Source organism: Natronomonas salsuginis (assembly GCF_005239135.1).
In the GTDB taxonomy this organism is placed as follows: Archaea; Halobacteriota; Halobacteria; order Halobacteriales; family Haloarculaceae; genus Natronomonas; species Natronomonas salsuginis.
In genome coordinates, this window is sequence record NZ_QKNX01000002.1 from 448,966 (window position 1) to 555,762 (window position 106,797).

At 64.4% G+C, this 106,797-nt stretch carries 128 protein-coding genes, 1 tRNA gene and 1 pseudogene (2 of these 130 cut by a window edge); 62 read left to right on the forward strand and 68 right to left on the reverse strand.

The genetic code is table 11. The features are described from left to right. The 3 genes from DM868_RS07005 to DM868_RS07015 all read right to left on the reverse strand — a co-directional run. Positions 1 to 37, reverse strand: partial view of a PaaI family thioesterase gene (locus tag DM868_RS07005; protein WP_137276153.1) — the start only. It extends 362 nt beyond the left edge of the window; only the first 37 of its 399 coding nucleotides appear in the window; the start codon lies at positions 35 to 37; its stop codon lies off the left edge, out of view. Between the two features lie 57 nt (positions 38 to 94). After that, entirely contained in the window at positions 95 to 1,090 is a 996-nt protein-coding gene (locus DM868_RS07010; RefSeq protein ID WP_137276154.1) for a TIGR03617 family F420-dependent LLM class oxidoreductase, read from the reverse strand. Between the two features lie 65 nt (positions 1,091 to 1,155). Further along, the gene (locus DM868_RS07015; protein ID WP_170964444.1) at positions 1,156 to 1,512 is read right to left on the reverse strand and encodes a nuclear transport factor 2 family protein; all 357 of its coding nucleotides are present in this window, start codon (positions 1,510 to 1,512) and stop codon (positions 1,156 to 1,158) included. Between the two features lie 91 nt (positions 1,513 to 1,603). Between DM868_RS07015 and DM868_RS07020 the strand changes: the two genes are divergently transcribed. Then, entirely contained in the window at positions 1,604 to 2,443 is an 840-nt protein-coding gene (locus DM868_RS07020; protein ID WP_137276156.1) for an MBL fold metallo-hydrolase, read from the forward strand. 25 nt (positions 2,444 to 2,468) lie between these two features. Further along, positions 2,469 to 3,398: an FAS1-like dehydratase domain-containing protein gene (locus DM868_RS07025; RefSeq protein WP_137276157.1), complete on the forward strand. Its 930-nt coding sequence runs from the start codon at positions 2,469 to 2,471 to the stop codon at positions 3,396 to 3,398. 19 nt (positions 3,399 to 3,417) lie between these two features. Here DM868_RS07025 and DM868_RS07030 read toward each other — a convergent pair whose 3' ends face one another. Beyond that, the gene (locus tag DM868_RS07030; RefSeq protein WP_137276158.1) at positions 3,418 to 3,819 is read right to left on the reverse strand and encodes an acyl-CoA thioesterase; all 402 of its coding nucleotides are present in this window, start codon (positions 3,817 to 3,819) and stop codon (positions 3,418 to 3,420) included. A 46-nt stretch (positions 3,820 to 3,865) separates the two neighbouring features. Next, a complete protein-coding gene (locus DM868_RS07035; protein WP_170964445.1) occupies positions 3,866 to 4,735 on the reverse strand; it encodes an enoyl-CoA hydratase/isomerase family protein in 870 nt (289 codons plus the stop codon). Between DM868_RS07035 and DM868_RS07040 the strand changes: the two genes are divergently transcribed. From DM868_RS07040 to DM868_RS07050, 3 genes are all read left to right on the forward strand, one after another. Beyond that, positions 4,734 to 5,147: a PaaI family thioesterase gene (locus tag DM868_RS07040; protein WP_137276160.1), complete on the forward strand. Its 414-nt coding sequence runs from the start codon at positions 4,734 to 4,736 to the stop codon at positions 5,145 to 5,147. The genes DM868_RS07035 and DM868_RS07040 overlap by 2 nt on opposite strands. Before the next feature lie 68 nt (positions 5,148 to 5,215). Beyond that, positions 5,216 to 6,379 (forward strand): acyl-CoA dehydrogenase family protein, encoded by a 1,164-nt coding sequence (locus tag DM868_RS07045; protein WP_137276161.1) that lies wholly within the window; start codon positions 5,216 to 5,218, stop codon positions 6,377 to 6,379. A 67-nt stretch (positions 6,380 to 6,446) separates the two neighbouring features. Next, positions 6,447 to 7,898, forward strand: coding sequence for an aldehyde dehydrogenase family protein (locus DM868_RS07050; RefSeq protein WP_137276162.1), 1,452 nt, complete (start codon positions 6,447 to 6,449; stop codon positions 7,896 to 7,898). Positions 7,899 to 7,937: 39 nt separating this feature from the next. Here DM868_RS07050 and DM868_RS07055 read toward each other — a convergent pair whose 3' ends face one another. The 6 genes from DM868_RS07055 to DM868_RS07075 all read right to left on the reverse strand — a co-directional run bounded on the left by DM868_RS07055 (position 7,938) and on the right by DM868_RS07075 (position 14,257). Then, the gene (locus tag DM868_RS07055; RefSeq protein WP_137276163.1) at positions 7,938 to 8,834 is read right to left on the reverse strand and encodes a ketopantoate reductase family protein; all 897 of its coding nucleotides are present in this window, start codon (positions 8,832 to 8,834) and stop codon (positions 7,938 to 7,940) included. A gap of 75 nt (positions 8,835 to 8,909) precedes the next feature. After that, on the reverse strand, positions 8,910 to 9,083 hold the full coding sequence (locus DM868_RS15070) for a DUF7130 family rubredoxin-like protein (RefSeq protein ID WP_170964446.1): 174 nt from the start codon (positions 9,081 to 9,083) through the stop codon (positions 8,910 to 8,912). Positions 9,084 to 9,411: 328 nt separating this feature from the next. Next, the gene (locus DM868_RS07060; RefSeq protein ID WP_137276164.1) at positions 9,412 to 10,767 is read right to left on the reverse strand and encodes an MmgE/PrpD family protein; all 1,356 of its coding nucleotides are present in this window, start codon (positions 10,765 to 10,767) and stop codon (positions 9,412 to 9,414) included. Positions 10,768 to 10,823: 56 nt separating this feature from the next. Beyond that, entirely contained in the window at positions 10,824 to 12,029 is a 1,206-nt protein-coding gene (locus DM868_RS07065) for an acyl-CoA dehydrogenase family protein (protein WP_137276165.1), read from the reverse strand. A 503-nt stretch (positions 12,030 to 12,532) separates the two neighbouring features. Beyond that, the gene (locus tag DM868_RS07070) at positions 12,533 to 12,949 is read right to left on the reverse strand and encodes an iron-sulfur cluster assembly scaffold protein (protein WP_137276166.1); all 417 of its coding nucleotides are present in this window, start codon (positions 12,947 to 12,949) and stop codon (positions 12,533 to 12,535) included. Positions 12,950 to 13,015: 66 nt separating this feature from the next. Then, positions 13,016 to 14,257, reverse strand: coding sequence for an aminotransferase class V-fold PLP-dependent enzyme (locus DM868_RS07075; protein ID WP_137276167.1), 1,242 nt, complete (start codon positions 14,255 to 14,257; stop codon positions 13,016 to 13,018). A 119-nt stretch (positions 14,258 to 14,376) separates the two neighbouring features. Here DM868_RS07075 and DM868_RS07080 point away from each other — a divergent pair, with 119 nt between their 5' ends. Continuing rightward, positions 14,377 to 15,930 carry a sensor histidine kinase gene (locus DM868_RS07080; protein WP_137276168.1) on the forward strand — a complete coding sequence of 518 codons (1,554 nt, stop codon included), beginning with the start codon at positions 14,377 to 14,379 and terminating at the stop codon, positions 15,928 to 15,930. Between the two features lie 3 nt (positions 15,931 to 15,933). Here the strand turns inward: DM868_RS07080 and DM868_RS07085 are convergent, their stop codons facing one another. From DM868_RS07085 to DM868_RS07110, 6 genes are all read right to left on the reverse strand, one after another. Beyond that, positions 15,934 to 16,224, reverse strand: a complete 291-nt coding sequence (locus DM868_RS07085) for a DUF424 domain-containing protein (protein WP_137276403.1) — start codon at positions 16,222 to 16,224, stop codon at positions 15,934 to 15,936. Between the two features lie 5 nt (positions 16,225 to 16,229). Then, positions 16,230 to 16,973 carry a tetratricopeptide repeat protein gene (locus tag DM868_RS07090; RefSeq protein WP_137276169.1) on the reverse strand — a complete coding sequence of 248 codons (744 nt, stop codon included), beginning with the start codon at positions 16,971 to 16,973 and terminating at the stop codon, positions 16,230 to 16,232. A 131-nt stretch (positions 16,974 to 17,104) separates the two neighbouring features. Next, positions 17,105 to 17,734, reverse strand: a complete 630-nt coding sequence (locus DM868_RS07095; protein WP_137276170.1) for a DUF7344 domain-containing protein — start codon at positions 17,732 to 17,734, stop codon at positions 17,105 to 17,107. Positions 17,735 to 17,995: 261 nt separating this feature from the next. After that, positions 17,996 to 18,538: a DUF7344 domain-containing protein gene (locus tag DM868_RS07100; RefSeq protein WP_137276171.1), complete on the reverse strand. Its 543-nt coding sequence runs from the start codon at positions 18,536 to 18,538 to the stop codon at positions 17,996 to 17,998. 181 nt (positions 18,539 to 18,719) lie between these two features. Then, positions 18,720 to 19,865, reverse strand: a complete 1,146-nt coding sequence (locus DM868_RS07105; RefSeq protein WP_137276172.1) for a S26 family signal peptidase — start codon at positions 19,863 to 19,865, stop codon at positions 18,720 to 18,722. 40 nt (positions 19,866 to 19,905) lie between these two features. Continuing rightward, the gene (locus DM868_RS07110) at positions 19,906 to 20,556 is read right to left on the reverse strand and encodes a DUF7344 domain-containing protein (RefSeq protein ID WP_222845491.1); all 651 of its coding nucleotides are present in this window, start codon (positions 20,554 to 20,556) and stop codon (positions 19,906 to 19,908) included. A gap of 355 nt (positions 20,557 to 20,911) precedes the next feature. Here DM868_RS07110 and DM868_RS15315 point away from each other — a divergent pair, with 355 nt between their 5' ends. The 6 genes from DM868_RS15315 to DM868_RS15455 all read left to right on the forward strand — a co-directional run bounded on the left by DM868_RS15315 (position 20,912) and on the right by DM868_RS15455 (position 26,044). Beyond that, the gene (locus DM868_RS15315) at positions 20,912 to 21,643 is read left to right on the forward strand and encodes a hypothetical protein (protein ID WP_222845492.1); all 732 of its coding nucleotides are present in this window, start codon (positions 20,912 to 20,914) and stop codon (positions 21,641 to 21,643) included. An 18-nt stretch (positions 21,644 to 21,661) separates the two neighbouring features. Further along, positions 21,662 to 22,300, forward strand: a complete 639-nt coding sequence (locus DM868_RS07120) for a hypothetical protein (protein ID WP_222845493.1) — start codon at positions 21,662 to 21,664, stop codon at positions 22,298 to 22,300. Positions 22,301 to 22,505: 205 nt separating this feature from the next. Next, positions 22,506 to 23,582 carry a hypothetical protein gene (locus DM868_RS07125; RefSeq protein ID WP_137276173.1) on the forward strand — a complete coding sequence of 359 codons (1,077 nt, stop codon included), beginning with the start codon at positions 22,506 to 22,508 and terminating at the stop codon, positions 23,580 to 23,582. A gap of 290 nt (positions 23,583 to 23,872) precedes the next feature. Beyond that, positions 23,873 to 24,607, forward strand: coding sequence for a hypothetical protein (locus DM868_RS07130; RefSeq protein ID WP_170964447.1), 735 nt, complete (start codon positions 23,873 to 23,875; stop codon positions 24,605 to 24,607). Between the two features lie 196 nt (positions 24,608 to 24,803). Next, positions 24,804 to 25,406, forward strand: coding sequence for a DUF7344 domain-containing protein (locus tag DM868_RS07135; RefSeq protein WP_137276175.1), 603 nt, complete (start codon positions 24,804 to 24,806; stop codon positions 25,404 to 25,406). Further along, the gene (locus tag DM868_RS15455; protein WP_137276176.1) at positions 25,406 to 26,044 is read left to right on the forward strand and encodes a hypothetical protein; all 639 of its coding nucleotides are present in this window, start codon (positions 25,406 to 25,408) and stop codon (positions 26,042 to 26,044) included. The genes DM868_RS07135 and DM868_RS15455 overlap by 1 nt, the downstream gene beginning before the upstream one ends. Positions 26,045 to 26,240: 196 nt before the next feature. On the opposite strand, the pseudogene DM868_RS15460 reads toward DM868_RS15455, so the two are convergent. The 9 genes and pseudogenes from DM868_RS15460 to hpt (DM868_RS07185) all read right to left on the reverse strand — a co-directional run. After that, positions 26,241 to 26,564 (reverse strand): annotated as a pseudogene (locus DM868_RS15460) (AMP-binding protein); the annotation flags it as partial. Between the two features lie 494 nt (positions 26,565 to 27,058). Then, positions 27,059 to 27,742 carry an ABC transporter permease gene (locus DM868_RS07150; protein ID WP_137276407.1) on the reverse strand — a complete coding sequence of 228 codons (684 nt, stop codon included), beginning with the start codon at positions 27,740 to 27,742 and terminating at the stop codon, positions 27,059 to 27,061. Between the two features lie 121 nt (positions 27,743 to 27,863). Continuing rightward, positions 27,864 to 28,745, reverse strand: a complete 882-nt coding sequence (locus DM868_RS07155) for an ABC transporter permease (RefSeq protein ID WP_137276177.1) — start codon at positions 28,743 to 28,745, stop codon at positions 27,864 to 27,866. 2 nt (positions 28,746 to 28,747) lie between these two features. Continuing rightward, positions 28,748 to 29,866 carry an ABC transporter ATP-binding protein gene (locus tag DM868_RS07160; RefSeq protein WP_137276178.1) on the reverse strand — a complete coding sequence of 373 codons (1,119 nt, stop codon included), beginning with the start codon at positions 29,864 to 29,866 and terminating at the stop codon, positions 28,748 to 28,750. Position 29,867: 1 nt separating this feature from the next. Further along, on the reverse strand, positions 29,868 to 30,962 hold the full coding sequence (locus DM868_RS07165; protein ID WP_137276179.1) for an ABC transporter substrate-binding protein: 1,095 nt from the start codon (positions 30,960 to 30,962) through the stop codon (positions 29,868 to 29,870). Between the two features lie 308 nt (positions 30,963 to 31,270). Then, positions 31,271 to 31,741 (reverse strand): nucleic acid-binding protein, encoded by a 471-nt coding sequence (locus DM868_RS07170; RefSeq protein ID WP_137276180.1) that lies wholly within the window; start codon positions 31,739 to 31,741, stop codon positions 31,271 to 31,273. Then, positions 31,738 to 31,989 carry a hypothetical protein gene (locus DM868_RS07175; RefSeq protein ID WP_137276181.1) on the reverse strand — a complete coding sequence of 84 codons (252 nt, stop codon included), beginning with the start codon at positions 31,987 to 31,989 and terminating at the stop codon, positions 31,738 to 31,740. The genes DM868_RS07170 and DM868_RS07175 overlap by 4 nt, the downstream gene beginning before the upstream one ends. Positions 31,990 to 32,223: 234 nt before the next feature. Next, entirely contained in the window at positions 32,224 to 33,597 is a 1,374-nt protein-coding gene (locus DM868_RS07180; RefSeq protein ID WP_137276182.1) for a uracil-xanthine permease family protein, read from the reverse strand. 92 nt (positions 33,598 to 33,689) lie between these two features. Beyond that, the gene (gene hpt / locus DM868_RS07185) at positions 33,690 to 34,235 is read right to left on the reverse strand and encodes a hypoxanthine/guanine phosphoribosyltransferase (protein ID WP_137276183.1); all 546 of its coding nucleotides are present in this window, start codon (positions 34,233 to 34,235) and stop codon (positions 33,690 to 33,692) included. A gap of 101 nt (positions 34,236 to 34,336) precedes the next feature. On the opposite strand from hpt (DM868_RS07185), the gene DM868_RS07190 reads away from it, so the two are divergent. Together DM868_RS07190 and DM868_RS15075 are read left to right on the forward strand one after the other, a co-directional pair. Further along, positions 34,337 to 34,972 (forward strand): IS6 family transposase, encoded by a 636-nt coding sequence (locus tag DM868_RS07190; protein ID WP_137276184.1) that lies wholly within the window; start codon positions 34,337 to 34,339, stop codon positions 34,970 to 34,972. 56 nt (positions 34,973 to 35,028) lie between these two features. Continuing rightward, on the forward strand, positions 35,029 to 35,178 hold the full coding sequence (locus DM868_RS15075) for a hypothetical protein (protein ID WP_170964448.1): 150 nt from the start codon (positions 35,029 to 35,031) through the stop codon (positions 35,176 to 35,178). Between the two features lie 29 nt (positions 35,179 to 35,207). On the opposite strand, the gene DM868_RS07195 is transcribed toward DM868_RS15075, so the two are convergent. Then, on the reverse strand, positions 35,208 to 36,233 hold the full coding sequence (locus DM868_RS07195) for a deoxyhypusine synthase (RefSeq protein WP_137276185.1): 1,026 nt from the start codon (positions 36,231 to 36,233) through the stop codon (positions 35,208 to 35,210). Between the two features lie 180 nt (positions 36,234 to 36,413). On the opposite strand from DM868_RS07195, the gene DM868_RS07200 reads away from it, so the two are divergent. The 5 genes from DM868_RS07200 (at position 36,414) to DM868_RS07220 (ending at position 41,175) form a co-directional block, all read left to right on the forward strand. Continuing rightward, the gene (locus DM868_RS07200; protein WP_137276186.1) at positions 36,414 to 36,896 is read left to right on the forward strand and encodes a hypothetical protein; all 483 of its coding nucleotides are present in this window, start codon (positions 36,414 to 36,416) and stop codon (positions 36,894 to 36,896) included. Then, positions 36,893 to 38,326, forward strand: coding sequence for a 4Fe-4S ferredoxin N-terminal domain-containing protein (locus DM868_RS15465; protein WP_137276187.1), 1,434 nt, complete (start codon positions 36,893 to 36,895; stop codon positions 38,324 to 38,326). Before DM868_RS07200 ends, DM868_RS15465 begins: the two co-directional genes overlap by 4 nt. Continuing rightward, positions 38,326 to 39,663 (forward strand): NrfD/PsrC family molybdoenzyme membrane anchor subunit, encoded by a 1,338-nt coding sequence (gene nrfD, locus DM868_RS07210; protein WP_137276188.1) that lies wholly within the window; start codon positions 38,326 to 38,328, stop codon positions 39,661 to 39,663. Before DM868_RS15465 ends, nrfD begins: the two co-directional genes overlap by 1 nt. Beyond that, complete coding sequence (locus tag DM868_RS07215) at positions 39,663 to 39,893, forward strand: hypothetical protein (protein ID WP_137276189.1); 231 nt, start codon at positions 39,663 to 39,665, stop codon at positions 39,891 to 39,893. The genes nrfD and DM868_RS07215 overlap by 1 nt, the downstream gene beginning before the upstream one ends. A gap of 118 nt (positions 39,894 to 40,011) precedes the next feature. Beyond that, positions 40,012 to 41,175 carry an Mrp/NBP35 family ATP-binding protein gene (locus DM868_RS07220; protein ID WP_137276190.1) on the forward strand — a complete coding sequence of 388 codons (1,164 nt, stop codon included), beginning with the start codon at positions 40,012 to 40,014 and terminating at the stop codon, positions 41,173 to 41,175. 32 nt (positions 41,176 to 41,207) lie between these two features. On the opposite strand, the gene DM868_RS07225 is transcribed toward DM868_RS07220, so the two are convergent. The 6 genes from DM868_RS07225 to DM868_RS15710 all read right to left on the reverse strand — a co-directional run bounded on the left by DM868_RS07225 (position 41,208) and on the right by DM868_RS15710 (position 45,222). Beyond that, positions 41,208 to 41,531: a transcription factor S gene (locus DM868_RS07225; protein WP_137276191.1), complete on the reverse strand. Its 324-nt coding sequence runs from the start codon at positions 41,529 to 41,531 to the stop codon at positions 41,208 to 41,210. Between the two features lie 44 nt (positions 41,532 to 41,575). Next, positions 41,576 to 41,986 carry a hypothetical protein gene (locus DM868_RS07230; RefSeq protein WP_137276192.1) on the reverse strand — a complete coding sequence of 137 codons (411 nt, stop codon included), beginning with the start codon at positions 41,984 to 41,986 and terminating at the stop codon, positions 41,576 to 41,578. Next, positions 41,979 to 42,800, reverse strand: a complete 822-nt coding sequence (locus tag DM868_RS07235; protein ID WP_137276193.1) for a hypothetical protein — start codon at positions 42,798 to 42,800, stop codon at positions 41,979 to 41,981. Before DM868_RS07235 ends, DM868_RS07230 begins: the two co-directional genes overlap by 8 nt. Before the next feature lie 97 nt (positions 42,801 to 42,897). Then, on the reverse strand, positions 42,898 to 43,734 hold the full coding sequence (locus tag DM868_RS07240) for an RAD55 family ATPase (RefSeq protein WP_137276194.1): 837 nt from the start codon (positions 43,732 to 43,734) through the stop codon (positions 42,898 to 42,900). Between the two features lie 33 nt (positions 43,735 to 43,767). Further along, on the reverse strand, positions 43,768 to 44,742 hold the full coding sequence (locus tag DM868_RS07245; protein WP_137276195.1) for a beta-ribofuranosylaminobenzene 5'-phosphate synthase family protein: 975 nt from the start codon (positions 44,740 to 44,742) through the stop codon (positions 43,768 to 43,770). A gap of 66 nt (positions 44,743 to 44,808) precedes the next feature. Then, positions 44,809 to 45,222, reverse strand: a complete 414-nt coding sequence (locus tag DM868_RS15710) for a rubrerythrin-like domain-containing protein (RefSeq protein WP_342776373.1) — start codon at positions 45,220 to 45,222, stop codon at positions 44,809 to 44,811. Here DM868_RS15710 and ilvD point away from each other — a divergent pair. After that, positions 45,121 to 46,878 carry a dihydroxy-acid dehydratase gene (ilvD, locus tag DM868_RS07255; protein ID WP_137276197.1) on the forward strand — a complete coding sequence of 586 codons (1,758 nt, stop codon included), beginning with the start codon at positions 45,121 to 45,123 and terminating at the stop codon, positions 46,876 to 46,878. The two genes, DM868_RS15710 and ilvD, sit on opposite strands and share 102 nt — an antisense overlap. Positions 46,879 to 46,891: 13 nt before the next feature. On the opposite strand, the gene DM868_RS07260 is transcribed toward ilvD, so the two are convergent. From DM868_RS07260 to DM868_RS07265, 3 genes are all read right to left on the reverse strand, one after another. Continuing rightward, positions 46,892 to 47,218, reverse strand: a complete 327-nt coding sequence (locus DM868_RS07260) for a hypothetical protein (RefSeq protein ID WP_342776374.1) — start codon at positions 47,216 to 47,218, stop codon at positions 46,892 to 46,894. Positions 47,219 to 47,401: 183 nt separating this feature from the next. Further along, positions 47,402 to 47,575 carry a hypothetical protein gene (locus DM868_RS15335; protein WP_222845495.1) on the reverse strand — a complete coding sequence of 58 codons (174 nt, stop codon included), beginning with the start codon at positions 47,573 to 47,575 and terminating at the stop codon, positions 47,402 to 47,404. A gap of 50 nt (positions 47,576 to 47,625) precedes the next feature. Then, positions 47,626 to 47,979 (reverse strand): hypothetical protein, encoded by a 354-nt coding sequence (locus DM868_RS07265; RefSeq protein WP_137276198.1) that lies wholly within the window; start codon positions 47,977 to 47,979, stop codon positions 47,626 to 47,628. 155 nt (positions 47,980 to 48,134) lie between these two features. Here DM868_RS07265 and DM868_RS07270 point away from each other — a divergent pair, with 155 nt between their 5' ends. Further along, positions 48,135 to 49,169 carry a phosphate signaling complex PhoU family protein gene (locus tag DM868_RS07270; RefSeq protein WP_137276199.1) on the forward strand — a complete coding sequence of 345 codons (1,035 nt, stop codon included), beginning with the start codon at positions 48,135 to 48,137 and terminating at the stop codon, positions 49,167 to 49,169. Between the two features lie 4 nt (positions 49,170 to 49,173). Here DM868_RS07270 and DM868_RS07275 read toward each other — a convergent pair whose 3' ends face one another. Both DM868_RS07275 and DM868_RS07280 read right to left on the reverse strand, forming a co-directional pair. Beyond that, positions 49,174 to 49,968 (reverse strand): FAD-binding protein, encoded by a 795-nt coding sequence (locus DM868_RS07275; protein ID WP_246049031.1) that lies wholly within the window; start codon positions 49,966 to 49,968, stop codon positions 49,174 to 49,176. A gap of 96 nt (positions 49,969 to 50,064) precedes the next feature. Continuing rightward, positions 50,065 to 51,360 carry an MFS transporter gene (locus DM868_RS07280; RefSeq protein ID WP_137276200.1) on the reverse strand — a complete coding sequence of 432 codons (1,296 nt, stop codon included), beginning with the start codon at positions 51,358 to 51,360 and terminating at the stop codon, positions 50,065 to 50,067. An 87-nt stretch (positions 51,361 to 51,447) separates the two neighbouring features. On the opposite strand from DM868_RS07280, the gene DM868_RS07285 reads away from it, so the two are divergent. Both DM868_RS07285 and DM868_RS07290 read left to right on the forward strand, forming a co-directional pair. Further along, positions 51,448 to 51,906: a MaoC family dehydratase gene (locus tag DM868_RS07285; protein WP_137276201.1), complete on the forward strand. Its 459-nt coding sequence runs from the start codon at positions 51,448 to 51,450 to the stop codon at positions 51,904 to 51,906. 426 nt (positions 51,907 to 52,332) lie between these two features. Then, complete coding sequence (locus DM868_RS07290; protein WP_137276202.1) at positions 52,333 to 53,196, forward strand: DUF4878 domain-containing protein; 864 nt, start codon at positions 52,333 to 52,335, stop codon at positions 53,194 to 53,196. Positions 53,197 to 53,838: 642 nt separating this feature from the next. On the opposite strand, the gene DM868_RS07295 is transcribed toward DM868_RS07290, so the two are convergent. Next, a complete protein-coding gene (locus DM868_RS07295) occupies positions 53,839 to 54,660 on the reverse strand; it encodes an IS5 family transposase (protein WP_137276203.1) in 822 nt (273 codons plus the stop codon). A gap of 87 nt (positions 54,661 to 54,747) precedes the next feature. Here DM868_RS07295 and DM868_RS07300 point away from each other — a divergent pair, with 87 nt between their 5' ends. Next, positions 54,748 to 54,930 carry a hypothetical protein gene (locus DM868_RS07300; RefSeq protein ID WP_137276204.1) on the forward strand — a complete coding sequence of 61 codons (183 nt, stop codon included), beginning with the start codon at positions 54,748 to 54,750 and terminating at the stop codon, positions 54,928 to 54,930. Between the two features lie 3 nt (positions 54,931 to 54,933). Here the strand turns inward: DM868_RS07300 and DM868_RS07305 are convergent, their stop codons facing one another. The 4 genes from DM868_RS07305 to DM868_RS07320 all read right to left on the reverse strand — a co-directional run bounded on the left by DM868_RS07305 (position 54,934) and on the right by DM868_RS07320 (position 58,343). Then, positions 54,934 to 55,968 (reverse strand): dipeptide epimerase, encoded by a 1,035-nt coding sequence (locus tag DM868_RS07305; RefSeq protein ID WP_137276205.1) that lies wholly within the window; start codon positions 55,966 to 55,968, stop codon positions 54,934 to 54,936. Further along, positions 55,965 to 56,990 (reverse strand): DUF1611 domain-containing protein, encoded by a 1,026-nt coding sequence (locus DM868_RS07310; RefSeq protein ID WP_137276206.1) that lies wholly within the window; start codon positions 56,988 to 56,990, stop codon positions 55,965 to 55,967. The genes DM868_RS07305 and DM868_RS07310 overlap by 4 nt, the downstream gene beginning before the upstream one ends. A gap of 105 nt (positions 56,991 to 57,095) precedes the next feature. Then, on the reverse strand, positions 57,096 to 57,983 hold the full coding sequence (locus DM868_RS07315) for a Vms1/Ankzf1 family peptidyl-tRNA hydrolase (RefSeq protein ID WP_137276207.1): 888 nt from the start codon (positions 57,981 to 57,983) through the stop codon (positions 57,096 to 57,098). A 24-nt stretch (positions 57,984 to 58,007) separates the two neighbouring features. Beyond that, positions 58,008 to 58,343: a DUF5802 family protein gene (locus DM868_RS07320; RefSeq protein ID WP_137276208.1), complete on the reverse strand. Its 336-nt coding sequence runs from the start codon at positions 58,341 to 58,343 to the stop codon at positions 58,008 to 58,010. Between the two features lie 222 nt (positions 58,344 to 58,565). Here DM868_RS07320 and DM868_RS07325 point away from each other — a divergent pair, with 222 nt between their 5' ends. From DM868_RS07325 to DM868_RS07335, 3 genes are all read left to right on the forward strand, one after another. Next, on the forward strand, positions 58,566 to 59,531 hold the full coding sequence (locus DM868_RS07325; protein WP_137276209.1) for a hypothetical protein: 966 nt from the start codon (positions 58,566 to 58,568) through the stop codon (positions 59,529 to 59,531). Positions 59,532 to 59,596: 65 nt separating this feature from the next. Next, positions 59,597 to 59,836: a PRC-barrel domain-containing protein gene (locus DM868_RS07330; protein WP_137276210.1), complete on the forward strand. Its 240-nt coding sequence runs from the start codon at positions 59,597 to 59,599 to the stop codon at positions 59,834 to 59,836. A gap of 6 nt (positions 59,837 to 59,842) precedes the next feature. Continuing rightward, entirely contained in the window at positions 59,843 to 60,298 is a 456-nt protein-coding gene (locus tag DM868_RS07335) for an NOB1 family endonuclease (protein ID WP_137276211.1), read from the forward strand. On the opposite strand, the gene DM868_RS07340 is transcribed toward DM868_RS07335, so the two are convergent. Further along, complete coding sequence (locus DM868_RS07340) at positions 60,299 to 60,445, reverse strand: CopG family transcriptional regulator (protein WP_137276212.1); 147 nt, start codon at positions 60,443 to 60,445, stop codon at positions 60,299 to 60,301. Between the two features lie 104 nt (positions 60,446 to 60,549). Here DM868_RS07340 and DM868_RS07345 point away from each other — a divergent pair, with 104 nt between their 5' ends. After that, entirely contained in the window at positions 60,550 to 61,296 is a 747-nt protein-coding gene (locus DM868_RS07345) for a CPBP family intramembrane glutamic endopeptidase (RefSeq protein WP_170964449.1), read from the forward strand. A gap of 16 nt (positions 61,297 to 61,312) precedes the next feature. Here the strand turns inward: DM868_RS07345 and DM868_RS07350 are convergent, their stop codons facing one another. Next, positions 61,313 to 62,599 carry a glucose-6-phosphate isomerase gene (locus DM868_RS07350; RefSeq protein WP_137276214.1) on the reverse strand — a complete coding sequence of 429 codons (1,287 nt, stop codon included), beginning with the start codon at positions 62,597 to 62,599 and terminating at the stop codon, positions 61,313 to 61,315. 98 nt (positions 62,600 to 62,697) lie between these two features. Here DM868_RS07350 and DM868_RS07355 point away from each other — a divergent pair, with 98 nt between their 5' ends. The 9 genes from DM868_RS07355 (at position 62,698) to DM868_RS07395 (ending at position 69,139) form a co-directional block, all read left to right on the forward strand. After that, positions 62,698 to 63,159: a DUF5812 family protein gene (locus tag DM868_RS07355; RefSeq protein WP_137276215.1), complete on the forward strand. Its 462-nt coding sequence runs from the start codon at positions 62,698 to 62,700 to the stop codon at positions 63,157 to 63,159. Between the two features lies 1 nt (position 63,160). Then, positions 63,161 to 64,015 carry an RNA ligase family protein gene (locus DM868_RS07360; protein WP_137276216.1) on the forward strand — a complete coding sequence of 285 codons (855 nt, stop codon included), beginning with the start codon at positions 63,161 to 63,163 and terminating at the stop codon, positions 64,013 to 64,015. Between the two features lie 198 nt (positions 64,016 to 64,213). Then, positions 64,214 to 64,678: a 30S ribosomal protein S15 gene (locus DM868_RS07365; protein ID WP_137276217.1), complete on the forward strand. Its 465-nt coding sequence runs from the start codon at positions 64,214 to 64,216 to the stop codon at positions 64,676 to 64,678. Between the two features lie 4 nt (positions 64,679 to 64,682). Then, entirely contained in the window at positions 64,683 to 65,756 is a 1,074-nt protein-coding gene (locus DM868_RS07370) for a hypothetical protein (RefSeq protein WP_137276218.1), read from the forward strand. Then, positions 65,753 to 66,001 (forward strand): KEOPS complex subunit Pcc1, encoded by a 249-nt coding sequence (locus tag DM868_RS07375; protein ID WP_137276219.1) that lies wholly within the window; start codon positions 65,753 to 65,755, stop codon positions 65,999 to 66,001. The genes DM868_RS07370 and DM868_RS07375 overlap by 4 nt, the downstream gene beginning before the upstream one ends. Then, on the forward strand, positions 65,998 to 66,627 hold the full coding sequence (locus DM868_RS07380) for a 30S ribosomal protein S3ae (RefSeq protein ID WP_137276220.1): 630 nt from the start codon (positions 65,998 to 66,000) through the stop codon (positions 66,625 to 66,627). Before DM868_RS07375 ends, DM868_RS07380 begins: the two co-directional genes overlap by 4 nt. Positions 66,628 to 66,741: 114 nt before the next feature. Further along, positions 66,742 to 67,329 (forward strand): dTMP kinase, encoded by a 588-nt coding sequence (gene tmk, locus DM868_RS07385; protein WP_137276221.1) that lies wholly within the window; start codon positions 66,742 to 66,744, stop codon positions 67,327 to 67,329. 60 nt (positions 67,330 to 67,389) lie between these two features. Next, positions 67,390 to 68,034, forward strand: coding sequence for an MBL fold metallo-hydrolase (locus DM868_RS07390; RefSeq protein ID WP_170964450.1), 645 nt, complete (start codon positions 67,390 to 67,392; stop codon positions 68,032 to 68,034). Between the two features lie 64 nt (positions 68,035 to 68,098). Then, entirely contained in the window at positions 68,099 to 69,139 is a 1,041-nt protein-coding gene (locus DM868_RS07395) for a thiamine pyrophosphate-dependent enzyme (RefSeq protein ID WP_137276223.1), read from the forward strand. 15 nt (positions 69,140 to 69,154) lie between these two features. Here the strand turns inward: DM868_RS07395 and DM868_RS07400 are convergent, their stop codons facing one another. After that, positions 69,155 to 69,385, reverse strand: coding sequence for an Lrp/AsnC ligand binding domain-containing protein (locus tag DM868_RS07400; protein ID WP_137276224.1), 231 nt, complete (start codon positions 69,383 to 69,385; stop codon positions 69,155 to 69,157). A 355-nt stretch (positions 69,386 to 69,740) separates the two neighbouring features. On the opposite strand from DM868_RS07400, the gene DM868_RS07405 reads away from it, so the two are divergent. The 3 genes from DM868_RS07405 (at position 69,741) to DM868_RS07415 (ending at position 71,545) form a co-directional block, all read left to right on the forward strand. Beyond that, positions 69,741 to 70,427 (forward strand): potassium channel family protein, encoded by a 687-nt coding sequence (locus DM868_RS07405; protein ID WP_137276225.1) that lies wholly within the window; start codon positions 69,741 to 69,743, stop codon positions 70,425 to 70,427. A gap of 1 nt (position 70,428) precedes the next feature. Beyond that, complete coding sequence (locus tag DM868_RS07410) at positions 70,429 to 70,659, forward strand: Lrp/AsnC family transcriptional regulator (protein WP_137276226.1); 231 nt, start codon at positions 70,429 to 70,431, stop codon at positions 70,657 to 70,659. A 127-nt stretch (positions 70,660 to 70,786) separates the two neighbouring features. Next, positions 70,787 to 71,545 carry an SDR family oxidoreductase gene (locus DM868_RS07415; RefSeq protein WP_137276227.1) on the forward strand — a complete coding sequence of 253 codons (759 nt, stop codon included), beginning with the start codon at positions 70,787 to 70,789 and terminating at the stop codon, positions 71,543 to 71,545. A 1-nt stretch (position 71,546) separates the two neighbouring features. On the opposite strand, the gene DM868_RS07420 is transcribed toward DM868_RS07415, so the two are convergent. Next, complete coding sequence (locus tag DM868_RS07420; protein ID WP_137276228.1) at positions 71,547 to 72,596, reverse strand: NAD(P)/FAD-dependent oxidoreductase; 1,050 nt, start codon at positions 72,594 to 72,596, stop codon at positions 71,547 to 71,549. Positions 72,597 to 72,791: 195 nt separating this feature from the next. Here DM868_RS07420 and DM868_RS07425 point away from each other — a divergent pair, with 195 nt between their 5' ends. The 5 genes from DM868_RS07425 to DM868_RS07445 all read left to right on the forward strand — a co-directional run bounded on the left by DM868_RS07425 (position 72,792) and on the right by DM868_RS07445 (position 77,815). Continuing rightward, positions 72,792 to 73,421 (forward strand): DUF7110 family protein, encoded by a 630-nt coding sequence (locus DM868_RS07425; protein ID WP_137276229.1) that lies wholly within the window; start codon positions 72,792 to 72,794, stop codon positions 73,419 to 73,421. A gap of 115 nt (positions 73,422 to 73,536) precedes the next feature. Further along, positions 73,537 to 74,121, forward strand: a complete 585-nt coding sequence (locus DM868_RS07430; RefSeq protein WP_137276230.1) for a biotin transporter BioY — start codon at positions 73,537 to 73,539, stop codon at positions 74,119 to 74,121. Beyond that, the gene (locus tag DM868_RS07435; RefSeq protein WP_137276231.1) at positions 74,118 to 74,813 is read left to right on the forward strand and encodes an energy-coupling factor ABC transporter ATP-binding protein; all 696 of its coding nucleotides are present in this window, start codon (positions 74,118 to 74,120) and stop codon (positions 74,811 to 74,813) included. The genes DM868_RS07430 and DM868_RS07435 overlap by 4 nt, the downstream gene beginning before the upstream one ends. Further along, positions 74,807 to 75,517 (forward strand): energy-coupling factor transporter transmembrane component T family protein, encoded by a 711-nt coding sequence (locus DM868_RS07440; protein ID WP_137276232.1) that lies wholly within the window; start codon positions 74,807 to 74,809, stop codon positions 75,515 to 75,517. Before DM868_RS07435 ends, DM868_RS07440 begins: the two co-directional genes overlap by 7 nt. Positions 75,518 to 75,601: 84 nt before the next feature. Further along, the gene (locus DM868_RS07445; protein ID WP_137276233.1) at positions 75,602 to 77,815 is read left to right on the forward strand and encodes a (Fe-S)-binding protein; all 2,214 of its coding nucleotides are present in this window, start codon (positions 75,602 to 75,604) and stop codon (positions 77,813 to 77,815) included. Positions 77,816 to 77,831: 16 nt separating this feature from the next. Here DM868_RS07445 and DM868_RS07450 read toward each other — a convergent pair whose 3' ends face one another. Then, positions 77,832 to 78,260, reverse strand: a complete 429-nt coding sequence (locus DM868_RS07450; protein WP_137276234.1) for a PaaI family thioesterase — start codon at positions 78,258 to 78,260, stop codon at positions 77,832 to 77,834. Positions 78,261 to 78,405: 145 nt separating this feature from the next. On the opposite strand from DM868_RS07450, the gene DM868_RS07455 reads away from it, so the two are divergent. Beyond that, on the forward strand, positions 78,406 to 78,909 hold the full coding sequence (locus DM868_RS07455; RefSeq protein ID WP_137276235.1) for an ACT domain-containing protein: 504 nt from the start codon (positions 78,406 to 78,408) through the stop codon (positions 78,907 to 78,909). Positions 78,910 to 78,931: 22 nt separating this feature from the next. Here DM868_RS07455 and DM868_RS07460 read toward each other — a convergent pair whose 3' ends face one another. After that, the gene (locus tag DM868_RS07460; protein ID WP_137276236.1) at positions 78,932 to 79,636 is read right to left on the reverse strand and encodes a DUF5828 family protein; all 705 of its coding nucleotides are present in this window, start codon (positions 79,634 to 79,636) and stop codon (positions 78,932 to 78,934) included. A 105-nt stretch (positions 79,637 to 79,741) separates the two neighbouring features. Here DM868_RS07460 and upp point away from each other — a divergent pair, with 105 nt between their 5' ends. After that, a complete protein-coding gene (gene upp, locus DM868_RS07465; RefSeq protein WP_137276237.1) occupies positions 79,742 to 80,413 on the forward strand; it encodes a uracil phosphoribosyltransferase in 672 nt (223 codons plus the stop codon). Between the two features lie 96 nt (positions 80,414 to 80,509). On the opposite strand, the gene DM868_RS07470 is transcribed toward upp, so the two are convergent. Continuing rightward, complete coding sequence (locus tag DM868_RS07470) at positions 80,510 to 81,109, reverse strand: IMPACT family protein (protein WP_137276238.1); 600 nt, start codon at positions 81,107 to 81,109, stop codon at positions 80,510 to 80,512. Between the two features lie 107 nt (positions 81,110 to 81,216). On the opposite strand from DM868_RS07470, the gene DM868_RS07475 reads away from it, so the two are divergent. Beyond that, a complete protein-coding gene (locus tag DM868_RS07475; RefSeq protein ID WP_137276239.1) occupies positions 81,217 to 82,392 on the forward strand; it encodes an inorganic phosphate transporter in 1,176 nt (391 codons plus the stop codon). Positions 82,393 to 82,412: 20 nt separating this feature from the next. Here DM868_RS07475 and DM868_RS07480 read toward each other — a convergent pair whose 3' ends face one another. Together DM868_RS07480 and DM868_RS07485 are read right to left on the reverse strand one after the other, a co-directional pair. After that, complete coding sequence (locus tag DM868_RS07480; protein ID WP_137276240.1) at positions 82,413 to 82,805, reverse strand: hypothetical protein; 393 nt, start codon at positions 82,803 to 82,805, stop codon at positions 82,413 to 82,415. Between the two features lie 124 nt (positions 82,806 to 82,929). Next, on the reverse strand, positions 82,930 to 84,318 hold the full coding sequence (locus tag DM868_RS07485) for a hemolysin family protein (RefSeq protein WP_137276241.1): 1,389 nt from the start codon (positions 84,316 to 84,318) through the stop codon (positions 82,930 to 82,932). A gap of 120 nt (positions 84,319 to 84,438) precedes the next feature. Here DM868_RS07485 and DM868_RS07490 point away from each other — a divergent pair, with 120 nt between their 5' ends. The 3 genes from DM868_RS07490 to DM868_RS07500 are packed head-to-tail and all read left to right on the forward strand — an operon-like array spanning position 84,439 to position 85,855. Then, positions 84,439 to 84,747, forward strand: a complete 309-nt coding sequence (locus tag DM868_RS07490; RefSeq protein ID WP_137276242.1) for a glutathione S-transferase N-terminal domain-containing protein — start codon at positions 84,439 to 84,441, stop codon at positions 84,745 to 84,747. Continuing rightward, entirely contained in the window at positions 84,744 to 85,259 is a 516-nt protein-coding gene (locus DM868_RS07495; protein ID WP_137276243.1) for a redoxin domain-containing protein, read from the forward strand. The genes DM868_RS07490 and DM868_RS07495 overlap by 4 nt, the downstream gene beginning before the upstream one ends. Continuing rightward, the gene (locus tag DM868_RS07500; protein WP_137276244.1) at positions 85,256 to 85,855 is read left to right on the forward strand and encodes an L-threonylcarbamoyladenylate synthase; all 600 of its coding nucleotides are present in this window, start codon (positions 85,256 to 85,258) and stop codon (positions 85,853 to 85,855) included. Before DM868_RS07495 ends, DM868_RS07500 begins: the two co-directional genes overlap by 4 nt. On the opposite strand, the gene DM868_RS07505 is transcribed toward DM868_RS07500, so the two are convergent. After that, complete coding sequence (locus DM868_RS07505) at positions 85,850 to 86,503, reverse strand: CRISPR-associated protein Cas4 (RefSeq protein WP_137276245.1); 654 nt, start codon at positions 86,501 to 86,503, stop codon at positions 85,850 to 85,852. The genes DM868_RS07500 and DM868_RS07505 overlap by 6 nt on opposite strands. 52 nt (positions 86,504 to 86,555) lie before the next feature. Next, positions 86,556 to 87,458 carry an MBL fold metallo-hydrolase gene (locus tag DM868_RS07510; protein ID WP_137276246.1) on the reverse strand — a complete coding sequence of 301 codons (903 nt, stop codon included), beginning with the start codon at positions 87,456 to 87,458 and terminating at the stop codon, positions 86,556 to 86,558. Between the two features lie 93 nt (positions 87,459 to 87,551). On the opposite strand from DM868_RS07510, the gene serS reads away from it, so the two are divergent. Beyond that, positions 87,552 to 88,928 (forward strand): serine--tRNA ligase, encoded by a 1,377-nt coding sequence (gene serS, locus DM868_RS07515; RefSeq protein ID WP_137276247.1) that lies wholly within the window; start codon positions 87,552 to 87,554, stop codon positions 88,926 to 88,928. A gap of 24 nt (positions 88,929 to 88,952) precedes the next feature. On the opposite strand, the gene DM868_RS07520 is transcribed toward serS, so the two are convergent. Then, positions 88,953 to 89,297, reverse strand: a complete 345-nt coding sequence (locus DM868_RS07520) for a nuclear transport factor 2 family protein (protein WP_137276248.1) — start codon at positions 89,295 to 89,297, stop codon at positions 88,953 to 88,955. An 84-nt stretch (positions 89,298 to 89,381) separates the two neighbouring features. Here DM868_RS07520 and DM868_RS07525 point away from each other — a divergent pair, with 84 nt between their 5' ends. After that, positions 89,382 to 89,900 (forward strand): DUF367 family protein, encoded by a 519-nt coding sequence (locus DM868_RS07525; protein ID WP_137276249.1) that lies wholly within the window; start codon positions 89,382 to 89,384, stop codon positions 89,898 to 89,900. Positions 89,901 to 90,036: 136 nt separating this feature from the next. Here the strand turns inward: DM868_RS07525 and DM868_RS07530 are convergent, their stop codons facing one another. Continuing rightward, positions 90,037 to 90,870, reverse strand: a complete 834-nt coding sequence (locus tag DM868_RS07530; protein WP_137276250.1) for a hypothetical protein — start codon at positions 90,868 to 90,870, stop codon at positions 90,037 to 90,039. Positions 90,871 to 90,921: 51 nt separating this feature from the next. Between DM868_RS07530 and DM868_RS07535 the strand changes: the two genes are divergently transcribed. Together DM868_RS07535 and DM868_RS07540 are read left to right on the forward strand one after the other, a co-directional pair. Continuing rightward, complete coding sequence (locus DM868_RS07535) at positions 90,922 to 91,629, forward strand: lipoyl protein ligase domain-containing protein (RefSeq protein ID WP_222845496.1); 708 nt, start codon at positions 90,922 to 90,924, stop codon at positions 91,627 to 91,629. Between the two features lie 32 nt (positions 91,630 to 91,661). Next, positions 91,662 to 92,930 carry a dihydroorotase gene (locus DM868_RS07540; protein WP_137276251.1) on the forward strand — a complete coding sequence of 423 codons (1,269 nt, stop codon included), beginning with the start codon at positions 91,662 to 91,664 and terminating at the stop codon, positions 92,928 to 92,930. On the opposite strand, the gene DM868_RS07545 is transcribed toward DM868_RS07540, so the two are convergent. Further along, positions 92,927 to 93,565, reverse strand: a complete 639-nt coding sequence (locus tag DM868_RS07545; RefSeq protein WP_246049032.1) for a DUF5806 family protein — start codon at positions 93,563 to 93,565, stop codon at positions 92,927 to 92,929. The genes DM868_RS07540 and DM868_RS07545 overlap by 4 nt on opposite strands. 115 nt (positions 93,566 to 93,680) lie before the next feature. Between DM868_RS07545 and DM868_RS07550 the strand changes: the two genes are divergently transcribed. Continuing rightward, positions 93,681 to 94,049, forward strand: coding sequence for a universal stress protein (locus tag DM868_RS07550; protein ID WP_137276252.1), 369 nt, complete (start codon positions 93,681 to 93,683; stop codon positions 94,047 to 94,049). Next, on the forward strand, positions 94,046 to 94,576 hold the full coding sequence (locus DM868_RS07555) for a GNAT family N-acetyltransferase (RefSeq protein ID WP_137276253.1): 531 nt from the start codon (positions 94,046 to 94,048) through the stop codon (positions 94,574 to 94,576). Before DM868_RS07550 ends, DM868_RS07555 begins: the two co-directional genes overlap by 4 nt. Positions 94,577 to 94,686: 110 nt before the next feature. Here DM868_RS07555 and DM868_RS07560 read toward each other — a convergent pair whose 3' ends face one another. Then, positions 94,687 to 95,121: a universal stress protein gene (locus tag DM868_RS07560; RefSeq protein WP_137276254.1), complete on the reverse strand. Its 435-nt coding sequence runs from the start codon at positions 95,119 to 95,121 to the stop codon at positions 94,687 to 94,689. A 160-nt stretch (positions 95,122 to 95,281) separates the two neighbouring features. On the opposite strand from DM868_RS07560, the gene DM868_RS07565 reads away from it, so the two are divergent. The 3 genes from DM868_RS07565 to hpt (DM868_RS07575) are packed head-to-tail and all read left to right on the forward strand — an operon-like array spanning position 95,282 to position 97,479. Beyond that, the gene (locus DM868_RS07565; RefSeq protein ID WP_137276255.1) at positions 95,282 to 95,719 is read left to right on the forward strand and encodes a universal stress protein; all 438 of its coding nucleotides are present in this window, start codon (positions 95,282 to 95,284) and stop codon (positions 95,717 to 95,719) included. A 56-nt stretch (positions 95,720 to 95,775) separates the two neighbouring features. Further along, entirely contained in the window at positions 95,776 to 96,849 is a 1,074-nt protein-coding gene (locus DM868_RS07570; RefSeq protein ID WP_137276256.1) for a DHH family phosphoesterase, read from the forward strand. Between the two features lie 60 nt (positions 96,850 to 96,909). Next, positions 96,910 to 97,479: a hypoxanthine/guanine phosphoribosyltransferase gene (gene hpt / locus DM868_RS07575; protein ID WP_137276257.1), complete on the forward strand. Its 570-nt coding sequence runs from the start codon at positions 96,910 to 96,912 to the stop codon at positions 97,477 to 97,479. A gap of 126 nt (positions 97,480 to 97,605) precedes the next feature. Here the strand turns inward: hpt (DM868_RS07575) and DM868_RS07580 are convergent. From DM868_RS07580 to DM868_RS07590, 3 genes are all read right to left on the reverse strand, one after another. After that, positions 97,606 to 97,680, reverse strand: a tRNA-Met gene (locus DM868_RS07580). An 81-nt stretch (positions 97,681 to 97,761) separates the two neighbouring features. Then, positions 97,762 to 98,214, reverse strand: coding sequence for a GtrA family protein (locus DM868_RS07585; protein ID WP_137276258.1), 453 nt, complete (start codon positions 98,212 to 98,214; stop codon positions 97,762 to 97,764). Next, positions 98,214 to 98,978 (reverse strand): glycosyltransferase, encoded by a 765-nt coding sequence (locus DM868_RS07590; protein ID WP_137276259.1) that lies wholly within the window; start codon positions 98,976 to 98,978, stop codon positions 98,214 to 98,216. Before DM868_RS07590 ends, DM868_RS07585 begins: the two co-directional genes overlap by 1 nt. 94 nt (positions 98,979 to 99,072) lie before the next feature. On the opposite strand from DM868_RS07590, the gene DM868_RS07595 reads away from it, so the two are divergent. Beyond that, positions 99,073 to 101,343 (forward strand): DUF2298 domain-containing protein, encoded by a 2,271-nt coding sequence (locus tag DM868_RS07595; RefSeq protein WP_137276260.1) that lies wholly within the window; start codon positions 99,073 to 99,075, stop codon positions 101,341 to 101,343. Positions 101,344 to 101,465: 122 nt separating this feature from the next. Here the strand turns inward: DM868_RS07595 and DM868_RS07600 are convergent, their stop codons facing one another. The 5 genes from DM868_RS07600 to truD form a co-directional block, all read right to left on the reverse strand. After that, positions 101,466 to 101,723, reverse strand: coding sequence for a KEOPS complex subunit Pcc1 (locus tag DM868_RS07600; protein WP_137276261.1), 258 nt, complete (start codon positions 101,721 to 101,723; stop codon positions 101,466 to 101,468). A gap of 1 nt (position 101,724) precedes the next feature. After that, a complete protein-coding gene (locus DM868_RS07605) occupies positions 101,725 to 101,859 on the reverse strand; it encodes a DNA-directed RNA polymerase subunit P (RefSeq protein ID WP_137276262.1) in 135 nt (44 codons plus the stop codon). A 6-nt stretch (positions 101,860 to 101,865) separates the two neighbouring features. Continuing rightward, complete coding sequence (locus DM868_RS07610) at positions 101,866 to 102,129, reverse strand: 50S ribosomal protein L37ae (protein WP_137276263.1); 264 nt, start codon at positions 102,127 to 102,129, stop codon at positions 101,866 to 101,868. A 63-nt stretch (positions 102,130 to 102,192) separates the two neighbouring features. Next, positions 102,193 to 102,915: a DUF2103 domain-containing protein gene (locus DM868_RS07615; protein ID WP_137276264.1), complete on the reverse strand. Its 723-nt coding sequence runs from the start codon at positions 102,913 to 102,915 to the stop codon at positions 102,193 to 102,195. A 49-nt stretch (positions 102,916 to 102,964) separates the two neighbouring features. Next, on the reverse strand, positions 102,965 to 104,290 hold the full coding sequence (gene truD, locus DM868_RS07620; RefSeq protein WP_137276265.1) for a tRNA pseudouridine(13) synthase TruD: 1,326 nt from the start codon (positions 104,288 to 104,290) through the stop codon (positions 102,965 to 102,967). A gap of 144 nt (positions 104,291 to 104,434) precedes the next feature. Between truD and DM868_RS07625 the strand changes: the two genes are divergently transcribed. After that, positions 104,435 to 105,505, forward strand: a complete 1,071-nt coding sequence (locus DM868_RS07625) for an NADH:flavin oxidoreductase/NADH oxidase (protein WP_137276266.1) — start codon at positions 104,435 to 104,437, stop codon at positions 105,503 to 105,505. A gap of 22 nt (positions 105,506 to 105,527) precedes the next feature. Here the strand turns inward: DM868_RS07625 and pth2 are convergent, their stop codons facing one another. Both pth2 and DM868_RS07635 read right to left on the reverse strand, forming a co-directional pair. Further along, complete coding sequence (gene pth2, locus DM868_RS07630; RefSeq protein WP_137276267.1) at positions 105,528 to 105,866, reverse strand: peptidyl-tRNA hydrolase Pth2; 339 nt, start codon at positions 105,864 to 105,866, stop codon at positions 105,528 to 105,530. 40 nt (positions 105,867 to 105,906) lie between these two features. Beyond that, positions 105,907 to 106,797 carry the 3' portion of a glycosyl transferase family 2 gene (locus DM868_RS07635; protein WP_137276268.1) on the reverse strand. It continues 234 nt past the right edge of the window, so 891 of the gene's 1,125 nt are visible here — the last part of the coding sequence; its start codon lies beyond the right edge, outside the window; it ends in the stop codon at positions 105,907 to 105,909.

A 106,797-nucleotide genomic window follows, 5' to 3' on the forward strand; every position in this document is an offset into this window, starting at 1 on the left:
GCATTCCGTTGATGAACTCCGGCGGGTTCGATGACATCGATATCGGATCCGCGCAGCGCGGCGTTAAATCGTTTCCGCCGGGGGCCCGAACGACTCACTCGACGACGTGCCTCCACCGATCGCCACCGTCGAACGGCGTGTACAGCGAGACGCGGTCGACGTGCTCGTATCGATCCTCGAGTGCGTCCCGGAGGTCCGGCCAGTCGGCTTCGACGCTGAACGCGTCGAGCATCTCGTCGGTGACGTGTTCGGAGAGTTCGTCCCACCGCCCTGCGGTCGAGAGGTCGTGTAGCGTGTCGGAGACATCGCCCCAGCCGTGGACGTCGAAGATCGTCCGGTACGTCCGCGTCGAGCCGTAGAAGCCGATCTGCTGGCGGACCGCTTCTCGGGCCTTCTCGCGCTCCTCTCCCTGCCCGGTGATCGCGAACGTCTGTGCGGACAGCGTCACCTCGTCGGGGTCGCGGTCGCCGATCGCCGCGCCCTTCTCGACGTTCGGGACGACGACCTCCTCGATGTATTCGGGGGAGTTGATCGGGTGGATGTGCAATCCATCGCAGAGGTCGCCAGCGAGCTTGAGATTAAACGGGTTGACGCCGGCGACGTAGAGTTCGGGCGGGTCGTCCCCGGACGGCTCCGGGCGGAAGTCCTCGGGACAGAGCGTGATCTCGTAGAAGTCGCCGCGGAAGTCGACCTCCTCGCCGGACTCCCAGACGTCCCAGAGGTGTTTGAGCACCTGCACGTACTCCCGGAGGCGCGGCCCCGGTTTCTCCCACTCGAACTCGACCGAAAAGCGCCGCTCCATGTGGCCTTTGACCTGCGCGCCGAGGCCGAGGAGCAGGCGACCGCCGGTGAGCTGTTGGATGTCGCGGGCGGTGTAGGCGGTCACCATCGGGCTTCGAGGGAACGCCACGGCGATGGCCGAGCCGATCTCGATCTCGTCGGTCCGTTCGCCGGCAACGGTCAACAGCGTGTACGGCGAGCGCTTCGTCTCCGTGACCCAGAAGCCGTCGAACTCCAGCCGTTCGGCATCGGCCGCGATGTCGCCGATCTCTGTAATCTCCGGCGACGGCGTGTAGGCGTCGATTCGCATACGCGTCGCACGAACGGCGGGGTGAAATAGGTTGGCGTGGAAGCCGTGGCGTCGGCTCGACCGCCCTACGAGTCGTTGACGTAGACGGTAATCTGCTCGATCGCCTCGTCAGCGTCGTCGAACTCGAAGACGTCGCAGAACGCCGCTTCGGCCGGTTCGCCGTCGGGGCCGGTTCCGGTCACCACGCCGACAGTCACGGAAACGTCGTCGTCGTGGATCCGGCGCTGGATGTCGTGGGTCGACTCGGTCGTCGATCGGTGTTCGGTGATGTAGTCCGCGAGGCCGTCGAACCCCTCCAACTGGCCGGCCAGCGACCCGTAGACGAACTCGTCCGAGAGCGCCGGACGGGCGAGTTCGGGGGTCGATTCGTCCAGTGCGGCGAAGTACGCGTCGATCAGCTCGTTTCGGGTGTCGCTCGACATGGTGGAACGATCCTCGCGCGACGGCTTAAAATGAACCGTGTGTGAGGGACGCATACGTCCCCTTTTTCATCCCCCGTGGAGAATTTCGGATATGAATGCGACCGACGAGTGGTACGAAGTGTCACGGCTGACGGAGAACGGCTATCGGATAACCGAGGCCAACGACTACGGGATGTTCCTCGTCGAGGGTGACGAGCGGGCGGTGCTCGTCGACGCGGGTGCGGGCGTCGGCGAGCTTCACAGCGTCGTGACCGACCTCGTCGACACGCCGATAACGCTCGTGCTCACCCACACACACTGGGACCACATCGGTGCGGCCAGCCAGTTCGACGACGTGCTCGTGAGCCCGCTCGAACTCCCGCCTGACGGTCGGATCCGGGTCGACAGCCTCTCCGGGGAGTTCGTCGAGCGACCAACGCAGTTCACGAACCGCTGGGTCGACGCGGGCAAGGAACTCCCGAACGATTTCGATCCCAGCGAGCACGCGATCGAACCGACGGACGCCGATCCGCTGCCCGCCGACGGGCGGATCGACCTCGGCGACCGATCGCTCGAGGTGATCGAGCTTCCCGGCCACTCGCCCGGCCACGTCGGACTCCTCGATTCGGCGACTGACACCCTCTACGGCGGCGACGTGATCCACTTCGATCACAACCTCTACGTCATGTTCGAGGACTGCGATCTCGAAGCGTACGCCGACTCGATTGCGCGGCTCAAAGACCTGCGCGACGACGGCGCGTTCGAGGTGCTCGCGACGAGCCACAACGAGCCACTCTCCGGGGACGACCTCGACATCGTCGACGACCTCCTCGAGGGGCTTCACGAGATTGCCGCCGACGGGCGCGAGTACGAGATCGTCGAGACCGACTGGGGAGAGGCGCGCTCCTACGAGATCGGCGACTCCGATGTGCTCACCAAGACCACCATTTAACTCACCGGCCCGGGAGCCTCTACCAATGCCAACGAGGACGCTCGAGGAACTGCGGTCGATGGTCGGCACGTCGGCTCGGACCGCCGAGGGGCTCCGGATCGAAGCCGGGAAGGTCGCGGAGTTCGCGGCGGCGATCGGCGACGAGAGTCCGATCTACCGGGACGCGGCGGTCGCGCGTGAGCGAGGCTACGAGGCGATCCCGGCCCCGCTCACCTTCACCCGGACCGCCGAATTCCCCCGCTACCGACCGGCCGAGTTCGTCGAACCGCGCGGCTTCGGCCTCGGGTTGGACCCGACGACCACGCTCCACGGCGAACAGTCCTACGAGTATCACGCCCCGGCGGTCGTCGGGGACGTGCTGTCGGCGACGGCCACCCTCACCGACGTGCGCCGTCACGAGGGCGACCGGGGCGGCGAGATGACGTTCGCCGAGATCGAACAGGTCTTCGAGGATCGAACGGGGCGGCCGATCGTCACCGTTCGGAGCACGTACATCGAGACGGAGGGAGCGGAAGTGTTGGACGAATCGAGCGGGTCACGGGACCCCGAACCCCCGGACGCCGAGGCAGACCTGCGGCTCATCTCAGAGGAGCTCAATCGAACGGACTTCGTCGAGTACGCCGGCGCGAGCGGCGACTTCACGCCGCTTCACTTCGACGAGCCCTACGCCCGCTCGTGCGGCTTCGAGACGGTGTTCGCACAGGGGATGTTGACTGCCGGGGCCGCCTCGCGAGTTCTCACCGATCGGTTCGGCGTCGGTGCCGTCCGACGGTATCGGACGCGGTTCGAGGACATCGTCTTCCCCGGCGAATCCGTCGTCGTCCGGGGGACGGTGACGGGGGAACGGTCCGACGTCGGAACGCCGCTCGTCGACGTCGAACTCACCGCCGCGACGCGAGATGGGCGGCGGGTGCTGTCCGGAAGCGCGACCGCGGTGAGAGACGTGGAGAGCTAACCGACGACGGCCGGCCGAATCAGGCCATCCTCTCGTCCAGTCGGGTCCGGACCGCGTCCGGAACCGGAACCGAACGCCCGTCCGAATCGCCGACGAACACCACGACGACCTCGGCCTCGAAGACCTCGACGCCGTCGCGTCGCCCAACCGCCTCGAACGTGATCGAGGAGCCGCCGACCGCGTGCGACAGCGAAATCGTCACCAGATCGCCGACTTCGATCGCCTCGAGGTAGTCGATCTCCGCGTGTGCGATCGGGTACAATAACCCCTCGCGCTCGTGAATCTGGTAGGCGGAGTGGTCGATATCCTCCATGAGCTGGTTGATCGCGCGGACCGTGTAATCGAGGACCGCGGGCGTGTACACACGGCGGGAGAAGTCCGTGTCGGCGGCTCGGAGCTTCCAGTCGAACTCGTAGGCCATACGTTCGGTAGCCGGACGGCGACCGTTAGTGTTGTGTTGGCTCCGATTACTCGAAGAACTCCGCGACGCGGCGTTGCGTCTCGGGCTCTTGATACGCCGCGATCGCGTGGTGGATCGCCTGCGACATCGACTCGTCGAGGTTCGGCGGTCTGACGGAGTGGACCTGCCGTTTGGCGAGTCCGTGGATGTAGGCCGGCTTCGAGGCTAGCGTCGCCGCGAGGTCGTCGACGGCGTCGTCGAACGCGCCCGGTTCGTGGAGTTCCTCGACCAGGCCGACCTCGTGGGCCCGATCGGCGTCGATGGGCTCGCCGGTCATGATCAGGTACTTCGTCATCCCTTCGCCGATCATGCCGGGGAGCTTCTGCGCGCCGCCGAGGTCCATCGCCAGCCCCATCGTCGACTCGGGGAGGCCGAACTGCGCGGTCGTGTCGGCGATGCGGATGTCGCACGCCACGGCGAGTTCGAGACCGCCGCCGAGGACGTGACCCTCGAGTGCGGCGACGACGGGGCCGTCGAATGCCTCGATCGTCCGGAGCGCCTCGTGAACCGGTTCGAGCAGGTCGCGAACGTCGAGAGGGTTCATCTCGGCCCACTCGGGGACGTCGGACATGTCCACGCCCGCGGAAAAGTTCCCCCCGGTACCGCGGATCGTGACGACCGAGACGTCCTCGTCGGCCAGCTCCTCGAAGATTTCTCCCAGCCGAACGTACATGCCGCCGGTCATGGCGTTCGATTTTTCCGGCCGGTTCAGCGTGATGTCGACGCGGCCGTCGGTCCGGTCGACGAGGACGTTGTCGGATGCCATGGCGACCGTTGCGGTGGCACCCACTTCGGTGTTCCGCCCGGTGTCGGATCGGGGGTCGACGCGTCCGAACGATCGGACGACACAAATATCGCCCCGTCGAACGGCCGTCATGACCGACGCGAACGAGTGGTTCCTCGAAAACCACGACCACCTGCAGGACCTCGGAATCACGTTGGAGGAACAGCGCGAGGGGTACGTCAGGCTTTCGCTGCCGTACGACGAATCGCTGGCGAACCCGGGAACGGGCGTCATGCAGGGGGGGATCGTCGCCACACTGATCGACCACGGCGGCGGCGCGGCGATACGGACGACGTTCGAAAACCCGCGGGAGACGACGCACGCCACGACGGAGTTGAACGTCAGCTATCTGCGCCCCGCGACCGCCGATCTGACCGCCGAGGCGACGGTCGTCCGGTCCGGGCGAACCCGCGGCGTCGTCCGCGTCGATGTGACTGCCGACACGCCGAAGGGGGTAAAGGAGATCGCCGTCGGGCGCGTCTCGCTGTATTTGGATCGGAGCTAGTCGCGCGTCGGCGACCGTTGGGTCTATGACGATCCGCACCGTAATGTTCGACGAGTGAACACCACCGCATGAACCGTGACTACGCGTTGACAGAGGAACACGAGGAGCTGCGCGAGGAGGTTCGATCGTTCGCCGAAGCCGAGATCAAACCCGAGATCGAACGGTATCGCGAGTCCGGGGCGTTCCCCCACAACGTGTTGGATCGCGTCGCCGAGGCCGGCTACCGCGGCTACCCCTATCCGGAGCGCTACGGCGGCGAGGGCGAGGAACTCGACGCCCGCGCGATGGCCATCATCCAGGAGGAACTATCGCGCGTCTGGAAGTACCCGGCCGGCGTGTTGAACGTCTCGTGGGCGCTCGTCGGCAATCCCATCTACGAAGAGGGCACGGAGCGACAGCGCGAGGAGTGGCTCGGCGGGCTGTTGACCGGCGAACTGCTCGGCGCACTCTCGATGACCGAGCCCGAGGCCGGAAGCGACGTCACCCGCGCGACGACGACGGCCGAGCGCGACGGTGACGAGTGGGTGATAAACGGGCACAAACACTGGACGTCCTACGGCGAAGTCGCAGATCTCATCGTCGTCCTCGCGAAGACCGGCGACGGCGGCCACGACCTCAGCCTGTTCGGCGTTCCGATGGAGACGCCAGGCGAGCGCGACGGCGTCGAGTTCGTCCGCAACATTCGGAGTATGGCCGGCGACTACGGGGTCGAGAGCGAGATCAAGTACCACGATCTCCGCGTGCCCGAGGGGAACCTGATCGGCGAGGTCGACGAAGGGTTCAAGTACGCGATGGCGGCGCTAGATCTCGGGCGGATCGGGACCGCAGCGCAGGGCGTCGGGCTGGCGCAAGGGGCCTACGAGGCGGCCCGCGAGTACGCCGACTCGCGCGAGCAGTTCGACCGCCCCATTCGGACCTTCCAGGGCGTCGGCTTTAAGATCGCTGACATGTGTATGGACGTCGATGCGGCGCGGCTGTTGACGTTGCAGGCCGCGGGGACGATGGATCGCGGCGAGCGGAAACAGGCAAGTTTCGAAGCGGCCAAGGCGAAGACCTACGCTACCGACGTGGCGATGGACGTGACGACGGAGGCGGTACAGGTACACGGCGGCGTCGGCTACTCGACTGACTACCCCGTCGAGCGCTTCATGCGCGAGGCCAAGGGAACCCAAATATACGAGGGGACAAACGAGATCAACCGACAGGTCATCCTGAATCAACTGTACGGATGACCGAGACGCGGCGCGGAACGCGCACTGAGCGCGAATATTGATATTCCCTCGGCCGATTGTACGAACCATGTCGCGATCCCCCGTAGAGATCCCGGAGGAGTATGGGTTGTTCATCGACGGCGAGTGGGTCGACGCATCGAGCGGCGAGACGTTTGAGACGATCGACCCCGCCAGCGAGGAGGTGGTCGCGACGGTAGCCGCGGCGAACGCCGACGACGTCGACGCCGCAGTTTCGAACGCGGCGGACGCGCTCGACGAGTGGCGATCGGTTCCCGGCCGCGAGCGAGGGCGGATTCTCATGGACGTCGCGGACGCGATCCGCGAGGACGCGGACCGGCTCGCGTGGATCGAGACGGTCGACAACGGGAAGCCCCTCTCGCAGGCGAAAACCGACGTGCTCCGGTGTGGGGAGTACGTCGCGTACTACGCGGGAATGGCCGACAAAATCGAGGGCGAGAGCATCCCCATGTCCGAGGGGTACGTCGACTACACGGTCCACGAGCCGCTCGGCGTCACGGGACACATCATCCCGTGGAACTTCCCGGTCGGCATCCTCGGCCGCGGACTCGCACCCGCCCTCGCCGCAGGGAACACGGTCGTCGCCAAACCCGCCGAGCAGACGCCGCTGTCGGCCCTGGAGATCGGCGCGCTCGCCGTCGAGGCTGGACTTCCGGCGGGCGTGTTCAACGTCGTTCCGGGCTTCGGCCCCGACGCGGGCGAACCGCTCGTCCGACACGACGACGTCGCGCAGGTGACGTTCACCGGATCGGTTCCGACCGGACGGCTCGTCGGAAAAGCCGCGATCGAGGGGCTCAAACCGGTCCACCTCGAACTGGGCGGGAAGAACCCGAACGTCGTCTACCCGGACGCGGACCTCGACCGCGCGGTCGAGAGCACGGTCAAATCCATCTTCAGTCGAAACGCCGGCCAGGTCTGTTCGTCGGGATCGCGGCTCCTCCTGCACGAGGACGTCCACGACGAGTTCCTCGATCGGCTCCTCACCGCCGTCGACGACCTCTCGATCGCCCCCGGCGTGGAGGATCCGGACGTCGCGGCGATCACGTCGAAAGAACAGTTCGACTCCATCATGGAGTACATCGAGATCGGACGCGAGGAGGCCGGCGAGCCGCTCATCGGCGGTGAGGCGGTCGACCGGACGGGCTACTTCATCGAGCCGACGATCTTCGACGGGGTCGAGATGGACATGCGGATCGCCCGAGAAGAGATCTTCGGGCCGGTGCTGTCGGTGTTGACGTTCTCCGACGAGCGGGAAGCGATCGAGATCGCGAACGACGTCGACTACGGCCTCGTCTCCGGGATCTTCACGAGCGACATCGGACGGGCCCACCGGTTTGCCCGTGAGGTCGACGCCGGCGGCGTCTACATCAACGAGTGGTTCTCGAGCGGCATCGAGGCGCCGTTCGGCGGCTACAAAGATAGCGGCCTCGGACGCGCGAAGGGGCTCGCGGCGCTGGAGGAGTACACACAGACCAAAAACGTCTGTGCCCGGATCGACTGAGCGAAATCGCGTCAGAGTCACGACTGATCGGGGAGCGACCTATCGAACGCCCTGGCCGGACTCCCACGCTCGAACCAGCCACGCGAGCGTCCGATTGATCGGAGCGTCGACCCCGCGCTCGCTCGCTCGCTCGGCGATAAACCCGTTTATTGCGTCGACCTCGGTCCGGCGATCGGCGAGCACGTCCTGGTGCATCGAGGAGGTGTTCTCGGCAGTCGCCTCGGCCACCCGTCGGACCGCCCCTTCGGCCGCCGCATCGGAGATCTCGATCCCTTCGCGCCGAGCCACGGCGGCGGTTTCTCGGGCGGCCGCCGCCGCGACCGACCACGCGTCGCCGTCGAGCACCGATCCGTTGTCGATCCGAGCCAGCGCGGTCGTCGCGTTGATCCCCGCGTTGACGGCCAGTTTCTCCCAGAGCCTCGTCGGCATGTTGTCGGCGACCGAGGTGACGACCTCAGCGCGGTCGAACGCCGTTCCGACGCGATCGGCGAGCGGGGATGCCCCACCCGTTCGCGGCCCGAGGACGATTTCACCGACGCCCGTACAGCGGACCTCGCCGGGGGCCGGCCGGAGCGCGCCGTACGAGCAGGTGCCGGCGAGGACGGGCGCGTCGAGTCGCTCGGCGAGCACCGTCTCGTTTCCCATGCCGTTCTGGACGGAGAGACAGGCATCGAGGTCGCAGTCGGCGAGTTCGGCCGCGGCGGCGGGCGTGTCGAACGCCTTCACGCAGACGATCGCGAGGTCGGCCGCGTCGGGAGCGTCGAGACGCGCCGCCGGATAGACGGTCGCGTCGATCGCGCCGGAGATACGGAGCCCGCGCTCCTCGATCGCTCGCACGTGTGGGTCCCGCCCGACGAGCGTCACGTCGTGTTCGCGGGCGAGGAGCCCGCCGAGCAGGCTTCCGAGGCTTCCGGCACCGAAGACGGCGATCTCCATGGGGGCTCCAGGGGGCCGTCGATCAAAACGCTGTCCACTCGGTCGAGACGGGGCGTTCGATCGCCGCCTCGCGCGTCAGTCTTCGTCGACGTATCCGATCTCCTCCCCGGGAGCGCCACAGGACGGACAGGACGGCGGAACGCTGTCGAGCGAGCCGAGTTCGCCACAGACCCCGCAGCGCCACAAGAGGTTCTTCTCGCCCGAGCGGTTCTCGGCCCGCGAAGTGGTAGATGCGTGTTGTGGTCTCATCGGTGTTGGTACGTCGTATCGAGTGATATCGTTGTCGACGAAAGCGCGTTTCGAAGGTGTTTGACGGACCGATATATAAATATACAATAACATACAGTAGCCGTTAATATATAATCTCAGTAACAAATCGCGCTGATAAAACGACCCGATAGCGAGAGTCGGCAAGACGCATAATCTCTTATAAATCGTTCGCACTACACACCGGATTTTCAGTGGATTAAACCGCCGGCTCGGTAGCCGCTAGTGAATGAAATCAACCACTAACATAATTCAAAATGTAATTTAAATGGTCGATAATTTCTGAGAAGGTACCCGCAGTCTCGTCGTCCTACAAGTGCGCGAGCAACTCGCGCGTCGATGACTGCTCGCGGAGCGACTCGAGCGCCGCCCAACTGGCTTCGACATCAGTCTCCGAGAGCGCCCGTTCGGCGCACATCTCGTATTTCGCCCGGAGTTCGGGAATCGACAGCGGGTTCTCGTGGATTCCCGGCGGGTTCTCGCGAACCTGCTCGTACACCGTCCCGTCGGTCGTTTCGAGGCGAAGCCGGCTCTCGTGGGAGTCGTAGTGGAGGTCGGAGTTCAGCTCGAGGGTGACGCGCTCGCGGACCGCTTGTACCGCCGGATCGTCGACGTGTTCGTCCTCGAACGCGGCAAGGTCGACGCGGCGGGTGACCACGCCGTAGGCGACGGTGTAGGGCATCGAGAACTTGGCTTCGAGCCCCGTATTTGGATCGTCGTGTGCGAGGGCGTCGACCGCGCCGCCCGCCGCGTGGACGGCGATCGACGCGACCGACTCGGGATCGATTCCGTGTTCGGTGACGAGGTCGATCACGTTCGCGATGCTCGTGTGGGTGAAATAACAGCACGGATACTTCTTCACGTGGACGCCCTCCGTCAGGATCGCCCACTCCGAACCCAGTTCGTGGCCGGCCGTCGGGTCGACGCCCTCCTCGCCGGCGTAGAGGTCCCAGAAGCCGTCGTCGCCCGCGATTGCCGCCGAATCCGCCGTGAACCCCTCGTCCGCGAGCCGAGCGGCGGTGAGGCCGGACCGAACCGCGTGCCCGGCGTGCAGGGGCTTCGTCATCGACCCGAAGTTCCGCTTGAGCCCCGACGCCATCGAGGCGGCGATATGCAGCGCGTGACGCGTCTCCTCGGCGGAGCACTCCAGAAGCGAGGCGGCGACAGCCGCAGCGCCGAACACGCCGAAGGTCGAGGTCGGGTGCCAGCCGCGCCCGTAGTGGCTCGGGCTGATCGGCGCGGCGATCGCGCACTCGGTCTCGAAGCCGGCGACGAACGCCGTCACCAACTCGCGGCCGGTCGCGTCCAGTCGCTCGCCCACCGCCAGCGCCGGGGCGACCAGCGCGACGCTGGGGTGGCCGTCCATCCCCCACGAGACATCGTCGAAATCGAGACCGTGACCCGCGGTTCCGTTCGCGAGAGCGGCGTCCGACATCGACGCGGACTCGTCGCGGCCGAGCACCGTCGTCTCACCGAGGTCGGCGATGGCCGCCGCGGCCGCGCCCGCGCCGGTCTGTGCGCCCGCGAGCGTCACGCCGACGGTGTCGACGAAACAGCGTTCTGCGAGCCGGACGGCGTCCTCCGGGATCTCCTCGAAGGACAGCGTCGAGACGAACGACGCGATCGGTTCGGACGGGTTCGGGGGGCGATGGCGTTGTTCGGACATGCGTATACCCACCGCACAGAGCGGCTTAGAGGTACCGCCGACGATGACGCACGCGGTCAGTACGAGCGAGGCATCCCGAGCACCGTCTCTCCGAGGTAGTTCAGAATGAGCTGTTGGGTGATCGGAACCAGCCGCGTCAGCCGCGCCTCGCGCAGGTACCGTTCGACGTCGTACTCGGTCGCGATGCCGAACCCGCCGTGCGTCTGCACCGCGGCGTCAGCGGCTTCGAACGCGGCCTCCGAGGCGAGGTACTTCGCCATGTTGGCGCGAGCACCGACCTCTTGGCTCTCGGCGTCCTCGACGGCCTCCGCGCCGTCGAAGGTCATCTGCTTGGCCGCCTGAACGTGCGCGTACGCCTCGGCGAGGGGGTGTTGGACGGCCTGGTTCGAGCCGATCGACTCGCCGAACACCTCGCGCTCGGTGGCGTACTCGACGCCGCGTTCGATGGCTGCCTCGCCCAGGCCCACGCACTCTGCGGCGATGACGAGCCGCTCCTCGTTGAGGCCGTCGAGGACCTGGTAGAACCCCTCACCCTCCTCGCCGATCAGGTTCCCCCCGGGGATCCGCAGGTCCTTGAACCACATCTCGTAGGAGTGGACACAGCCGCTCGCCGTCTTCGGGATCGCCGACGTTTCGAGGCCGCCCTGGTCGAAGGCGTCCTCCTTGTCGACGAGGAACATCGAGATACCGCGGGTCCGCTTTTCGACCTCGGACTTCGGCGTCGTCCGCGCGACGACGACGATGTAGTCGGTCGCGTCGACGCGGGAGGTCCAGATCTTCTGCCCGTTGAGGACGTACTCGTCGCCGTCTTTCTTGGCGAACGTCTCGATGGAGGTCGAATCGGAGCCGGCGTTCGGTTCCGTGAGCGCAAAGGACTGGATCGATACCTCACCGCGGGCGACCTTCGGGAGCAGTTCGGACTTCATCTCCTCGCTCCCGTAGTTGACGATCGGCGGCGTGTTGTAGATCCCGCCGTGAATCGCCTGCGCCGCGCTGAACCCGCCGCCCGAAGCCGCGATCTCGTCCATCATGACGACGACCTCCTTCGTCGTCATTGCCGCGCCGCCGTACTCCTCGGGGACGAGCGCGCCCATCCACCCCTCCTCGGAGAGCACGTCGACGAACTCCTGTGGATACTCTCCTTCGACGTCCTTCTCGCGCCAGTAGTCGGCGCCGAAGTCGTCACAGATCTGTTGGACGCTTCGCTGGACGAGTCGCTGCTCCTCGGACAACCGTACCGTATCGGTGTCGACGGTTACCATCATTCGAACGGTTCGGGGGCGATGGGATAAAGCTATAGAACCCGGTATCGGCCACCGACGTCGAGTTGGCATATCACTGTAACACGGCTGAATCCGTCACGCATCGGTAGGTGCGGATCGTTTGATTGGCTCATTAATATAAATAATATTTAACTTTGAGTATATATAAATAAACAAATATTTAAAGAGATCTGTGGAGACAGAACGGTCGGTGTGTGGTTCGAGCGCAGTGCATATTTAAAAACCGATAATGGTGTCAACGAATAACTGGGATTGAGGGGCCAATTACGGCCACACAGCCACAATTAGTTTAGATGGAGATATACCATTCGAACACACGTACCTCAGGAATTTGTATGATATATTGACATGTTCTGTTGTATATATAAATATTCAAAATATCCATTAAATTAGACAAAAAGTCCATCGCAGCGATGAACGGATGCTCATGAGTGAGAGGCGACTCGAGGAACACCCGACACCGGTCGGAGACCGACGAGCCGCTACTCCGTCGTCGTCTCGTCGACCTCGATCTCGCCGTTGTGGATCGCGATCCCGTCCTGGGCCACCTTCTCGGCGAGCACCGCGCACTTGATCCGCATCGGGCTGAGTTCGACGCCGAGCATGTCGACGATGTCGTCTCGGTCCATCGCTTCGACGTCCGCCATCGACCGCCCGCGGAGCTCCCCCGAGAGCATGCTCGCGGAGGCCTGGCTGATCGCACAGCCGTCGCCGACGAAGCTCACGTGCTCGATCGTGTCGCCGTCGTCGGCCAGCTGGATGAACATCTTGACCGTGTCGCCGCACATCGGGTTCTCCCCGACGTGTTCGATATCCGCATCCTCGAGTTCCCCGTAGTTTCGGGGGTTCTTGTAGTGGTCGAGGATCTGCTGTCGGTACATATCAGATCCGAGTCCCATCGTTATCGATACGGAGGGGAGTGAAACGCAAAAGCCCACCGGTCGCGGTGACGGCGTCGACGGCGCTCAGGCGAACAGCTGTCGCGCGTCGTCGACCGCGGCGACGAGTTTGTCGATCTCCGCCTTCGTGTTGTAGACGTAAAACGAGGCCCGTGCGGAGGCCGCAGTGCCGAGCACGTCGTGTAGCGGCTGCGTGCAGTGGTCGCCGGCGCGGATCGCGACGGCGCTGTCGTTGAGGATGCTCGAGAGGTCGTGGGCGTGGACGCCGTCGACGTTGAACGCGACGAGGCCGCCGCGGTCGTCGCCCGGCGGGCCGTACACCTCAACGTCGTCCTGTTCCGTGAGGCGGTCGTGGGCGTAGGCGGCGAGGTCGGCCTCGTGGCGCTCGATACGCTCCATTCCGATATCGTCGAGGTAGTCGCAGGCCGCCGCGAGCGCGATCCCCTGGCAGATGGGGGGCGTCCCCGCCTCGTACTTCCAGGGGAGTTCGTTCCACGTCGCGTCATCGAACGTGACCTTCAGGATCATCTCGCCGCCGTAGAGGTACGGCTCCATGGTTTCGAGGAGGTGTTTCTTGCCGTAGAGGACGCCAATCCCCGTCGGGCCAGCCATCTTATGCCCCGAGAAGGCGAGGAAGTCCGCGTCGATCGCCTCGACATCGACCGGGCGGTTGGGCACCGACTGCGCGCCGTCGACGAAGATGTGGGCGTCGTGATCGTGGGCCAGATCGGCCAACTCGGAGACGGGGTTGATCGTTCCGAGCGTGTTCGAGACGTGGACGACCGAGACCATCTTCGTGTCGTCGGTGATCAACTCGGCGGCCGCGTCCATGTCGAGTCGCCCCTCGTCGGTGATCGGGACGTACTTGCAGGTCGCGCCGGTCCGTTTCGCGATCTGTTGCCAGGTGACGAGCGAGGCGTGGTGTTCCATCTCCGTCAACACGACCTCGTCGCCGGGACCGAGTTCCGCGAGCCCCCACGCGTAGGCAACGAGGTTCATCGACTCAGTGGTGTTCTTCGTGAAGACGATCTCCTCGCGGCCGCCCGACGCGCCGATGAACTCCGCGACGCGGTCGTGGGCGTCCTCGTAGGCGATCGAGGCCTCCTGGCTCAGCTGGTGGATCCCGCGGTGGACGTTGGCGTTGTACGTGCGGTAGTAGTCGACGATCGTCTCGACGACCGGTTCGGGCGTCTGCGTCGTCGCGGCGTTGTCGAGGTAGACCAGTTGCGTGCCGTCGAACTCCCGCTGAAGGATGGGAAAATCTCCACGGATCCGCTCGACATCGAGCGCGTCGGCCTGTGTACTCATTGTCAGCTGTTGGATCCGAAGACTGGTTATTCCTTCGATTGGGTACACGTGCGTCCGGCCGCGAGAGGGCGACGGAAATCATTCGGTTCTTTATATACTCGATCGCTATACGTGAACCAATGGATCCGTTGGACGCGACGAGCTCGGTGCCGAGGTGGGTGGGGCCGACCGCGTTGACCGTGCTCGGCGCGACCCTCGCCGCGACCCACGGCTACCACCTCTGGTCCGAATCGGCCGCGAGCGCCGCATCGTTCTTCGGCAGTGGGGTTCCGATGCTTCTGGCGCTCGCCGTGGCCGGGGGTGGTCCGCTCCTGTATCGAAGCCGGCTGGATACCGCCGCTCTCACCACAACGGTCGTGTGGGGCTACATCGGCGGCTTCGTGTTGGGCTGCATCTCGCTTCTCATCGCGGCCCACCAGGCGCTCAAAGGCAACCCGCTCCACGAGTCGGCGTACATGGTCGCCACCACGGTCACCGGCGGCGCGCTCGTCGGTACGGTTACCGGTCGTTTCGACGCCTTGAATCGACAGAAAGCCGATCTCATCAGCTCGCTTCAGGAGGCGACGACCGCCCTCTCGACTGCGACGACGACCGACGAGGTCAGCCACCGCGCGGTCGAGATCGCGAACGACGTGTTGCAGATCCCGCTCACCGGGATCTGGCTTTACGATGAGCGAGCGGACGCGCTCGCCCCAGCCGCCGTCACCGAACCGGCGCTCGAAGCGTTCGACGAGCCGCCGACGTATCGGCCGGGGGAGGGCCTCTCGTGGGACGCGTTCGAGTCCGGCCGCGTCGAGCGGTACGACGATCTCTCGACGGAAGACAGCAGACACAACCCCGAGACGGTCATCCGCTCGGAGATCATCGTCCCCTTGGGCGAAACCGGCGTGATGAACTTTGGATCGACGGAACCGAGCCGGTTCGACGACCTCGACGAGACCGTCGCGGAGTTGCTCGGCACCGCGACCGAGGCCGCGCTCGTTCGCGCCGACCGCGAGGAGGTGCTCCGGACACAGCGTCGCTTGCTCCGGCGACAGAACGAGCGCTTAGAGGAGTTCACCTCCGTCGTCAGCCACGACCTCCGAAACCCACTGTCGGTCGCCCGCGGCCGGACGGAGCTCGCTCGCGAGGACCGTACCGACGCCGAGACTCACCTCGACGCGGCTACCGCCGCGCTGGACGACATGGAATCGCTCATCCAGGACCTCCTCGCGCTCGCGAAACAGGGTCAGACCGTCGGCGAAACGGAACGAGTCTCGGCCGAGGCGATCGCCGGGGACGCCTGGCGGAATCTCGGCACCATCGGCGCGACGTTCGAGATCGAGGAGTTCGAACTCGATGCCGATCCGGATCGACTCCGACAGCTCCTCGAGAACCTGTTCGGAAACGCCGCCGTCCACGCGGACGACGAACCGGCCGTCCGACTCGGACCACTGCCGGACGGCGCGGGGTTCTTTGTCGAGGACGACGGCCCGGGAATCGACCTGGACGCTCGCGATCGGATATTCGACATCGGCTACACGGACCACGAGGACGGGACCGGGTTCGGCCTCTCGATTGTCCGCCGGATCGCCGACGCGCACGGCTGGTCGGTTCGGGCGACGGAAAGCGGCTCCGGCGGCGCGCGGTTTGAGTTCCGTTTTGACGGGACCGGGGCCGAAAGCTCGACGTAGCCGCTACATCCGGAGATACTGCGCGTGCAGCGTCTCCTCGAACTCGAGGACGTTTGCCTCGTCGACGAAGCCGGCGGCGATCGCCGTCTCGACCGCCTCCGTACCGACGAGGTTCGCGACCGACGCCTCGGCGAGGCTCGCCGTGACCTCGTCTGAGGTCGCCTCGTCGCCGTCGTAAAAGTCGGGCTCGACGGTCAACGAGACGTCGCCGTCCTCGAAGGTTTCGCCGAGCACGTCGGCGTCACAGACGGAGACGAGCAGCCCCTCCGGGGTCGACCGCTCGCGGAGCAGCATCGACGTCATTCGTCGTGCGCGTCGACCAGTTTGCTCTCGGCCGCACCGCGCAGTTCTTCGGCCTCGTCGGCGAGTTCCTCGGCGCGCTCGTCCTCGCCGAGCTCCTCGAGCGCGCGGGCCTTCTCCTCGAGCACGTCGGCGTTGCGGTAGCCGAGGCGGAGCGCGTTGTCGAAACAGGAGACGGCGTCCTCGGCGAGCCCCCGTTCGAGCAGGAAAAAGCCCCGGTTGTACCACCCTTGCGGGAAGCGCGGGTCGAGTTCGACGGCACGTTCGGCGTGTTCGAGCGCCTGTTCGCCACGGCCGTCGTTCCAGAGCGCGTACGCGAGGTTCGTCTCCGCAGAGGCGGCGTGCTCGGAGTTGCGGTCGATTCTGAGCGCCTCGCGGTAGGCGTCGATGGCCTCCTGAAACTCCTCGAGCTCGGCGTGTGCGGCCCCCTTGTTGACCCACGCCTCCTGTTCGATCCCCTCGTCGCTCGCGTACTGGGCGACGCGCTGGAGGGCGTCGGTCGCCTGCTCGTGCCGTTCGATTCGCATGTACTCGATGCCGACGTCGAGCAGTTCCTCGGCATCGACCGCGTCGGCCGGGATCTGTCGACGATCGAGCGTGTCGGCGACGACGCGGGAGTCGACGGGGTCGACCATTCCGGGGTCGACGTCGAGCTCCGGCGGGTCGAGATCGAACCCCTCGTAGGGGTCGCCGAAGCCCTGCCCCTCGGAGAACTCGTGTCTGTCTGGCCCTTCGTCACTCATACCTCCCGATTGGCCACGAATACGCCTAAGGGTTGCGTTCCCGACCGTCGTCGGACGCGAACCGGCCGCGATCGTTTGCGGATCGCTACGGGTCGTCCGGCTGGCGCGTGCCGTCGCGTCGAGCGATAGCGTCAGCGCCAGTTCGACTCGTGTCCAGACGCGTCGATTCCGTTGGGCAGATACAGATGTGCGAGCGATGCGAGCCCGAAGGCGGCGGCGATGCCGAGCGCGACGGCGCTGCCCGGAACGGAGCCGAACGGGCCAACGCCGATCCAAAACAGGAGCGTCGCGGCGACGCACAGCCCCGCCAACAGGAGGTACAGCCGGCTCCAGAAGCGCTCGCGCTCGGGGGCGAACGTCATGTAGCGGAGCACGTCGTCGACCTCCCCGGAGAGTTCGATCGATCCCCGCTGGGAATCGAACTTGACGACGCCCAGCCTGTCGAGTTTCGGCAGGTGCGTCTGGCGCAACGCCGTGTACACGCACTTTCGGTCGCCCGAATCGAGCCGATCGGGCGACGTGTCGTTCTCCCACGCAGCGACCTGGTCGACGAGCGCGCGAAAATCGATCGTCCCGCTGTCAGCGTGTGCTCTGAGGTATCGGAGGACCAATCGGCGGCGCTCGTTGCTCAGGATCTCGAAGATCTGCTCGCGGGTCCGCGTCCCGTCCGAGCGATCGGTGAACGCCAGCGGGTCGTCCCGTTCCGGTCGATCGGCGTCCGCATCCCGCGGGCCGTCGCGTAGTTCCGCCCTACTCGCCACGAGAGCCACCCCACAGCGGAGAGTATGTCATGCGTCGTGTTCCCCAAGAGGGGGTAGTGAGCAGTATCCATTAGTTAGCCGCGAGCTACATGATTGAAATATATCATTTTCTGCGACGGCGTGTACACCGAGAGACAGCCGTTCGAGAGATGCAGCTGAACGCCAAAAGACGCACACTCCGAGGCGGTAAACACGTACTAATCGAAGATAATCACGTATTAAATACAGTTTTACACCGATGACTATCCAATGCGGTGAGAATCATCGACGACGGTACGTCCAGGCCGTCGGACGGTGGGCCCACCACGCGTATCCGATCGAGGTGACGAAGGTGGTACCGACGCAGCAGCCGACCAGCCAAAGCGCCGGTATCCCCGCGAGCGGCGCCACGTCGAGCCGCGCGGCGAGCACGACGACGATCCAGACGAACGACTGAGCCAGAAACGCCCGGTTCCACACGCCGTGCTCGGTTCGAGTGGCGGCGGCATTTCGAAATCGGTGACCGCGATCGGTGAGTGCGATCCGGCGCGTGTCCGCGTCGTAGGCCACCACCCCGGCGTCGATCAGCGCCGGAACGTGCGTCAGAGACAGCGACGCGTACACGGTGGCGTGGTGATCCAGGTCGGGCGGGACGGCGTCCAGCTCCCGTTCGCGGATCGCGACCCGATCGACCAGTTCGTCGAACGCCATCGGTCCCGCCTGGGAGAGACAACGGACGACGGCGCGATGACGGCGGCGAGCGATCGACCGAGTCTCGGCTTCCTCGCGCGGCGAGACGCCCGATCGTAGTCGATCGATCACCATCGCTCTATTCGCCCCGTGAGGGGGCGATGGCGGACGAGCAGGGCAGGTTGGCGACTCGTTTTGGACATGGGGCTACGGCTCCTATCGACGGAGATCCAGTTAACTAATCGCGAGTTGTTCGTCGACAGCGGATCGTTACGCGTCGAAGTAGGACTGGCACAGACCGGAGACCTCGGGAACGTCACCACCAGCCCGTCGGGGACTCGCGTTTTCGCTCGCGGGTTCGGACCGGTCCGAACCCGGTGACGAACAGAACGGGGACGACGAACACGGTCGAAATTACGGCGGTGACCGCGCTCATCGCGAGCCAAGGGTGGATCGCGTGCAGGGACAGGATGACCGACGGCGGGAGGACCACGAAGTACCGGTACTCGGCGTACGACCGGACGTACGCACCCGTCTCCGGCGGGGCCGTGACCGTCACCGTCACATTCGCTGACTCGCCGCGCGAGAGCCGCACGTGATCTGGCGGGCCGGTTTCGATCCCGCCGCTGGTCGGTTCGAGCGTGGTGACGACCGGGATGACGCCGCCGTTGTAGAACGTGTCGTTCCATTGTCGTTGTTCGCCGGCCGGGATGACCGTCGGCCGCTCGGAATCGAAGCTCGCGCTGACGATATCGATCCGTTCGGTCCCGGACATGGCCCCCATCGTCCCCATCGACACCGTGGCGATGAACAGAATCGAGGCGAGGAGGATCGTTCGGCCGTCGTAGACGTGCGGTCGGGAGCGCGACCGCGACCGGTCACCCCGCGGCCGACCCGAGCGCTCCTCGAACAGCCCGATCGCGTAGACGAGGGTTCCGAACCCGAAGAGCAGATACGACAGCCCCTGCGTCCCGAGAAGCGCGCTGGTCCCGAGCGTGGCGGCGAGCCCCTGTTGCGCCCGTCCGAGCCCGTCCTGTAGCCCCATCACCGCGGTCCCGAGATGGGGGATCACGACGACATCGCCGTCGACCCGGAGCGCCTTCGCCTTGATCTGGCCGTCGGAGACTGGCGGCTCCGTGTCCGCTTGGTCGGTTACGGTGTTGGCGTCGCCCTGCGTGACGTATCCCTGGTTGGTCTCGCCGACGACGCGGTGGGTCGTGAGCCCGCCGCCGTGGAGGTTCCGTGCCTCGAACGTGACGACGTCGCCGCGCTCGACCGGGCCGGCGACCGCGGCCGGGATCGCGACGAACCCGTCGCCAGCCTCCATCGTCGGCGCCATGCTCCCGGTTTCGACGAATGAGAGCAACACCGGCGTTCCGTAGAACTGCCCGACGAGAATCGCGGCGACCGACAGGAGGAGCCCCAACTCGACGGTGTAGACGGCCGCGGATCGTAGATTCATTGCTCGTGTGGCCTCAAAGGACCCGCGAATCCTTGGGTAATCACCGATTACCCGCGGTCGGTGCGTCCGAATCGGAATCCGAATCCGACGCCAGATAGTGGATCTCTGCGGGCTTTTCGGTCCGACCGAGTCGCTGTCTCGTCATGTGGTAGTGGTGTGCGGCCGCGAACACCGCGACGGTCACGAACATGAATATCCCCAAGGCGATGTCCGGCAGCGTCGACAGCGGCCACAGCCCGATCCAGGCCGCCGTCATGACGGCGAGCCCGACCACCGAAAGGCCGAGGTAGTATCCGCTCCACGGGATGTCCCGCCCTTCGACGAGGTCGACGTAGATATCCATCGCCCCCATGGCGATCGTCGGTTCGACGACCCCGCTCCGATCGTCGAACTCGATCACGCCCGCCTCGGCCATCTGTGGCAGGTGGATCTGTTGGAGCGCCGTGTACACGCGTTTTCGTTGCGCACAGGAGACGGCGTGGAGCTCGATCTCGTTCTCCCAGGCGGCGATCTGCTCGGCGAGCGTCCCGATCCCGACCGGCGCGTCCTCGCGTTTGAGGAAGTGTATCGCGTACCGCCGCCGCCGGTTCGAGAGCACGTCGAACAGTTCGTCTTCAGTGAGCGCGGGGGAGACGTGAGCGTCCGACGTGCTGTCGACGGATTCGACGACGGTCTCGACGGCCTCGATCATACGATCACCCGTCCTCATCAGAGGGGTATTAGTATTGACAGCGTAGCCGAATCGGCGTTGGAGACAACCGATCGTTGTCGCTCGACCGAATTCGCAAATCGAGGCAGAGCGGGACGGGGTTCGCCGAAATCACGTCGGAATCACGATGGACGGCACACCACATAGACAGGGTGTCCGTACGCTCACGAAAGCGACCCGTTGTTCGCGAGCAACCAGTCGTTGTTCGCGAGCAACCAGTCGTTGTCGGCGTTCAGACGGCTCAATACGAGGGTGGATACGGTCATAGAGCAGAGTGCGGCGTTCCCCTCTCGCGGCGCGGTACAGGGGGTGGGAACGCACCCAACGGAGTACAACAATGCAACGACGCAAATTCGTAATCGGCATGGGGGCGCTCGCATCCGGCGCGGCCGCCTCCGTCGGTACCGGCGCGTTCACCGCCATGCAGGCGGACGGACGCGAAGCAAACATCAACGTCGTCAACGACGAAAGCGCGCTTATCGGCCTCAAGGCCGGTGACACCGATCTCGTCACCGGCACCAGCGACGGCCAGCTCGCGATCAACTTCAACCTCGACGACGCCGGCGACGGCGTCAACCCGAACTCCACCTACCAGGTCGGTGGACTCGGCGGGTTCGACACGGGGAATCTCCAGTACCTTCCGGGCGATCCGACCGCGAGCCCGAACGTCGAAAGCGTGGCCATCGACACGCAGACGCCCATCATAGACGAGCACGCGTTCATGGTCATGAACCAGTCGGGGGCCGAACAGCAGATCGAGGTCGCCTACGAGGCGAACGAGGAGTTCCCGGATGACGCGCAGGTCTACCTGGTCGCGTTCTACCCCGAGGGATCGGGAACGTCGTCCCAAGAGGAGGGCCTGGCCGTCGGCGACGTGACCGGGGAGAACCCCAAATCTGCGAGCATTATCTACGCCGACCAGCAGTACTCGGACCCGATCGGAGCCGGCAACAGCTTCTACGTGACGATCATCGTCAACGTCGGTGACGCCGACCCGGGCACCGATCTCGGCGGGCAGATCACCGTCCGCGCCGGAAGCCACGACGACTTCACCAACGCGGACGCGTAACGGAGCAACGGACCACTCATGAACAGACGCGACATCGTGCTCGGGCTCGGCGGGCTGATCGGCAGCGCCGGCGTTCTCGGTACGGGGGCGTTCACCGCGAACGAGTTCGAGCGGGAGTCGAGCATCTCGGTCGTCGACGACAGCGCCGGCTTGCTCGGTTTGGTTCCGAACGCGTCGATTGCGGGCGTGATGACCAACGGTGGCGCGCTAACGATCGCTATCGACGAGGAGAACGGCGGTGTGAACGTCGACTCGGTGTATCAGTTCGGCGCGTTCGTCGACGGCGTGGGCGACCTCACCGACGGGAAGTTCACGCTCGTCACCGACGACAACCCGGCTGACATGAGCGACGGGCAGGCTGGCCTCGAATCGGCGTTCGCCATCGTGAACCAGTCGGGGCAAACGCGAGACGTCACCGTCGACTTCGAGCTGAACGACGACATCGAGAGCGGTTCGCAGACAGAATACGCCTTCGAGCTCCAGCGTTCGATCGGCGGTAGTGGCCAGCGAATCGGCATCGCGACCAGTCCGATCGACGGCGACGTGACGTTCGGGATGGAGCCAGGAGACTCGGTCGGCGTCTCGTTCATCGTGAACGCCTTCGGTGGCTCCATTGGCGACGCGATCGACGGAAGCCTCGCGATCAGCGCGAACTAACGCAGCACCTTTTTTCGAGAGCGCGGGATCGAACGGCGAGTCGACCGAGTACCGGGGAGATCTGATCGATCGCCCCGGCAGAAGCAACTTCGAATGCGGAACGTGCCAACGTTTCGGTCGAAATCGCCCGCCTCAGCGCGCTCAAACGCGACCCGGTCGTATTCGGCCAGATTGCTTGTATACATCGTCGGCGAATACAGCGACAATGGTCCCCCAGAGACGCGACCTGTTGAAGACGTTGACCGCACTTCCGGTAGCGACGGTCGCCGGTTGCACCGGCGTTCTCGATGACGGCGCGGTACCGGACTACGCCGAATCGTTGCCACGCGATGGGGCCAACGACGACGATGGTGTCTTTTTCGTTCATAGTAACGCTGAGTGGCTCCGTGGATTCAACGGAGAAGAGGAACTCCCCTACGCCGAGGAGTTGCCCGATGCGTTCGATGTCGACATCGATCCGGATACGCCGCCCCTCGACGCCGATCCGCTGATCGCGTACCCGTCGGCCGGCCTCGTGCTCGGAGCGCTCGGCATCGGATTCGGACTCGTACCCTACGGGTTCGGCGATCTCCTTCTCGGTGGACTTGACGAGGAGGTCGCTCCCAACGACACGAAGTCGGAGCAAACATCCGAAACGGATTCGGACGTGAGCGGGACCGTACGGATCGATTCGATGCTCCTCGTCGACGGGGTCGGCATCTTCCGTGGTGAGTTCGACGCTCGAACCGTCGTGGCTGCCGCCGGCGAGTTCGAACCCGCCGGCGAACAGGAAGAGTTCGACATCTACGAGGGGACTGACGATGGATTCCTGGGGACGGAAGAGCTGGCGTTCGCCGTCCGCGATGGCGTTCTCGTGACGCGGCTCGATGACGGCGCCGACATCGGCGCGGCTCTCGGCGCGATCGCCGGTGACGCCGAACGCCTGAACGATACCGACGATGGGGGCTGGGCCCTCACGGAGGCAGGCCAGGGCAACGTCACGCTGGGTGTCTGGGGCGTCGACCCGGAGCAGGCCACCGAGCAGGAGACCGATCGCGAACTGGTCGACACGCAAGATGTCTTCGGAGACGCCGACGGGCTCGTGAGTTCGCTCACACTCGATCCCGAAGAGGGTGTCGGAACGATCACCGCCGTGTTCCCGGCCGAGCAGACGCCACAACGGGCCGCCCTCGAGAGTCGGATCGGGACGTCCGCCAGCACCCGCGAGATCGAAATCGACGGTACCAGGGTGTCGATCGCTGGAATCTGGCGGGTGCCTGATGAGACGAACGACGATTCCTGACAGAGAACCAATATTTTTAGCGTGAGATCAGCGTTCGCGCCGGCAGCCACGACGAGTTCGGCCCGAACTGAACCGGCACCGATCCCACCGATGTTCCGCGCGTTCGGATCGCTACCGAGCGGACTCCGCAGACGATGGGACACGACAACGGGTCGTTACCGCACGCACAGTCAGTCGTTGTCGGCGTTCAGACGGCTCAATACGAGGGTGGATACGGTCATAGAGCAGAGTGCGGCGTTCCCCTCTCGGCGCGGTACAGGGGGTGGGAACGCATCAAAGGTACTACCACTATGCAACGACGCAAATTCGTAATCGGCATGGGGGCGCTCGCATCCGGCGCGGCCGCCTCCGTCGGCACCGGCGCGTTCACCGCCATGCAGGCGGATGGACGCGAAGCAAACATCGACGTCGTCGCCGACGAGAACGGCCTCATCGGCCTCGAAGCCGGCACCACCGATCTCGTCACCGGCACCAGCGACGGCCAGCTCGCGATCAACTTCAACCTCGACGACGCCGGCGACGGCGTCAACCCAAACTCTACCTACCAGGTCGGCGGCCTGGGTGACGTCGAGGACCTCCACTGGCTCCTCGACGGCAGTTCCAATGTGCCGACGGTCGATCAGATCGCGATCGACACGCAGACGCCCATCAAAGACGAGCACGCGTTCAAACTGCTGAACCAATCGGGCGAGGACCGGGCGGTCGAGCTGACCTACGTGCCGGACGAGGATCACGACAGCCTCCCCGGCGACACGACAATCTACATGATCGCGGTCACCGACGACGACAACGCGCCCTCCTCGGAAACCAGAGAGGAGCTCGCGACGGCCGCGAGCAAGGACCGCGACGGAAGCATCCTGTTCACCGACGACGCGAAGTGGTCGGCAGATCTCAAATCCGGGAGCAGCGCCTACGTCACCATCCTCGTGAACGTGGGCGACGTCGATCCCGACGAGACGGACCTCAGCGGTGAGATCGTCGTGCGGGCGGGCAGCCACGACGAGTTCACCGAAGACGATCTCTGATCGGCACCGACGACGATCGGCGATCGGGGACGGACGCCTTCGTTTTTCCACCATCGCGGAGCTGCACGGATGGCGCGAGGTAGTTATCGAGTTCCTAGACGCACCGACACCGACACAGGCTGTGATTACCTTTACCCACAGCGGTCGTGCGTCGTGATATCGACGTCGCAGGAGCCGACGGACGACAGTGATGATCATGGATTCGACGACACGTTCGAAACGGGGCGGAAGGACCGGAGCGCCAGCCGGAACGCCGGAGAGACCCTCGCGCCACGACGTCTTCGACGTGTTGCGCAACCGGCGTCGCCAGTGGCTCATCCAGTATCTCCGGCGGAACGGCGGGGACGGCCCGTTCGAACTCGGAGAGCTCGTAGAGCACGTCGCGGCCCGGGAGACGGGGACGACTCGGGCGGAGATCACCGCCGCCGAACGCAAGCGCGTCTACAACGCGCTTCGACAGACACACCTGCCGAAACTCGACGACGCCGGCATGGTGACGTACGACCGCGAGGCGAACCGAATCGAGTTCGCGGCGGCGACCCGTTACGCCCACCGATATCTCGAACGCGCGCCCGGAACGGACGTGCCGTGGCACCGGTGGTATCTCGGCCTCTCGGTCGCGGTGACCGCGGTGATCGCCGCACATTGGCTCGAGATCGCACCGCACGGCGGCGGCTCCGGCAGCACGATCGCCGGCATCGTCCTCTCGCTCTTCGTGATCACGGCCGTCGTCCACGCGGTCGAGACGCGGACGGTACGCGGACGGATCGGCGACCGACTGGAGGTGACCAACGGGTGATGTACAGACGAATCACCGCAGGCGCGTTCGCGTTCGCGCTGGTGCTGGCGCTCGTCGCGAGCGGCGGCTTTAGCGCGGCGGGAGTGGACAGAGACGCCTCGATCACCGTCGTCGGCGACGACCGAGCGGCGGTCGGCGTACAAGCGTGTCACCTCCCGAACCACGCGGGTCGGGGGGTGAGCGGCGGCGACAATGGCGATCCATCCGGGAACGAAAACGGCGGTCAGGCGAACCGCGTCACGCCGATCAGCGTCGAGATCACGAACCGTCTCGGAGCCGAACTCACCGTCCGAGAACTCACGGTGAACGGCGCGATCGTCAACAATCGACCGTACGCGATGACGATCGCTCCCCACGGGAGCGAGCGCGTCACGGTTCCGGTTCGGCACGAAGCGAGCGAGGTGACGGTGGTCGTCTCGGCGAACGGCGTGAGCACCCGGGTAACGGTCTCAGAGATCAGCAGCGACGGGTGTCCGTTCCACGTGGCCGCCCCGCCGGTCACGGAAGGTGAAACGGGCGGCGACGAGTCGGGTGGAGCCAACGGAGGAAACGGCGGACACAGTCGAGAGAACGGTAGCGGTCAGGGCGGCGGTCAAGGCGACGACACCCGAAACGGCGATCCGCCGGGCAACGACTAGAGCCCGAACCGCCGCCTCGCTCAGACCGTCTCGACGTCCGGGTCGATCCCGGCGTCTCCCTCGCGTAGTTTGAACTTCTGAACCCTGCCGATCGGGTTCTTCGGTAGCTCGTCGACGAAGTAGTACTTCCGCGGCCGCTTGAACTCGGCGACGGCGTCGCTCTCGACGAAGTACGCCTCCAGATCGTCGGCCGCGAGATCGTCGTCGCCTCAGCGTCGTTGACGATGTACTCGATCTCGTCGGCCGGGAGCCGGAAGTTCAGCGGCGTGAAGACGGCGCCGATCTTCGCGCAGGCGTACACGGAGAGGGTCATCTCAGAGCCGTTGTGCAGCACCGTCGCGACACGGTCGCCCTTCTCGACTCCCAACTCGAGTAGCGAGTTTGCCAACCGATTGACCCGGTCGTTGAACTCCCGATAGGTCCATCGCTGCTCCTTTCGAGGGGAGACGATCGCGTCGGCATCGGGGTAGCGTGCGACGGTTTGCTCCAGCGTGTCGCCGATCGTAGCGTAGTGTGCCATCGTAGGCCAGGCTATCTTTGTTCAAGGGGAGAATCCCGTTGTTCACGACGAGCGTGAATCGGACAACGCCGACACGAACCTTGTTCAACAGCAATACGGATAGGTACGTAGAATCGTTAGGTACCATGACGTACACCGAAGCGGTCAGACCGCCCACTCAAATGCACAATATCGGGACTCCGAGGCCCAGAACGTTCGAGACACCCTCCCGAACCGCTGTGGTGTCTCCGTCAAGATACCTCCGAGTCCCCAGCCGGGAGAGGAGTACCGGCGGTGTGGCCCCGCCATCGGCCCGTCATGCCGACAGCTCCTAAACCAGCAAACATCCCAACCCAGCGGTGCGGTGCCGTGGGAAGCCTCGCCGGCTACCGCGAGGAGGAGGACACGTCTACCGTGCCCGGGCACGACGACGCCGATCGGGCCGTGTGCCTCGATGCCTGCGTCGGCTGCTGTTCTCGGGCAGCGGGGTCGTCGGCCAGGAGTCCACATCGCCGTTAGGTGTCGGTCGCGAGGCGATCGAGCCCGGCGAAGGCGGCCGACAACAAGACGAGCAACACCACCGCCAGCAGGAGGACAGTCGAGACGACGCTGACGAGCGGGTCGAGGCTCTGCCGGAGCGAGTTCCAGGCCTGGACCGGGACGGTCCGCGTATCTGGCCCCGAGAGGAACAGCGCCATCACGAACTCCTGGAGGCTGACGATGAACGCGACCAGGGCGGCCACCAGCAGGCCCGCACGAACCTCCGGAACGACGACGGAACGGAACGCTTGGAACCGGGAGGCCCCGAGGTCCATTGCGGCCTCGTGGAGCCGCCAGTCGAAGCGTGCGAACGCCGACTGCGCGACCGAGAAGGTCAATGGCACGGCCCACAGCGAGTGGGCGAGAACCAGCGCCGCATAGCTCTGCTGGAGTCCAAAGCGGCTGAAGAATGTAAGCAGCGTTACGCCGATGATCACGCCGGGGACCAGTAGTGGGAGCACGACCACCCCGACCACCACCGTCTGTGTCCGGCCGGTGTACTGCCGGACTGCGAGGGCAGCGGGCACGCCGACGAGGAGCGAGACGAACATTGTCCCGGACGCGACGAGCACGCTGTTCACCAGCGACCGGAGCCAGATCGGCGAGTCCAGCAGCGCTGCGAACCACCGCAAAGAGAGTGATTCCGGGGGGACGGCCATGGTTACCGAGGCGTCGAACGCGGTAACGACTACGATTGCCAGTGGCGCGACGAGGAATGCAAACAGCAGGGCGACGAGCGCCTGAAAGCCTAGGGATCGGACGCGTGCCAATCCGGACGACTCAGCCAAGCAGATCACCCGCGTCGAATCGCCAGAGACTGGCCATGAGCGTCGTCAGCACCACCGCGACGGTGACAACCGCGAGCGCGGCAGCGGGCGGCCAGTCGAACTCCGTCAGCAACAGCTGTGAGATGAGGATGGCGGTCGTCTGCTCGCTGCCTGAGCCGAGCAGGAACGGACCAGGGTACGCCCCGACCGACCACGTGAAACTGATGATGGCCGCAACGGTGATACCGGGCCGAACGTGTGGAATAACCACCTCGCGGAACACTGCAAAGCGGTCGGCACCGAGGTCTAGGGCAGCCTCGACGAGTCGCTCGTCCAGCGTCGAGAGCACCGCGTACACCGAGAGGATAGCGTACGGGATAACGATGTAGAGCTGCCCAATGACGGCGCCCGGGAGGTTATCGATGAGCAACAGCGGCTCGGCGAGTGGCCCCGCTGTGAGCAGCTCGTTGAGCACGCCGCGTGGCGAAAAGACGAGTACCACCGCGAACAGCTTCACGACGATGGTCGTGAACAGCGAGAGGACGGCCCCACCGAGCAGGAGCGTCCGAGCGGGGCCGGTGGCTCGCCACGTTGCGTAGGCATAGACGACGGCGATAGCGACGGCGAGCACCGTAACCAGGACGCCGAACAGGATGGTGAACCTGAAGATCTCGTAAACGAGCGGGGTTTCCAGGAGGTAGCGGTAGCCTTCGACCGACCACGTTCCCTCGGCGAAGGCCCCGCCGGTGGCTCGCTCTGCGAGGCTGAGACGGATCAGGTACCCCATCGGCACCAGAAACACGCTGACGTCGAGTACCAGTAACGGGACCAGTAGGGCGACCGCGCGCCAGCGTGAGGGGACCGCTGAGAGGCGGCCACGCCAGGACCCTGGCACGCTCAGCGACACCGCTCCCCCGTGCTATCGAAGTAGACCGCTTCGCTCGGCTCGAACTCGACGACGAACTCGTCGCCGACTGACAGCGTCCTCGCGGCTCTGACCGGTCGCTCGACGAACAGCGTCGCGTCTCCGACCGAGAGTCGAACCCGGACGTGCGAGCCACGATGGACGGTCTCGGCTACGCTTCCTGTCACGCGTACTGCTCCACTCCCGCCGTCACCGACACGGGGATTCACACCCGCCAGCGCTTCGGGGTCGCTCCCGACGGCCAGGCGCTCGGGCCGCAGCGAGACGCTGATCGAGTCGCCTACCCTTACCGACGCGTCGATGGGAGCACGAAACGAGACGCCGAGCGGTGTCTCCAAAAGCGGGTGGTCGCCGGCCGCCGCAACCTCACACTCGACGAACTTTGTGGTCCCGAGAAACGACTCGACGAACCGGTCAGTCGGGTCCTGATATACGTTCTCGGGGACACCGACTTGCACGAGTTCACCGTCACTCATCACGCCCATCCGGTCGGCCAGGGTGAACGCCTCTTCCTGATCGTGGGTGACGTAGAGCATCGCGGTCCCGATCCGCTCGTGGATCTGTTTCAGTTCCAGTTGCATCGTCTCGCGCAGGAGCCGGTCGAGGTTCGATAACGGCTCATCGAGCAACAGCAGATCCGGGTCGACAGCAAGCGAACGGGCCAGCGCCACCCGCTGTTTCTGTCCCCCTGAGAGCTGTCCGGGCGTACTGTCGGCGTACTCACTCATCTCCACAAGTTCGAGCGTCTCGCGCGCCTGCTCGTGGCGCTCCGCCCGGCCAATTCCGGCCATCTTTTGGCCGAACGCGACGTTCTCGAGGACAGTCTTCTGCGGGAACAGCGCCCAGTCTTGGAACACCATCGAGCATGCCCGGTCGTACGGGGGATGCTCTGTCACGTCGGTGTCGCCGAGCGTGATGCGGCCGCAACCCGGGCGTTCGAACCCGGCAATGGTCCGCAACACGGTCGACTTCCCGGAGCCACTCGGGCCGAGCAGGCAGAACAGCTCGCCCTCCTCGATGCAGAGAGAGACGTTTTCGACGGCGGTGAGGTCGCCGTAACTGACGCTGAGCCCCTCGAGTTCGAGCATCATCTTAGTTGTCCTGTACGAACGTCCGGAACCGGTCGCTCATCTCACCGGAAAACTCGGCGACACGGGCGAAGTTCTGGAACGCCACCTGGTTGAGTTCCTCGTCCGTTATCGGGAGCTTCTCGGCTGTCTGGTCGGGATACTCCGTCTCCTCGTTGGAGAATCCGAGGCTGAACTCCGCGGCGTAGGCCGACTGTATCTCCGGGTCGAGCAGGAAGTCGATGAACTCCTCGGCCATCGGCTTCCGGTCGGTCCCGCGGACGATCTGGTAGTAGTCGATGTAGCCGGTGGTCGGTTCGGGTACCGTGACGCCGATGGGATACTCGTCGGTCGTCTGTGCTCGCTTCAGCCCGTAGGCTAAAAAGTAGTGGCCGACGTCGGCGAGGCCCTGGCCAAGCGCCGTCCAGAGCTGCTGGGTGCCCTGGTAGAACGTCGCGACCGGCAGCTCCTCAAGGGTCTCGAAGAGGGAGTCCATATATTTCCGGTCGTACACTTCGTCGGCCAGCGGCTCGTCGTTGCGCAGCAGCGCCGACATCATGAACAGTTTGAGCCAGAAGTCACTCGGCAACGCGAGGTTCTCGGCCTGGGACGATTGGACGTCGGCCCAGGACTCCGGCGTCCAGGAGGCGGTGTCCTCGTTGTAGACGTACGCGTGGACCCCGTACGCGACTGGAACGCCAGTCTCGGACATCTGGTACGACCGGAGCCGTGGCTTGATCGCCCCGGCGTTCGAGAGGTTGTCGTACTCGACGGGCTCCCAGAGGTCATCTTGCCCGCCGAGGTAGTTCGTCCGCCCGACACCCACGGTGACGTCGAACGGCGGGTCATCTTCGGGCGACTGGCGTATCTTCGAGAGTATACCTTGCCAGTTCCCGATCACTTCGAGGGTGTTACCGGTCCGGTCCTCGTACCGAGGCTTGATTACCTCCTTGAAGACCGTCTCGTTGGTGCCGCTCCACGCCGACACACGGAGAGTATCGCCGCCAGTTGATCCCGTCAGGCCAGCGCAGCCACTCAGTGCAGTTACGGTCGCTGCACCGCCGGCCAAGACGGCCCGTCGTCCGACTGCTCGCCGCCGGCTCGGGTCTTGATCTGCCATCACGTTTCATTGGGGCGAGAATGAATAAATCATCCGTCCGAGGCCACAGAATCGCCGGGTTCCAGTAGGTCGATGCACACTTCCAGCGTCGACTCCGGGACCGAAACCGCCGCCAGGAATCCGCGTCTGCAATGCTGGAGCGGGCGCCCACCCTCGCTCGGGCGCGATCGGCTTCGTCGAGCGATATCGGGCCGCGCGCGTTGTTGTTTCACGAAGCTACACGGACCGAAAGCTGGCCTCGGCACTCACGACTCACAATCTATCCATAGTGGATGTGCTTATAGCGTCTATCGGGCCTTCTCGTTCCGTTATAGCTCGTCCAGCATCTGGATGCCGCGCTCAACGACCGCGTCGGTCACGAAGAGGCTTGTCTCACGCTGGAGTGCCCGCATATGGGACGCCGCTTCGTCTCTGTCGAGCAATCCGCGGCCGTACCCGAGAGCGATGACGCCGATGGAACCGTGTACGTCGACGCCCGCGTCAGATGCTGCCTCTCGGGCTGCGAGGTCGTCGGTCAGGAGAACGACTCCCCGCTCTTTTGCGACCGCAATTGCAGCGCGTTCCCCGGCATCCAGTTCTTCCGCTCCGATTCGGCTTTCGTCGGCCTCGACGAGTTCGTACGAGAGGGCGGCCAGCCCGTCCGGAACACCACCGGCCTCGATTTCCTTGTAAACCACCTCTGGAACGATGAGCGTGTCAAACGCCGAGAGCAGTTCGAGCGAATCGATTTCGGCGAGATGAATGAGCGGTCCGGCGTCAGAAACGGCCGCGAGCGTCACGCGTTCAGGCCCCAGTCGACGTCCTCCTCGACGACCTCACGCTCTCGTTCCGCCCGCTCGACTTTCGTCCGGCCGACGTGTTCGATGGCTTCCTCGCGGTCGAGTTCGTCATCGAGGTACTGTGCGAGCACGAGGTCCTCCCACAGGTCTTCGAGACCGCGTTCGAGTGCCTGTTCGAACACTTCAGACTCCGGGAGGCCCCGAGTCTCGGCGATTTCTCGAACGCGGTCGGAGATTTCAGCGGCCATACTGTGTGATTGCTCGGCAACGTTCTTAAATCCGTGTCTGCCTGATCGTGGGGAGACCTGACTGGGGCCTATGTCTACCGTGGCCACACCCAGATGCCCTTAGAGACGCTTTCTACCGTCAAAAATAGGGGCCTCTGCACTCATAGGGCTCGTCACCGCCGGCTGCCTACACCGACTCGGGAGGAGCGCTCGTCATTGGCCGGCGAACCGTACGCGCGGAGAAGTAAAAAGGCCTCAGTCGTCGGTCGGCGTTTCGAGCGCCCCCGGGGCGTCCTCGGGGTGTCGATCGAACAGCGGGCTCTGTCGCCCGGGGACGAACGTGTTCAACAGGAGCGCCGACAGCGCCGTCACGATGACGGGCTGGCCGAAGAACGTCTCAGCGGCTTGGGGGAGCCCGGAGAGCGCGTCGGGGCGGGTGGAGACACCGAGGCCGAGCCCCAAGGCGACGGCCATGATGACCATGTTCCGGCGGTTGAGGTCGGTATGGAGCATCACCAATCGGGCCCCGCTCGCGGCGACCATCCCGGCCATGAGCAACACGGCCCCGCCGAAGACGGCGCTCGGGATCGTCGTGACGACCGCGCCGATCTTGGGGCTGAGCCCCAGCGCCGCGAGAATGACGCCGCCGATTCCGACGACGTAGCGGCTCATCACGCCGGTGAAGCTCACGATACCGACGTTTTGGGAGAATGAGGTGATCGGGAAGGCGGCGAAGAGCGCGCCGACGGAGCTGCCGAGGCCGTCGGTGAAGAGGCCGCCGCGGAACTCCTCGTGGGTGGGGTTTCGCCCCTCGGCGGCGGTGACGCCGGACATGTCGCCGACGGTCTCCATCGCGGAGACGAGAAACAGGAAGGCGAACGTGACGATCGCGACCGGATCGAACTCGAAGCCGAACCGGCCAGGGGCGGGCACGGAGAGCCAAGCCGCCTCGGCGACGCTCGAAAAGTCGACGAGACCCATGCCCAGGGCGGCGACGTAGCCGACGACGATGGCGACGAGTACGCTGAGCAGTCGGGTGACGCCGCGAGTGAACAGGTTGAGTGCGACGGCGACGCCGAGCACGAGCGACGCCAAACCGATGTTGTACATCGCGCCGTAGTCGGCCGCGCCGACGCCGCCGGCAGCGTAATCCATCGCGACGGGGATGAGATACAGCCCGATGATGACGACCACGAGACCGGTGACGAGCGGCGGGAAGAACGGCTTGACCCGTTTGAACTGCCAGCCGATGAGCCCCTCGACGACGAAGCCGGTGACGAGGATCGCGCCGAACACCGCCGCCAGCCCCGCGCTCGCGCCGATACTCGACGCCGCCCCGACGAAGGTGAAGCTCGATCCCATCACGATCGGCAGTTTCGCCCCGACCGGACCGATCGTGTACGACTGTACGATTGTCGCGAGCCCCGAGAAGAGCAGGACCATCTGCACGAGGTAGGCGGTGTCGCCCGCCCCGAGCCCGACCGACCCGGCGACGATGAACGCGACCGCAGTCGCCGGGACAATCATCACCGCGACGTGCTGTAACCCCAGCAGGATCGATTTCGACAGCGGTGGCTTATCCTCCAGCCCGTATTCGAGCTGAATCCGCCCGTCCGTATCTGTTGACATCTATGCTCGGCATGTGCGATCCCCCACACATAATGCTTGCGTGAATGAGCTTATATACTCGAAATAAAAAACAGAATTATGCACAAACATGTTCAATAAATCGTGACTTCGCCGTCCTCGACGGTGATGTCGACGAGGCTCGTGGCCTCGTGGTCGGTGTCGTCGAGTGCCGACTCGCCGACCTTCCGAATGACGACGACGATGTCCGCGATGTCGGCCCCAATATCGTCGAGCGCGTCGCAGATCGCGGCGAGCGTCCCACCGGTCGAGAGCAGGTCGTCGACGATGAGCACCCGATCGTCCGGCTCGATGTCGTTGATGTACATCTCCGATTCGGAGTAGCCGGTCGTCTTGTGGAGCGACACTTCGTTCTCCAGCCCGTAGGAGCGCTTCCGGATGACGACGAGGGGGATGTCGGTCTGCAACGAGAGCGCGGTCGCCAGGTGGATCCCCATGGCCTCGGGGGCGACGATCTTGTCGACGTCGAGATCCGCCGCGCGCATCACCTCGACGACGACCTCGCGCAACAGCCCCGGATCGAGCACCGGGACGCCGTTGCTGATCGGGTGAACCATGTACTCGTAGCCGTCCTTGTCGATGATCGGGGCCTCGTGCAGCGATTCGTACAACAGCTCCATGGTGACCGTTCGCCGACGGGGCACAAAGGGGGTTCGTTCTCCCGTTCGGGCGGTGTTCAGATAAGGATGAAGAGTGAGGCGGTACGTTTTTTTGAGTGTCTATGTCGAAAAACGCCCGCCTCAACGGCTATTTGGACGAGATTGACTTAGAGTTTGTTGAACGAGAAGCGACACCACGATTGCTGATGAAGCTCAGTATTCAGCTCCATCTTGCTGGACTATCACTTTCGAATACTGTTTCTATCCTTGAGATATTTGGTGTCGAACGCGCTCGATCCACCGTACATAACTGGGTTCACAAAGCTGAGTTACAGCCGAGATCAGGACAAAATCCGGATCACGTTGCGGTTGATGAGACTGTGATCCGACTCAACGACGAGCAGTATTGGCTGTATGCTGCTGTCGATCCTGAAACAAACGATTTACTCTATACAAAGCTTGAACCGACGACAAACAGGGTAATCGCTCACGCATTCTTTGCCGAGCTTCGTGAGAAACACGACGTAGAAGACGCTGTGTTTCTCATCGACGGCTCACACTCGCTGAAAGACGCTTGTCGTCGTCATAGTCTCGATTTCAGATATGAAAAGCATGGAAATCGGAACAATGTTGAACGTGTCTTTCGAGAAATAAAACGACGAACTATCAGTTTCTCAAACTGCTTCAGCAACGCCAAAGCAGAAACTGCCAACGATTGGCTTCAATCATTCGCCTTCGCATGGAATCAGCTTATCTGAACACTACCCCCGTTCGAGAGCATGGATTTATGTGTATAAACGCGGTACCATACATCATGGGGGGTAGTGAAATCCACCGCTGCCGACGATGCGGTTTCGAGGCGCCGTCGGACGCCGAGGGATGGGGATCCGTCCATCACCCGCCGCTCGGGGAGTTGACGCAGTGTCCGGAGTGCGGAAGCACGGATACGATCACGCTCTCGTAGTTCCGGCGTCGTGTTCAGTATTCGATCTGTTACTCGATAGCGTCGAGCGCGCCGGCGACGACGAGCGGGAGCGTGATCGTCGCGTCCGCGTACACGGAGACGTTTCTGGCTCCTTTCTTGAGTTTCCCCCATGACCGAGCCTCGTCGAGCGTCGCCCCCGAGAGGCCGCCCGTCTGCGGCGGGTCCATCGTCAGTTGGACGGCGTAATCGTACGCGCCGGGCGTCACGAGCATCGTCTGGAGGACGTAGTTCTTCGGGACGCCGCCGCCGACCACTATCGCCGCCGTCGAGTCGGCCCCGTAGGCCAGATCGTTCAGCGGCGACATGTCCGCGAGCGCGTCGAGCGAGAAGCCGCTGACCTGCGAGCGAAGCCACGCCTGCAGCCCGAGGACGGAGTCTTGAATCGCCGGCACGTGGACCGGTACATCGTGTTCGTACGCCGCGGCCGCGATCCCCGCGTCTTCGTTGATCTCCTCGCGACCGTTCACCTCGGCGTTGGCGCGGCCGAGTTCGCGCGTGAACTCGGCGATCGAGACGACCTCCTCGCCGATCGCGTCGAACACCTCCGTTCGCAGGTGCTTCTCGAACAGGGTGAAGTGTTCCTGCGGGAGGTAGACGTTGTAAATCCGGTCGACGCCTTCATCCCTGAGCCGTTCGTCGAACTCCCGCTCGCCATAGTCAGGGTGGTCGTGCGTTCCGTGGTGGTGTTTCCCCCCGATCGCCTCGATCGAATCGTGGGTCAGGTTCGCCCCGGTCGTCACCAGCGCGTCGATGTGGCCTTCACGCACGAGGTCCGCGACGATCGCTCGCATTCCTGCGGGAACCATCGCGCCGGCCAATCCGAGAAAGACCGTCGTTTCTTGGCGGTCGAGCGCCTCCGCAGTCACGTCAATCGCTTCCGCAAGGTCCGCCGCGCCAATACCCGCATTGCCGTACTCGGCGGCCAGTTCGGCGACGGTCATCCCCGCCGAAATCCGTGCGTGCCCGATCGGGTCGTGATCGAACGCCTCCCGCGCTGGAGACGAGTCGTGTCCGTCGGTCGCGTCGTCGGTCATTGTGGACCCCTCGACTGGCGGTCGGTTAAGTTCGCCGTTCTCTTGTCCTCGTTGGGTGTGTCGGCCGCGCTTCGGTGCGGACCACGCGACTCAAGAATTCGACCGATACTGTCCCCTCGCGGTTGATTTTCGGCGGCCAATGGGGAGTCTTTATTACCGTTCGGTCAAAGACCCACCTTGATGGCAGAGCCCGGTGCCGACAGGCGGGAATCCACCGACGGACGCCGGACGGACGGGGTCGATCCGATGACGCCCGGCCGTTCGAGATCCGGTGGTTTACCCACGGCGTTCGACTCCGACGACCCGAACGGTGTCGTCGGCGGTAGATACGCCGACATGGGACCGTTCGCCGACAACACGGGCAAACGCGACGTTCAGATACTGTGCGAGTTCACCGAAACGGACGACGGCTTCGCTACCGAACCTCCAGCCATCGAGGTCGCCACGGTGCCGACCGTCGTCACGGAGTCGTCCGGCGGCACTCCCGGCCGGAGGTCCGGTTCGGACGGCAACTTCGGTGCGACACGACAGCTATCTGTGCTGGTTGGACCCCGATCTGAGTGCGTATCGAGGTGCGGTGACCGCCGGACGATACGAGCCGGCCGGCACTCGGATGGGACAGTACCCGTGGTGGGACCACGGAACACGGTGATTACTAAATGAGTAGAGACGACGACTCCTGTGGCCACGGCAGTTGTGGCTGCGGGGACAACGACAACACAGCGGACGAATCGTTTCACCCGATGGGTGCCGATTACGAAGACGAGATGCGGGAGATGCTCGACGACACCGAGTACGACACCGAACTCGGCATGGACATGGCCGAAGATTCCATGCGCCTCATCCAGGGTGAGATCTCCGAGGCGGAGTTCCACGAAAAATACAACGACGCGGTCCTCGAGGAGTTCGACGTCGACGATCGGCCGACCGTCGACGCATTCGAGGAAATGCACGCGGACGACGAGGAGAGCATCTTCGGCAAGCTCACCGGCGAAGGCGGTATCGCCGACAAGCTGGCGAATCTCGACACCGAGATGAACCAGAGCCGACGGGACACGATGAAGAAGATGGGTGCCGGGGCTGCGGCACTCGGTCTCGGCGGCGTCGCCTCTGCGCAGAGTTCCGGCGACCCGAAGGACGACGAGTACGGCGCGAGCCCGATCGACCAGACCGAGACGGACGTCCAGATGGGTATGGTCATCGACCTCGAACGCTGTGACGGCTGTCTCGAGTGCGTCGTCGGCTGTATCGAGGAGAACCAGACTTCGACGGGCGCCAACTGGATGTACGTCCTCGCCTACGAGGACGAGAACACGGAGCAGGAGAACCTCCTCGTTCGCCCGTGTCAACACTGCAGCAACGCGCCGTGTGAGAAGGTCTGTCCGGTCCGCGCGCGACACACGCGAGAGAAGGACGGTATCGTCCTCACGAACTACGAGGTCTGTATCGGTTGCCGATACTGTCAAGTCGCCTGCCCGTACGGTGTCAACTACTTCCAGTGGGGCGAGCCCGACGTTCCGTACGACGAGCTCCCCGGCTCGGAGAACGACTACGAGCAGCTCAAACAGATGCCCGACGAGGAGCGCAACCAGCAGCTCGTCGAGACCAACGACCACATCCACGACGGGCGGGGCCAGTGGAACGACATGCGCCCCCCGCAGGGTGTCATGGGCAAGTGTACGTACTGTCCGTCGCGACAGGACGGCCACCAGGGCGAAGAGAAGGTCGGAACGACTGCCTGTCAGGATGCCTGCGACGCGGCCGGCATGAGCGCGATCCACTTCGGGGACATGCACGACCCCGAGAGCCGACCCCAGCAGTTCCTGCGCCAGCGCGCGGAACTGGAGTACGAGCAGGACACCGAACTCGACAACGGCGAGGAGTGGGGCGAGACGGTCACGCCGTGGGGGAAGCTCTCGGCGTTCAAACTGCTCGAGGACCTCGGTACAAACCCGAACGTCGTGTATCTGGGTAACGAACCTGGACCGGACGCAGAGCAGGTCGAAGGGCCGGTCACCTACGAACAGATCGGCGTCGAGGACAACCGGAAACACCACCTCGATCAGTTCACTTTCGGGACGGGTGATGACTGATGTCGTCGCAAACACCTTCCGTCGACGACATTGTTCGCCCGATGCAGAGCACCTCGAAGGGATACTACATCGTCTTCGCGGTCGCCAGCGTCCTCGCGCTCATCTGGTTCGGTCTCTGGTCGATTCAGCTCCAGCGCGGACTGGCGGTCACGAACCTCGCCGACTGGGGCTCCGCGGGTGGCGTCACCTGGGGTCTCTACATCGGCGCGTTCATCTGGTGGGTCGGGATCGCTCACGGCGGGATCATCCTCTCGGCCGCGGTGCGGCTGTTCGGGATGAAGCGATACCTACCGGTCGCCCGTCTCGCTGAACTGCTCACGATCGGCGCGCTGAGCATGGCGGGACTCTACATCGTCATCCACGTCGGTCGACCCGACCGGATCGTGACGAGCGTCGTGCAGGCGTACCCAGTCACCGTTCACCAGTCGCCGCTGGTGTGGGACGTGACGGTCATCACGATGTACATGGTGATGACGCTCACCTACCTCGGACTGACGATCAGATACGATCTCGCACGCATTCGCGACGATCTGCCGAACATCCTCGAACCGGTGTACAAAATCGCGACGATCGGCTACTCGGAAGCCGAAGACGAGGTCGTCGAACGGATCGTCTGGTGGCTCGCGCTGGGCGTCATCGTGATGGCACCGCTGTTGCTCCACGGTGGGGTCATCCCGTGGCTGTTCGCGCTGTTGCCGTCGATGCCCGGCTGGCAGGGCGCCATTCAGGGGCCGCAGTTCCTCACGATCGCACTCACGTCGGCGATCGCCGGCGTCATCATCCTCGCGCTCGTGCTCCGGCGCGCCTACAACTGGTATCACATCCTCACTGACGACGTCGTCCGCGGGTTGACGCTGTGGCTCGGGCTGTTCGGGCTGCTCTTCCTGTGGCTGCAGCTCCAGCAGGTCATCACCGGAGTCTACGCCGCGCCGCTCGACCAGCGGGCGCTCGCACACGCGAAGATCTCTGCGCCGGCCTACCAGTTCGCGATCGGTGTCGTCGTCCTCTCGATGGCGTACATCTTCGCGCAGGCGGTCAACGCGGACTTCTTTAGCGTCCGACGATCGCTCGCCGCATCGCTGTTGATGCTCGCCGGCACGCTGACCGAGAAGGTGCTCTTCGTCTTCGAGGGACTCGAGTACCCGACGTTCGACATGTACTACAACACGCCGGGACACTACTTCCCGAGCCCCATCGAGCTCGGCTCGCTCATCGGCACGATCGCGATATGTGTGCTCTTCTTCCTCATCGTTCTGAAAGCCGTCCCGGTGATCGAACTGCACGCGATCGAAGAGCTCCGTGGCGAGGGCCACGGTCACTCGGAGGCTGATGACTGATGGCAGACTTCGACATCTGGCAGGTCCTCTACCCCGGTACGTGGGTCATCTTCGGCATCATCGGCCTGCCGATCTACACCGCGATCCTGGGGTGGTTCCTCGGCAAACCCCGCGACTTCGGTAAGGCGCTGATGGCGCTGACGTATCTCGTCGGCTTCATCGTCTCGATGTGGACCGGTCTCTACATTCTGACGCTGCTCATCGGCATCGTCTTCCCGCCCGCGATGTAGGCGGGCCGCGGTCCGACCTTTCCGTTCTCGTTCTCTCGTATCGTCGCTGAGCCCCACCGTTCCCCACCGCCCGAAGATAAAGTGTCATAGGTCTCCACGCCCTAGGACGGCTGATCAGATGACGGAACCCGAATCGGAACTCGAAGCGCAGCTCCGGGAGGTCGAAGATCCCCTCGTCGGCGAGGACATCGTCACGATGGGCTTAATAAACGATGTCACGATCGACGACGGAACGGCATCGATCTCGCTCGCGTTCAACACCCCCTTCGCGCCCGCAGAACTCGAACTGGGCGACGCGATCAGGGCGGCGGTCAAGGACGTCGGGCTCGAACCGGACCTGTACGCTCAGGCCGGCGAGGAACACGGCTTCGACGAGGAGGTCATGCCGAACGTCCGAAACGTCATCGCCGTCGCCTCCGGGAAGGGCGGCGTCGGGAAGACGACGGTCGCCGCGAACCTCGCTGCCGGGCTCGAACAGATGGGCGCGCGCGTTGGCTTGCTCGACGCCGACATTCACGGGCCGAACGCGCCGCGCGTCCTCCCCGTCGAGGACGATCCGGGCGTCACGCCCGACGAGAAGATCGTTCCACCGACCGCCGACGGCGTGAAGGTGATGAGCATGGGCTTTCTGCTCGGCGAGGAGGACGACCCGGCTATCCTCCGCGGCCCGATGGTCAACAACGTGATGACGCACTTCTTCGAGAACGTCGAGTGGGGCGCGCTCGACTACCTCGTCGTCGACCTCCCGCCGGGGACCGGCGACGCCTCCTTGGACCTCGTCCAGACGCTCCCCGTCGCCGGCGTCGTCATCGTCACGACGCCCCAGCAGATGGCCGTCGACGATGCCCGGAAGGGGCTTCGCCTCTTCGAGAAACACCACACCCCCGTGTTGGGGATCGTCGAGAACATGAGCCTGTATCACTGTCCGAACTGCGATGACGTCCACGATCCGTTCGGCCGGGGCGGTGCGGAGGAGATCGCCGAGGCCTACGAGGTCGATCTCCTCGGACAGATCCCGATCCACGAGGACTTCGGGGCCGACGGTACGGCCTCCCCGGCAGTCAAACTCGAGGACAGCCCTGTCCGAGAGTCCATGATCGAGTTGATCGATACGATCGCTGATCACGTCGGCGAGGTCAACCGCCGCAAGGTCGCCGGGATGCTCGAGGTGGGTCGCGAGGAGAACCGGAGCCCGGTCGACGACTCGCCGCAGGGCGGCACTCCCGGTTCCCAAGGGCCGCCCCGAGGCGGTCAGCAGGGCGGTCCGGGGCCGAAGCTGTAGCCCGATTCGTCAGAACGGTCGTGGTGTTCGTTTCAGTTGTACTCTCGCCACCGATAGCCGCACTCCTGGCATTTGAAAAACCGCGTCGGCGGTTCGTCGGCCGCGCCGGTCTGTTTGATCGCATACCACGCCTTCTCGTGGCCACATTTGTCGCAGATCACGTCGTTGGCGGTCGGTTTCCCCTCGAAATCCGCGTCCGGCGAGGACTCGATCACGTCGTCGTCGGTCTGGGCCTCCGTGCTGACGAACGACTCGGCGCGCGCCGCGTCCTTTCGTTGGACGGCACCGCACGACGAACAGATCATCTCGTCGCCGTCGGCGTGCGTCAGCGAGCCGCAGTCGTCGCAAAACTGCATAGCGGACCTTCGGTCGGCCCGTGCAAAAGCCTGCGGTCTCAGCGCTACTGGGCGTCGGAAACGACGGATTCCTCGCGGTGGCGCTCGACGACGGGGCAGTTTCGAACGCGAAAGGAATCGACGCCGACCAGCTCGACGATCTCGGTTCCAGGGTTCGTGCAGGCGGTCTCGGGCGGTTTCGAAAAGTACTCACAGGTCGCACAGTAGCGCTCTTTCGGCACGACTGTCTCGGCCTCCGTCGCCCCGTTCAGGGCGGTTGTCAGTTCGTCGCTCCCGTCGCCCGCCTCGTCGATCGCCGCCCACACGTCTGCCTTGTCGACGGGATCGATCTCCATCTCCTCGAACGGGTCGTCGGTTTCGATCCCCGCGGCGTCGATGTCGTCCAGTTCGGCGAACGGATCGCTACCGTCGAATCTGCCTCTCACGATCGATTCGTCGCTCGGTCCGTCACTCATCGGTCGCCTCCGCTCGATCCGGTTCGACGACCAGCGTCGGTGATCCGAGCCAGCCGAGGAGTGAGTCCGGCGCGTCGAGGCGGTCGACCCGTCGATCGCAGTGCGGACACGCCAGCTCCGAGAGGAGGCCGATCCGGACCGATTCGCCGCAGCCGCCGCAGTCGGCACTCGCGGTCCCGAGCCGATTCGCTGCCCGCTGTAGCTCGGCCAGTTCGGCCTCTGTGGCTGCGTCGTCCGCCGCGATCCGCTGGCGGGCGACGACGGTGCGAGCGAGCCGATCGAGCTTGTCGTCAACCGTTTCGAACCGTCCGTCGATCGACGCGACCGTCTCGGTGATCTCGTCGAGTTCGCCCTCCAGTTCGTCGATGCTTTCGGTCGTCACCTCCAGGTCCTCGGCGAGCGTATCCAGCCGATCCAACGGTGTTCGAAACTCGTCGTGAGAGTGTTCGGCGGGGGCTCGCTCCTCGACTGCGTCACGCAACTGGAGAACGCGCTCGCGAAGGTCCTCGACGTTGTTCGTGATCTTCGCGTCGAGCTCGGTCGTCCGCTCCGTGGCTTCGGTCAACCGCTCGTCGAGCGTCTCGAACCGGTGATCGACCTCGCTCAGCACGTGGTCGCCGTCCTCGGCCGACCCGAACAGTGGTCCCGTCCCGTTCGCGTCGAACGATGCGGCCGTCCGATGCGTCTCGAGCAGTTGGACGAGCAGCGCCTCGCGCTCGATCCCGAGCGCGGCCGCTCGCTCGTCGAGCCATTCGTGTAACGACGGCGGAAGCGCGATCGACAGCTCGGAATCGCCGGCCGATTCGGTATCCATCGACGAGTAGTACGGCGGACCTACTGTTAAGGGTTCGGCCGATTCAGCGCTCAGAACGATCGTCTCTGGTGACCGTTCGCGAAAACGCGTCGGACGCTCACCTGATCTTTCGGACATCGCTGATGTCGAATCCGGCGTCGCTGATCTCTGTTTCGAAGCGAACGATATCCTCTGCTTCGATGCGCGAGAGCACCCCGCGGAACTGTTTTACCACCATCGTCCGCCCCCGCGTCGAGCCGCCGCTTTCCCACTCGAACAGGAGCGTTCCGTCCGCGGCGTCCACCAACTGACCGTGCCGCTGCTCGTCGAGCGACTCCCGGTTGACGTGGACGAGCACCATCCCACCCCACTCAGCGGCGGCGCGGGAGATCCCCTTCAGGAGAACGGGTACGTCCTCACCCGTCAGATCGTCGCCCGGCGAGTCGATGAGGTCGGCGATCGAGTCGAGGATAACGAGGTTGCCGGGCGCGTGCTCGGTCAGGGTGTCCCCGAGCGCCGCCGGGACGCTCTTTCGATCTCCGCCGGTGCCCAACTCCGATATCAGGTTCGCCTGCTCCGTGTACCACGCCCGCGGGACCGGACTGAGGTGGAAGTACTCGGCCGAGAGATCGTGAAACGTGACGCCGTCGATAGCCGCGTCGACGATCTCTTCGTCCATCGCCAGCGTCATCTCCGACTGGAGCTGTCTTTTTTCGGCGGTGAACGAGAGATAATGTACCTCGGGCGGGACGCGCACGTCTTCGGGGAGCGATCCGTAATACAGTTCGAAGAGCTCCGGGTCGCGCTCGACGAGTCCGTTCATGAGCGCGGTCGTGTAGACGAACTCCCGGGCTCCGGCCCCGGCCTCCCCGGAAAGCAACACGACGCTTCCGGCCGGCGCACCGCCGTCGATCGTCGTATCCAATCGACGGATTCCGAAGGGGATCCGATCCATACGCGCCCTCTCGGACGCGACACGCTTAAACGGTCACTGGATTTCGGTGATCCGTGCGCCATCGTTTCGGGGGCGAACGACCCGAACCCCTCCGTCCACGCCGATCGACGAGAGGGCGGCGTCGGCCGCGTCGCGTGCATCGCCCGCCAGCGATCGGTCGGTGACGCCGTACACCGCGGGGCCCCACGAGGACTGGCCGACGCCGCGAACGGCGGGGGAGTCGGCCAACTCGTCGATGAGTCGTCCGGCGGGCGGTCGGTAGACGCCGCCTTGTTCGTCGGCGTACCACGCGCCGTTGAGACGACCGAAATCGCCGACCGTGTCTCCGAACGCTTCGAGCCGCCCCTCGGCGGCGGCCGGGAGTAGCCGACGGATGAGCAGCGTCGCGAGCGAATCGGCGATGGACGGATCGGCATTCTCGACGACGCTCCGCATGCTCTCGTCCTCGGTTTCGCCGCTTCGTCCCTCATCGGCATCGGGGAGGACGACCAGAAACCGCCACTCCTCGGGAAGGTCGTGTCGCGCCGTGATCGCCGGGACGGTCCACTCGCCGGCTGGCGGCGGGGCGGTGGTGAACCGCTCCGTCGGATGGCCCGCGTCGACGACGAATCCGCCGTGTTCGAAACTCGCGACCCCGACGCCGCTCCGACCGCCGCGGTTGAGCGATGGAGCCAACTCCCGAACGCTCGCTGGCTTCCCGTGTGCCCGCGCGACCGCGGCGAGCGTCGCGAGGGCGGTCTGCGTCCCGCTCCCGACGCCGACGTGTCTCGGGAGAGCATCGACCACGTCGATCGAGACGCCGTCGACGCCGAGCAGTTCGCAGCTCCGTTCGGCGTACGTTCCGACGAGCGTATCGGGACAGTCGATCCCGACTGCGGGCTCGGCTTCCAGGGCGACTCGCGGCGACTCGAGCGCCACACCGACGCCACCGTACAGCCGCTCGTGGGCCAACGAGAGGTTTTGAAACCCCACGTGTAGTCTAGCACCGACGTCGACGCGAACGCGCATTGGCGGCCGTACGCGGACGGGACGGTTGTGCGTTTCGACAGCGTGTTCCGGTTGCCGTAACCGTGTTTACAGATCTCGGGATCGACCGAGGTGCAACAACTCGCCGCCGCACTCCTCGCACCTTCCCGGAGCAGCGTCCTCGACTCGGGCGCCACATTTGAAACATTCGTGCATTTTTACAGCTGTTTGTACATCACTCGGCCTCATATTTCTCACTATAGTTTCGATACTGATGACCCTACGCCTAATATGCCTAGTAGTGTGTAAACATTTATTGCGATGATGGTGGACGAACGAACAGTCTCTCACCGCCGACCCCTCGTCCCACGGTGTGGGTGAGATGCGGGTGATTAAGTCGTTCGGCATCTTGGCACACGTATGGGCCAGCAGACTCCACCTAAACGGGAGCCGGGCGATTACGGGAAGGACGAGACGCTTCGAAGCCGCGACGTGACCGAGGGCCCCGAACGCGCCCCGCATCGGGCGATGTTCCGGGCGATGGGGTTCGACGACGAGGATCTGGCCTCTCCGATCGTCGGCGTGGCGAACCCGGCGGCGGACATCACACCGTGTAACGTCCACCTCGACGACGTGGCCGACTCGGCGATCGAGGGAATCGACGAGGCCGGCGGGATGCCGATCGAGTTCGGCACGATCACCATCTCCGACGCCATCTCGATGGGCACGGAGGGGATGAAGGCGTCGCTCATCAGCCGCGAACTCATCGCCGACTCCGTCGAGTTGGTCTCCTTCGGCGAGCGGATGGACGCGCTGGTGACCGTCGCGGGCTGCGATAAGAACCTCCCCGGGATGATGATGGCCGCGATCCGGACCGACCTTCCCTCCGTGTTCCTCTACGGCGGCTCGATCATGCCCGGCCAACACGACGGGCGCGACGTGACGATCGTGCAGGTGTTCGAGGGCGTCGGTGCGTACGCCCAAGGCGAGATGAGCGGCGAGGAACTCGACGACCTCGAACGGCACGCCTGTCCCGGAGCCGGCTCCTGCGGCGGCATGTTCACCGCCAACACGATGGCGTCGATCTCTGAAGCCCTGGGGCTCGCGCCGCTCGGCAGTGCCTCCGCGCCGGCCGAAGACCACGAACGCTACGCCATCGCCCGACGGGCCGGCGAACTCGCCGTCGAGGTCGTCGAGGCCGATCGACGCCCCTCCGACATCATCTCGAAGAAATCCTTCGAGAACGCCATCGCACTCCAGACCGCGATCGGCGGTTCGACGAACGGCGTGCTCCACCTGCTCGCGCTGGCCGCCGAGGCGGGCATCGACCTCACGATCGAGGAGTTCGACGAGATATCCCGACGGACGCCGAAGATCGCCGACCTCCAGCCCGGCGGCTCGCGCGTGATGAACGATCTCCACGAGGTCGGCGGCGTGCCCGTCGTCATCCGACGGCTGCTCGATGCGGGGCTGTTCCACGGCGACGCGATGACGATCACTGGTCGAACCATCGAGAAGGAACTCGCCGTCTTGGAGGACGAGCACGGTCTCCCTGCGGACGACGAGATCGAGGCGGACTTCCTCTACGCGATCGACGACCCGAAGGAGGAAGAGGGCGCGATCAAGATCCTCAAGGGCAATCTCGCGCCCGAGGGCGCGGTGCTGAAGGTGACCGGCGACGACGAGTTCTACCACGAGGGACCCGCCCGGATCTTCGAGAACGAGGAAGACGCAATGGCCTACGTCCAAGACGGGGAGATCGAGTCCGGCGACGTCATCGTCATCCGCAACGAGGGCCCGAGGGGCGGCCCCGGAATGCGCGAGATGCTCGGCGTCACCGCGGCGGTCGTCGGTGCTGGCCACGAGGACGACGTCGCGTTGCTTACCGACGGGCGGTTCTCGGGGGCGACTCGGGGGCCGATGATCGGTCACGTCGCCCCCGAGGCGTTCGTCGGCGGCCCGATCGCCGCCTTGGAAGACGGCGATCACGTGACGGTCGACATCCCCGAGCGGAGCCTCGATGTCGACCTCTCTGAAGACGAACTCGACGCGCGACTCGACGCGCGCGAACAGCCCGAACCCCCCTACGACGGCGGCGTGCTCAGGAAGTACGGCGACGCCTTCGACTCGGCGTCCAACGGCGCGGTCACGAACCCCGGCATCAAGCGCGACGAGTGAGCGGTGAATCGCTTCAAAACAGCCCCTCGTCGTCCCCGATCCCGAGCCGTTCGACGAACCGGTTGAGTTCGTCGTTGATGTCTGCGCCCTCGGACTCGCCGGGGAGAATGTCACCCAGCGCGCCGCCGAAGGCGGCCGCCGTCCAGACGACGGAGATCCGAGCGAAGACAACAGCCGGATCGCTCCAGTCGCCGACGCGACCCCACAGCGTCATCGTGAACGCCGCGGTGAAAAGGGAGATGACGATGACCGCGGTCAATCGTCGCAGGAGAAAGCCCAGTGTAGGTCGGTGGATGTGCACGTCGCGGAAGTCCGCGTGGTAGAGCAGGCTGATCGTCATCGCGACGACGAACGTCGCGTTGAGTCTGAAAAAGAGGGGCGTTTCGACGAAGTGCGCCGCGATGTCGAAGACGCCGCCCTCGACGAGTAACGGCAGCGAAATGAGAATGCTTCCAGCGAACGCCTCGGCGATGTCCCATCTGATGTACTTTCGAATGTGGTCGCGAATCGACGGTGCCGGCAGTCAATCGATGAGGCCGATCGTTCGCCGAACTTCCCGGCGTTCGTCGGGGTGGTCGACGGCTCGTTCGAGCGCTTCGAGCCTGCTCCGGATCGTCTCGATGTCGATGTCGCCGTCTCGCGCCCCCGGATCGCTATCGCGGGTGACCCGGTCGCCGTCGCGCGCGTCGTCGTCCATTGTCGAATGTCCGCCGAGCGATCGAAAAAGGCTCCCACGGCGTTGATCGACTAACGCTCCGGTTCGATCGTCGTTTCGTGACCGTCGGCGTGGCCGAGCGACACCTCGTGGCCGGTGTGACGCGCGTGCGTCTCCGCCCACCGCCGCGCCGGACGTTCGGTGAGGAACTCGTCGCCGTCGGGACACGCCGCGCAAGCCACACACCACGGCTGCACGTCGTCCGGAAAGTGACCCGCGTGACGCTTGTGATCGAGCGCGAACCGCTCGACGGCTCGGTTACCGACGCGGAGCGTATCGAGTTCGTAATCGAGCGCCCACTCCTCGTCACACTGGCTGCAGGCCACCGCCGGGGTGTCGTCGATATCGTCCGGCGCAAGCCCGCCGCCGTCGAACTGGTCTGACACACTCGTCCGTTGGGCGGGATCGTATATAGTCGCACGGACCAGCCCGCGTCGCCCGCGCGCACCCAATACTGTCGATCGGATGTTGTATAATCGTATTCCACATTAATGTCACATATATAGTGAATATTATGTTCTTGGACCACGATTGAAGTGATATGGAGACACGGAAGGTACAGCGGTTAGGCCCGTCGACGCTCGCGATGACGCTGCCCGCCGAGTGGGCGAGCGCGCAGGGCGTCGAGAAGGGGGACGAGGTCTCCCTGCGGATCGGGAGCAAGGGTACGCTGACGGTGATGCCCGAATCCGTCGAAAAAGAGGAGAGCGAAGCGGTCATCCACGCGCAGAACCTCGATGCGGACTCCGTCGAGCGCGCAATCGTCGCCCAGTACGTCCTCGGTCGGCGGATCATCCACGTCGAGGTCGAAGACGAGGGGACGCTCGACTCCTCGCAGATCAACGCCGTCTACAACGCCGAAACGCAGCTGATGGGGCTCGGCGTGATCGAGGAGACGCCCGAGCGGATCGCGATCCGCTGTTCGGTCGATCCGGAGGACTTCACGCTCGATAACCTCCTCGAACGGCTGGAGTCGACCGGCTCGACGATGCGGAACGAGGCGATCAAGGCGCTCGCTCACGGCAACCCGGATCTGGCTCAGCGGGCGCTGAACCGCGAACGACAGGCGAACAAGATTTTCGTTCTCCTCTTGCGGTTGATTTTCACCTCGTATCAGAACCCCAACCTGGCGCGGGCGGTCGGCCTGGATTCGGGCTTTCCGCTCATCGGCTACCGGTCGATCGCGAAGAACCTCGAGTTGACCGCCGACAACGCCGAGGACATCGCCGAGATCGTCCTCGAAACCGAGGGGCACACCCTCAACGTCGATTCGGGGACGATGCGGCGTATCCGGGAGTTCACCGATCAGGTCAACGAGATCACCGAACTGGGCGTACAGGCCGCGGTCAACCGCGATTACGACATGGCGATCGACACGAGAAACACCTTCGCGGAGGTCCGCAATCGCGAAGTCGAGATCCTCAACGATCTCGAGGAGATGCCGAACGAGGACCTCCTCCGGGTTCGCGAGGTGCTCGTGAGCCTCGGACAGACGGCCCAGTTCGCGATCAGAAACGCCGAGATCGCGACGAATCTCGCGCTCAACGAGGATAGCGACCACGTCACGATCAAGTGACGCTCTAGGCCTCGTCGTCCGCGTCTCGGTCCCGGAGGCTCGGGTGCATCGTCGGCCGGTCGGGGTGCGGCGTCTCGAACGCCTCGGTCATGACCGCCATCGATTCCCGCTCGCGCCGTCGTCGCTCCGCCTCGCCGATTTCTTCACACCCCGGCGGCACGTCGCGTCCGCGATCGGTGAAGTATCCCTCCGGGGCGACCCAATCGTGATAGAAGGGGACGTCGGAGTCGTGAATCAGCGTCAGCGCCACGTCCGCGCCGTGGCCCGCACAGACAACGGTCTGGTGTGCCGCCCCGGCTATCCGACCGGCGGCGTACAGCCCGTCGAGACCGGTCCGCCCGTCGTCGTCGATGTCGACGTACGTCTTCGACCCGCGGTTGACCAGGCCGACCGAGCCGAACTCCTCGAGATACGTCGAATCGGCCCACGAGGCCGCGATGACGGAGCCGGCGTCGAGCCCACGATGTTCGCCGCCGTCGAGTTCGGCACGGACGCGGAAGCCGTTTTCCGCCGACTCGATCGTCGTGACGATCCCCGCCTCGAGGCGTGCGCCGTTCCGCTCGGCCTGCCGTTCGAGCAGATCGGCGAACAGCCGTGGATTGACGCCCGCGGGAAAGCCAGGGACGTTCTCGAGGTGGGCGTTTCGCCGGAGAATCGACTCACCGTGGGTGAGGACGACGGTGTCGAACCCGGTGCGGGCGGTGTACGTCGCGGCCGTCAGCCCTGCGACGCCGCCGCCGACGATGACGACTCGGGGGCGGTCCATGTTCTCCCCGCCGTTCGGTGGGACGTGACTCATGCCGACGGCTTCGGGCACGACCCGTACAAACATCGCGGTTCCCGGACGACGGGCGCGTCGCGCGCGCGTCGATGACCGGCGCGAAACGTGGCGCGTTCAGGCGGTTGTGCCATCCGAGCGTCGTCGATCCCGGACGTACAACACGACCGTACTGCAGAACGCGAGTGCCGCCACGCCGGTGGTGATCGCGAACGCGACCCGGTAGCCGAACTCGGTGTAGACGACGCTCCCCGCGACAACGTCGTCGGTCCGGTATCGATCGACCGCGTACCCCATGAGCGTCGGGAGGATCGTCGCGCCGAAAAAGCCCGCCCCGTTGACGATCGCGGTCGCCACGCCGCTGGCCTCGGCAGGATATCGCTCCTTGATCGTCGGCAACGCGAGCACCGTCACGCCGAGACAGCTTCCGATCAGGAAATACTGGACGGCGATGGCGGCCAACGGCGGCGACCCGAACACGGGGATGATCGCCAACACGACCACGAAGATACCGAACCCGACGACCATCGGGAGCCTGCGTCGGCCGATTCGGTCGGAGATCCACCCGACGCTCGGGCCACCGACGAGTATCCCGATCGAGCCGAGCAGGGTGAAATACGACGCCGTCGTGACGTCGAGGTCGTACACTGCGACCAGATACGGGACGCCCCACAGGCCGATCACGGTCAGAATCGTTCCCATTCCCGAGAAGAACGCGAGCGACAGCAGCCACTGCTCGATATCGCCGATCAGTTCCTGAATGTAGGTGCCGGTTTCGGAGAGGGTCACGGACGCTTGTTCGGGGACGTTCTCGATCGGGTCCAGTCCGGCCGCTGCGGGCGATTGTCGAGCGAGTGAGAAGACCGCCACAGCCGAGGCGAAGCCGACGACCGCGAGACCGAAGATCGTCCGCTGCCACCCGAACCATTCGACTGCAATCGCCAGCGGCGTCGTTGCGAAGATGGCCCCGACCCCGGCCATCCCCGACGTCAATCCGGACATCGTCGCGAACTCGTCGACGCGAAACCAGTTCGCACAGAATCGCAGCGTCGAGATGAAGATCACGCCGCTGCCGAAGCCGATGAGCGCGCGAGAGAGGACCGCCGCGAGATAGCCGCCGCTGGCCGCGAACCCGATCGCACCGAAGCTGAGCACGAACGCACCGATCGACCCGACGTACCGCGGACCGTACCGGTCGGCCAACACGCCAGTAGGGATCTGGATGAATGCGTAAATGACGAAAAACGAGGCGTGGAGCGTGCCGAGTTCGGCTGCCGTGATCCCGAAATTGGCGGTGAGTTGCTCTGAGAGCACCGCCGTCGATAACCGATGCAGATTGACCAACAGAAAGACGAGCGCCAGCGACCCCCACGCCAACCAGCGCCGCTTCTTCGGGTCCCTAAGGACGTTCACGGTCACCGTTCTCCGTTCCATTTGGTAAGCATTATGATGTGACTACTCCGACCGGATTTTTATCCTCCCCCGTCGATCCTTCCGCCGATGGTACGCTATTTCGAAGACTACGAGGTCGGCCGCGTGTACGAACCCGACGGACGCTACGAGGTGACCACGTCCGAGGTCAAAGAGTTCGCCGAAAAGTACGATCCACAGCCGTTTCACCTCGACGAGGAGGCGGCGAAGGAGTCGATCTTCGGGTCGCTCGCGGCGTCGGGGTGGCACACGGCGTCGATGTGTATGCGGGTGTTCGCGGACGGGTTTCTCGACGAGGAGTCGTCGATGGGCGCGAGAGGCATCGACGAACTGCGGTGGCGCAAACCCGTCTATCCGGGCGATACGCTCCGGGTCGAGGTCGAAATTCTGGACAAGCGAACCTCCGAGAGCCGTCCGGAGATGGGACACATCCGGACGAAACTCAGGGGATACAATCAGGACGACGACTGCGTCGTCGAGTGGATCGCCCTCGGAATGCACCGTCGCCGGGATACGAACGATTCGTGAGGGCGGCGGTTCGACCCGCGCCGCTGAATAATTATATTTGGCTCTGTTGAAATCCTATTCTTCAGACATTTTCACACATGAAACATCCGGTCGCTGAAGGGTGTGAATCTATCCGTTCAAAAATAGACCACGGCGAACCAGCAAGAATACGATTGCTACCAGCGGTATTGCGATATAGACTACCGGGACTAACCCAAAAGTAAAACTGTCAAATGTCGCTCGAATTAGCGTAAATACCGCAACTACGAGCGTCCCATACCAACCGATACGCCTCTGCTGATATATTCGAACGGGCTTGTTGAAACCCTCAGCAACTGGTAGGAAGCGCGTGCTGCATATAGAGATTGTAGTCAGCACAACAAGGCGGTGATTTTCCCCAAATTAGGCTTCACTAACTTTAAGGATTTGGAATATATATTCAAAAATATGGGTAAATCGGAGAAGAATGTTTCAAAACGAGATCTATTATGGATTGGTACTGGGATGATTCCACTCGTAGCTGGCTGTTCCGGTTTTAGTGGATCCCCTGGGACAACAGGATCAAATGAAAATTCAGATCCTACATCAGTAGTTCGGGATTATTTAAAAGCGGTTGAGAATGGCGAGTTTGAGGAAGCAATGCAATTTGTTCATCCTGAAGGAGAGTTTGAGCAGAGAGCAGAACAACAGGTTGATGCCGGTAACCAAGCTGAATTCCAGGAAATCACAGTTGAGACATTAGAACAAGATGAAGAGAGCGCGCTTGTAATGTCGGAGATCGTAACTCGTGACGGGGGCGCTAGACAGAGAATGTATCTCGAACTGGTTCTTGATAATAAAGAGTGGTTAATCCATCGTGAGGTACAGCCACAAGACATTGATTCAGAACATCTGCCTGAGGAAGATCTCACAATTGAGCAGCGTGTTCAGGATGTAACGCCAGGAGATTCATTTGAGGTCTATGTCGGCCCTACAGACGATGCTACCGAGTTATTTTTCGAGGCGACAGATGTTTCTGAAGTTTGGGGTCTCGGAGAGGAGAGTGATTATGCGTATGTTCGGGTAGATTTTTCAAGCGAGCAAGGTAAAGAGATGGAAGACATAATCACTAATATAAATTCATCTAACATAATTATCGTTCAATACTTAGATGGCGAAGAAATCGTGTCCACTTCTCTCTCTCGCAATCTTATTACGTTAATAAGAGATGGACTTTGGGCCGAAGATTCGGAACTGAGTTTAACGTATGATGATCTTGAAACAGCAGAACGGGTGGCAGCTACAATTTTGGATCTTACAGACGATGTTTAAAGATCCACATTACAGATAATCACTCTGGGAGATACGAATCGCTCATCGACGATGAGTAACCGAGCATAGAGCCAGGTCAAGGATACGGTGTGGTCGTTCACCGGGGTATGCAATCAAGTTTTAAGCAACTATGTGTAGTCGATTGATGTGAAAATAATGTCCTGCCCACTGTAGATTCCAGTTACTTCTGAAAGCTGACTGATGATGTTCTACCCAAGAACAAAACCAATCAGAATGGTCTTATTGACAACTGAATGATTCGGCCCCGTCTCAGCAATTCATTTTGAAAGACTTGCGCTGTACATTCAGCACGCTCGGTGCAACACATCACTAATTGAGGGTTTCAACAGAGCCATTCGAACTGCTAAGAAAATGAATATAGCCCCTGCGACAACCCATTGTAAGCCGGCAAGTATCTGATAGCTGCTTCCCGCTTCAATGGCCGGCCCTGAGAATGGAACCAGAAAGGCTAACCAAAACGAAATGACTGCGAACACCACTAATCCAGCTACAAAGCTGAGAATATCTACTGGTGGATGATTCCTGTCCTCATTTTTAAAAAGATCAGCAATGTTCCAGCTCATCTGGGCGAGGGTAGCAGTACAATCTTAGCGAACCCACTTAATTACCTGTATTGACCGTTCAGAGTGATCGGTCAATGTTGTGACTGAGACAAGCAATAGTGAGTTCACGGAACTGCTTCCACCATCGTCGGGAGCGAACAAACGCACCGTACTTCCGCTTGAGCGTTGAGTTGACCGCCTCGGATTGACTCCGCTGGCCGTAGAGATCAGCGTCTAAGCGCGCGTTCCATGCCTTGTGGAGCGATGTAAACTCACGATGCTTTATCAGTGGCCGAACCTCGTGTTGCCGGGCAAGTTGCCTGATCTTCTGGTCGTCGTAGCCCTTGTCACCGAGTAGAATGCCAATATCTTTCGGGTTGCGCTTGATCAACGACGGCGCAATCTGGCTATCGTGTTTTCGTGTTGTCGTCACGTGGAGATCGAGGATTGCGTTCACTTTCGTATCGACCAGCAACGTCACTTTGAGCTGCTGAATCGTGAGTTCGGCTCGTTTCGTGTAGTGTTTTGAGGCGTGACTGCGGTCGAATCCTGACGCATCAACTCCAACGACACCGTTTGTTGGAAGTAGCGTCGCTGAGAGAGTCAATATGGCACGCCAGACAGCCATATCAAGCCGGTTGAACGCCTTACAGAGCGTTGATGGCGTAGGAAGTTCAGCTAATCCGAGGGCGTGACGAATGCGTGGCATCTCGATCAGTTCGTCAAGCAGGCCACGATAGGTCGTGTTCTTCCGAACTTTGAGACACAGCAAAACAACGTGCTGGGGAAGTGTATAGCGATGTTTGGAGAACTTTGAGGAGTATCGAGAAACCGCTCGGCGTGCCAAATGGAGCGCCTTCTCAGTAAACCGGAGAATCTGCGACTTCGGGAGGGGCTTCATCTCGTGGAATTACAGGACGAACATGTAACTCTCTGAGGGTTTCAACAGAGCCTTATATTTAATTAGCACCCTTCGGAACGGTCTGATATGGTTCAGCCGACGAACCTGACCCGGCACGACGGGCTGTTGGCCGCGATTTCGGCGTCGCTCGCGGGCGGGGCAGCGGCGGGATGGCTGTCGACGATCCCCACGCTCGCTGGCGTCGGTGCCGGCGGTTTCGTCGCGACACTTTTCGTCTTAACCTCGCTGTTCGTCGTCCCCCCGACATGACGTCTACCGCGGTCGAACGCCCGTTCCCGCCTCGACCGCGCCGAGGTCGAACCGACCAGCCGTGACGGGGACGCCCGTGTAGGGGTCGTCCTCGAGCAGCAGCGACCCGTCGAGGTCCGCGTAATCGAACAGCGGCAACAGCTGCGCCGCCCCGGCGATGGCGGCGTTCGTCTCGATCATGCAGCCACACATCACCTCCAACCCGTGCGCGCGGGCCGCGTGAATCAGCTCGATCGCGGGCGTCACCCCGCCCGTCTTCATCATTTTGAGGTTCACGATGTCGCATCGGTCGGCGATCCGCGGAACGTCGGCGGCGGTGAGACAGGACTCGTCGGCCGCGATCGGCAGCGGGGAGCGCTCGTAAACGTGTCGAAGCCCCTCGGGATCTTCGGCGGCGACCGGCTGTTCGACGAACTCGACGCCGAACGTCTCGAGCGTCCGGCAGTTGCGGACGGCCTCCTTCGGTCGCCACGCTTCGTTCGCGTCGACCCGTATCGTCGCCGCTGGTGCCGCGGCGCGGATCGCCTCGACGATCTCGAGATCGCGATCGGTGCCGAGTTTCACCTTCAGTATCGGATAGCCGGCGTCGACCGCCTCCCGTGCGCGCTCGGCCATCGCAGCCGTCTCGTCCAGCCCGATCGTGAACGACGTCGCCGGACAGTTGTCGGCGTCCGGCGACAGGCCAAGCAACCGGTACGCCGGTTGCTCGAGACGCTTGCCGGCGAGGTCCCACAGCGCGATATCGACGGCGGCCTTTGCGGCGGGATTGTCTCTCGCGACCGACTGCATCCGATCGGCGACCTCGCGTCTGGCGTGCGGATCGCCGACCGCGTCGACGGCAGCGAGCAACTCGGGCAACAGGGCTTCGACAGTCGCCGCCGTCTCCCCGTAGTGCGTTGACGGGGCTGCCGCCCCGTAGCCCGTCTTTCCGTCGACTTCGAGCGTCACGACGACGTTCTCGGTCGTCGCTGTCGTCCCCCGCGAGATCCTGAACGGGACCTCGAGCGCCAACTCGACGCGTTCGAACGTGACGTTCATCGGTCGGGGACCAGTTGCTCGACGATCGCTCCCGCCCCGTCGCGGACGGGATCGACAGCCGGGGCGCCGATCGATCCTCCGTACTCCGCGATCGCGTCCGCGGCCTCGTCTGCGTCGAGTCCGTAGGTGTTCAACGAGCCACCGAGTAGTTCCGTCGGGGCGACCGGTTCGGCGAGCGCGACGTACAGATCGGCCAGTTTCGACGGATCGGTGACCGGATACGACTCGTAGCCGTGGATGACCTCTCGATCGGCCTCGTGACACAGCACGAGGTGATCGGGCTGTGCGCCGTGGAGAATACCGCAGGTGACTGTCGAGTAGGCGGGGTGGACGATCGATCCCTGTCCCTCGACGAACAGGTAGTCGTGCTCGTCGGCGCGCTCGCGGATGAGCCGCTCGACCGCCCCGTTGGTGAAGTCGCTTATCGTCCGGTCGATCGGAATGCCGCTGCCTTCGATCATGATTCCCGTCTGCCCCGTGGGGACGAACCCCGCGTTGAGTCCGGCCGCTCGGGCTGCTTCGACCAACTCCAGCGTCGCCGTCATCTTGCCCGTCGAACAGTCGGTGCCGACGGTCAAGATCACCTCCACGTCGAGGTCGCGGACGATCCCTTCGGCGACGGTGAGGTCCTCGGGTGGGTTCCGAACGTCGCGCAACTCGACGCCGTGGTCGGCGGCGAGCGCGGCGAACTCTTCGTCTTCGGCGAGGAAGTAGTGCAGCCCCGAGACCACGTCCGCGCCGCGTTCGATTGCGGCTCGGACGTCCGAGCGCCACGATTCGTCGAACCCGCCTCCGATGGGGGCGATGCCGATCAGGAGGGCGTCGAAGTCGGGGGCGTCGGCGATCGACTCGACGATCGGTACGTCGTCGGCACCGACGTCCGGGAGGTGATCACCGACGGTCGTCCCCGCCGTCGCGCGGTCGAGCACGGCGACGACTTTCTGGTCGCCGTAGCGGAGGACGCCGACCGCGGTCTTCGCGCGATCGGGGAACTGCTCGTGGGCAAGGATTGCGACTCGCATACGCACCCAACGACGCTCCCGAATAATAAGGTCATCAATGACTGCAAGTAACGGGCCAGCCGATCTGCGCGGAGATACCCACGGCGCGGCCGCTCGCAAAGCGTTTCACAGCCCGTACAGTCGGACCGACCAGAAGTCGGCGAAGGCGTCCTCGAGGGCGGCCTTCGGCTTCCCGCTCGCGTCCACCGCTGCAGTCGCGTCGGCGTCGAACTCGTCGATCAGTCGCCGGTCGCCGACGACGTACCGTCGGTCGGCGCCGACCGAATCGAGCGTCTCGACGCAGTCCTCGACGTGGGCGGCGATCTGCTCGTCGCGGAGGCGCTCGAAGCGCCCCTGTGAGAACCCGCCCTTCGAGTGATCGCTTTTCACCCGGCTCTCGAACCCCTCGTAGGCGACTCGCTCGGCTCCCTCGTAAACGCCGACTGCGAAGATGTCCGAGCGCACCACCGCCAGCGCGAACCGGCCCGTCGGCCGGACCCACGAGCGCTCGATTCGGGGGGATTCGGCCCACTCGGCGAACGGTTCGGGGGCGACCGGGGGTCGGAGCGCGACGGCGACGAGTCCGGCGTCGTCCGCGCAGACGAGACACGGCGAGGCGCGAGCGACGAGCGGCGTCCGATCCCCGAGCAGGTCGCGCAGTTCTGGCGGCGGCTCAGCGTCAACGTAGGCTGTGAGGACGCCTTCCGGACCGCCATCAAGGGAGGCGAGTCGATCGAGAACCGCGTCGGCGCGCCCGCCGCGGAGCGTCTCCTCGTATCTGAATCCGACGCCCGAGTCGTCATCGGGTCGCTCGGCGGCCTCGAGCCGCCCTTCGAGGTCCGCGATGCGGTCTTCGAGGCGGTTCGCTCGCTCCTCTGCCTCCTGTTTTTCCGTGACTGCGTCCGCTCGACGTTCGCTTTCGGCCTCGAGGCGGGCTTCGAGTCGGTCGCGACGCTCTTCGAGGGCTTCGATCTGCGCCTTCAGTTCCGTCCGGCCGAGGAGATCGTCGAGCATCGACGGATCGACGCCCGCGTCCGATTAAAATCCCGCGGGACCGTCGGGGCCGAGCTCGAGCAGCTGTCGGGCCCGGTCGGCCTTCGCGAGGAGTACCTCGCGGAGCATCGGCGGGTTGTCGGTTCCGGTCGCCGACAGCGCGTCCGCTGGGAGCGCGACGGTCCGTCCGGGGACGTTATCGGCCCCGTGGACTGCAACGTGTGTCGATCCGATCTTCATGACGAGCGGGTCGCGGGCCGACTCGTACAACTGCTCTGTAACCAGTTCGTGATGCTCGCGGTGAATCACGGCGCGGTCGCCGTCGTGGGGTTCGACGTAGAGTCGGCCTAGGTAATACCCGCTGGAGAACTGTTCGAACATGCCGTCGATGTATTGTTACATGTTAGCACATATAAGTATTGTCTGGGTGTCGTGGGTCGTTATCGGGAGCGTTCTGGCCACCGCGGTGTCGCGACGGTATCGATAATATGAACTTTCGACGCCGTATAAACGATATTATCGCCTCTCGGTCGATGGACTCAGATCGCTAAACGGTTCGAACGGAGCGGGGTTTTTATTCGATGACGCGTCTACATCGGTGCAATGAGTCGGGGTTTCGTCAGTCGTTGTGTGCTCGTCGTCCTCGTCGGACTGGCGAGCGTCTTTGCGCTCGCCGCTGTCGCCGGTCCCGCCGCCGCGGCGCCCGCCACCGGGAACGCCTCGCTCGGGGCGGACATCTCCTCGTTCATGCAGGCCAGCAGCGTCGAAACGGCCGACGACGTGGAGGACGGACAGTTTCAGGCGGCGCTGAATCGGACCGAGGATTCCGAGGAGCGCCACGCGCTCATCGAGTCGCGCCAGGCGCGACTCGAAGCGCGGAGCGAACGGCTTCGCTCGCAACGCGAGACGCTGGGCGAAACGCCCGACGTTCGAAACCGATCGATCGCGACGCGGATATCGGTGGGTGCGACCGAGCTCGAACGCTCGGTGAACGCGACCGAACGCCGGGCCAACGAGGCGGGCGTCGCCACCGAGCGGCTCTCGGCGCTCCGCGAAACTGCCCGAGCGATTCCCGGCCCGGCCGTCGCCGAGTTGGCTCGCGGAGTCGGCCCTCCGCCGAACGCGGGCCCGCCGGACGGCTCACCAGCGCGGGACGACGACCAGCCGCGTCCCGACGCCCTCGGTCCGCCGAACGGGACCAGTGCGCCGACGGACGCGCGCGATGCCGAACGCGTCGGGCCGCCCGGTGGGAACGGAGCCGACAGTGGATCCCCGAGTAGCGGATCGGCGGGCGGCGGTGCAGGCCCCCCGGACGGTGCGGCCGATGATACACCGGGTGCGGGACCGTCGAGTGATGATCCGACCGCCCCCGACGCTGACCCCGACGACGAGCGAGACAGCGATCCGGGGTCCGACGGGGACTCCGGCGCGCCACTCGAGCGCGGGAACGGTGACCCGCCGACCGACGGTTCGTCGTCGGACTCGGCCGCTGAATCGGCCGGGTCGAACGGCCGTCCCACGAGCCCTGGTGACGGGGCGGGCGCACCGCCGGACAGTCGAGATACGTGAATCGAGTCTCCCTTGACACGACGGTGACCCGAACGTTGATACTGGATAAACGTCAACCGGAAGGTATGCCCGATATACTCGCGGAGAACCTCTCGGACAAGGAAGTCATGGGATCGGATGGGTCCAGCCTCGGCACGCTGTACAACATCACGATGGATCTGAAGACAGGGACGCTCCAGCACCTCATCTTGGACCCCGGCCAGCAGACGGGTGAACTCGAGTTCAAGCGCGACGAAGCGGGGAACTACCGAATCCCGGTCGGCCGCGTGCAGGCGGTCAAAGACACGATTATCATCGACCGCTGAGTTCGTATGCACGTTCTCGATTCGTCGGCGTTCATCGACGAGTACACCACTGACGAGCCGGTCGCAACGATTCCGATGGTCCGTGAGGAACTCCAAGACGAGGCGGGGTATCGGTTCGACGCCCGCGAGGGTTCGGGAATGCGGATCCACATCCCCGATCCCGAAACCGTCGAACGGATCGAACGCGCCGCCCGCGAGACGGGCGACGCGGAGACGCTCTCGCGGACGGATATCCGCCTGCTCGCGACGGCGTTCGAACTCGACGCCGTCCTCGTTACGGACGACTACGCGATGCAGAACGTCGCCGAGAAGCTCGATATCGCCGTCGACGTGATCGCCCAGGGGGGGATCGACGAGCGCCGCGACTGGAAGTTCCAGTGTCAGGGCTGCGGTCGCGTCTTCGACGACAACCGGGATCGCTGTGAGATCTGCGGCAGCGAACTCACGCGCAAACGGCCCTGATTAACGGGTCGGATCGCTGTCGAGTTCCTCCAGACCGACCTCGACGAGCTGCCCGACGACCTCCTCTTCGGTGAGGCCGTACGTCGTCGCGATCCCCTCGATCCGGTTGGCCAACTGGCCGTCACATTCGAGGCAGTATCGGGGCATGTGCCCCCATATGTCACCCGTTCGCATAAATATGTGTCAGACGTATGACGCACGCTCGTCGCCGGACGGACAGACTTAATCGATCGCCGACCGAACCGGCGTCAATGAGTATCACCCCCGATCGGGGCCCGCCCTCCCGTCGCGTCGTCGCGATGACGATGCTCGGTGGGGTTGGCCTGCTCGCCGGGCTATTGCTCGGTTTCGTGACGTTCACCCTCCTCGGCACGCCGCTGTCGCTGTCGGTGGAGTCACCCTCGGGACAGTTGCTGTTCACCCTTGGGACGTACCTCGGGATGGGCGGCGTCGCGGGGCTGTATCTGTTCCGCCACGACCTCACGCTATCGTACGTCAGGCTGCGTCGTCCGTCCATTCGCGACCTCGCGGCGATCGCTGTCACAACCGTCGCCCTCATAGCGCTCGCCGTCGCGATCCCCAACCTCATCTCGCGGCTCGGACTCCCGTTCACCGAACACAGCATCACGGAGAGCATAGAGATGAACCCCGCCATCGCGCTCGTCTTCCTCCCACTTTCGATCCTCGTCGTCGGCCCCGCCGAGGAGTTCCTCTACCGCGGAATCATCCAGACCCGACTCGGAGAGGCCTTCGACGCCGGCGCTGCGGTCGCGCTCGCGTCGCTCATCTTCGCTGTCGTTCACTTCTTCGCGTATCTCGATCCGGCAAACGTCCCAGGCACGGTCGTGACGATCCTCCTTCTCCTGCTCCCGCTCGGGGCGATTCTCGGTGCCGTCTACGAGTACACGGACAACCTCGCCGTCCCGGTGCTCGCCCACGGCGTCTACAACGCGATCACCTACGCCGCCGTCTACGCCGAGGTCGTCGGGCTGTACTGACCCCGCGCGATCGGTGCTACTCGACGCGCCGGACGGTCTTGTCGTCGACCGCCTCGGCCTCCTCGAACGTACCACCGCCCAACAGCCCTCGTGCCGCGCGTTTGCCCCACTCGACTGCGGGTTGTGTGAACGTCTCCACGCCGGATAGCTCGCCCACGAGGATGCAGGCGGCCTCCAACTCGTAGAGCAGTCGCCCGACGCTTTCGCCGTCCAGTCGGTCGATTTCGAGGCGGACGTTCGCCTGCCCGGCGGCGGCCAGCGACGCTTCGGTCGCCTCGAACTCCGCGTCGAGCAGCTCGCCGAGGGTCGCCCCGCCGAGATACGACAGCGATTCGACCCCTGTCTCGGGGATCGGAACGTCGACGCGCTCGTGCGGGCGGAGCAGCGTGACGAGTTTGTCCGTCCGCCCCGCCCGGTACAGCTGGAGCTGGGAGTGTTGATCCGTCGCCCCGAGCGCGCGGACGGGTGTCTGTCCGAGGCCGTCCTTACCGAGACTCTCGGCCCACAGCTGGGCGAACCACTCGGCGAGCGGTTCGAGCGCCTCGGCGTAGGGGACGAAGGCGTTCGTCGTCGCTCCCCGTCCTTCGAGCGCGTACGCCACCGCACCGTAGGCGTACGCCGGACACTCGAACAACGACGGCTCGAGCGACGCTCGCCCCGCCGCGCCGCCGTCGAGCACCGATTCGATGTCGCAGCCGAACGCCGCGGCGGGGACCAACCCGACCGGCGACAGCACCGAAAACCGCCCGGGGACGCCGTCCGGGACGGGACAGGTGGGGAGATCGTGTTCGTCGGCCAACTCTCGGAGTGGCCCCGATTCGCCGGTCGTGACGACCGTCCGATCGGCCCACTCGACGCCGGCCCGGGCCATCGCCTCCCGCACGACGAGGAAGTTCGCGAGCGTTTCGGCGGTCGTTCCGGACTTCGACACGACGTTGACGAGCGTCGATTCGAGGGGAAGCTCGTCGAGGAGCCCTCGCGTCCGAGCCGGGTCGACGTTATCGAGCGTGTAGTGACCGTCGACGCCGAGCGCCGCCGTGATCGTCTCCGCGCCGAGTGCGGAACCGCCGATGCCGACGGTCAACACCGCGTCGGGATCGAAGTCGTCGACAGCGGCCTCGATCGCCTCGGGGTCGGTGTCGTCTGGCAACGCGAGGCTCGCGTAGCCGAACTCGCGATCCTCGATGCCCGTCTCGATGCGGTCGTGAATCGCCGCTACGCGCTCGTCGAGCCGTTCGAGCGACGCCCCGGAGACGCCGAGCGTCGCCTCGGAGGCGAGCGCGTTGCCGAAATCTACGTTCATACGTGCCACGCGTGGCGGGTGACAAAGGCGTTGACGATCGGATCCGGTTCGGATCGATCCCCGAAACCCCGAAAAGGGACGGGCACGTTCTCCCCAACATGGAGCAGGAGGGACGGTTCGTCGTGACGCACGCCGACGCCGACTCGGCGGTGCTGAAAGACGTCGATCGCGGGCAGGTCCACACGCTCGAGGGCAATCCCGGCGTCGACCGATCGGAGGTCATCGAGGGCGCGCTCGAACCGGAACCGCCGATGGAGGTGACGTATCGGCTCGCCGAGATCGAGACGCGACGACGGCTTTCGGTCGAGGAGAGCCCCGAGCCGCCGACCGAACAGGAACGCGAGATCGCCGCCGAACAGGCCGTCGGGGAGGTCACCAGACGCGAGCGAGCCGGGATCGGCGAGCTACACGTGCTGACCGTACCTGAAGAGACAACCGAGGCGACCGTCGAGGACGTGCTCGACGACGAGGCGACGCTCGTCCGCGCTGCGCGCCTCGAGGTGAACCGCGTCGAGATCCGGAGCGAACCGGGCGTCGTGAGCGTCAGGTATCTCCCCTGAAATGAAACGGTATTACTCCGTTCCGAGCGTCGAGAACGCTCCGGAGGGGATGTTCGACTCCGGCCACCTCTGGCTGCTCGAAAAGGTCGACGGCGCGCTCTTCCGGTTTCAGCTCCGCGAATCGGGGCTGCTTCGATTCGGGGACCGAACCCGCGTCTACGACGATCCCGACGCGGTTCCGCCTCCGTACGAACACGCGGTCGACCACGTCCAACGCCGGCTCGGTCGCGAGGCGCTCCGAAACGCCGTCGACGACGTCGAGTCAGTCGTCTTTTTCGGCGTGTCGACCCACCGACGGACGATCGAGTACGACTGGGATCGGCTGCCGTCGTTTCTCGGGTTCGACGTGTACTCGACCGAGACGGAGGCGTTCCGACCGCCGGGAGCCACGCAGGGGATCTTCGAACGGCTCGGCCTCGAGCCGGTCAACGCGTTCGAGCGGGAGTTGCACACGCGGGACTTCGATCCCGAATCGTATTCGGTCCCGGATTCGGCGTGGTACGACGGGCCGGCCGCGGGCGTCGTCGTCCGCAACAAACGCGGCGGCCGGGCGATGCTCCGTCATCCCGCCGTTCCCGCGACCGGCGGCGAGCCGACGCCGATCCCGGACGGCGTCTCCGAATCGGAACTGGCCGAGCGGTACGCCACCGACTCTCGTCTCCGAGGAGTCGCGTCGAGGCTCGAATCCCGCGGCGAGGCGGTGACGTTCGAGACGCTGTACGATCTGGCGACGACCGAGATCGTCCGCGAGAAGCACCGACGGCTGCTTCACGGCGCGTCCTCCGTCGACATGTCGGCGTTCCGGTCGGCGGTGGCCGCCCGGGTCCGGTCGTTTCTGGACGAGACGCAGAGATAGCGCCGCCAAGACACGAGTAGAAACCGTTTTGTGTCCGACCCGACGAGATACTGACGGGAACCGCACGACTGCAAATCCGACTCGCCGGTCGATTGGCCGGCTTGGGATTGCGGTAGTGCTGGCGCGGCTGTCGCGACGCCCCCGTCGCGGCGACCTCGCCGTTGCGAGCGGTCCGTGCAGTTCCAATTCATACAGACAATGGCACGAATGCATTCACGCCGTCGAGGGTCGTCCGGTTCGGACCGCCCCACGGCAGACGAACAACCGGAGTGGAGCGACGTAGACGAAGAGTCGATCGAGGAGCGAGTCGTCGAGCTGGCCGAGGAGGGGCACGACCCCAGCCAGATCGGCCTGAAGCTCCGAGACGAGGGCGTTCAGGGCGTCCCGGTCCCCGACGTGAAGCTCGCGACCGGCAAGAAGGTCACCGAGATCCTCGAGGACAACGACGCGACCGGCGACCTGCCGGAGGATCTCCGGAACCTGATGGAGCGCGCGGTCGGCCTGCGCGACCACATGGAGCGAAACCCCGGCGACGCTCAGAACAAGCGGGCGCTCCAGAACACGGAGTCGAAGATCCGCCGCCTCGTCGACTACTACCGCGGCGACAAGCTCGCCGAGTCGTTCACTTACGAGTACGACGAAGCCAAAGAGCTGCTGGAGTAATCCGATGTCGGCAGCCGGTCACCCGGAGGAAAACCGCCCCCGCGCCGCCGCGGCGCTCACCGACGCCGAATTCGTTCGGCTCGTCGGAACCGCCGACGGCGACGCGCTAGCGGCGGCCGGGCTCATCGCCCGCGGACTCGACGCCGTCGAGGTACCCTATCAGGTGAGCCTCGCAGCCATCCCTGACCCCCCGGCAACCGATGCCGACTGCACCGTCGCCGTCGGACACCCGACCGGTGACGTCGTCGTCGACGGAGACTCCCTCGCCCTCGAAGCTGCCGAGGTCGTCGCGGAGTTCGCCCCAGATTCGATCGATCCCGAACTCGCGCTGGCCGGCGCGGTCTGTGCCGGCGTCGAGCCCTCGGGTCGACTCCTCGAGCGGGCGGACCTCGATCGCCGTCCCGGCGTGGCAATCCCGACCGACGACCCGGTCGAGGGACTCGCCGGAACGACGCTCCTTCACGCGTCGTTTTCGGGCGACTGGCGGGCCGTCGAAGGGGCCCTCGACGCGCTCGACGACCCCGACGACCGCACGCTCGCCTCCTTCGCCGCGCTGTCGGCGATCGAGGACGCGCCCCCGCGGGCGGCCGAGGCCGTCGAGCGGATGCTTCGCCCGTACGTCACGGATCGATTCGAGACGCTCGGCGGCTTTGCCGACGTCCTCGACGCGCTCGCCCGGACACAGCCGGGAACCGGCGTCGCGCTGGCGCTCGGCCGCGAAGTCGAGACCGCGGCGATCGACGCCTGGCGCGCTCACGGTCAACGGGCGCACGCGGCGCTTCGGGAAGCCGACACGGGCCGATACGACGGCGTCTACGTCGTCCGAACCGACGACGGTTCCCCGGGACTGCTCGGCACCGTCGCCCGGCTGGGCTTCGCGTACCGCTCGCCGGAATCGATCGCGCTCGCCGTGACCGACGGCGCGGCCGCGGCCGTCGGCGAATCCGCGGTCGAGGCCCCGATCCGGGCGGCTGCCACGGGGCTCGGCGGTCGGACGACCGCGCGAGACGCCCACGGAACGGCGACCTTCGACGGAACGATCGCGGACTTCACCGCGGCGTTCAGGGGGGCGCTATGACCGACGACAGCCGCCGCGCGACGATTCGGACAGTCCACGAGCACCCCGACGTGATCGCCGCGGCGATCGCCCCCGACAACACCGACGAGATGTCGACGCGCGTCGAGTCCGACGGCTCCGATGGCGGGGCCGTCGTCACGACGATCCGGCGCGAGACGACCGGTGGGCTTCGGACGACGGTCGACGATTACGTTTCGAACCTCACAGTTGCACAGCGAATAACCGACACGACAATTCAATCATGAGCGAACGTTCAGTATCCAAGCGAAAACAGGAGAAACGATGGTACACCGTGATGGCCCCCGAGATGTTCGACCGGGCCGAACTCGGCGAAACACCCGCGGACGAACCGGAGATGGTGTACGACCGCACCATTCAGACCACCCTCGGCGAGCTGAAAAACGACCCGAGCGAGAACAACACGAAGCTCACGTTCCAGATTTCGGACGTCGGCAGCGACGCCGCCTACACCGATTTCGTCCAACACGAGCTCACCCGCGACTACCTGCGCAGCCTCACCCGCCGCGGTACCTCGAAGGTCGACGCCTTCGTCACCGTCCTGACGACGGACGACTACCGCGTGCAGGTCCAGCCCGTCGCCTACACGACGAAGAGCGCGGACCACAGCCAAGAGCGCGCCATCCGGAAGACGATGGTCGATCTGGTCGAGGAGGCCGCCGCCGAGCGAACCTTCGAGGGGCTCGTCGAAAGCATCGTCGAGGGACGGCTCTCCTCTGCGATCTACGGCGAGGCGAAGACGATCTACCCGCTTCGACGCGTCGAGATCCAAAAGACGCGCGTCGAGGCTAAACCCGAAGAGGTCGCCGCCGAGGAAGAGACGAGCGTCGACGTCGAGGACGACGGCGAGTAACCGCGTTTTCGAGCCGACGAGTTCTTTCGATCCACCACGGACAGCGGACGCGCTGGCGTGTTCGACGGTACCCGGATAATCAGTATAATATACGGCCGTCCCGACCGTCGGCGTATGCTCATCACGCTCGAGGGGATCGACGGGGGTGGCAAGACGACGGTTCGAGAGGCGCTCGAAGCGACGCTCGACGGTGAGAACGCCGTCTTCACCCGCGAGCCGACCGACTCGTGGTACGGCGACGCCGCCTATCGGTCGATCGACGACGACGACGCCGACTCGGTCGCGGAGCTGTTCTTATACACCGCGGATCACGCGGACCACCTCTCCCGCGTGGTTCGACCGGCGCTCGATGACGGGAACATCGTCGTTTCCGATCGATACTCCGACTCCAGATACGCGTATCAGGGCGCGACGCTCGCCGGCACGATCGATGAGCCGATGAAATATATAAAGGCGATCCACGATCCGTTCACCCGGCCGCCGGACGCGACGCTGTATCTCGACGTGCCGCCGGAGGTCGGTGCCGAACGCGCCGGCGCGACGAACAAGTTCGAGACCGCGACGTATTTAAAGACGGTTCGGGCGAACTACGAGCGGCTTATAAACGACGAGCCGGATCGGTTCCACCGGATCGACGCGACGCGGTCCGAGGACGAGGTCGTCGAAACGGCGCGCGAGATCGTCACGGACCTTCTCGCGTAGCTCGCTCGGTGTGACTCCACCCGAACATATATACTTCGAAACGGCGGACATTGAATGAAAATGTCTACCGAAGTTGCTCCAGACGTTCACCAACAGCGACTCGCTCACTCAAAAGTCGTTTACCTGACCGAGGCGAACCTGCTGGTCGACACCGGTCCCGAGTCGGAGTGGGACGGCCTCACGGAGTTCGTCGCCGAACGGGGCGACGTCGATCGGCTGTTCGTCTCCCACAATCACGGCGATCACGTTGGCAACGTCGAGCGGGTGATCGAGACGTACGATCCCGAGGTGCTCGTCCCCGAGAACGAACCGCTCGACGACGTGGACTTCGGCGGTGCCACCGTGACCGAGGTCGCCGACGGCGACGAGATCGCCGACGGCGTCACCGTCGTGGAGGTTCCGGGCCACACCCAGGGGATCTGCGGGCTCCATCTCCCCGAAAAAGCGCTGTTACTCTGTACCGATATCTTGGACGGGTCGGACCGTCGCGGGCTCCCGGCCGGATTCCTGCTGCCGCCGCCCGCGATGTACACGTGGGATAGCGGGCAGGCGGAGACGAACCTCGAAACGCTGCTGTCGCTGTCGTTCGACACCGCGGTCGTCACGCACGGCTCGAACGTCGACGAGGAGCCCCGCGGGAAGCTCGAAGCATACCTGGACTTTCCGAACCACTACCGGAAAGACCTCCTCGCGGAACTCTCCTGAACGGCGACGGCGAGCGTTCCGCCCGTGTCGCTACGACTTTGACCCCCTGGTCCGTTCACCCGGTATGCACCGCGTTATCGGCGAACGCGACCCGAGCGAGATGGACGGCGAGTTGGCTCGGTCGCTCCTCCGATCGATGGTCCGCGCTCGCGTCTTCGACGAGCGGGCCGTCTCGCTCCAGCGACGCGGATGGATGAGCGGCTATCCGCCCTTCGAGGGCGCGGAGGCCTCACAGGTCGGCGCGGCGACGGCGATGGCCGACGACGACGTGCTCGTTCCGACGTATCGGTCCAACGCGATGCAGTTGACCCGCGGCGTCCCGATGGCGGACGTCCTCCAGTTCCGGCGCGGTTTCCCGGAGTACGGCTCCGGACACGACATCCCGGTCTTCCCGCAGTCGATAACGATCGCCACGGGCATCCCGCAGGCGGTCGGGATCGGGATGGGCGCGGCGTATCGCGACACCGACGAGGCCGTGCTCTGTTACTTCGGGGATGGCGCGACGAGCGAGGGCGACTTCCACGAGGGGTCAAACTTCGCCGGGGTCTTCGACGCACCGGTCGTCTTCTTCTGTGAGAACAACGGCTGGGCGATCTCGACGCCTCAAACCCGACAGACCGCGAGCGAGACGATCGCGGGGAAGGCCGACGCCTACGGGATCGGCCGAAAGCGCGTCGACGGCAACGATCCGATCGCGGTGTACGAGACCGTTCGGGAGGCGCTCTCGGCCGCTCGCGCCGGCCTGCCGGTGCTCGTCGAGAGTCTCACGCACAGGCGTGGTCCGCATACGACGAGCGACGACCCGAGCCGGTATCGCGACCGCGCGTCGTTCCCGGAGTGGCGGACGGCGGACCCGATCGAGCGGTTTCGGGAGTACCTCCGGGGCGGCGACGTTACCGATGCCGACCTCGTCGAATCCGTCCGATCAGAGGCCGAGGCCGAACTCGACGCGGCGATTCGCGAGGCGGAGCGAGCGACGCGGGACCCGGACGATCTGTTCGAGTGGACCTACGCCGAGTCGACGCCGGTGCTCGATCGGGAGCGCGAGGCGGTTCAGGAGCGGTTGGACCGCCATGGCGATCCGTACGCCGACGAAAACGAGTAGTTCGATCGACCAGCGCTACTCGAGGCAGATGTACGTCTTCGTGTCCTCGACGTCTTCGAAGCCCCGAATTCGAGTCGCCACGGAGTGGATAATGTCGTACACCTCCTCGGCCTCGGCCTCGACGATCACGTCGAAGTTTCCGGCGACGACGTTCGCGATAGTGACGTGATCGAGTTCGCCGAGTCGGTCGGCGAGCGCTTCGGCGTGTCCTGTCCCGGCTTTCACCATAATGAACGCGCGCAGCATGAATGTGAATACTTGCCACACATGAAAAGTCTTTGCCGGGTCGTCGTTCATCCCCCGTCGTCGGTGGATGCGGCAGCCGATCGGAGTTCGACGACCGCCCCATCCACCGCCCTCTCTTCGCTCACGAGCAACTCTACAGGCGGAGCAGGCCGAGTGCCTCGGGGCTTGACCCCGGGGCGGTTCATCGAGACGTTGTACGCTGTGGGGTAAACCGTTGCGAATTGGGTTATATACAAATGATCGAATCTCGCCGCAATTGTGTGGTTTACCATTGCTCGCGTCCTTGCGACCGCTTCGACCCACGCGTGTGTGTGAATGAGTAACATTCTTGGGTGCAGTCGCCATAGACTCTGACATGAGATTCGTTATCGTGGGTGCCGGGCGAGTTGGAATGCGAACCGCGCGCGTCCTTCGCGAAGAGAGTCACGAGGTCGTCATCGTCGACCCCGACGTGACGAAGGTCGAGCGACTCGCCGACGCGGGGTTCGAGGTGATAGCAGGCGACGGGAGCGACGAGACGACGCTGCTCGACCTCGAACTCGACGATATCGACGGGGTCGCGGCGCTGTCGGGCGATCTGACGGTCAACTTCATCGCCTGTATGGTCGGCAAACGACACGAGTGTCGAACCGTCCTCCGGGTCGACAACGACGACCACGAGTACATGATCGGAAAGTACGCGGGCGACGTCGACGAGGTGATCTACCCCGAGCGACTCGGCGCGATCGCCGCGAAGAACGCCCTCGTCGGCGGGAGCGTCAAGGCGGTCGCCGACATCGCTCACAACCTCCAACTGGTCGAACTCACCATCACGCCCGGTTCGCCGATGCGCGGTTACTCGCTGTCCGAGCTCGAACTTCCCGCCGACTCCCGCGTGCTCGCCTTCGGCAAGGACGGCGATCAGCTCCAACTGCCCGACGCGGACGCCTCCTTGGAGGTCGGCGATAGAGTCGTCGCGATCGCCGACTTTGGCGTTCTGCGCGAGGTCGAGCAGATCATCGTTGGCGAGTCGGGGCGCGCGCTCGCGCAGGGAGGAGCCTGAGATGGTCGTCGCTTACGTCATGGTCAAAGCCCACACGGGCGAGGCGGGGCGACTCCGAGACGAGATCGCGGCGATCGACGGCGTCGTCTCGGCGCACATCGTCGCCGGCGACATCGATATCATCACCAAGGTGGACGTGGAGTCACCGGCCGACGTCAAGGACATCGCGGCCGACGCGATTCAGGCGCTCGACGGCGTCGAGGATACGCACACCTACATCGCGATGGGATGATTCAGTCGCGCTGCCGGGACTACACGCGATCGGTTCGCTCACGGATCGCCGTAATCCGCAGTTATAATATTTTAGCTACCGAATAACAAGGTGGTCGGAATCGGTTCGACCAACTGGGGGATACATTATGAACGGAATACAAGACGGTGTTGCGATCGTATCGGGTGCGAGTTCGGGGATCGGACGGGCGACGGCAAAGCGGTTCGCGACGGAGGGCGCACAGGTCGTCGTCGCGGACATCGACGCCGAGGGCGGCGAGGAGACGGTCTCGCAGATCGAATCCGACGGCGGAGACGCCGCCTTCGTCGAAGCCGATGTGACCGACGAGGCCGATGTCGAGACGGTCGTCGAGACGGCAGTGGAGACGTACGGTGGGCTGGACTTCGCGTTCAACAACGCCGGCATCGAGGGGGCGACGGCATCGACGGACGAACAACCGATGGACAACTGGAATCGCGTGATCGACATCAACCTCGAGGGTGTCTTCTTAGGACTGCGCGAGCAGATCCCCACGATGCTCGAACACGGCGGCGGGGCGATCGTCAGCACCGCGTCGGTCGCCGGGCTGTTAGGCTTTCCGAACCTCAGCCCGTACGTAGCGAGCAAACACGGCGTCATCGGGTTGACGAAGACGGCCGCCGTCGAGTTCAGCGGCGAGGGGATTCGGGTGAACGCCGTCTGTCCGGGTGTGATCAACACGCCAATGGTCGCGCGAACCAAGGAGGAGGATCCCGAGACGATGGAGGCGACGATGGCGGCGACGCCGATCGGTCGGCTCGGAGAACCCGAGGAGATCGCCTCGGCGGTCGTGTGGCTCTGCTCGGACGACGCCTCGTTCGTGACCGGCGAGTCGCTCGTCGTCGACGGCGGCTTTTCAGTCCAGTGAGCTAGTCGTCGCCGGCGACGGACTGTTGCTCTCTTGGCCCGCCGGGATGTCCCTCGTGTGTCACCGCACGACGGAGGAGTTCCTGCGAGATCGCCGGCACGTCGGCGTCGGTGACCGGTCCGAGTTCCTCGATTTCGTCGAGGCCCCTCGGGAACGCTCGGAGGTCGTAGTGGTTACCGATGCCGCAGCGGGCGCCCTCGCCCATCGCGGTCGGGATCTGGTTGTGTCCAGGCGTGATGTCGCCGACGGCGTAGACGCCGTCGACGTTCGTGCGGCCATGGTCGTCGACGGCGATCGTCCCGTCGTCATTCAACTCGACGCCGAGCGATTCGGCGAGATCGGTGTTGTAGTTCGACCCGTACATCGGGAAGCCGCCGCGGTACTCGCGGACGCTCCCGTCCTCGAACTCGAACGCCGAGAGCCAGCCGTCGTCGTCCTTCCGTATGCCGACGATGTCATCGTGGACCACGTCGATCGGGTGGTTCTCGAGCATCTCGGCGGTCTCGTCGGACCACTCGATCTCGTCGCCCCGTGTGAGGATGTCGACGTCGGGGGTGAAGTTTAGCATGATCATCGCGACGTGCGCTGCGGCGTCGCCGGTCCCCATCACGAAGACCGACTCGTCGACGAACATGTACGCATCGCAGTGCAGACAGTAGTGCAGACCCTTTCCAGTCCGAGGAAGTGGAGGGTCCGGACGCACGTCAGAGAAGCCGGTCGCGAGAACGATGTGGTCGGTCGTCACCTCGACGTTTCCGGCGGTGACGCGATACCCCTCTCCGTCGGTTCCGATCGGTTCGATCTCGCTGACGTAGTCCTGAAAGTAGTCTGCGCCGTACGATTGTACCTGCTCGATCGCCGCCGCGAGGAACTCGTTACCCGACGTTTCCTCGGTCACGCCGATGACGTTGTGGGTGTCGAGCATCATCGCCGCCCGTCCGCCGCCGCGGTTTATTACCGCGGTGTCGTGCCCGAGTCGGGTGGTGTACAGCGCCGCGGTCAACCCGGCAGGCCCGCCGCCGACGACCGTCACCTGATAGTGGTCTGTCATCGACACTATCTACCGCGCCAATCGGCTTAATTCCCCGGCCGGTGTGTTTCGGCAGCGAACGACCGTCTCGCGCGCCGAGTTAACCGTGGTACCTCGTCACACCCTGAAGGACAGGTGATATAAGTGATGAACTCCTATATTTGGCCGTACCACTCGCGCCAGGGGGGACATCCCCCGCTGTGGGACAGGGATACCATGACCAGTCGCGTATACAGACTTCATTCGACACTGGAACTGAAACTCGACGACGTTCACGAATTCTTCGACGGCTACGAGTTGCCCGTCGAGATCGAAGACGTCGAGGTGACCCGGCGGAACAACACGCTCATTGTCAGCGCCGTCGCCGCCGAGGACAACATTTCGAAGTACACGCCGACAGCACAGCTGAAGGCGAGCATCACGGAGAACAGACTCTACGAGACCGAAGACGGGTGGCAGGAGACGCCTCCCGAACCCGATATGGGCGCGTCAGTCGGCGACGGCGACGGGCCACAGTGGGGAAGCTTCAGCGACAGCGGCCAGGTGCAGGAGGAGCCGGAGATCAACTCGAAACTCGTCGAGTACGCCTGTTTTAAGGGTGATCGCGAGACGGTGCTGCAGAACACGGCTCTGCAGTATCCGATGTTCGAGGTCCTGTGCGATCTCGCCAAGTTCGCCGAGAAGGGAACGCTCACCGCGATCGCCGCCGTTGACGGCGATCTCGTCGCGGTCCGGATCGTCGACGGCGAGGAGCGGTCGGCGAGCGTCGAGGTCGTCGACGACCCCCGCGAGCGCGAATCGAAAAACACCGTCAACTGGCGCGACAACAAATTCATAAGCGGCTGATCTTCGACCGTCTCTGTGTCCTCACCGTACGTTAGCGGCTGCCACGAACGCCTCCCCTGACGCTCGCCAATCTGTAAACCGGTACTATAATTGTGGTTGACGATAGTCCCGAACCATGGTAAACGCAACATCGTCCACGGTCGATCTCGTCGGAGACGAAACCGCGCTCAACGTCGCACGTGCGGCGCTTTTGGCCGCGCTCTTGGGCGCCTTCGCGTACGTATCGTTCCCGTATCCGCTCTCACCGGCTCCGGTCACCCTGCAGGTGCTCGGCGTCTTCCTCGCCGGACTCTTTCTTGGTCCGCTGTGGGGCGGTGCGTCGATGGTGCTGTATCTCCTCGCCGGGGCACTCGGCGCACCCATCTTCTCGGGCGGCGGGGCCGGACTGGGCGTGTTGCTCGGGCCGACCGGCGGCTACCTCTTTTCGTACCCCCTTGCGGCGATCGCCGTTGGCGCGATCGCCCACGGTGGGATCGAACTCCGCCCGCTCGCCGATCGATCGGTTCCCCGACTCGTCGCCGGGATGGCGGCCGCAACCGTCGTGATCTACGGTGTCGGCGTCCCATTCATGTGGTGGAACCTCGACATGACGCTACGGACCGCCGTGATCACGGGCGCGGTGGTGTTCGTCCCCGCCGAGGCGGCCAAGATGGCGGCGGCGATCGGCATCGTTCGAAGCGACGCGATCCATGCGGAATGATCGAGGTCGAAGCCCTCAGCAGCAGACGCGGCGAGACGATCACCCTCGATGACGTCTCGATTCGGATCGACGATGGGGAAGCGGTCGCCATCGTCGGGGCGAACGGATCCGGCAAGACGACGCTCGTCCGTCATTTGAACGGGCTTCTCACCCCCGACTCCGGGTCGGTCACGGTGAACGGAGCGTCGGTTCTCGACGATCCCGTCGCCGCGCGTACCTCCGTCGGGATGGTGTTTCAGAATCCACGGGACTGCTTCGTCGCCGCGACCGTCGGTGCGGACGTTGCGTTCGGCCCGGAAAACCTCGGCCTTTCGCACGAGGAGATCGAACGGCGGGTTCGGACCGCGCTGTCGGCAGTCGATATGACCGATCACCGCGACGCTCGTATCGACCGACTCTCCGGTGGCCAACAGGCCCGCGTCGCCATCGCCGGGGCGCTCGCCATGGAGCCCGACCATCTCGTCCTCGACGAACCGTTCACCGGCCTCGACCATCCCTCACGTACCTCGGTTCTCCGACATCTCGAATCGCTCTCGAGGGGCGGAACGAGCCTGATCGTCGTCACCCACGATCTACGCGGTCTGAACCATCTCCTCGATCGGATCGTCATTCTCGTGGATGGCCGGGTCGAACTGGAAGTCGACGCCACCGACGACGATCGCCTGGCGGGATTCGGCATCAAACCGTGTTGAGCTACGAACCGGGCGATTCGTTCGCTCACCGACTCGACCCGCGTTCGAAACTCGCCGTACAGGGTGGGTTCGCGGCGGCGGCGTTCGCTTATACGACGCCGCCCGGGCTCGCCGGCTTGACGCTCATCGCGGCCGTCGTCTTGCTCGTCGCGCGGACCTCTCCCGGACGAGCGCTGTGGGAGTTCCGGTTCGTCTTCCCGTTCTTGCTTGCCGCCCCGCTCCTCGAGGGGCTCTCGTGGACCGACTGGTTCGTGGTCGCGGACGCGCTCGATCCCGCACTCGCGGGCTATCGGGTGCTACTGGTCTTGCTTGTGGCCGCCGCGTACGTCCGAACGACACCGGTTCGCGACTCGCGCGCGGCGGTCCAGTGGATCATCCCCGGTCGAACGGGCCGATTTCTCGGGATGGGTGTCGCGTTCGTGTTCCGATTTCTCCCCGTCCTACAGGCGGATCTCAGCCGGATTCGAGATGCACAGCGGGCGCGACTGGGCACCGAACGCTCGGTTCCCGCCCGGATGAGTACCGTGGTCGTCGCCGGATTCAACCGCGCGTTCGAACGGGCGGATCGACTCTCAATCGCACTCCGTGCGCGGTGTCTCTCGTGGAATCCGACGCTCCCGGCGCTCAGATTTTCGCGGTACGATGCGGGCGCGACCGTGATCGCAATCGTCCTCTTTGCGGTGAGCCTCCGCTCTGCCATCTGATTGACCGTTCCCGCCAAATCAACTCCGCGAAGGTGTGCCCCTATGTAACAAAACTTAAGCGCGTCCGCTCCTGCGTTTTCTCGTATGCTTCCGGCGATTCCGACTCAGGCGGCGGACGAGGTCACCCGTAAGACCTTCTGGCTCATCTCTAGCTACGAGAAGGTTCTCTTTTACTTCCTCGCGACGGTCGCGGTGTTCGTCTTCGCTCACGGCACGTACCGACGCTTCGGGCGGTACGCGGAGGGCTCCGAGGACTGGTTCGACCGCCTCGACGACCTGCCCGGCCGTATCGCCTCGGCGGCGAAGATTGTCGCCTCGAATGAAAAGCAATTCAACCGAGATCTGGTCGGCGGGCTGATGCACGCGTTCATCCTGTGGGGCTTTCTGACCCTCCTCATCGCGACCACGATCCTCTTCGTCGACGAGTGGTATCGCGTGTTCACGATCGCGCTCGGGGACCGACAATCCTTCTGGGTCGGCGATTTCTATCTCTCCTATCAGCTCGTGACGGACGCCCTCGGGCTCCTCTTCGTCGTCGGGCTCGGCATCGCGATCTGGCGGCGCTACGTCGTCCGAACTGAGCGGCTCTGGGGCAAACACACGAACTGGGAGGACGCCTTCCTCGTGTGGTCGCTCTTCGCGCTCGGCGTCGGCGGCTTCCTGCTCGAAGGGCTCCGCATCGTCGGCGCGGGCGAGCCGATCCCGACCGTCGAACCGGTGAGCTTCGTCGGCACCGCGACGGCGCTCGGCCTCGCCGCATTCGGGATGGACGCCTCGGCAGCGGCGACGGTGTATCCAGTCGCGTGGTGGTCGCACGCGCTGTTGGCGTTCCTGTTCATCGCCGCGATCCCCTACGCCAAGCCGTTCCACATGCTCTCGTCGTTCGCCAACGTCGTCACCCGAGACGAGAAGGCCGGCGCGCGCCTCCCCGGCATCCCCTCCGATCTCGACGCGACGAACGCCGAATCGATCGACGACTTCTCCTGGAAGGAACTGCTCGACCAGGACGCCTGCACGAAGTGTGGCCGGTGTTCGTCCGTCTGCCCCGCGAAGGCGTCGGGTCGTCCACTCGACCCGCGCGACGTGATCCTCGACCTCAAATCCTACCGCGAGTCGCTCGAACGCGAGGGCGGCGAGGAAAAAGAGATCGTCGCCGCCGACGGCGGCGTCATCGACGCCGCGACCATGGAGTCCTGTATGGCCTGCATGGCCTGCATGGACGCCTGCCCGGTCGAGATCGAACATCTTCAGAGCTTCACGCGGTTGAACCGCCAGCTCACGGATCAAGGTGACATCCAACCGAGCATGCAGGACGTCTTCCAGAACGTGATGATGAAGGGCAACACGTTTGGCGACTCCCCCAGCGCGCGAGCTAATTGGACCGACGACCTCGAGTTCGAGGTCACCGACGCCAGAGAGACCGAGGTCGAGTACCTCTGGTACGTCGGCGATTACCCGAGCTACGACGACCGCAACAAGAAGGTCGCCCGCTCGCTCGCAAAGATCTTCGAACACGCCGATGTCGAGGTCGGTATCCTCTACGAGGAGGAGGTCTACGACGGTAACGATATCCGCCGGGTCGGCGAGGAGTTCCTCTACCTCGAACAGGCCGGAACGCTCGTGGACTCCTTCGAGGCGTGCGAGTACCAAAAGATCGTCTGTACGGACCCGCACTCGTACAACACGTTCAAAAACGAGTACCCGGAGATCGACTTCGAGGAGTTCGCCGACGATCCCATGATGGAATTCGAGATGGAGGGCTTTTGGAACGAAGACGGCGATGTCGAGGTGTACCACTGGACGCAGGCCGTCGAGGAACTGGTCGACACCGGCGCCGTCGCGCTCGATGGGACGGAACTCGACTACACGGTCACCTACCACGATCCGTGCCACCTAGGGCGGTACAACGACGAGTACGAGGCCCCCCGCGAACTGGTCACGGCGACCGGCTGTGACCTCCACGAGATGCCCCGAAACCGCGCCAACAGTTTCTGCTGTGGCGGCGGCGGCGGCGGACTATGGATGGAGCTCGACGAGGAGGAGAAGCCGAGCGAGGAGCGCCTCCGCGAGGCGCTCGAGGACACCGACGCGGGTGGCGCGGTCGAGAAGTTCGTCGTCGCCTGCCCGATGTGTATGACGATGTACGAGGACGGGCGAAAGACCGGTGACTTCGAGGACGACATCGAGATCGTCGACATCGCTGAACTCATCGTCGAGGCGCTCGAAACGAGCGGCGCGACGATATCCGCGTCGACCGATGCCGACGCGAGTTCCGATGCCGCGCCGGCAGACGACTGAACGACACCGATATCACCTACGTGGCCGGGTCGTCGCGCCACGCCGTCTCGCCGGTTGCGCCGCTGGCTTTGTACGTTCCTCTCGCCGTCGCGATCGTTCGTCCCCGATCGTCGGTGATCGTGACTTCGACCGCAGCGACGCTGTTACCGTTTCTGACGATTTCGGCCTCCGCGCGGAGTGTGCCGCCGGTCGCCGGAGCCAGATAGTCGATCCGCATGTCGACCGTCGGCGTGACGGTTTCGTTTGCGGCGACGACGGCGGCGCCGGCGATGGTGTCCGCCAGGCTGTACGTGACGCCGCCGTGGGCGATCATCCGGTCGGGGTTCGAGGAGTGTTCGATACCGAGGTCGAGCTCGCCGATCGCGTAGCCGTCGCCGATCTCGACCAGCTCGATGCCGAGTCTGTCGTTGAACGGCATGCGATCAAACATCTCGGAGACGTCCATAGGTCGATTCACTTTCGCACCGATAAAAGGACGCTCGGTTCACGCCTCAATCTCGTTCGCTCGACCGTACTACGACGAGGCGCGACGTCGGTCGATGCACGCGTTCGGACGTAACTGACAACACACCCCGCCCCGATGACGGTATATGTTCGACGAGATCATGCGGAAGTTCGAGGACAGTCCGAGTCAGCAGGCTGTCATCCGGCTGCTGCTCGAACGGGGTTTTTCCGTCAACGACGAGGGACGTGTCGTCTCCGGCGGCATCGAGATCCCAAACACCGGGATCGCCCGCGAGATCGACGTCGATCGGCGGGTCGTCGACGCGACGACGGACGCCATTCTCACCGACGAGGAACTCAAACACATCTTTCAGAACATTTCGGCGATCCCCTCGCTTCGGGATCTCGCTCCCGTGTTGGATCTGACGGTGCTGACGGTCGACGTGCTCGACGCCGACGAACCGGGCATCGTCGCGACGGTGACGGGGCTGCTCGCCGACCACGGCATCTCGATCCGACAGACGATTAGCGAGGATCCCGAGTTTACCGACGAACCGGTGCTCTACATCATCATGGACGCAGATCTGGACGGCGACATCATCAACGAACTTCGCGATCTGCCGTTCGTTCGGCGGCTCTCGATCGAGTGAACGATCGCGGTTCGATCGGCCTTCAGGTCCGGTTCGGGTCCGACCCGCCGTCCGTCGTCTCCGATTCCCGCGGGGCGTGTCCCTCGACGGCTTCGGCGATGTCCGTCTCCTTCGGCGTGTCGACGTGCCACCTGTCGACCGACTGCTCGTAGTCGGCGAGCTTGTTCGACACCCGTATCTTGAGATCGTCGTCGTTGACGTTGATCTCGAAGGCGTAATCGCCCGACTCGGCGTTCGCCCGATCGAGGTTCGCGCTGACCAGTTCGTTGTCGAAGTAGTACGGTGACATCTGCGTCATCACCTTCTCGTAGACTTCGCCCTCGACCTTCCGGATGGCCTTTCGGGTCGCCGAATCGGCCGCCCGCGCGACGTAGTTTATCGACTTTCGCCACTCGCTGACGGCCTCGCTCGGGTTCTCGAGTCGATCGTACGACTCCGAGAGCTTCTCACCGGCGGTTTTGAGGTCCTCGTCGGGCGCTTTCCCGGCCTTTTCGCCCTCTCCCTCACTGATGCTCGCCTTCTCTGCGGTCTTTTGGCTGACGTCTTCACCCAGGCGCTCGTCCGCTTTCGGTCGCCACTCGTCCCACTCGTCGAGAAGCTCGGCGTCGACCGGCCGGTCGTCGCCTCGCAGGTCCTTCAGCGCCCGCGTGATGCGCTCACCGTGTTCGACGATCTCTCCCCAACTCCCCCGAACTTTGAATCCAGAGACGCTCTCCTCGACGTCCATCTGGCTACGGATACGTGTCGAACGACTTTATACCATCGACCTGACCGTCACCGCCCCTCGCTTCAACGGATGGGGTTTAAGCTTGCGGCGACCCGCTGTATCGATATGCCCATCGAGGACCGTGGTGACGCACACGTCATCACACACGCGCTCGCGAAACACACGCTCTCGAAGCTCCGATCGAGCGACACCGATCAGGTGGCGTTCCGAAACGGTCTCATCGAACTCGGCCGCCTCTGCGGGTTCGAGATCATCGACGGGATGATGGACACCGAGTACGTCTCCATCACGACGCCGCTGGCGGAGACGACCGGTGAGGTGGTAAAGGGGCTCGACGATGTCGTCATCGTCAACGTGCTTCGGGCGGCGACACCCTTCGTCGAAGGGCTCGTCGGCGCCTTTCCCCGCGCCAGACAGGGCGTCATCTCCGCCGGCCGCGACGAGCAGGCCGGCATGGACGAGGGGGGCGAGTTTCCAATCACGATCGATTACGTCAAACTCCCGGATATCGACGAGGACGACACCGTGATCATCGCCGACCCGATGCTTGCGACGGGCAGTACGATCGTCGCCGTTCTCGAGGAGGTCTTCGAGGTGGGCGATCCCGAACGACTCGTAGTGCTGTCCGCCGTCAGCGCACCGCCGGGACTCGTTCGCGTCGGCGATGCGTTCCCCAGCGCCGACATCCTCACGGTCAGCATCGACGAGCGACTCGACGAGGACGGCTACATCGTGCCGGGCGTCGGCGACGCCGGCGACCGGGCCTTCGGTACGTGATCGCCCCATACAACCCCATCTCTTCCGCTGGACGGCGCTGCAGTAGTGCGATTCGGTTCCTGACGAAACGTCAGACGAACGGCTGACGGCGGGCGATCACAGCTCGACCCGGTCGCTCGTCGCGCTTCGCAATCGGTCGATCACGGCCTCGGCGTCCGCCGTCGGCACCGACACGTCAAAGACGACCCGTTCGCCGTACTCCGCGTCGAACTCGACGCCCTCGCTTTCGAGGATACCCCGTATCGTCCCCGAGTCGTCGTACTCGACGACGGCCTCGAACCGCTCTCGTGGGCGCTTTTCGACGATCTCCGCGGCATCGAGTACGTCTTTCGTCGCCGTCGAGTACGCTTTGACGAGGCCGCCGACACCCAACTTCGTTCCCCCGAAGTATCTCGTGACGACCACGCAGACGTTTTCGATCCTCCGGCCCTGCAACACCGACAACATCGGCTTTCCGGCGCTCCCCGACGGCTCGCCGTCGTCGGAAGCGTACTCCCTGAACGGGTCGGATCGAACTCGGTAGGCCGGGACGTTGTGCGTCGCATCGACGTACTCCGTGCGCACGTCCTCGAGGAACAACTCCGCGGCCTCGACCGTCTCGACCGGCGCGGCGTGGCCGATAAACTCCGAACCCTGTACGGTAAAGCGTGCAGTCGAGGCGGTGTCGATCGTCAGGTACGCGTCCGGTTCCGACACGATGTCCTCTCGTCCGGATCGAATTTACCGCTTTCGTCTGTCGGGAGAGGGTGGTCCTTGCGGCGTCCGACGGGTGTTTATACGTTCGGATGGTGTACCCGCTACCGATGGAAGCAGCGACCGTCGCGACGTTTTTCGCGGCCGGGGGAGCGAGTCTGTTCATGGCGTGGGCGATCGGCGCCGGGTCCTCGGGGTCGACGCCCTTTGCGCCCGCTGTCGGCGCGAACGCGATCTCTGTGATGCGTGCGGGATTCTTTGTCGGCATCCTCGGGTTGCTCGGGGCGACGCTGCAAGGAGCGAACGTCACCGAGGCGGTCGGCCGGGACCTCGTCGTCGGAACGACGCTGTCGCCGATCGCCGCGATCGTCGCTCTCTCGATCGCGGCTGGGTTGGTCGCCGTCGGCGTCTTCACCGGCTATCCGATCGCGACTGCCTTTACCGTCACCGGGGCCGTCGTCGGCGCGGGGCTGGCGATGGGCGGCGCGCCGGCGTGGCCGAAGTACTCCGAGATCGTGGCGGTCTGGACGCTGACGCCGTTCGTCGGGGGCGGGATCGCTTACGGGACGACGAAGCTGCTCCGACACGAATCGGTCCCCGAAACCGTCGCGACGCCCGCGCTCGCGGGACTCGTCGGGGCGATCCTCGCGAACGTGGAGTTCGTCCTGCTCGGGCCGTCCGACACCACCCAGAGCGTCGCTGGAACGATAGCAGCCAGCGCTCCCGGTCGAATCGCCGTGACCGTGGTCCTTGCCGCCGTCGTCGTTGCGCTCATGGCCGTCGACATGCGTACCGACGTGGCCGCTGGACAGCGACACTTCCTGTTGGCGCTCGGCGGGTTGGTCGCCTTCTCCGCCGGGGGGAGCCAGGTCGGGTTGGCGCTCGGGCCGCTGTTGCCGCTGTTCGATACGGTTGACATCGCGGTCCCGCTCATCGCACTGCTGTTCGGCGGCGGGCTCGGCTTGCTCGCCGGTTCGTGGACGGCGGCTCCACGGATGATCAAGGCGATCGCACAGGATTACTCCTCGCTCGGCCCGCGCCGCTCGATCGCCGCGCTCATCCCCTCCTTCGCGATCGCACAGACTGCCATCCTGCTCGGCGTGCCGATCTCTTTCAACGAAATCATCGTCTCCGCGGTCATCGGTGCCGGTGCTGCCGCCGGCTCCGGGGGTATCAGTCGGGGGAAGGTCGGGTACACCGTTCTCGCGTGGGTCGGCTCGCTGCTCGGCGCGGGCGTTCTCAGCTTCGGCCTGTACACCGCCTTGAGCGCCGTCTTGTTGGTGTAAGTTCCCGCAGGGGCGGATTCTCAGATCTTCGACATTCTCCGTCTCGTTCCTCGGACGGCCGGACTCACGGCGCGATTCAACCCCACGCCGGGCACGCCGGCTATCGTCCCGAGAACGATCGCAGCGGCGATCCCGATCAGGGCGGCGTAGCCGAACACCTCCAGTTGTGAGGGGCGTGTCCCGACGTACACGATCCCGATCACCGATACCGCCCCGAACGGCGCTCCGAACGTGATCGCGTACGAATACGTCACCCTGCGTCCAAGTGCTGGCGGGAGGGCAGCCACCAGCACCAATACCGCACTCATGCTCCACAGTCCGAACGTCGAGAGGGAATCTAAGACCAGGCCGCTCGCGTCGACCAGCTCTGCGTAGCGGGCGAACCCAACGCCGAGGGCGATGCTCCTCGTCACCGCTGGAAGTCGCCGAGACGGCGAATGGGGGACCAACTCGGACCATTCGGAGACATGCCACCGCAGTGTCGACGCTCAGGCAAATGCCTTTTCATGGGACGCCAGACCGAGCGGCTTCGAAGCGCTATCTTGCGGTTTCGTTCGGCTCCGCTTCCTCCTCGTCGCGCTCCCGTCGCTCGTACGCCTCGGTTCGCGTTATGCGGGCCTTCATGATCCGGGTGTTCTCGACGTGTTCGATGCCGATCTCGACCCCGTCGTACTCGATGCGTTCGCCCTCCTCGACCAGTCGGCCCGCGCGGTTGAAAATGAAGCCCGCGATCGTCTCGAACTCCTCGCCCTCCGGGATGTCGATATCGAGCGCTTCGTTGACCTCGTCGATGTTGAGTTCGCCCTTGACGATCGCCTCGTTGTCGCCGACGAACTCGATCGGCTCCTCCTCGCCGGCCTGGAGGATCTCTCCGACGATCTCCTCGGTGACGTCTTCCATCGTGACGAGTCCCTCCGTCGTGCCGAACTCGTCGATGACGACGACCATGTGCATCCGCTGTTCACGCATCTCCGCGAGCAGTTCGTCGACGTTCTTCGACTCGGGGACGTGCAGCGTCTCCTCGATCAGATCCTCGAGTGCGACGCCGTCGTGCTCGCCGTAGACGTAATCGCGGACGAGATCAGAGATGTGGACGACGCCGAGGATGTTATCGAGGCTCCCGTCGTACACCGGGACTCGCGTGTGGCCGGACTGGACGCACTGTTGGATCGCCTCATCGACGGTGGCGTCCTTCGAGACGGCGTCCATGTCGAGTCGCGGGGTCATCACCTCCTTGGTGATAGTGTTGGTGAACCGGAAGATGCGCTGGAGCATCTCGCGTTCGTCCTCCTCGAGGACGCCCTCTCTCTCGCCGGTCTCGATGATATCACGGATCTCCTCTCGCGTGACGTAGGTCGATTCGATCTCCGCCCGCCCGCCTGTGACCCGGTTGACCTGCCGCGTCAGATAGTCGAAGGTGACGATGAGCGGCAACAGGAGGTACTCCGAGATCTTTAGCGACCTCGAGACGCGGAGCGCCCACGATTCGGTGTTCTCGACCGCGTAGGACTTCGGCGCGCTCTCGCCGAAGAGCAACACCAACGCCGTGATGCCGAACGTCGCGGAGAGGACGGCGACCGACTGGGAAAAATAGTACGAGAGTAGCCCCGTCGCGATCGAAGACATCGCGATGTTGACGATGTTGTTCCCGACGAGGATGGTGACGAGCAATCGGTGAGGGTCGTCCTTGAGATCCTCCAGGATGTCCGCCCCCGGAACGTTGTCGCTCACCAGCGCGTCGACCCGGTGGGGCGGCAGCGAGAACATGGCGATCTCCGAGGAGGAAAAAAACGCCGAGAGCGCCAACAGCAGCAGAATCACCGTCCCACCGATGATCACGACGGCGGTGTCGCTCACCGGGAGTTCACCAGCGTTCGGGGCGGCCTGTATCACGACTGTGGCGACATTCCACGCGAGAGAGCCCATCTGGACGTACGCCCTTGATGCGGGGTGAGATTAAGGTTTGTCATGATACCTCGTCGTGGCTGTTCGCGTCCGTCGCCAAACGGCGATACACTTAGACGACGCGACGCCCTATCGCCCTCCATGAGCGATCCCGACATAACGGTGTATCGGCTGCAGGCGTGTCCGTTCTGCGAACGCGTCACCCGCGTGCTGAACGACCTCGATATCCCCTACCGGTCGCGGTTCGTCGAGGCCCGCCACTCGCGGCGTGACGTCGTCAAGCGACTCACCGGCGCGCGGACAGTACCGGCGCTCGTCGACGAGCGAACCGGCGTGACGATGAGCGAGAGCGCGAACATCGTCGAGTATCTCGAAACGACGTACGACGAGGGAATCGCCGCCTCGGCGGAGTCCACCGCGAGCGCGGCTGACGGGGGGACGGTCGAATGAAACTGTCGTTCGACGTCGTCGAGCTCGCCCCGGCAGATCACCCCGAAATCGGTGAGAAAGCGCCCGACTTCACGCGTCCGCTCGTCAACGACGAGTTCTGGGAGGACGTTTCGCTCTCGGAGCTCACGGACGACGGACCGGTCGTCCTCGTCTTTCACCCGATGGACGGCGACTTCCCGGCGACGTACATCTGGCAGGAGATCCGCGACCGGGGGTGGGACGAGTACGACGCCGAGGTCGTCGGCCTCTCGATCTCGACGCCGTACGAACACGCTCGGTTTCTCGAAGAGTGGGACGTCGAGCCGTTCCGGCTGTTCTCTGACCCCGGCAACGGCGTCGCCGAGCGATACGGGATCGCTCACGAACTCGACGGGATGGCCGGCATCGAGGAGCCCCGACCCGCGGTCTTCGTCATCGACGAGGATCGGACGATCGAAACCGGCTGGGTCGCGACCGAGTGGCCCGAGTTCCCGCCGTACGACGAGATCGAAGCGGCGATCGAGGATCTGTGAGCGCCCTGGATCTCACCGACGCCGTCGCAGCGATCCGACGCGGCGACCTCGTCGTCTATCCGACCGAGACGGTGTACGGTCTCGGGGCGAACGCGCTCGATTCCGAGGCCGTCGAACGGGTCTTCGAGGCCAAGGGCCGATCGCGGGATAAGCCGATCTCGATGGCGTTGCCGGAGCTGTCGGCGGCCGCCGACTACACCCGGATGACCGACCGGGAGCGTCGGTTCTGCGAGCGGTTCCTCCCGGGGCCGGTGACGGTGTTGGTCGAGCGGAGGAAACGGATTCCGGACGTGCTCGTTGCCGGTCACGACCGCGTCGGCCTTCGCGTCCCGGACCACGAGATTGCCCGCGAACTGGCCCGTCGAACCGGTCCGATCACCGCCACCAGCGCGAACCGATCCGGCGAACCGAACGCGCGCCGGGTCGACGAGATCGCACCCGAACTGCTCGAGCGCGTCACCGTCGTCGACGGCGGCGAGACGGCGGGCGGCGAAAGCACCGTCGTCGATGTCTCCGCGGGACGGATCGTCCGGCGCGGCTCGCTCGCCGAGGAGATCGACGCGTGGCTGGCCGAGCACTCCGACGCCGATTCATAACGACAGCCGCGAGCGAAGCGACCGCGTCTTCGTTCCGCATTCGTCGAGATACGCACAGCTTCGGCACCGCGAGTCGTTCCGCAGCCGCGGCGGCGGCCCGTCGATCGAGTCGGCGGTCCGGAGCGCTTTCCGATAGACGGCCTTCCGTCGGGTCGTCATCCCGACTCGCCGAACGACGCCGTGTGCGGGGTATTCGACGTACGCCGCCTCGACCATCTCGCCGCGCTCCCACGAGAGCGCCTTCGCGGCCGCGGTCGCCCACACGGCGTGGGGTTCCCAGACGCCGCGTTCGGGCGGCTCGCCCGGCGAGACGATGACCGGAACGGCGGGCTCGGCGAGCAGTTTGTGTGCGATCCCGTTCGCGTCCTTCCCCCGCAAAAACACTCGCGTCTCGGGCGGATCGACGAGGTCGGCCCACCGATCGAGACGCGCTTTCGAACGTCCAAGGTTCGACCGGTAGTCCGTCGGCGTGACGGCGATCGGCTCGGCGTGCAGATCACTCGTCGGGTCGAGCAGTTCGCCGTAGCGGAACGCGAGGTTTCGGATCGAGGCAACGCGATCGGGGACGTCGAACTCGTCGCGAAGGCGTCGGTAGTAGAGCTTGCGCGGACAGTACGCCGCCGTCGCGAGATCGGTGAACGCTTCCATGGGCGGTCTGGTCCGGTGTCGGTATATAAACCGTCGGATGCCGGACGGACCGTTACTCCCCGTCGGACCGCTCGAGGTACCGCAGGACGCCGCGGACGTTCATCTCGATCTCCTCGCCGGCGTTTCGTTCGCCCCACACCGCGGTGGTTTCGGATCGCTCGGTCAGCCGTTCGGCGATCTCGGCGACATCGAGTCTGGCCCGCATCTCGTCGATCGTTTCGACCCACAGCTCCGTCATGTCGATGTACTCCTCGATCCGTCCGTCGGCGGGGGCCGGCCCGAAGTGCCCGTAACAGATCGTGCTCGGATTCAGGTCGTCGATCAGGCGCGCGTCGGCGATGACACCCTCCAGATCGAATCCGGGTGGCGGCGACGTCTCGGCGATCGCGTCGAGCGCCGGAACGTAGATGCCGGCCGCGTCGGCCGCGAACACCGTCTCGGCATCGGCGTCGTGGAAGATCGCCTGGTGGAACGCATGGCCCGGTGCATGATAGACGTCGAGCGTCGCCGCCCCGAGGTCGATCGTATCGCCCTCTTCGAGCGGGTGGACGCGGTCGGCGGGGACCGGTTCGGATTCGGCGTAGAATCGGATCCGATCGCCGACGGCTTCTTTAGTTCCCTCCCAAAGGCGTGTCGGGTCGACGATGAAATCCACGCCAGTTTCGTGCACGTAGACATCGGCGTCGGTCTCCGCGGCGATGAATCCGGCACCGCCGGCGTGGTCGAGGTGGACGTGCGTCGGAATGATGTACTCCAACTCCTCGCGCCCGATCCCGATCTCGTCGAGCGCGCCGAAGATGTGCTCGCGGTCAGCCCCGATTCCGGTATCCAGTATCGCGGGGCGATCGGTATCGTATATGTACACCGTGCCGTACTCGGCCCGATCGTACATTCCCGTGTCCACGTAGTAGCAGTCCGGGACCGACTCCACAGCGTGTACGTCACCGACTCCCATACCGACGGTTCTGCCGTCCGCTACTAAAACTCCCCGTTCCGGCCGTCCGTTCGATCGATACGACTTTGCCACGCCGTGGCGAACCGACGCCAAATGCTATCGAGGCAGTTCGTTCGGGAACATCCGGACGAGGTCCGACGCGCGCTCGAGACGAAGAGCGTCGACGTCGACCTCGATCGGATCCTCGAGATCGACGACGAATGGCGCGGCCTCAAGGCGACGGGTGACGACCTGCGACGCCGGCGAAACGAGGTCTCACGGGAGATCGGCGAGCTCAAACGCGACGGGAAAGAAGAGGCAGCCGAGGCGGCGATCGAACGCTCCAGCGAGTTGAAAGCGGAACTCGACGAGCTCGAAGCCCGCGCCGACGAGCTGGAATCGGAACTCGAAGCTACGCTGGTCGAACTTCCGAATGTCCCCCATCCGGACGCCCCGGTCGGCGACGACGAAGCCGACAACGTCGAAGTGGATCGGTGGGGATTCGACGATTTGCGGGAGCTTCCCGACCCCGTCGTCCCGCACTACGATCTCGGCGAGGAGCTTGAGATACTCGACTTCGATCGCGGCGCGAAGGTCTCCGGCGGCGGCTTCTACTTCGCCAAGGGTGAGGGCGCGCGACTGGAGCGCGCGCTCGTCCAGTTCATGCTCGACCTCCACCGCGAGGAGCACGGATACACCGACATCTTTCCGCCGATTCCGGTCAACTCCGCGTCGATGCGTGGGACCGGCCAGTTCCCGAAGTTCGTCGAGGACGCCTACCGGCTCGGCGGGGACAACGACGAGCCGTACGACGACGACGATCTGTGGCTGCTCCCGACGGCGGAAGTCCCCGTCACGAACATGTACCGCGACGAGATCCTCCTCGACGACGATCTCCCGCTCAAACACCAGGCGTACACGCCGAACTTCCGGCGTGAGGCCGGCGAACACGGCACCGAAACGCGCGGAATCGTCCGGGTCCACCAGTTCAACAAAGTAGAGATGGTGAACTTCGTTCGACCCGACGAAAGCTACGAGCGACTCGACGGATTGCTCGCCGAGGCGACCGTCGTCCTCGAACGCCTCGGGCTCCCATACCGCGTCCTCGAGATGTGCACCGGTGATATGGGGTTCACGCAGGCGAAAAAGTACGACGTCGAGGTCTGGGCCCCCGGCGACGACATGGACGACGGTCCCGCGGTCGGCGGTCGGTGGCTCGAAGTCTCCTCCGTCTCGAACTTCGAAGACTTTCAGGCGCGCCGGGCCGGTATCCAGTACCGCCCCGAACAACACGAGTCCGCGGAGTACATCCACACACTCAACGGCTCGGGACTCGCCGTGCCGCGCGTCGTCGTCGCGATCCTCGAATACTACCAGAACCCGGACGGCACGGTCGAGATCCCCGAAGCGTTGCGACCGCACATGGGTGGTGCCGAGCGAATCGACGGACAGTCGCCGGTCGGCGAATCCGCGCTAGGTCGGGGTGAGTGAGCGGCGATCGCCTCTAAGGGGCTTCTAGTCGGGACCGAGATCGGTGTACGTTCGGACGCTTTTGATCCCCGATTCGACCTGCTCGAAGGTGTCGACGAATCGGAACCACTCCCCGCCGTCGGCGTCGAGCAACCGCCCCTCGATCGCTAGCCTCCCGGTGTCGGCTTCGAGGTAAACGGACTCGATCTCGTGTGTGGTCTCCCGATCGGGCCGATCGATCTTCATGAACGAGACGAACTCCTCGCGCCCCTCGATGGTCATATCGGGCCGCCGGTGGACGAAGCCACCGGCCAGAAGCCGGGTCAGCGTCCCGTACTCGTCCTCGTCGATCGCCCGGTAGTATGCTCGAACGCGTTCGGCACCGTCCATATCCGAACCGGTGCCGCGCCACGGAGATATATCCCGCGGCCCGCCGGGCGAGCGACTTTTGTTCGCCCGACGGCAACCCCAATCGTGGAGTTACACGTGCGCTATGAGGGCGACGACGATCCAGAGAAGTGCTCGGCGCGAAAGCTCGCCCGCTTCGATCTGGCGACGCTGCACCGCTCCGCCCGGTCGACGCCGTCCGGGATCGTTCTCGACCCGTACGCAGATCGAGCGCTTTCGCCGGACGACGAGCGAGACGCCGACAGCGATCGCGCCGGTAGCCACGGCCGACTCGTCGCCCTCGATTGCTCGTGGGAAACCGCCGAGGCCGAGGCGTTCAAACTCGACGGCCCCCACCGTTCCCTCCCGTTTCTCGTCGCCGCGAACCCGGTCAACTACGGGACACCGTTCCAGCTCAACACCGTCGAGGCGTTCGCCGGAGCGCTCTGTATCCTCGGTCACCGCGACCGCGCCGAGGAGATTCTCGGGAAGTTCCGGTGGGGACACACGTTCCTCGAACTGAACGACGAGCCGCTTCGACGGTATGCGGACTGCTCGGACTCGACGGAGGTCGTCGAGATCCAATCGGAGTACCTCGACGACTGATCGTCAGCACGGATCGTCGCCGACTGTTTATATGCCATGAGGCGGCCACTTCGCCGCGTGACGTGAGCGTCGTCCGTGGCGACCACGGCGGGTGTCCGGCACACCGCCACGGGACCGAGTGAGCGGGTGCCGGCTGTCAGCCCAACCGTACCGGTTCGTCCGTCGGCTCGATTCGAACCGTGAGCTCGTCGTTCACGGAGAACTCGTGACCCGCGCGAAACACCAGTTTCGCCCCAAACGGGCGTTGCGCTGCGAAAAGCGAGAGGCCAGTCGCGCGCCGATCGTTGGCGTATACCGCCACATCTGCCCACGTAACGTTCCGTCTGTCGGCCGTTCCAATCGGCGTCCCGAGGAGCAACCGCTCTCCGGCAGCTCGTTGCAGCACTCCACCGCCGCTGTAGTGGGCGAGTCCGCCATCGATCGGAACGCCGTCGTCGTCGGCGAGCGCGCCGAACCCCGAGTCGGCGTGGATCGGCGCATCGAGCTGGACGTGCGTTTTTCCCGTTTCGACGACGGTTCCTGTTCCGTCCCACCCGAGGCCGGTTACTGACACGTCCGGTTCGATTCGCAGCGAGCCGCTCGCTCGGTAGTGGTTCTGCTCCGGACGCCGGAATCCGAGATGGATGTGGTTGTCGACCCAGCGACCGAAGAAGCCCGAGCGGATCAACGTTCCGAGCCGATCGCCGACCTCCACCCGGTCGCCGGCCTCGACGGCCGGCTCGACGTGGAGCATCCGGGCGACGTACGTCCCACAGTCGAGGAGGATCAGGTGGTCCTCGGAAACGGCGTACGGTTGCGCCGGACAGCCGACGGTTCGAACGGCCCGAACGGTGCCGGCGACCGGCGAGATCGCCACGTCGTCTCCCGGATACAGATCGATGGCGCAGCCGGCGTCGTGCGCCGGATACGGCGAGTTGTAGAGCGAAAAGCGCTCGTATTGGCGGATCGCGTCCGCCGAAACCACGACCATGCGCGCCGTTCGTCCCGTACCGTTTTAGCCTCGTCGCCACGTACGGCTCGTATGTGTCTGGTTCGTGGATCGATAGGCGAGGTCGCTCGGGACCGAGCGGTGACCGACGCGCTCGCTGGCCTCGCTTCGGAAACCGGTGAATCCGTCATCCGCACGTGGACGCCGCCGCGACAGGTCGCCTTCGGCCGTCGCGACACGACCGCCGACGGATACACTCACGCGCGACAGATCGCCGTCAAACGCGGGTACGACCCGGTCGAGCGGGCCGTCGGCGGAAGTGCGGTCGCGTACACTGGCTGCACGGTCGCGTTCGCCCACGCGATCCCGCTCGACGGGGGGCGCGGTGGTATCGACAGCCGGTATCGGGAGGCCACCGACTCTCTACTCGACGCACTCGATGACCTCGGCGCGACGGTCTCGCACGGCGAGCCCGATCGATCGTTCTGTCCGGGAGAGCATTCGGTGCAGGGCGGGGGCAAAATCGCCGGTATCGCCCAGCGGATTCGAAAACGGAGCGCGCTCGTCGGCGGCTGTGTCATCGTCCGCGCATCCGATACAAGCGCGATCGCCGACGTGCTCGATCCCATCTACGCGGCGCTGGACCTCCCGTTCGATCCGAACTCCGTCGGGTCGGTTTCGACTGCCGGCGGCCCGGACGATCCCGAAGCGGTTACCCGTGCCATCGAGGCGGCGTTCGCGCCAACGCCTGATCCACCCGTGATCGCGGCGACCGAACTGACCGACTACGACGGTCCGTGAGGCTTACGACCTTCGACCGAGGAGACGTAGCAATGCTCTTTCGCGACGCGACGCTGGCCGACGGACGAGTGCGCGACGTCCGCATCGAAGGGGAGTCGATCGCGGCGGTCGGGACTGACCTCGATGCCACTGATGAATCGATAGACGCCGACGGAAAGCTCCTGTTACCCGGGATGATCGACGCGCACGTTCACTTCCGCGAACCGGGCTTCTCGCACAAGGAAACGTGGACCACCGGATCGAAGAGCGCCGCCGCGGGCGGTGTCACGACGGTCTTCGATCAGCCGAACACCGACCCGCCGACGATCGACGCCGAGAGCTACAACCGAAAGGCCGAACTCGCGGCCGCGTCGCTCGTCGAGTACGCGATCAACGGCGGCGTGACTGACGAGTGGAATCCGGATGAACTCCTCGCGAAACCGCTCGGTGCGCTTGGAGAGGTGTTCCTCGCAGATTCGACCGGCGAGATGGGGATCGAAACGGATCTGTTCGAGGACGCGATCAAACGCGCTCGCGATGCGGGAATCCCGGTCACCGTTCACGCCGAGGACGCGACGCTGTTCGACGAGTCGGTCAGAGATCGCACCGACGCCGACGCCTGGAGCGCCTATCGCACTGCCGAAGCCGAGATGCGAGCGATCGAACACGCTTGCGGCGTCGCCGAGCGCCTCGGTTCGACCGTCCACATTGCCCACACATCGACCCCCGAAGGCGTCGATATCGCCGCGGATGCGGGGATGACCTGCGAAGTCTCGCCACACCATCTGTTCTTGTCGCGCGACGATCTCGACGAACTCGGGACCTTCGGACGTATGAATCCCCCGCTCCGGAGCGAGGATCGGCGCGTCGGGATGTTCCGGCGGCTCGTCGAGGGCGACATCGACATCGTCGCGACGGATCACGCACCTCACACGCTCGAAGAGAAGGACGCGAGCATCTGGGACACCCCGAGCGGCGTTCCGGGCGTCGAGACCGCGCTCCCGTTGTTGTTGGAGCAAGCTCGCCGAGGGACTATCAGCTACGAACGTGTTCGCAACGTGACCGCTACGAACGTCGCGGATATCTTCGGTCTCGAATCGAAGGGTCGCATCGAGGAGGGGTTCGATGCGGATCTCGTGTTGGTCGATCCGGACGCCAGTACCGACATTCGAGGAACACAGCTCCACTCGAAGTGTGACTGGACACCGTTCGAGGGCCGACGCGGCGTCTTCCCTGAACTGACGACGGTTCGCGGGATGGTCGTCTTCTGCGGTGGATCGTTCGCCGATCATTCGGGGCGAAACGTCCGGGTCTGGGGTTAATCGTCCGCTTCGGTCGATTTCGCATCCATCTCGTGGCCGCAGTTCGGACAGCACAACTCGTCGTGCCGCAGCGCGGCCGAGGATTCTCTGACCTCGCGCATCACGCTCGAAATCCGCTCTTCGGCGTCCAGCTCCTCGTCGACGGTCAGCTCGACGCCCTCGACCTCGAGGAGGAACTTCGCGACCTCCGTGATCTCGTACATCAACTCGTCGAGTTCCTCCGCGGTGTAGAAATCACACATCGCGCCGTATAGGAACGTCGCACCGGCCTTCCGGACTTTCCCGTCGAACGACGATCGCGCTTGGTTCACGGCTTGTGGGCTGTACGTGTCGGTCATGAACGGGACGAGCTCCGGGAGGTTCTGCCCGATCTTGGTCATCTCGACGCCGGTTTCGGTTCTGAAATCCGCACACAGACGCGCCATTGCCCACTCGCGGGCGGTGATGTACGTTCGATCGCGGAGGAACTCGTTGGCTCGCTCGTACGTCGCCCCGTCGATCTTCGAAAATCGGGCGTACTCGCGGACGTCCGCCGGGACGTCTTCGGCGGCCGGCTCGTCGGTCGGTCGGTCGCCGTCGTTTACACCGGTCTCGGTTCGGTCCCCATCGACCCTCGCCTGCGCGTCCTCGGCCATACCGAACGTAGCGAGCCGCCGCCGAAAAAGCGTATCGGCGATGTCTGACGGCTGACGGACGAACGGGTCCGTCCGCAGGCGGGAGGCTTTTGCTTTCGGGGAGTAAGGGCCAGATATGAAAACGCTGTTAGGGATCGGCGGGAGCGAGGATTCGCTCCGCGCTCTCGAACAGGCCGTCGAGCGGGCCAAAGAGGCCGGCGACGAGCTGACGATCGCGATCGTCGAAAACCCCGATGCATCGCTCTCGAAAGCGGAGCTCCGAAAGCGCGTCGGCGAGGTTCTCGACGCGGTCGAACTCGAGGCGGAGATACGGACGTTGTCCGGCCACCCGGGAAGCCAACTGCTCGAACTCGCCGAGCGCGGCTCGTACGATCGGATCGTGCTGGGCGGCGGGGAAACGAGCCCGCTTGGCAAGGTTCAGCTCGGGTCGATCTCGGAGTTCGTCCTGTTGAACGCCAGAACGACGGTGACGCTCATCCGATGACTCGCGAATACCCTGATGACGTGGCGGGACCGTACGACGACCCACCGCGTTCGTTCGAGGACCGGACCGGCCGACACATCGAGGTCCGTCGCTACGACGGTGGGGTCGACACGCTCCTCGAAATGTATCGTCGGTTCGATCCGGAGGACCGCGCACAGGGGATTCCCCCCACCAGCGAGAGTCAGATCCGAAGCTGGCTCGACAAACTCCTCGTCGATGATTGCATCAACGTCGTCGGCTGGCACGAAGAGCTGCCGATCGGACACGCGCTCTTGGTTCCGGACGGACAGGGTGCGTTCGAGCTCGCGATCTTCGTGCTCGGCGAGTACCAGAACGCGGGAATCGGCACTGAACTGATACAGGGCCTCCTCGGTGCCGGGCGTGCGGACGGCGTCGAGTACGTCTGGTTGACGGTCGAACGCTGGAACAAACCCGCGATCGCGTTGTACCGGAAGGTCGGGTTCGTCCCGACAGACGACGGCAGCTTTGAGCTCGAGATGGCGACGAAACTGCTCGAAGACGACTGACCGTTCGACACCTTTCGAGTTGCTCCCGTTCGCGTCAGTTGGATGTTCCGAGACCGAAACAAACCGCATATCGATCTATCGATTCGCGGTCCGTTCGGCGACCGTGCGGTTTACACCGAGAGCACCGGCTGAGAGGCGTACGCGAGCACGTACTCGGCCGCCTTCTCGATCACGGCCTCCATGTCGCCCGTAACCGGTTCTCGGGGGACGACGATGAAATCCGCGTCCAGCATCTCGGCGACGTCGAGGATGACGCTCCCGGGATGTTGGCTCAGTCTGGAGACCGAAAACCCGCATGCAGAGGAATGGTCGACGGGAACGGTTCCAGCCGCGGCCCGAATGCCTGCCATCACTTGTTCTCCTCGGTCCGCGACGGCCTCGGCCTCGACGCTCCCATCGTTCATCACGCCCGCCGCGTTCTCTCCGAGGAGATACAGAGCGTGAACGCACGCGCCGTAGCGTTCCGCGATCGCGATGGCGTATTCGACGGCGTCCATCGCCGCCCGGGTGCCGTCGACCGGGACGAGTACCGTATCGATCTCCATATCCGGGCTTCGAGAGACACCGACATAAAAGGCACCCGATGTCGGTTATGTGTTCATCGTCGCGGTTCGACGGCCGCCAGCTGTCCGAATCGTACCGGGCGACACGCGTATCCGGCGGAGAGTGTATGGGTTTATGATCCCCGCGAATCCACCCAAACGCATGTTCGAGACGGTGGTTGTAGCGACGGACGGCTCCGAGAGCGTGTCTCGGGCCGTCGATTGTACGCTCGATCTCGCTCGCCGGTTCGACGCCACGGTACACGCGCTCTACGTCGTCAACGAGGGCCGCGTCCAGCCGCTTCCCGAACGGGTACAGAAAGACGTTCGCAGCGCGCTGGACGAGCGGGGCGCGGAAGCGCTTGATCGGATCGCCGACGCGAACCGAGCGCTCGACGACCCCGTCGAGCTGGAGACGGCCGTTCGAGTCGGCCGTCCAGGAAAAGAGATCGTGGGGTACGTCGACGACGTTGACGCCGATGGGATCGCGATGGGGACGCGAGGCCGAAGCGGCGAGCACTCGTTTGTCCTCGGAAGCGTCGCCGAACACGTCGTCCGAACCTGCCCGATGCCGGTGTTGACCGTCCGCCAGTTGGAGTAGTGACGACCGCCGGCGTTGAACGGGAGGCTTATGACTCCACCACCCAGTCGTTGCGTATGGATGATCGACTCATCGACGACGGGACGATCCCGCTGTATCGTCGGTCGCTGCTCCCGGGTGAGGGATTTTTCATTCCGGACTCGTTCAATGAGACCGTTGCGGAGCGAGAGGCAAAGGAAGCGCTCTCGGGGGTCGAGCGGGTCGTCGTCGCGGATCCCGACGCCGATGGGCTGGGCTGCGTGGCCCTGATACGGGTCGCTTTCGGGACCGCCGGACTCCTCGCTACGAGTCCCCACGAGATCGACGACGCGTTCGAATACGTCGCTGAGTACGGCGAACCAAACGTCGAACTGTTCGTCTGTGACCTCTGTCCGGACTCCGAACGCGACATCGAGGCGCTGCCGGCCGTCGCCGAGTTGGCCGACAGCATCCGGTGGTTCGATCACCACCAGTGGGACGACGCGCTCGCCGCCGCCGTCTCCGAACACGCCGAACTGATCGTCGGCGATTCGGACGCCGTCTGTACGACTGACGTGACGCTCGAGGCGCTGCAACACGACTTCGACGAGCGCTACGTCGATCTCGCCGCCGTCACCCGCGACCACGACCTGTGGCTTCGCGAGGACCCGCGTAGCGACGACCTCGCCGACTACGCCTACTGGACCGATCCCGAGGAGTACATCGGGACGGTCGTCGAACACGGCGCGGATCTGCCCGAATCGGTCACGTCGTTTATCGACGAACAGCGGATCGAGAAGGAGGCGCTCATCGAGAAGGCGATCGACCGCGCGGAGTACCGAGAAGTCGGTGACTGGACGGTCGGCGTTACCTACGGCCGGTGCTCACAGAACGAGGTCGCGGAGGCGATGCGACAGGAGGGTGCGGACGCGTCGGTGATCGTAAAACCTGCGGGTTCGGCGTCGATTCGCGGCACCGACCGATTCGAGCGTTGCCACGAGGTCGCCCGGCAGGTCAACGGCGGTGGCCATCCGAAAGCCGCCGGCTGTAAACCCGACATCTACGATGATATGCTCGATTACGCCCATCACTGGACGACCCACGGTGCGATCACGAAACGGACGATTCTCGACGCCTTCTCGACGCTCGATTCGGCAGAATCGACCGAGTGAGGGCCCGCCACGGTCGGATTGGACCGTCAGGCTTTACCCGTATCTCCCGGTACCCGGTGTATGGATCAGCTTCAGCGATCGTTGCTCGAGTCGCCGATCGTCGAGAAGGACGACTACCACTACTTCGTCCATCCGATCAGCGACGGCGTGCCGATGCTCAAACCGAGCCTGCTCCGCGAGATCGTCATCAAGATCATTCGGAAGGCTCAGCTCGAAAACGTCGACAAGATCGTCACGCCGGCCGCGATGGGGATCCATATCTCCACCGCCGTCTCGCTCATGACCGATATCCCGCTCGTCGTCATCCGAAAGCGCGAGTACGGACTCGAAGGCGAAACGCCGCTGTTCCAGCGCACGGGCTACTCGGAGAATCAGATGTACATCAACGACGTCGACGAGGGCGACAACGTTCTGGTCCTCGACGACGTGCTCTCGACCGGCGGGACCCTCTCGGCGATCTGTACAGCGCTTGAGGACATCGGTGCGAACATCGTCGACATCGTCGCCGTGATCAAGAAGGTCGACGGCGCGAACGAACTCGACGAGTCACCCTACAGCGCCAAGACGCTGATCAACGTCACCGTCGAGGACGGCGAGGTCGTGATCATCGATCAGACCGGCGACAACTGAGGGTTTCGCTTTCTGCTTCGGTATCGTTATCGGACGATTAGCTCACAGTTTGTGGTGTTAACATGGCGTGCGATCCATCGTACGAAACCCGGTTCAACGACTAACAGATATTGTCTGCCGAGAGAATAGCGGGAGGACGATTTGAACGTCCGGTCTCCGGGTTATGAGCCCGGCGGAATCTCCTGGCTATCCCATCCCGCTACTACCTCGTAGTTGGGTCCGCCAATTAAGGGTTGTGATTGACCCGCCGTCTGGGGAATCTTGCCGTGACAGTTACACCCGCTATCGTCGGTGGATCCGCCACGTGATGAGACTTTCCGTGACGTAGTTGACGAACATTCCCAACCCAATCCCTGCCCCGCTGGCGACGAGAAGCCACAGATCGATTCCGAACGCCGATACGTCGACGTGGAGTCGCCGGTAGACGAGCGAAAAGACCACGAGCTGTACGGTGATGCCGCCGATTCGAACCACGTTCGATGTCGCTAACCGCCGTAGCGTCGGCACGAGACCTGCCCGCCCGGCGTCCGAAAACGTCCAGCGCTCGTTGAGTACGAACATGACCGCGATCGCCGTCTCGATCCCGGCGAACTTCGCCAGCTCCGGGAGGACGCCGATCGTCGTCAGCGTGAGCAAAACGGCGTTGTCGCAGACCGCTCCCACCGCACCGACACTCGCGAATCGGCCGAATCGAAACGGCGCGTACAGCGTCTCACCGAGCTCTCTGACGTCCATCATCGGTTCCGGTCGATGAGCGCGATCGGCTCGCTCCCGCGATGGACCGCGTGGTGGAACGAACTGTTCTGCAGCCGCTTCGCGCGATACCGAGTCACTGCGAGCGATTTCGCCATCGAGATCGTCGTCTTGACCGGCGACACCGTCGATCCGGGTTGGTCCTCCCAGACGATCGGTATCTCCCGGATGTCCAACCCGAGCGCGCCGGCGACCGCGAGCGCCTCGAGATCCCACGCGAACCCGGGTTCGTAGATGTGCGGTCGAATCCGCTCCCAACTCTCGCCATCGAGCGCTTTGGCCCCGCACTGATAGTCGTAGAGACTTGGCTCCAGCGCCCGTCGAGCGAGCCATGCGAACCCGTCTCCGAGTAGCCGGCGGACGTACGTCCGGTGGCCGACGATGGTCGATTCGGGATGCCGCCTCGACCCGACCGCGATGTCGGCCGACTCCAGCGCGTCGATCACGCGTGCGAGTTCGGCCGCCGACGTGCTCCCGTCGGCGTCGGTGAACGCCAACCGATCGGTCGAGAGCGCCTCGAACCCGGCCGTTATCGCGGCACCCTTTCCCCGCCGATAGGGAACGGCGCTCACCTCGGCCGTCGAACCGTCGAGTGCCGAAAGTCGCCGCACACACGCCTCGCTCGGGTCGTCGATCTCGACGCGGATCGTCTCGGGTGTCAGCTCGGCTTGGAGATCGTGGAGATATCGCTCCAACTGTTCGATGTCCGGCTGAAACGCCGGGACGACGATCCCGAGCGAACTCATACCGTAGCCTGATACGGCCGTGCGCAAAAGCGATTCGACTTCCCGTGATACGACTCCACAAACAATATACCGTTACACACCGCCGATACGCCTGATGGAGTACGGTCTCGTCGTCCTCTGGCTCGCCACGTATCTCGTTCTCGGTGCCCTCGCGCTGCCGCTCTCCGCCACTATCTTTCGGCAGTTCCGCGGTGCCGGATCGGCGTTTGCCATCCCGGTCGCCCTCGTCACGATCGCCGTCCTCGGGTATCTCGTCGGGCACCTCGCGTTCGGAGTCCCTGCCTTGATCGCCGGCGTGGCAGTACTCGGCGGATCGAGCCTCCGGTTCGGCGACCCGGATCGAACCGAATGGCGGTCCTACGCCGAAGTGGCCGTCGTCTTCACGCTGGCCTTCTCGCTCATGATTTCGATCCGTGCCGCCTCCCCGGCCATCGCGCCGCTACCGATCGCCGCGGGCGAGAAGTTCCTCGATTACGGGCTGCTCCGGACGATACTCCGGAGCGCCGCGTTACCGCCGGAGGACATGTGGTTCGCGGGCGAATCGGTCCAGTACTACTACGGTGGACAGCTGCTGACCGCGCTCTTGACGATCCTCACGGGAACCGCGCCGCGGTTCGCGTACAACCTCGCGCTCTCCGGTTTCTACGCCGCACTCGTCACCGCCGCCTACGGGCTCACCGGTGCGATCGCGGCCGATCACGGCGCGCCGCGGCGCCTCGCTGCGGTGATCGGCGCGTTCTTCGTCGGCCTCGCCGGGAATCTCTACACCGCTGTGCAGGTCGCCGCGTGGCTGCTCCCATCGAGTGTCGTCACCGCCCTCGGCGTCGCCCCCGATTCGGAGCTGCTCGCGTGGACGCCGTCGTCGTTCTTCTACTGGGATTCGAGTCGGATCATCGACGGGACGATCAACGAGTTCCCGCTCTTCGCATGGCTCAACGGCGACCTCCACGCACACATGCTCACGACGCCGTTCACGCTGCTGATCGCCGCGCTCTGTTACAGCTACTGGCAAACGCCAGAAACCGACACCGGGAGACGCCGCGCGCTGTTGCTCCTCACGGCCCCGGTCGCGGGCTTTCTGGCGATCGCGAACACGTGGGATTTCCCCGTCGCTGGCGGACTGGTATTCCTGACGGTCGCGTTCGCGCCCGCCGACCCTGCGACGCTGCTTCCGACGCGGCTCGCAACGCGATTTTCCACACGATCCGGCGTTCACGAAGAGCTTCGGCGCGACGGACTGTCCCTCCTCGGTGCGGTATTCGTACTCGTCGTTGGCGGGCTCAGCGTGGCTCCGTTCTGGTTGTCGAGTGCGAGTACCCGAAGCATCGGATTCCTACCGCCGCGCAGCGATCTGGGTCCGCTGTTGATCGTCCACGGCGGCTTTCTGTTGCTTTTCGTCCCCTATCTCACGGGTCGGATCGTCGACGAGTTCGAGGATCGAAGCTCGTCCTGGGCGGTCGCGACTGCCGCCGCTGTCGCCGTCGGTGCGATCGCCGCGTGGACCGCGGGATTCGCCGCGCTCGCACTCTTCGGTCCGATCCTGCTCGCCGCGTGGCTCTGTCTTCGAAATCGGACCGATCTCGGATTCGAGACGGTCTTGCTGCTCGGCGGACTCGGACTCGCGCTCGTCGTCGAGTTCGTCTACGTCGTCGAACCGCAGCAACGGGGTACTGGCCTCGAACGCCTCAACACCGTGTTCAAGGTGTACTCACAGCTGTGGGTTCTCTGGTCCCCCGCAGCGGGCGTCATTGCGGCTCGGCTGGCCGCCGATCGACTCCCCGGTTCGGCGAGTGCGGTCCGCTCGATCGATGCGACTCGGTGGCGATCGATCGGAACCGTGATCGTCGCCATCGCGGTCGTTTTTACCGGGCTGTACGCCGGCCTGGCGATCCCGGCACAGGTAGGCGACGACCCGATCGGGAGCGACGGAGCGACCCTCGACGGCGAGGCGTACCTCGACGCGAGATACGCCGGGGAAGCGGCGGCGATCGCGTGGATCGACGACCGCGACGGTCAGCCCACGATCGTCACGGCCGCCCCCGGCGGGTACCAGTGGGTCCCTGAGGACGGTGAGGGGGCGTCCGCACCGGCGAGTCTCACCGGCGTCCCGACGGTGCTCGGGTGGTTCCACGAGGCGCAGTACCGTGGGAGCGAGCCGTACGAGGATCGACTCGCCGACGTGCGAACGATCTACGAAGGGAACGTAGAGCGCCAGTCGGCGCTCCTCGATCGGTACGACGTCGAGTACATCTACGTCGGTCCCGCCGAACGGGCTTCCTACGAGTTATCCGTCGAGGACCACCCGCGGCTCACGCCGGCTTTCGAAGACGGCGACGTCATCGTGTACGCGTACGAGGCGACCTGACCTGACGGTCGGATCCGTGATCTCGAACAGGCGGTGTCGTCGTCGACGATCCGTCCACCGCGCTCCCGCTCGCGGATCGCCGGTGATCGGTCAGCGCATACGGTGCGTGGTCCCGTATTCGGTTATAAAATCTCGCCCGGTCGAGCGGTGTCGGCGACGTCCTCCGCAACTTCGAGCAGCGTCTCCCACGTGTTCACCCCCGCCCGCAGCGCGACGAGATCGTCGGCTTCGATCTCGACGACAATCGTCGCTCCGCGTCGGGACACCGCGGCCGTCGCCCGATCCCCGCCGATCTCGCCGAGTTCCCGCTCGACGGCTTCGCTGACGATCGCTGCGGTTTCCGAGGAACGATACGCGAAACGAAGGTCGGCAGTGTGCACGCTACTCGACGTCGACTTCTTTGATATCGCGGCTCCGCTCTTTCAGCAGCACGCGGTGGCCGCAGTACGGACAGCGGACACCGCCGTACTCGTCGAGTTCGACATCTCGCTTACAGCGGGAGCACTTGTAACTCATCGATGGTTATTCGTCTTCGTCGCCGATTGCGGCTCGAATGGACCGCGTGACGGTCTTTCCGGCCGGCGTCTCTGGCCGATAGGCACCGCCGGTGAACGTCTCGCCGGTCTCTTCGTTCACCCAGATGCCGGTGCCGACGCGCTTGACGCTGTCGCCGTCGACCGTCGCGTTCTGCATATCCGACTCGATCTCCGCGACGCGGCGGCGTGCGACCCGTCCGTAACGTGCACCGAACCGACCGGAGCTGCCTGTCTTGCCCTTCTTGGCCATAGTATCGTACTATCGCCGTAGCGAACTGATAAACCCCACGTTTCGTCCCGGCCGATCGGGAACTCACCCCTGCAGTTCGGCGTCGGCGAGTGCCTCGTTGAGGTCCGCTCCGACGTGCTCGCCCAGCTCGCGGTTGCCTGCCGTCGTGACGATCCGGTTCTCCTGGACGCTCGACCCGTCTCGAATCAGCAGTCGGACGTTGCCGTGCTGATCGGCTCGTGTGGCCTTCGCTCGTACGCCCGTCCGTGATCCCGAACCGCCCGCGTCGATCGGTCCCGGGATGATCTTTTTGACGTGTGGATGCTCGGCGACCGTTTGCAGCGTTCGGCGGCCGGCACGTCCGCCGATGACCGTGCTGTGGCTGCCGCCGAGTTTCTCTTCGACCGTGGCCTCGACGACTTCCAGCGCGGGTTGGCCGCGCTTTCGTCTGACTGCCTCGATCGGATCGTCGTCCTCGACTCGATAGAACGGATACCGAAGCTCGGCTCGAACGGCGCTGATCACGTCTCTGTCCCCAGTCGCATACACCTCTTCCGGCCGTTTTCGGCGCGCTTCGTCGGCGATCCGCCCAGCGAAATTCCTGCGTTCGGTCGGTGCCCATCGCTCGTCCGTTTCGCGCGTCGTCGTCACTGTTCGTTGGGCGACGATCTCGTCGTCGAAGAGCGCGGTTACCGTCGCTCGCTCCGCGTCACACTCGACGACGACGGTGTCGGCGTTTGCGCTGCGACAGACCAAGCAGTAATCGCCTGGCCGGTCGAGCGACGACGCACAGCACCGACAGTCCATACCCGATGGGAAGCGATCGGCTCGGATAAGCGAGGCGGTTTTTCGAAGGTCAGGCGAGGTCGTCGGGATCGACCTTCAGAAACTCGCGGGCGAGCACGGTCGCGTAGCTCCCCTTCGGCAGCGAGAACCGGAGCGTGAGCGGGTCCGCCTCGATGTCGAGATCTGTCGACACTCGAATCGCCCGACGAGTTCCCGTCGAGCCGAACTCCCCCGGTCGATCGAAGTTCGATCGATCGAGCCCCAAGTCGTCGAGGACGTGCCGAGCGATCGCCGCCGGCTCCCCCTCCCCGAACTCCGTGTCGGTCCCGACGAGTGGGGCGGTGACGAAGGCCCGCCCCCGCTCGCAGTGTCGGCTGATCGTCCCGACTTGGCCCCCTTCGACCACCTGTGTTCGGCCCGGGTCCGGCAGCCCGTCCTCGTCGGCGAAACAGACGACGTCGCCCTCGACTGGCCGTCCGAACGGAAGTCCTCGACGGAGTCGCTCGGAGAGTATTCGGTTGAATGCGTAGGATTGGGCGGCGTTCGTGAACATCCGCTGGAGGTTCGTCGGCAGACGTTCGAGGGCGGCGCGGTAGTCCGCGTCGGTGTCCGCACCCTCGGCGAGCCGTCCGGCGATCGCTCGTTCGAACCGAAGCCCGCCCGGAAGCAGTTCGTCCGCGCGTTTCCACTCGAGATCGGCTCCGAGTCGCTCTCTTGCCGTTCGCGTCCGCTCGAGCTCCCGATCGCTCGCCTCACAGACGTAGCGAACGGCTGCCGATTCCCACTCGCCTCGGACGATGTCGAGCCCGACGCGGTGGGTGATCGCCCGCTTCGAGCCGAATCGCTGTTGGCCGAAGTAGTTCGGAACGGCGATGTCTTCGTTCGATTCCTCGCCGTCGCCCGCAAACTGACGGAGTTCCTCGGCTATCGTGTCGGCGTTTTCGGGCTGGATCGCGTCTCGGACAACCAGTTCGAACTCGTTGCCGATGAGATCGCCGAACAACACCGGCCGCCCCGCCCGTCCGAGCACGTCGACGTCCGCACCGTCCACCGTTGGGAGATCGTTCGACTCGTACCTCACGGAAAACAGCTGGGTTGTGACCGCGTGTTTGTCCTTCGTCCCCGCCCACGAGACGCGCTCGCGACTGATCGCGAGCTTGTTCGAGAGCCCGGCGGCGAAATCGTTCGTGTCCCACCCTCGAAGCGTCGCCCGGAAGACGAGGTGCGGGTACGAACCGATAGCCGCGTCGAGTCCCCGGAGGTCCGCGCCGAACGCCTCTCGCTCTCGAACTCGGAAATCGGTCGGTCGGTCACGGAGGTGACCGCCGACGCCGTCGGTGTCGGTGACGTAGTACTCGATCCCGACGGCCGCTTCAATCGGGTGCGCATCGCGCATACTCGCGTGTACGCGCCGCCGAACATGCCTCTTTGTATTCGGTTCGGTGGCGGAACTCCCCGATCGACTGTGGTTGAGTTCCCGGCTCGGCACGACTGTCCGATATACGAAAGGTCTTTGATCTCCTCCCTGAACCCTGGGTACATGCATCTGTTCACTCCGTTCGAGTGTCGGGACGTAACCGCCAGAAACCGCGTGATGGTGTCGCCGATGTGTCAGTATTCTTGTGAGGACGAAGACGGCCTCGCGACTGATTGGCACCTAGTTCACCTCGGCAGTCGGGCAACCGGTGGCGCCGGCATCGTGATGACCGAGGCGACCGCGGTCGAACCGCGCGGGCGGATCTCTCCGCAGGATCTCGGTATCTGGAGCGACGAACACGCCGAGGCGCTGCGACCGATAACGGAGTACATCGAATCTCAGGGCGCGACCTCTGCGATCCAACTCGCTCACGCCGGCCGAAAGGCATCGGCGTTCAGACCGTCCGACGGCGGCGGCCCGGTCCACGGCGACTCGGGGTGGACGCCTGTGGGTCCGACCGACGAGCCGTGGCCGTACGACGAACCGCTCGAAACCGAAGGGCTCGACGCTGAGGGAATCGAAGACATCGAACAGAACTTCGTCGACGCCGCTATCCGAGCTGTCGACGTCGGCTTCGATATCATCGAACTGCACGCGGCCCACGGCTATCTACTCCACGAGTTCCTCTCGCCGGTGACGAACACCCGCGAGGACGAATACGGCGGCAGTTTCGAGAATCGGACCCGACTCGTTAAAGAGATCGTCGCCGACGTTCGCGACGTGATCCCGGAGGGAATGCCGCTCTTCGTCCGCGTTTCCGCGACCGACTGGTTCCCCGACCGCGAGTCGTGGACCGTCGAGGATTCGACCGAACTCGCCGGCGAACTGCAGTCGCTCGGCGTCGATCTCGTCGACGTGAGCGCCGGTGCGATCCATCCGGACCAACAGGTTCCGTCGACGGGCCCACATTATCAGGTTCCCTACGCCGAGCAGGTCGCCGAAAGCGGCATACCGGTCGGCACTGTCGGTGCCATCACGACCCCCGAGGGCGCGGACGAGATCATCCGCAACGGTCGCGCCGATCTCGCGATCCTCGGCCGCGAACATCTCCGCGATCCCTACTTCGCGGTCCACGCCGCACAGGAACTCGGGCGCGACGGCCCCGTTCCGAGACAGTACCACCGCGCGTTCTGAACCTCGACGGTGCGATTTTCGTTCAATAGAGGCGCAGATCGCCGGTCACCTTGTCGACGATGTTTTCGGGACCCGGACCGACCGCGAGCGTCGTCACGGTCCCTGGTTCGAGCTGCGTGTGACCGGCGTCGGTCACGAGCGCGTACGGGAGCCGCTCCTGACGCGCCCTGTCTGCGAGTTCCCGAAGCTGCTTTTGACCAGCTCCCTTCAGAACGATCTTCTTTTGACCGCCAGATGTCCACTTCCGTTGGGCGTCCGAGTCGGCGTTTTCGTACGCTTTCAACGAGGCGTGTGCGACCTGCGCCGCGAGCTTTCCCGTCCCCATCCCGATGTCCGTCCGCGCGACGATTGCCTGTTTCATACGTGTCGTCTCGGGACACCCGTTCGTGAACGTTCCGACGCTACGTCGGTCGCCGTCGCTCGCGCCGGTCGACGTCCATCACGTCGGAGAGATCCTCGAGCGCCGCGCTCGCCACAGCCTCCGGTTCGATCGGTGCGGCATCCCACGCGGGAAGTCTGGCATCGCTCCCCGGCGAATCGATCACGTCGGCGTATGCATCGATCTGTGCCAATTCGTCCCGTTGGTCGTACTCGAATTCGTTGAATACGGCATCGAGCGCGTAGCTCTCAACGATCCGTTCGGCCGCGACGCGATATCGACGTTCGAGCGTTTCGTACGTCGGCTCGACGCCGTTCTCATCGAGTGCTTGGAAAAGCGTCTGCCCGACCTGTCGAGCCATATCCGTGAGTCCACTCGGTCCCGAGACCGCGCGGTGATCGTGTTCGTGGACGCCGAGATCGACCTGTGCCGACCCATCCGCGCCTACCAGTCGAAACGCCTCGCCGAGCGTCCCGACCTCTAATCCCCAGCCGCGTTGGATACGGAGTCGGCGTGCCAACCGACCGGTCGTGGCGAACTCCCCGGCGAGCGCGTACCGAAACGCGCCGAGGTACTCGAGTACCGGCGCGTCGCGTTCGGCCCGTATCGCTTCGATCAACGGCCGATAGAACAGCCTGAAGAGCCGACCGTACAGCCGATCGTTCTCGATGCGAGCGTAGTACCCCTTCGAGAACGCCTTCCCGTGTGCGAGCGGGAAGAGAAGTTTTGGGACGTGACGCGCGTCGTAGCTTTTCGCATCGGCGTCGTGGACGACGACGTACTCGCTGTCGCTCGCGACGCCGAGCGCAAGCCACACGTCGCGGCCCTTCCCGCGCGTTCCGTTGAGATCGGCGTTCGAAAGCAGTTCCGAGAGTCGCGGCCCGTCACACCACAGTATCGACAACGGAAGATC

What these genes read in the sequence shown, in the direction of transcription:
- DM868_RS07245 (WP_137276195.1), bottom strand. Translation starts at nt 44,742, where the DNA reads ATGCGCGTTCGCGTCGACGTCGGTGCTAGACTACACGTGGGGTTTCAA.
- DM868_RS07020 (WP_137276156.1), top strand. Translation starts at nt 1,604, where the DNA reads ATGAATGCGACCGACGAGTGGTACGAAGTGTCACGGCTGACGGAGAAC.
- DM868_RS07545 (WP_246049032.1), bottom strand. Translation starts at nt 93,565, where the DNA reads ATGGCCGAGGACGCGCAGGCGAGGGTCGATGGGGACCGAACCGAGACC.
- DM868_RS07425 (WP_137276229.1), top strand. Translation starts at nt 72,792, where the DNA reads ATGACCAGTCGCGTATACAGACTTCATTCGACACTGGAACTGAAACTC.
- DM868_RS07560 (WP_137276254.1), bottom strand. Translation starts at nt 95,121, where the DNA reads ATGGAGATCGATACGGTACTCGTCCCGGTCGACGGCACCCGGGCGGCG.
- DM868_RS07025 (WP_137276157.1), top strand. Translation starts at nt 2,469, where the DNA reads ATGCCAACGAGGACGCTCGAGGAACTGCGGTCGATGGTCGGCACGTCG.
- DM868_RS07110 (WP_222845491.1), bottom strand. Translation starts at nt 20,556, where the DNA reads ATGATCGAGGCCGTCGAGACCGTCGTCGAATCCGTCGACAGCACGTCG.
- DM868_RS07300 (WP_137276204.1), top strand. Translation starts at nt 54,748, where the DNA reads ATGGTTCAGCCGACGAACCTGACCCGGCACGACGGGCTGTTGGCCGCG.
- DM868_RS07060 (WP_137276164.1), bottom strand. Translation starts at nt 10,767, where the DNA reads ATGTCCGAACAACGCCATCGCCCCCCGAACCCGTCCGAACCGATCGCG.
- DM868_RS07530 (WP_137276250.1), bottom strand. Translation starts at nt 90,870, where the DNA reads ATGGTCGTGGTTTCGGCGGACGCGATCCGCCAATACGAGCGCTTTTCG.
- DM868_RS07520 (WP_137276248.1), bottom strand. Translation starts at nt 89,297, where the DNA reads ATGGACGGTGCCGAACGCGTTCGAGCATACTACCGGGCGATCGACGAG.
- DM868_RS07090 (WP_137276169.1), bottom strand. Translation starts at nt 16,973, where the DNA reads ATGAGTGACGAAGGGCCAGACAGACACGAGTTCTCCGAGGGGCAGGGC.
- DM868_RS15075 (WP_170964448.1), top strand. Translation starts at nt 35,029, where the DNA reads ATGGGGGGTAGTGAAATCCACCGCTGCCGACGATGCGGTTTCGAGGCG.
- DM868_RS07590 (WP_137276259.1), bottom strand. Translation starts at nt 98,978, where the DNA reads ATGAGTTCGCTCGGGATCGTCGTCCCGGCGTTTCAGCCGGACATCGAA.
- DM868_RS07150 (WP_137276407.1), bottom strand. Translation starts at nt 27,742, where the DNA reads ATGGCCGTCCCCCCGGAATCACTCTCTTTGCGGTGGTTCGCAGCGCTG.
- DM868_RS07035 (WP_170964445.1), bottom strand. Translation starts at nt 4,735, where the DNA reads ATGACGGCCGTTCGACGGGGCGATATTTGTGTCGTCCGATCGTTCGGA.
- DM868_RS07610 (WP_137276263.1), bottom strand. Translation starts at nt 102,129, where the DNA reads ATGGCCAAGAAGGGCAAGACAGGCAGCTCCGGTCGGTTCGGTGCACGT.
- DM868_RS07325 (WP_137276209.1), top strand. Translation starts at nt 58,566, where the DNA reads ATGAGTCGGGGTTTCGTCAGTCGTTGTGTGCTCGTCGTCCTCGTCGGA.
- DM868_RS07230 (WP_137276192.1), bottom strand. Translation starts at nt 41,986, where the DNA reads ATGAGTGACGGACCGAGCGACGAATCGATCGTGAGAGGCAGATTCGAC.
- DM868_RS07040 (WP_137276160.1), top strand. Translation starts at nt 4,734, where the DNA reads ATGACCGACGCGAACGAGTGGTTCCTCGAAAACCACGACCACCTGCAG.
- DM868_RS07475 (WP_137276239.1), top strand. Translation starts at nt 81,217, where the DNA reads ATGGAAGCAGCGACCGTCGCGACGTTTTTCGCGGCCGGGGGAGCGAGT.
- DM868_RS07295 (WP_137276203.1), bottom strand. Translation starts at nt 54,660, where the DNA reads ATGAAGCCCCTCCCGAAGTCGCAGATTCTCCGGTTTACTGAGAAGGCG.
- DM868_RS07275 (WP_246049031.1), bottom strand. Translation starts at nt 49,968, where the DNA reads ATGAGTCACGTCCCACCGAACGGCGGGGAGAACATGGACCGCCCCCGA.
- nrfD (WP_137276188.1), top strand. Translation starts at nt 38,326, where the DNA reads ATGTCGTCGCAAACACCTTCCGTCGACGACATTGTTCGCCCGATGCAG.
- DM868_RS07195 (WP_137276185.1), bottom strand. Translation starts at nt 36,233, where the DNA reads ATGACCGACGACGCGACCGACGGACACGACTCGTCTCCAGCGCGGGAG.
- DM868_RS07490 (WP_137276242.1), top strand. Translation starts at nt 84,439, where the DNA reads ATGAGCGATCCCGACATAACGGTGTATCGGCTGCAGGCGTGTCCGTTC.
- DM868_RS07615 (WP_137276264.1), bottom strand. Translation starts at nt 102,915, where the DNA reads ATGGACTGTCGGTGCTGTGCGTCGTCGCTCGACCGGCCAGGCGATTAC.
- DM868_RS07085 (WP_137276403.1), bottom strand. Translation starts at nt 16,224, where the DNA reads ATGCTGCTCCGCGAGCGGTCGACCCCGGAGGGGCTGCTCGTCTCCGTC.
- DM868_RS07235 (WP_137276193.1), bottom strand. Translation starts at nt 42,800, where the DNA reads ATGGATACCGAATCGGCCGGCGATTCCGAGCTGTCGATCGCGCTTCCG.
- DM868_RS07310 (WP_137276206.1), bottom strand. Translation starts at nt 56,990, where the DNA reads ATGCGAGTCGCAATCCTTGCCCACGAGCAGTTCCCCGATCGCGCGAAG.
- ilvD (WP_137276197.1), top strand. Translation starts at nt 45,121, where the DNA reads ATGGGCCAGCAGACTCCACCTAAACGGGAGCCGGGCGATTACGGGAAG.
- DM868_RS07460 (WP_137276236.1), bottom strand. Translation starts at nt 79,636, where the DNA reads ATGGACGTCGAGGAGAGCGTCTCTGGATTCAAAGTTCGGGGGAGTTGG.
- serS (WP_137276247.1), top strand. Translation starts at nt 87,552, where the DNA reads ATGCTATCGAGGCAGTTCGTTCGGGAACATCCGGACGAGGTCCGACGC.
- DM868_RS07510 (WP_137276246.1), bottom strand. Translation starts at nt 87,458, where the DNA reads ATGGGAGTCGGTGACGTACACGCTGTGGAGTCGGTCCCGGACTGCTAC.
- DM868_RS07420 (WP_137276228.1), bottom strand. Translation starts at nt 72,596, where the DNA reads ATGACAGACCACTATCAGGTGACGGTCGTCGGCGGCGGGCCTGCCGGG.
- DM868_RS07315 (WP_137276207.1), bottom strand. Translation starts at nt 57,983, where the DNA reads ATGCTCGACGATCTCCTCGGCCGGACGGAACTGAAGGCGCAGATCGAA.
- DM868_RS07340 (WP_137276212.1), bottom strand. Translation starts at nt 60,445, where the DNA reads ATGCCCCGATACTGCCTCGAATGTGACGGCCAGTTGGCCAACCGGATC.
- DM868_RS07075 (WP_137276167.1), bottom strand. Translation starts at nt 14,257, where the DNA reads ATGAGTACACAGGCCGACGCGCTCGATGTCGAGCGGATCCGTGGAGAT.
- DM868_RS07100 (WP_137276171.1), bottom strand. Translation starts at nt 18,538, where the DNA reads ATGGTGATCGATCGACTACGATCGGGCGTCTCGCCGCGCGAGGAAGCC.
- DM868_RS07430 (WP_137276230.1), top strand. Translation starts at nt 73,537, where the DNA reads ATGGTAAACGCAACATCGTCCACGGTCGATCTCGTCGGAGACGAAACC.
- DM868_RS07375 (WP_137276219.1), top strand. Translation starts at nt 65,753, where the DNA reads ATGACCGACGACAGCCGCCGCGCGACGATTCGGACAGTCCACGAGCAC.
- DM868_RS07585 (WP_137276258.1), bottom strand. Translation starts at nt 98,214, where the DNA reads ATGGACGTCAGAGAGCTCGGTGAGACGCTGTACGCGCCGTTTCGATTC.
- DM868_RS07445 (WP_137276233.1), top strand. Translation starts at nt 75,602, where the DNA reads ATGCTTCCGGCGATTCCGACTCAGGCGGCGGACGAGGTCACCCGTAAG.
- DM868_RS07605 (WP_137276262.1), bottom strand. Translation starts at nt 101,859, where the DNA reads ATGAGTTACAAGTGCTCCCGCTGTAAGCGAGATGTCGAACTCGACGAG.
- DM868_RS07180 (WP_137276182.1), bottom strand. Translation starts at nt 33,597, where the DNA reads ATGTCAACAGATACGGACGGGCGGATTCAGCTCGAATACGGGCTGGAG.
- DM868_RS07595 (WP_137276260.1), top strand. Translation starts at nt 99,073, where the DNA reads ATGGAGTACGGTCTCGTCGTCCTCTGGCTCGCCACGTATCTCGTTCTC.
- DM868_RS07120 (WP_222845493.1), top strand. Translation starts at nt 21,662, where the DNA reads ATGAACAGACGCGACATCGTGCTCGGGCTCGGCGGGCTGATCGGCAGC.
- DM868_RS07505 (WP_137276245.1), bottom strand. Translation starts at nt 86,503, where the DNA reads ATGGAAGCGTTCACCGATCTCGCGACGGCGGCGTACTGTCCGCGCAAG.
- DM868_RS07335 (WP_137276211.1), top strand. Translation starts at nt 59,843, where the DNA reads ATGCACGTTCTCGATTCGTCGGCGTTCATCGACGAGTACACCACTGAC.
- DM868_RS07305 (WP_137276205.1), bottom strand. Translation starts at nt 55,968, where the DNA reads ATGAACGTCACGTTCGAACGCGTCGAGTTGGCGCTCGAGGTCCCGTTC.
- DM868_RS07080 (WP_137276168.1), top strand. Translation starts at nt 14,377, where the DNA reads ATGGATCCGTTGGACGCGACGAGCTCGGTGCCGAGGTGGGTGGGGCCG.
- DM868_RS07135 (WP_137276175.1), top strand. Translation starts at nt 24,804, where the DNA reads ATGGATTCGACGACACGTTCGAAACGGGGCGGAAGGACCGGAGCGCCA.
- DM868_RS15465 (WP_137276187.1), top strand. Translation starts at nt 36,893, where the DNA reads ATGAGTAGAGACGACGACTCCTGTGGCCACGGCAGTTGTGGCTGCGGG.
- DM868_RS07550 (WP_137276252.1), top strand. Translation starts at nt 93,681, where the DNA reads ATGAAAACGCTGTTAGGGATCGGCGGGAGCGAGGATTCGCTCCGCGCT.
- DM868_RS07435 (WP_137276231.1), top strand. Translation starts at nt 74,118, where the DNA reads ATGATCGAGGTCGAAGCCCTCAGCAGCAGACGCGGCGAGACGATCACC.
- DM868_RS07015 (WP_170964444.1), bottom strand. Translation starts at nt 1,512, where the DNA reads ATGTCGAGCGACACCCGAAACGAGCTGATCGACGCGTACTTCGCCGCA.
- DM868_RS15455 (WP_137276176.1), top strand. Translation starts at nt 25,406, where the DNA reads ATGTACAGACGAATCACCGCAGGCGCGTTCGCGTTCGCGCTGGTGCTG.
- DM868_RS07130 (WP_170964447.1), top strand. Translation starts at nt 23,873, where the DNA reads ATGCAACGACGCAAATTCGTAATCGGCATGGGGGCGCTCGCATCCGGC.
- DM868_RS07285 (WP_137276201.1), top strand. Translation starts at nt 51,448, where the DNA reads ATGGTACGCTATTTCGAAGACTACGAGGTCGGCCGCGTGTACGAACCC.
- DM868_RS07565 (WP_137276255.1), top strand. Translation starts at nt 95,282, where the DNA reads ATGTTCGAGACGGTGGTTGTAGCGACGGACGGCTCCGAGAGCGTGTCT.
- DM868_RS07125 (WP_137276173.1), top strand. Translation starts at nt 22,506, where the DNA reads ATGGTCCCCCAGAGACGCGACCTGTTGAAGACGTTGACCGCACTTCCG.
- DM868_RS07320 (WP_137276208.1), bottom strand. Translation starts at nt 58,343, where the DNA reads ATGTTCGAACAGTTCTCCAGCGGGTATTACCTAGGCCGACTCTACGTC.
- DM868_RS07200 (WP_137276186.1), top strand. Translation starts at nt 36,414, where the DNA reads ATGGCAGAGCCCGGTGCCGACAGGCGGGAATCCACCGACGGACGCCGG.
- DM868_RS07355 (WP_137276215.1), top strand. Translation starts at nt 62,698, where the DNA reads ATGGAGCAGGAGGGACGGTTCGTCGTGACGCACGCCGACGCCGACTCG.
- DM868_RS07215 (WP_137276189.1), top strand. Translation starts at nt 39,663, where the DNA reads ATGGCAGACTTCGACATCTGGCAGGTCCTCTACCCCGGTACGTGGGTC.
- DM868_RS07290 (WP_137276202.1), top strand. Translation starts at nt 52,333, where the DNA reads ATGGGTAAATCGGAGAAGAATGTTTCAAAACGAGATCTATTATGGATT.
- DM868_RS07260 (WP_342776374.1), bottom strand. Translation starts at nt 47,218, where the DNA reads ATGACGATCAGCCTGCTCTACCACGCGGACTTCCGCGACGTGCACATC.
- DM868_RS07065 (WP_137276165.1), bottom strand. Translation starts at nt 12,029, where the DNA reads ATGGTAACCGTCGACACCGATACGGTACGGTTGTCCGAGGAGCAGCGA.
- DM868_RS07330 (WP_137276210.1), top strand. Translation starts at nt 59,597, where the DNA reads ATGCCCGATATACTCGCGGAGAACCTCTCGGACAAGGAAGTCATGGGA.
- pth2 (WP_137276267.1), bottom strand. Translation starts at nt 105,866, where the DNA reads ATGAAACAGGCAATCGTCGCGCGGACGGACATCGGGATGGGGACGGGA.
- DM868_RS07410 (WP_137276226.1), top strand. Translation starts at nt 70,429, where the DNA reads ATGGTCGTCGCTTACGTCATGGTCAAAGCCCACACGGGCGAGGCGGGG.
- DM868_RS07405 (WP_137276225.1), top strand. Translation starts at nt 69,741, where the DNA reads ATGAGATTCGTTATCGTGGGTGCCGGGCGAGTTGGAATGCGAACCGCG.
- DM868_RS07350 (WP_137276214.1), bottom strand. Translation starts at nt 62,599, where the DNA reads ATGAACGTAGATTTCGGCAACGCGCTCGCCTCCGAGGCGACGCTCGGC.
- DM868_RS07625 (WP_137276266.1), top strand. Translation starts at nt 104,435, where the DNA reads ATGCATCTGTTCACTCCGTTCGAGTGTCGGGACGTAACCGCCAGAAAC.
- DM868_RS07225 (WP_137276191.1), bottom strand. Translation starts at nt 41,531, where the DNA reads ATGCAGTTTTGCGACGACTGCGGCTCGCTGACGCACGCCGACGGCGAC.
- DM868_RS07345 (WP_170964449.1), top strand. Translation starts at nt 60,550, where the DNA reads ATGAGTATCACCCCCGATCGGGGCCCGCCCTCCCGTCGCGTCGTCGCG.
- DM868_RS07070 (WP_137276166.1), bottom strand. Translation starts at nt 12,949, where the DNA reads ATGGGACTCGGATCTGATATGTACCGACAGCAGATCCTCGACCACTAC.
- hpt (WP_137276257.1), top strand. Translation starts at nt 96,910, where the DNA reads ATGGATCAGCTTCAGCGATCGTTGCTCGAGTCGCCGATCGTCGAGAAG.
- DM868_RS07010 (WP_137276154.1), bottom strand. Translation starts at nt 1,090, where the DNA reads ATGCGAATCGACGCCTACACGCCGTCGCCGGAGATTACAGAGATCGGC.
- DM868_RS07055 (WP_137276163.1), bottom strand. Translation starts at nt 8,834, where the DNA reads ATGGAGATCGCCGTCTTCGGTGCCGGAAGCCTCGGAAGCCTGCTCGGC.
- DM868_RS07270 (WP_137276199.1), top strand. Translation starts at nt 48,135, where the DNA reads ATGGAGACACGGAAGGTACAGCGGTTAGGCCCGTCGACGCTCGCGATG.
- upp (WP_137276237.1), top strand. Translation starts at nt 79,742, where the DNA reads ATGCCCATCGAGGACCGTGGTGACGCACACGTCATCACACACGCGCTC.
- DM868_RS07175 (WP_137276181.1), bottom strand. Translation starts at nt 31,989, where the DNA reads ATGGCCGCTGAAATCTCCGACCGCGTTCGAGAAATCGCCGAGACTCGG.
- DM868_RS07370 (WP_137276218.1), top strand. Translation starts at nt 64,683, where the DNA reads ATGTCGGCAGCCGGTCACCCGGAGGAAAACCGCCCCCGCGCCGCCGCG.
- DM868_RS07105 (WP_137276172.1), bottom strand. Translation starts at nt 19,865, where the DNA reads ATGAATCTACGATCCGCGGCCGTCTACACCGTCGAGTTGGGGCTCCTC.
- DM868_RS07030 (WP_137276158.1), bottom strand. Translation starts at nt 3,819, where the DNA reads ATGGCCTACGAGTTCGACTGGAAGCTCCGAGCCGCCGACACGGACTTC.
- DM868_RS07220 (WP_137276190.1), top strand. Translation starts at nt 40,012, where the DNA reads ATGACGGAACCCGAATCGGAACTCGAAGCGCAGCTCCGGGAGGTCGAA.
- DM868_RS07050 (WP_137276162.1), top strand. Translation starts at nt 6,447, where the DNA reads ATGTCGCGATCCCCCGTAGAGATCCCGGAGGAGTATGGGTTGTTCATC.
- DM868_RS07365 (WP_137276217.1), top strand. Translation starts at nt 64,214, where the DNA reads ATGGCACGAATGCATTCACGCCGTCGAGGGTCGTCCGGTTCGGACCGC.
- truD (WP_137276265.1), bottom strand. Translation starts at nt 104,290, where the DNA reads ATGCGCGATGCGCACCCGATTGAAGCGGCCGTCGGGATCGAGTACTAC.
- DM868_RS07400 (WP_137276224.1), bottom strand. Translation starts at nt 69,385, where the DNA reads ATGCTGCGCGCGTTCATTATGGTGAAAGCCGGGACAGGACACGCCGAA.
- DM868_RS07160 (WP_137276178.1), bottom strand. Translation starts at nt 29,866, where the DNA reads ATGATGCTCGAACTCGAGGGGCTCAGCGTCAGTTACGGCGACCTCACC.
- DM868_RS15315 (WP_222845492.1), top strand. Translation starts at nt 20,912, where the DNA reads ATGCAACGACGCAAATTCGTAATCGGCATGGGGGCGCTCGCATCCGGC.
- DM868_RS07240 (WP_137276194.1), bottom strand. Translation starts at nt 43,734, where the DNA reads ATGGATCGGATCCCCTTCGGAATCCGTCGATTGGATACGACGATCGAC.
- DM868_RS07395 (WP_137276223.1), top strand. Translation starts at nt 68,099, where the DNA reads ATGCACCGCGTTATCGGCGAACGCGACCCGAGCGAGATGGACGGCGAG.
- DM868_RS07190 (WP_137276184.1), top strand. Translation starts at nt 34,337, where the DNA reads ATGTCGAAAAACGCCCGCCTCAACGGCTATTTGGACGAGATTGACTTA.
- DM868_RS07380 (WP_137276220.1), top strand. Translation starts at nt 65,998, where the DNA reads ATGAGCGAACGTTCAGTATCCAAGCGAAAACAGGAGAAACGATGGTAC.
- DM868_RS07555 (WP_137276253.1), top strand. Translation starts at nt 94,046, where the DNA reads ATGACTCGCGAATACCCTGATGACGTGGCGGGACCGTACGACGACCCA.
- DM868_RS07535 (WP_222845496.1), top strand. Translation starts at nt 90,922, where the DNA reads ATGTGTCTGGTTCGTGGATCGATAGGCGAGGTCGCTCGGGACCGAGCG.
- DM868_RS07570 (WP_137276256.1), top strand. Translation starts at nt 95,776, where the DNA reads ATGGATGATCGACTCATCGACGACGGGACGATCCCGCTGTATCGTCGG.
- hpt (WP_137276183.1), bottom strand. Translation starts at nt 34,235, where the DNA reads ATGGAGCTGTTGTACGAATCGCTGCACGAGGCCCCGATCATCGACAAG.
- tmk (WP_137276221.1), top strand. Translation starts at nt 66,742, where the DNA reads ATGCTCATCACGCTCGAGGGGATCGACGGGGGTGGCAAGACGACGGTT.
- DM868_RS15070 (WP_170964446.1), bottom strand. Translation starts at nt 9,083, where the DNA reads ATGAGACCACAACACGCATCTACCACTTCGCGGGCCGAGAACCGCTCG.
- DM868_RS07415 (WP_137276227.1), top strand. Translation starts at nt 70,787, where the DNA reads ATGAACGGAATACAAGACGGTGTTGCGATCGTATCGGGTGCGAGTTCG.
- DM868_RS15710 (WP_342776373.1), bottom strand. Translation starts at nt 45,222, where the DNA reads ATGCGGGGCGCGTTCGGGGCCCTCGGTCACGTCGCGGCTTCGAAGCGT.
- DM868_RS07455 (WP_137276235.1), top strand. Translation starts at nt 78,406, where the DNA reads ATGTTCGACGAGATCATGCGGAAGTTCGAGGACAGTCCGAGTCAGCAG.
- DM868_RS07045 (WP_137276161.1), top strand. Translation starts at nt 5,216, where the DNA reads ATGAACCGTGACTACGCGTTGACAGAGGAACACGAGGAGCTGCGCGAG.
- DM868_RS07495 (WP_137276243.1), top strand. Translation starts at nt 84,744, where the DNA reads ATGAAACTGTCGTTCGACGTCGTCGAGCTCGCCCCGGCAGATCACCCC.
- DM868_RS07540 (WP_137276251.1), top strand. Translation starts at nt 91,662, where the DNA reads ATGCTCTTTCGCGACGCGACGCTGGCCGACGGACGAGTGCGCGACGTC.
- DM868_RS07450 (WP_137276234.1), bottom strand. Translation starts at nt 78,260, where the DNA reads ATGGACGTCTCCGAGATGTTTGATCGCATGCCGTTCAACGACAGACTC.
- DM868_RS07360 (WP_137276216.1), top strand. Translation starts at nt 63,161, where the DNA reads ATGAAACGGTATTACTCCGTTCCGAGCGTCGAGAACGCTCCGGAGGGG.
- DM868_RS15335 (WP_222845495.1), bottom strand. Translation starts at nt 47,575, where the DNA reads ATGGACGACGACGCGCGCGACGGCGACCGGGTCACCCGCGATAGCGAT.
- DM868_RS07390 (WP_170964450.1), top strand. Translation starts at nt 67,390, where the DNA reads ATGTCTACCGAAGTTGCTCCAGACGTTCACCAACAGCGACTCGCTCAC.
- DM868_RS07485 (WP_137276241.1), bottom strand. Translation starts at nt 84,318, where the DNA reads ATGGGCTCTCTCGCGTGGAATGTCGCCACAGTCGTGATACAGGCCGCC.
- DM868_RS07165 (WP_137276179.1), bottom strand. Translation starts at nt 30,962, where the DNA reads ATGGCAGATCAAGACCCGAGCCGGCGGCGAGCAGTCGGACGACGGGCC.